Raw genomic sequence first — 115343 nt, 5'->3', positions numbered from 1 at the left:
CTTTTCTGTCGTGCTTCATGGGGAATTGATTATCATCACCTCCTTAGAGAGAAACTCTCCCTTTTAGATGCATATATTAAATCGAAGGTTCCAGAGGCTAGAACGAGCTCGATGGTCGATACTGGCGAACTTTCTGATCGAGCTGTAGCTGAAAGAGCCGGCATTGGTTTTAGCGGTAAAAACACAATGACCATAACAGAAGAATTTGGTTCATGGGTTTATCTTGGTGAAATGATTACCGATCTAAATTTGGAACCTGATGAGCCTGTTGAAGAAGGGTGTGGTGACTGTAATATTTGTGTAGACGCATGTCCGACTGGTGCCTTAATTGAAGGGGGGCAGCTAAACGCGAATAAATGCATCGCTTTTCTTACGCAAACAAAAGGTTTTTTACCTGATGAATACCGTACTAAATTAGGAAACCGATTATATGGGTGCGACACCTGCCAGCTCGTTTGCCCCAAAAACAAAGGAAAAGATTTTCATCATCATCCTGAACTCGAACCAGATCCAGAGATGGTAAAACCAAAGCTCATACCACTTCTAACAATGTCCAATCGTGAATTTAAGACTCAGTTTGGTCAAGCGGCTGGTTCGTGGAGAGGAAAGAAGCCTATTCAACGAAATGCTATTCTTGCTCTTGCTCATTATAAAGATGAAACAGCTATTGATACACTGGTCGAAGTGATGAAAAAAGATCCTCGTCCGGTGATCCGCGGCACTTCGGCCTGGGCGCTTGGGAAAATAGGTGGCGAGAAGGCCTTTAATGCCCTTACAAAGGAGCAATTGAGAGAAAATGACAAGGATGTGGCAGATGAGATCGCTAAAGGCTTGTCAATGCTTAAAAATAAGACTTAATGCTGATGGTCAAACGATTAGATGCGTTGTAAGATAGTGAAAAATGTATAATAAAGAAGGGATAGAATGGAGAAACAAGTGATTCATTATGGGGAGTTTCTATCGCCTATAGGTGCAATAACATTGTTTGCTAGTCCTAATGGAGTTAGTAGGCTCGATTTTGGTTGCGCTGAAGATGTACTGCCTATTGCTGAAACATGGTATAAAAAACATCATGTCAAAGCGGACCTTGTTTTCAATTCTGATATAATCGAACCCATCGTCATGCAATTGGAAGAATACTTCAGTGGAAAAAGAAGGTTCTTTGATCTAAAGCTTGATAAGGTAGGAACGATTTTTCAACAGAAAGTATGGAACAACCTTTCGGAAATTCCATATGGTGAAACCCGGTCTTATCGAGATGTAGCTGTTGGTATTTCGGCACCAAAGGCTGTTAGAGCCATAGGTTCAGCTAACAACCGAAACCCAATTCCAATCATTGTACCGTGTCACAGAGTTATAGGAAGTAATGGTGCTTTAGTTGGCTATGGTGGCGGCGTAGATAAAAAAGAATATTTATTATCACTTGAACAGCAGCATTCTATGCATGCCGTTCTACCGTAACGATATATAGTGCCAGTTCGCTATCTTGATAGCGAACTGGCTTTTTTGTTTTTTTGTCTTAGGCATAAAGTTATAAAAAGAGCTTCGTTTCTTGTAAAATAGCAAATGCATTTTAAAAAAGAGATACTAAAATATCTAGGGCGAAGAATGAGAGCAACTTGATACAGCTTTTAGTTTTAAGCCCTCATATGAGGAGTGAACATTATGAACAGCTTTTTATCCAAAAGTCTGATCTACGTAGCGGGATTATTTACACTAGCCTTTGGGGTTGTCTTATTAATTAATGCCGATGTTGGAATTGCCCCATGGGATGCTCTCTACGTTGCGCTTTCTGACCAACTAGGGTTTACCGTGGGAACATGGGTGTTTATTGTTGGTGGTATTTTAATTTTTATCAATAGTCTTATTATGATGAGGAAACCAAACTTAGCTGGTTTTATTCCAATTATTCTTCTAGGATTGTTTGTTGACCTCTTGAATTTACAAATTCTCACTTTCATTGATGTAGATGGAATCGTTACCAGGTGGACCTTATTTCTTGTTGGATTAGTTATCATGGGTCTTGGAATTGCAGTGTACTTATTTGCATCTCTTGCATCTATTCCAAACGATGAACTCATGCTTGCCTTAACAGAAAGAACGGGATGGAGTATTGGTATTACTAAGACATTAACAGAAGCTCTTGCGTTTGTTCTGGCATTCTTGTTAGGCGGGCCGATTGGTGCCGGTACCTTTGTAGAAGTGCTTCTGCTTGGTATTCTTGTTGGTTGGTTTGATAAATTACTCAAGAAAATAACACACCCTTCAGCAGAGCCAGCTGTAAACCATTCCTGATTCCAAGTCATGTGTTTGATTTCCCTGTCATAAAGTGCGATGAGGGGGGACGCATATGGTGTGGGGAGACCAGTTGAAATCTTTCTGGAAAGAACAAGCAACTTGCTTACTAAATGGAACGGATCATTCAAGAATAGGAACTAGGCCTTCAGAGGAAGAAGAAGCAGTCAACCGTTATCGTATACAGAGCCAAAATAGGGGAGCTTCTGTTATTCGTATAAAAAATAAAGGGATCCTCCTGGGAAAAAAAACAGTCTCGACGAGCCAACTTTATGAATATCTTCTTCATCAGCAGTTTCTTATTAAACAGGGAGAAAAACTATATCAGGAAGAACGACTTGAAAAGAGATTGGCAAAAATGGTGGAGGGTGAACTTATTCTTGATCGATCAGCTGAGATAGAGGGAGGAACACTTCAAGTAGCAGAAGGTAAAGGCAGCGGTGATGCTCGTCTAAAAGGCTCCTATTATGATCGGTTATCAGCTCTGAAATATGCTGAGAGATGGTGGGATGATGCGAATCCTTCTTATCAGTCGTTTGATGTAGATTGTACAAATTATATTTCTCAGTGTCTTCATGCAGGGAAAGCCCCTATGCGTGGTTACCCAGATCGCACTAAGGGATGGTGGATGAAAGGAAATAACTGGAGCTATTCATGGACTGTAGCTCATGCGCTTAGGTGGCATTTAAGTAGCTCGAAGAATGGTCTTCGAGCTCGTGAAGTAGCGAATCCGGATGATCTCATTCCTGGAGATATTATTTGTTATGACTTTGATGGAGATGGCCACTGGCAACATACTACTTTTGTCGTAGATAATGATGAGAAGGGATATCCTCTTGTCAATGCTCATACAACAAATAGCAGGATGCGCTATTGGGCCTATGAAGATTCTACGGCATGGACGCCTGAAATCAAGTATAAGTTTTTTCATATTGAGGATTAGAGAATGCCATCTCCTAATCTAAAACATGCTATAATAGTATTGTTTTGAAGTGGAGGTGAATGAATATGTCTTTAAATATTGTACTGTTTCAGCCTGAAATACCAGCGAACACAGGGAATATAGCTAGAACATGTGCAGCAACAAATACAAGTCTACATCTAATTCGCCCACTAGGGTTTTCGACAGACGATAAAATGTTGAAACGTGCGGGCTTGGATTACTGGCAATATGCTGATGTACATTATTATGATTCTCTAGAGGAGTTCTTTGAAAAGAACCAAGGTGGAGAATATTATTATATTACGAAATACGGTACGAATACACATACTGACTTTGATTACTCAGATGTGAATGAGAATACGTATTTTGTTTTTGGAAGAGAAACGAATGGTTTACCAGACGAGTTGATTGAAAATAACAAAGAGCGTTGTCTTCGTCTACCGATGACAGATCATGTTCGTGCTCTTAACCTTTCAAATACTGCTGCTATTATGGTATATGAAGCACTAAGACAGCAAAGTTATCCAGGAATGAAATAAAAAAGAACGACTTTCAGCAAAGAGCTGAAAGTCGTTCTTTTTTTGATAGAAGTTTAAGCGTATTTCAACGTTCAAAAACTTTGTTTTTGAACGCTCGTCTTCGCTTTTCATGTCCAGCTGCGACTCGCAGAAACTGCGATATTTCACTCTTTCACCAGAACACAAAAGGCGTGTTCTAGTTCAAGAGTTCCAATATATCCGTTTCTAAACGCTCGTCTTCGCTTTTCATGTCTAGCTGCAGTGGGCAGACACTCGGTCACTTCACCTTTTCAACTGAACACAAAAAACGTGTTCAAATGAAAAGGCTCCAGTGCCTGCCGTGTCTAACCGCCCACTTTCGCTTTTCATGTTACCTACTACCTTTTTTGGTTTTGCTTGGTCGGTCGTTGTAGCCAGCTGTAAAGATGGCTGCTAGGAAAGCTAGGATTACTACTAAAATACCCAGGAAACTCATGGTCTCATCCTCCTCAGGTAAAATTGTGTCCAAATCTAACTCTCATTATAAACCATGTGCGGGAAGGTGTGAATATTTTGAGGGGAATTCTTGCAGTGAGGAGTTGTTTGAATTGGAAAAAAACGTCGTTATTCGATAGGATAGAGAGAGAAACCTAAAGGAGGATTTATTTTATGTATGTTGTGATGAATGAATTGAAGGTCCCTGATGAAGCAAAAGACATGATGAAGCAACGTTTTGGGAAAAGTGCTGATAGTATGAAGAATGTTGATGGTTGCTTGGAGTTTCTATTTCTTGAACAGTCGGCTGAAAACGGAAAGCTTATTGTATTTACGAAATGGGAAAGTGAAGAGGCTTATCAGAATTGGGTGCACTCCGATTCATTTAAGAACGCTCATAAAGAAAAGCGCGAATCGAAAGAAAAATCTCCAGCAACAGGAAATGAACTAAGCGAATTTACAGTAGTTTATCATACGTAAAGATGAGAGCCGGGCAACCGGTTCTTTTATTTTGGACTTTTTTCATAACTGAGCAGAAACCCTATAAAGGCTCGATTGAATCATTGGAAAGAAAGCCGAATGTTATTGGACATCCCCGCATAACATGTATTAAATCCGATGAACCAAACTTGGAGGGGGCTCTTAATGGATATCTTACGTAAAATCCAGCAGCATCGAGAAGAAGAGAGGCGGCTGAAGTGGGAAGGAACCTTCAGCGAGTATTTAGACATTATCCGGGAACGACCTGAAGTAGCGCAGTCAGCTCATTCACGTGTTTATAATATGATAAGAGATGCAGGGATTGATGAGGTTGATGGGAAAAGAAGTTATTCTTTCTTCTCTGAAGAGCTTTATGGACTTGAGGAAGCAATCGAACGTCTGGTAGAAGAATACTTTCACCCTGCTGCCAAAAGGTTAGATGTCAGAAAACGTATTCTCTTATTGATGGGACCAGTAAGTGGTGGTAAATCAACTCTTGTTACGGTGCTGAAAAGAGGACTGGAGAAATATTCTCATGAAGATTCTGGGGCTGTTTATGCGATTAAAGGCTGTCCTATGCACGAGGATCCACTGCACCTTATACCACATCATTTGAGAGATGAATTCCACGATGAATACGGGATCCGAATTGAAGGAAGTCTTTCCCCACTAAACGTAATGCGCCTTGAGCAAGAGTATGGTGGTCGTATTGAAGATGTGATGGTAGAGCGCATATTCTTTAACGAGGATAAGAGGACAGGTATTGGTACATTTAGTCCTTCAGATCCTAAGTCTCAAGATATTGCAGACTTAACCGGAAGTATTGATTTCTCAACGATAGCGGAATTTGGATCAGAGTCTGATCCTAGAGCTTATCGATTCGACGGAGAATTAAATAAAGCCAATCGTGGAATGATGGAATTCCAGGAGATGCTGAAATGTGATGAGAAGTTTTTGTGGCACTTGCTTTCACTGACTCAAGAAGGAAACTTTAAAGCTGGGCGTTTTGCGCTAATTTCTGCTGATGAACTTGTTGTAGCGCATACGAACGAAGCAGAGTATCGCTCTTTTATATCAAATAAAAAGAATGAGGCGTTACACTCTCGTATTATCGTTATGCCGGTTCCATATAACTTAAAGGTGAGTCAGGAAGAGCGTATTTATGAGAAGATGATTCGTGAAAGTGATGTAGCTGATGTGCACATCGCCCCACATGCTCTTAGAGTAGCTGCTATTTTCTCTATCTTGACGAGGTTAAAAGATACGAATCGTCAGGGAGTGGACCTTGTTAAGAAAATGCGACTCTACGATGGAGAAATTGTAGAAGGCTTTAATCAGGTAGATGTGGATGAACTTCATAAAGAGCATTCGGATGAGGGAATGAGCGGGATTGATCCGCGTTATGTTATTAACCGAATTTCCTCTACGATTATAAGAAAAGAAGTACCGTCAATTAATGCCCTGGATGTTCTTCGTTCATTGAAAGATGGACTTGATCAACATGCTTCTATCTCAAAAGAAGATAAAGAGCGGTATATGAATTTCATCTCCATTGCGCGCAAAGAGTATGATGAAATTGCAAAGAAAGAAGTACAAAAAGCATTTGTTTACTCTTATGAAGAGAGTGCAAAGACACTAATGGATAATTATCTTGATAATGTTGAAGCGTATTGTAATAAAAATAAGCTCCGCGACCCTCTTACTGGAGAGGAAATGAGTCCGGATGATAAGCTTATGCGTTCAATTGAAGAACAGATTGGCATTTCAGAAAATGCGAAGAAAGCATTTAGAGAAGAAATTCTTATTCGTATCTCTGCTTATGCTAGAAAGGGTAAGAAGTTCGATTATAATTCCCATGAACGTTTAAGAGAAGCGATTCAGAAAAAATTGTTTGCTGATTTAAAAGATGTAGTCAAAATAACGACATCTTCTAAAACACCAAATGAAAATCAACTCAAGAAAATCAATGAGGTTATCGCACGTCTCATCGATGAACATGGATATAATTCAATTTCAGCCAATGAACTTCTACGTTATGTAGGTAGTCTCCTAAATCGATAATTAGAAGAAGCATGCCTCTTTAGGTATGCTTCTTTTTATGCTGCTATAAGGAGCGCTGTTTATGAAATGGGTGAATATACTTAAAATAAGAAATTTTCTTCGTTCATGGAATAGAAAGCCACTATAACGATGGAAGTGAATGGTGAGAATATGCAATGTAATCGCTGTCATATACGTGTGCGCTTGTGCCAGCTTATTATGAGTGATAGATTAGACGTAAAGACGTATTGAAAAGAGGTTTGAGATGAAGAAGGAACGCAATCCGCTTTGGGAGTGGATCAAGGCTTTTTCAATAGCTGTAGTCCTGGCGATTGTTATTCGTGAATTTCTCATAACGAACTATGTCGTTCATGGTGAATCAATGATGCCAACGATCCAAGATGGGAATCGTTTAATTATTAATAAAATTGGTTATGAAGTCTCAGAGCCTGATCGATTTGATCTTGTAGTATTTCATGCGAATGAAGAAGAAGACTATATTAAGAGAGTCATTGGACTTCCAGGAGATACAATCGAATATAAAAATGATGTTTTATATGTGAATGGTGAGAAAATAAAAGAACCTTATCTTGAGCGTTATAAGAAAGATATTTTTAACGGGAACCTCACTGAGAATTTCCATCTTGAAGATAAAACTGGAAAATCAGAGGTGCCCGAGGGATATTTATTTCTCATGGGGGATAACCGAAGACATAGCTATGATAGCAGGCATATTGGTTTCGTACCAATGAATCAAGTAGTAGGGGAAGTAAATCTACGCTACTGGCCACTTGAGAAAATTGATTTCACATTCCAAAAATAAACTAAATATGGTTATTAAGGAAGAGAATCGGGGTACTATTACTATTGAGGTGATTCAAAATGGCGGATCATAAAGAAAAACCTGAGAACAGTTCAATGGCGATGAATGAAAAAGAGATGGCCCAACTCGGTAAAGAGATGGAAGAGCTAGACACAAATGATGAGATTAAGAAAAAGGGTAAACGTCCAGATCCGATTCAACACAAAAAAGAAAACGAAACAGAGTAACTCCCAATAAGGGAGTTTTTTTTTGAATATAGACTGATAAGGATAAAACATAAGTATAAACGGATGAAAGTAGTCCAATTCGAGTAGTTGAAGCAATAAAAGCTGTATTTGTCAGAATTAATTGTCAATTATCGCTTGTATTTGCATAGGATAAAGTATACTATTCAACGCAGCCGAAGGATGTCCACATTAGGGTTAAGTTTCTGAACTAACATCATGAGCGATCATCGATCATTGAATAAATTTTCGATAGAAATTTAATTTTTTTAGGAGGGAAATAAGGCATGAAAGACAAGGACTCCAACAATTTCGTCGTCTCTCAGGAGAATTGGTCCCTCCACCGAAAAGGCTATCAGGATCAACAACGCCATGCCGAAAAAGTTCAAGATGCTATCCAAAACAATCTCCCGGATCTCATCAGTGAAGAGAACATTATTTTATCTAACGGTCGAGATGTCATTAAAATACCAATACGTTCACTTGATGAGTATAAAATTCGTTATAACTATGATAAGTCTAAGCATGTTGGGCAAGGTGAAGGCGATAGCCAGGTGGGAGACGTTGTGGCAAGAGATGGTTCTGGGGAAAAACAGCCTGGGGCCGGTAAAGGTGAAGGGGCTGGAGATCAGCCAGGAGAAGATTATTATGAAGCAGAAGTTTCGCTGGTAGAACTGCAGGATATTTTATTTAAAGAACTGGAACTGCCGAATTTACGTGAAAAAGAAACAGCCGACGTAGTGAAAAAGAAAGTAGAATTTAATGATATTCGAAAAACTGGACTTATGGGTAATATTGATAAGAAAAGAACAATTCTATCAGCGTATAAGAGAAATGCGATTAGTGGAACACCATCAATTGCACCGATTTATCAAGATGATCTACGCTTCAAAACATGGAATGAAGAAATTAAGCGCGAATCTAAAGCTGTCGTTTTAGCCATGATGGATACAAGTGGTTCGATGGGAAAATGGGAGAAATATATGGCAAGAAGCTTTTTCTTCTGGATGTCACGTTTCTTACGATCGAAATATGAAACAGTGGAGATTGAGTTTATTGCTCATCATACAGAAGCAAAAGTCGTCACTGAAGACGATTTTTTTTCAAAAGGAGAAAGCGGCGGAACAATTTGCTCATCAGCTTATCGCAAAGCGCTTGAACTCATTGATGAGAAGTATTCTCCAGCACGTTACAACATTTACCCATTCCATTTCTCAGATGGCGATAACTTGACGTCAGACAATACAAGATGTGTGAAACTGGTTAATCAAATTATGAAGGTCTCGAACATGTTTGGGTATGGAGAGGTTAATGCTTATAATCGCCACTCCACCCTGATGAGTGCCTACAAAAATATACATGATCCTAAATTTAGGCATTATATTCTTAAAGAAAAGAAAGACGTCTATCACGCAATGAAAAGCTTCTTCCGAAAAGAAGAAATTCATTCATAAGCTTCCCGAAAAGGGGAGCTTTTTTCTTTTAGTTTGGCTATGCGATTGAATGGTGCTATTTTCACTCAGATGATCCACAAATTGTGAAGTCAAAATAAGTTAACATTGCTTTTAGATCAGAGAGGAAGGTACATACTAATAACAAGTAAAGCGTTGGAGGAATCATTATGAAATTCATTAGGTTTCTTTTTATATCCCTTCTTATCTTATTATTGATGCCTTATGATGTGACAGCTCAATCAAATGTGGTTGAAGTTCATTTTATTGATGTGGGACAGGCTGATAGCATTTTGATCACGTATGGAGAAAAAGCTGTGCTAGTAGACGCAGGAGATAATGGTGATGGAGAAACGGTTTCAAATTATATAAACAAGCTAGGCATTAGCCAATTAGATTATATTGTGGCGACGCATCCCCATCATGACCATATTGGTGGGATGGATGATGTGATAGAAAATTTCGATGTGAAAACTGTGATGATGCCCGATGTTTCTTATCCAACAGTGCACTATAAGTCGCTCTTAAAAGTATTGAAGAAAAAAGACATCACCTTAGAAAAGGCACGAAAAGGTATGAAAATAAAATTAGGACATCAGGTCAATATACAGGTCATTTCACCTTCCAAAGAAGCGGAGTACGAGGATTTTAATGATTATAGTGCCGTATTACGGCTGAGTCATAAAGAGAATAGCTTCCTGTTGATGGGGGACGCTGGGGTAGAAGTAGAGAAGCAAATGCTAGAAAAACTTAAAAGGAAACAGATTAAATCTGATGTTCTAAAAATGGGGCACCATGGTGCGAGTTCGGCTACATCAGAGACATTTCTTAAAGCCGTAACCCCAGAGACTGCTGTTATTTCTGTAGGTAAAAATAATCGTTATGATTTTCCAGATAAAAATGTGATTCAGAGATTAAATGAACATCATATTTCTGTTCTAAGGACAGATGAAATAGGAACGATTATTGCTACAAGTGATGGTGAGAACATTGTATTTCATACTGATAACAACCTGATATCACATAAAAAGGATAAATAATAACCGGTGAAGGAGCTTACACTACATGTTGAAAGGCACCGCCTTTCTTGTCTGAACGATCATACACCTTGGGAGGAATGCTTGTGCATAACAATCTGCAAAACCTCATGTCTAAGAACATCATATCCGTTACACCAGAGCAATCGATCCAGGAAGCAGCAGCCCTAATGAATCAGTATAATATTGGTTCATTACCTGTCATGAAAAATGGTCAGCTTTGCGGAATGGTTACAGATCGTGATATTACGACTCGTGCCACTGCAACTGGTGGAAATGCGGATTGTCAGGTGAGCCAATGTATGTCTAACAACATTGTCTCAGCTACATCTAACATGAGTGCAGAAGAAGCAGCGGCATTAATGGCTCAGAATCAGATACGACGATTGCCTATTGTTGAAAACAATCAGGTAATAGGAATGGTTTCGCTTGGAGATTTTGCGACGAAAACACCTGACCATCAAGAGGCCGCCACCGCACTATCGAGCATTTCTCAGAATGGAATAACACGAGCGTAAAGACAAAGGGGCTGACAAATGTCAGTCTCTTCTATTTCGTTCATCCTATGATAAAATCAGGATAGAATCACGTGGAAATAGGGTACATAGTAATATAGATGGAATGTGGAGGGGAAACATATGTCAGAATTAGATGTATCGAAATTCGAAAAAAAGATTGAGATTAGGCAAATTCATCACGAAGATATAGATGAAATCCTTTCATTACAGAAAAAATGTTTTCCTGGAATGGATCCCTGGAAAAGAGAGCATCTTGAGAGTCACCTGGAAATTTTCCCAGAAGGGCAATTTTGTGTAGAACTCGAAGGAGAAATCATAGGCTCCTGTTCAAGTTTGATGGTGAACTTTGATGAATATGATGATCAGCATACGTGGGATGACATAACGGATGAAGGATATATTACAAATCATAACCCTGATGGCTATAATCTTTACGGTATTGAAGTGATGGTTCATCCTGAATATAGAAGGATGAAAATCGGTAAGCGTCTTTATGAGGCACGAAAAGATCTTGCGCGAGAATTAAACGTGAAGAGTATTATCATCGGAGGGCGAATTCCGAATTACCATAAGCACGCGAATGAAATGAAAGCATCAGAATACGTAGAAGAAGTGAAATTCCAAAACATATATGATCCTGTTTTAACGTTCCAGCTCATGAATGGATTTAATGTTATGAGAATAAATCCGAACTATTTACCAGATGATAAAGCTTCAAAGCAATTTGCTACTTTAATGGAGTGGAATAACGTTGAATATAAAGCCGTTACAAGAAGGCACTTTAGATCGTCATTCCCCGTTCGAATTTGTGCGATACAATATGCGATGAAGAAAATATCTTCCTTTGAAGAATTTGCAAACCAAGTAGAATATTATGTTGATGTGGCAGCAGATTTTGGTTCTGATTTTGCTGTGTTTCCTGAGATCTTTACGACACAACTAATGTCGTTCATGGATGAAAAAATACCAAGCAAAGCTGTTCGTCGTTTAACAGAATATACAGAGCCGTATATCGAGCTTTTTACAGAATTAGCTGTAAAGTATAACGTTAATATTATTGGTGGTTCTCATTTCGTTTTAGAGGATGAAAAGATCTATAATATTGCTTATTTGTTTAGAAGAGACGGAACGATTGAAAAGCAATATAAAATTCATGTTACCCCAAATGAACGTCGTTGGTGGGGAATTCATGGTTCAGATGGCATTGAAGTTTTTGATACAGATTGTGGTAAAATTGCGATCCAAATCTGTTATGATATCGAATTCCCTGAGCTTGGAAGAATTGCGACGGATAAGGGCGCTAACATTCTATTTACACCTTTCTGCACCGATGATCGTCAAGGGTATTTACGCGTCCGTTATTGTGCGCAGGCTAGAGCGGTTGAGAACCAAATCTATACAGTCATTGCCGGTACGATTGGTAACTTATCTCAAGTAGAGAATATGGACGTTCAGTATGCACAATCAGGGATTTTTACCCCTTCAGATTTTGCTTTTTCAAGAGATGGAATTGCTGGTGAATGTCACCCGAATATTGAAACTGTCGTGGTAGGCGATGTAGATCTTGAAATTCTTAGAAGACAACGTCAATCAGGTACGGTTCGCCAGTTGCGAGATCGCCGAAAAGATTTATATGAGATACATTACAAAAAGTAAGCCGCTTTGCGGCTTGCTTTTTTTGTCGAATTTAAGCGAATGGTGTTTTTTTCCTATATAGCATTGGCGTACGATAAAATTCATATTATGATAATTAGAGAAAAGGAGAAAATCTAGCCAAAATGCAGGATTTTAACAGGTTTTCTAGAATTGATAAAAATTAAAGAAGATTTACATAATAGGAGGCAATAATGGACTGGAAAAATGAATATCAAAGATGGGTATCAGCAACTTCCCTTGATGATGAATTGAAAAAGGATCTTGAAGCATTAAAAGGACAAGACCAATCACTTGAAGATGCATTTTATAAAAATCTTGAATTTGGCACGGGTGGCATGAGGGGGGAAATTGGCCCAGGTACGAATCGAATGAATTTATATACGATTCGAAAAGCCTCTGAAGGTCTTGCGCAATACATAGATGCACATGGTGAAGCTTACAAGAAAAGAGGAGTAGCAATTGCTTACGATTCGCGTCACAAGTCTCCTGAGTTCGCTATGGAAGCTGCGAAGACACTTTCGAGGCATGGCATTCAAACGTATGTTTTCGAAGAACTCCGCCCCACTCCAGAGCTCTCGTTCGCGGTTCGAACTTTAAATGCTTGCGCTGGAATCGTTATCACAGCGAGTCATAACCCACCAGAGTATAACGGTTATAAAGTTTATGGAGAAGATGGAGGTCAGTTACCCCCTAAAGCTGCTGCAGAAGTGATTTCATATGTAGACGGTGTTGAGAATGAGTTAGAAGTGAAGGTTACGTCCGAACAAGAACTGAAAGAAAAAGGACTTATTCAAATGGTTGGCGCAGAAATTGATCGCCAATATGTAGAACAATTAAAAACGCTTCGCGTAAATCAAGAATTACTTTCTAAAATGGGCGAGCAATTAAAAATCGTCTTCACGCCTTTGCACGGAACAGCGAATATTCCTGTGAGGGAAGGTTTGAAAGCTTATGGATTTACGAATGTAACTGTTGTAAAAGAACAGGAGTTACCAGATCCTAATTTCTCTACAGTGTCTTCTCCAAACCCGGAAGAACATGCTGCGTTTGAATTAGCTATTCAATATGGGGAGCAGGAGGATGCTGATATTCTGTTGGCTACAGATCCAGATGCAGACCGTGTTGGTGTAGCTGTGAAAAACAAAGAGGGTAAGTATGTGGTCCTGACTGGAAATCAAACAGGTGCACTATTGTTGAACTACATCATTACTCAGAAAAAAGAAAATGGAGAGCTGCCGGAAAATGGCGCAGTTCTTAAAACAATTGTTACTTCTGAAATTGGTCGTAAGATTGCGGAGGATAACGGTCTTACTTCATATGATACGCTTACAGGATTTAAATTTATTGGAGAAAAGATTAAAGAATTCGAAACAACTGGGGAGCATACTTTCCTATTTGGCTATGAAGAAAGCTATGGCTATCTTGTTGGTGACTTTGTTCGAGACAAAGATGCTGTTCAAGCATGCCTCGTAGCAGCTGAAGTTGCTGCTTTCTACAAGTCTAAAGGAATGACGCTTTATGAAGGGTTGCTCGAAGTATTTGAACAGTATGGATTTTATCAGGAAGGTCTTGAATCGTTAACACTGAAAGGAAAAGAAGGGGCAGAGAAGATCGTTTCTTTACTTGCGAAATTCCGTGAAGAGCCGCCTACTGAAGCAGCTGGATTACGAGTACAAAGTGTAGAGGATTATGAGACAAGCAAAAGAACGTTTTTAGGTAGTGGTGAAAGTGAGCAAATTGAATTGCCTACTTCAAATGTATTGAAATATATTTTAGAAGATGGATCATGGTTCTGCCTTCGTCCTTCAGGAACTGAGCCGAAAGTGAAATTTTATTTTGGCGTAAATAGCGATAATCTTGAAAACAGTCAAAGTAAATTGGCTGAACTTAGATCCTCCGTTATGGGTAAGGTTCAAGAACGTTTGGGATAATATAATAATGAAAAAGAAAACCAGGACAAATCTCTCGTCCTGGTTTTCTTGATGAGTTTCCTCTAAAAGCACAACATGTGTCTTATGTAAAACTTAGACACGAAAAAAAATCGGCTAGTTTCGCCGATTTTTCTACTATTGGTGAAGTTGTTGTTTATTCAATTGATGTTCGTATTCAGCTTTGTTCATACGAATGAGATGAAATACTTTGTCTTTCGTTTCGCTATCTAGTTTCTCGAGAATTTTACCTGCTTTATACTCGTTTGAGGTAACAATCTTTCGGTAAATTTTAGATAACCGTTTATCATCTTCGGATAAATCCAAAAGGCACTGCCTCCTTATAATGAACTAAACCTTTTTCCTATCCTTAAATTACGATTTATTTTACAATATATGAAGAGAAGTAGCAAGAAATTAATTTATTTTTGACAGAATATTCTTATTCATAGAAACATAAATGATCACGAAAGGGAGTTATATCATGGAATATACAAATGAAATGAAAAACCGTTTAAAAAGAGTTGAAGGTCAAATTCGTGGCGTTCTTCGTATGCTTGAAGAAGAGAAAGATTGCAAAGATGTAATTACTCAGCTATCTGCTAGCAGAACGGCGATTGACCGTACGATAGGTTTAATAGTTGGTTCTAATCTAGAGGAGTGTATTCGTGAACAGCTTGATAAAGGCGAGTCTACAGAAGATGTTGTAAAGGAAGCTGTTCAACTTCTCGTTAAGAGCCGTTAAGGATTATTAGGATATTCAATAAAATATCTTGATAATCCTAGTACCTTTTTACAATGGATACACGACTCAATAAATCATACCCCTCCTTGGTTTTCAAAAGTAAGATGGGAAATGTTCTGTGACAATAGCTGTCTTAAGTATTGGGTATAGTCCCACCTAAAATCGGTATGATAGTGAATAATGGATAAACTCTGCTATTTACAACATTTGTGCTTACGAAGCTGTGTTAATTGGGCATTTAGTCAATGTTCTTTGGTAAAAGGAGGAGCTAATGAGAAATTTGATAATCGGGATCGTCGTCCTTAGTGGTTTTTTAGCTTTTGGTTTGCAAGTTTTTACGGATAATAAGAATGTTAACGTTATAAATCAAGCAGAACCAGCAAAGCAAGTGTCAGGAGCTGTTGAAGTAGGATTGCAAAAAGGAGATAAGGCACCTGATTTTACATTATATTCTCTAGAAGGGAAAGAAGTGAGCCTCTCTGATTACAAAGGGAAGGTAACTTTTATTAATTTCTGGACGACCTGGTGCCCCCCTTGTAAAGAAGAAATGCCGGATATGCAGGAATTTTATGAAGAAAAGGCAGAAGAATACGATGCAGAAATTCTTTCTATAAATATAACGACCAATGAATCTTCTTCTCAAGTTGTGGAGAATTTTGTGAAAGAATATGCTCTTACCTTTCCAGTATTGTTGGATGAAAATGGTGAGCAAACAAATACTTTCGCTACTATAACAATTCCAACGACGTATTTAGTTGACAAAAATGGTATAATAATGAAGAGGATAATAGGTCCAATGAGTAAAGAACAAATGGTTGAGTTGGCATCTTCAGTGGAATAAAAGATGTTTTATTAGGAAAGGTATGAGCTACCGTTCGCTCGATCGTTCTTTAAAAAAAACGATGTATTAAAATAGCGAAGGATAAACAGTTGACGCATAAGGGGGGAGTGAACTGTGACTAATTTAGGATTTGGTGTCATGTTGTTTTTGATGTTGGGATTTGTCCAGTATAGCTGGATTTATGAGCCGGTGAATGGGGTTGGGATTGAATTTAAATCAAAATGGTCCTACATTTCGATGTCGGTTTTTCTTGGTTTACTTGTGGGTTATCTCATTACGACGGGGATCTATCAAATTTATTAGAGTAATACGAATGCCATAAATTATTTTCGCATCTCTTTCCCATGCTTCATTTGTAGTTTTACAACTCTTATTGACGAGACGGGAAATAGGGCTTATGATTTAAGTATACTAAAACTAGCCTCAGGCAGGTTAGACGGCGATTTTTCTGAAAGAAGAACCTTTCATTTTCATCGCCCTTTGTCGATTGTTCGACAGGGGGCGATTTTTTTATTGTCTTATTTTTACACCATTCATTGAATTCCTTTAAAAAAGGTAAGCATGAGATAAATGATGGGAGGATCATCGAATGTGGAAATATGTATTCCTCGTTTTATTTGCAGGATGTAGTTTAGGTTCATTGTCTACAATTACGAAAATAGGGATTTCTAAAGGCTTCTCAGTAGGAGAATTATTAGCTGGACAATTCTTTATTGGATGGCTCGTTCTAATAGTTCTCGTTGTTCTTTCTAAGAAAAAACTAAAATTACAGGGTTTAAAATTTATTCTAATCGGTGGAGTGGCCATCGGTTGTGTTTCTATTTTTTATACGCTTGCTGTATCCAAACTGCCAGCTTCAATTGCGGTGCTTCTTCTCTTTCAATTCACTTGGATCGGCCTCCTACTTGATTCTCTCAGTCAAAAAAGATGGCCAGAACCTAAATCGTTAGTATCAGTTATTATTCTCCTCATAGGGACATTTCTAGCGAGTGGAGTCTTAGGAGCTAAGGAATTCACTTATGATCCGATCGGTATTTTACTGGGTCTTCTTGCAGCAATTTGTTTTGCCATCTATATTTTTATTATGAGTAAAACGTCAGCAGAAGTTCCTGCTGTTCAAAAAAGCTTTTATATGGTTACAATAGCTGGTATTCTCGTCTTAACTGTGTTCTCTCCCGAGTCACTTTACCAAGGGAACCTATCAGGTGAATGGTGGATGTTTGGTTTGTTTTTAGCGCTTCTCGGAAATATATTTCCGGTATTATTTATGGCCATTGGTGTACCTAAAGTAGGTTCAAGTGTTGGAACAATTTTAAGTTCCTCAGAGCTTCCAGCGGCAGTGCTTTTATCGTCGGTTTTTCTTCACGAAGCGGTTCATCTTGTTCAATGGGGAGGCGTTTTGTTGATTTTGATTGGCATTGTCATCTCCCAGTGGAATGTAAGCTATGATCAACAGTCAGAAAAAAAAGCGGCATAATTCTCTGTAACTGACAAATACAAGTTCTAGAAAACGAAGGTATATCCTTATAACCTATTTTTGTAAAGGGGAAGTTGCGTAATGGAATTGTTACGTATTCAAGACACATGGATTGAACTTGGTATTGCATTCGGTATTTTCCTTCTTTTTTTAGTAATGAGGAAAATTTTCGCGAAATATATATTTAATGTTTTTCTTAAATTAAGTAGAAAGTCTTCTACAGAATTTTTCACACATCTCTTCCTTGCTTTTGAGAGGCCGTTACGAATGTTATTCGTAATAATTGGTTTGTATATTTCTGTACGTTACGTGTCATTCCTAGATCATCATAATGAATTTTATAAAGAGATTATGAGATCGTCGTTAATTTTTCTTACTGCATGGGGATTGTATAACCTTTCCTCATCGTCATCACTGTTTTTCCAAACAGTGAACAGCAAATATAATCTAAAAATTGATCAGCTTCTTATTCCGTTTTTATCAAAAACACTTCGTCTATTAATTGTTGCTATGACGTTTAGTGTTATCGCAGGTGAATTCGGTTATGACGTTAACGGCTTCATTACTGGGCTTGGACTTGGAGGTTTAGCTTTTGCTCTTGCTGCAAAAGAGACGATTGAAAACTTCTTCGGTGGAATAGTGATCATTACTGAGAAGCCATTTTCGATCGGTGAATGGATTAAAACACCGAGTGTAGAAGGCGTGGTTGAGGATATTACGTTTAGAAGTACTAAAATTCGTACGTTTGCCCAGGCGCTTGTGACAGTTCCGAATGCGCGATTAGCGAATGAAAATATTACGAACTGGTCCAAAATGGGTAAGCGGCAAATTACCTTTCATTTAGGAGTAACGTATAATACGCCATCAGAAAGGCTTGAAACGTGTATTAATCGAATCGAGAAAATGCTACGCGATCATGAAGAAATTCATCCTGAAACTATATTTGTGTCATTTGATGAGTTTAATCATAGTAGCCTTGATGTTTTTCTTTATTTCTTTACCAACACAACCACGTGGGGGGACTTTTTGAATGTAAAACAAGATGTGAATTTCAAAATTATGAAAATAATGGAAGAAGAACATGTTGCTTTTGCATTTCCTACACAAACTCTCCATGTGGAAACGACTTCATCACATGAAGAAGAGAAAATGTATAACTAAGAGAAAAGGCAGGTCCTCCATGGAGAGACCTGCCTTTTCTTATGCGCTTTTTGTAAGGGCTTTTTGCTCTTTTGTAGAAGGTTTTCTTTTGCTCCAAATGGTAGCTAGAATCGGACCAGAGATGTTATGCCATACACTAAAAATAGCGCTTGGTACTGCGGCGATGGGATTAAAATGCGCAGCAGCAAGTGCTGCGCCAAGACCAGAATTTTGCATCCCGACTTCAATCGAGATCGCGCGTTGATCGGGTTCAGGGAGTTGAAGTAATTTGGCAAGAAAGTAGCCAACGACAAGGCCGAGTATATTATGGAGTATAACAATTGAGAAAATAATGAGTCCCGTTTCTGCAATCCGGTCTTTGCTTGCACCCACAACTGCTGCAACAATAGCGACGATGGAGATAACTGAAACAAGCGGAAGGACTTTAACACTCTCAGCAACTTTTTCTTTAAAAATCAGTTTTACACCAAAGCCAAGTGTAATGGGAATAACGACCATTTGAAAGATGGAAAGGAATAGATCACCTGCAGATACAGGTAACCATTGACTCGCAAATAAGAGAACGAGTGCAGGTGTTATTAAAGGAGCTAGTAGCGTAGAAACGGCTGTAATCGCTACTGATAAAGCTGTGTTTCCCCTCGATAGGTAAGTGATGACGTTTGAAGCGGTACCCCCAGGACAACATCCAACTAGAATCACACCGACAGCAATTTCAGCTGGTAATTGAAAAATAACGGCAAGACCGTAAGCGAGGAAAGGCATAACAATAAATTGTGCAGCTACTCCGATGGCAACGCTTTTTGGTTGTTTCACTACTTCCTTGAAATCCTTTGCAGATAAGGTCATGCCCATGCCAAACATAATGACTCCGAGTAAGATCGTTATGTATGATGTAATCCACGTAAATCCATTAGGGAATATAAACCCGAGCACTGCAAAAAGAATGACCCAAATCGCAAAGGTATTCCCCGCAAAATGACTTGCCTTCTCAAGAGCTCTCATTTCATCACATCCTTAGAAAATTTAATCTTGATTATACGCTTATTCATGCAATTTTCAATACAATCTGAAAATTTATTAAGCATTTTTGGATAACGATTTTTTTACGTTACTCATGAACCTACTTGTCCGGTCATACATATTAGTAAGCAATTCATTTAGGAGGGAATGACATGTCTACAGAGAAAGAAATCTTTTACGCTATAGAAGAGATTACAGAAATAGCAAAAGGGTTTGGACTCGATTATTACCCTATGCGTTATGAGATATGTCCAGCAGACATTATTTACACGTTTGGAGCATATGGAATGCCAACTCGCTTCTCACACTGGAGTTTTGGTAAGCAATTTCATAAGATGAAGCTACAATATGACCTGGGGCTAAGTAAAATCTATGAGCTTGTTATTAATTCTGACCCATGTTATGCCTTTCTGTTAGATACGAATAGTTTAATTCAAAATAAACTCATTATTGCTCATGTACTTGCTCACTGTGACTTCTTCAAGAATAATATTCGTTTTTCAAATACGCGAAGAGATATGGTTGAGAGTATGACAGCAACCGCTGAACGGATCGCTTATTATGAGCATCACTATGGTAAGGCTGAAGTGGAGAGCTTTCTTGACGCTGTTCTCTCCATACAAGAACATATTGATCCTTCTATAATGAGACCAAGATTGACGTATAATCTTCAAGATGAAACGCCGATTCCAGTGAAGCCTGATTCTCGATATAATGATTTGTGGTCAATCGATAAGGATGAGTTAGCGGACGAGCCAGCTCCGACTAAAAAGAAAAAGTTTCCACCGCAACCTGAAAAAGATCTTCTTCTCTTCATTCAGGAATATAGCGCGGAGCTTGAGGACTGGCAGCGAGATATTATGACGATGATGAGAGAGGAAATGCTATATTTCTGGCCACAGCTTGAAACAAAGATCATGAATGAAGGATGGGCAAGTTATTGGCATCAGCGGATTCTTCGTGAAATGGATTTAACGACGGATGAAGCGATTGAATTCGCTTCACTCAATGCAAATGTTGTGCAACCTTCACGAACACGTATTAATCCTTATTACCTCGGTCTTAAAATCTTTGAGCATATTGAGGAAGTGTATGATCATCCTACAGAGGAAATGAAGCGGCGCGGGTTCGAAGTGGGTAAAGGAAGAGAGAAGATGTTTGAAGTTCGTGAAGTGGAAGCTGATATTTCATTTATCAGGAATTACCTTACAAAGGACCTTGTATATAAAGAAGATTTGTATTTGTTCCAAAAGAAAGGACGCGATTACAAAATAGTTGATAAAGAATGGGAGCATATTCGTGATCAGCTAGTGACGATGAGGGTAAATGGTGGCTTTCCATATTTAACTGTAAGCGATGGGAATTACATGAAAGCTGGAGAAATGTACCTTCATCATTCTTTTGAAGAAACAGAGCTTGATCTTCAATATTTAGAGCGTGTTCTACCGTATGTACATCAATTATGGGGGCGCCCGGTTCATATGGAAACGCGAGTGGAGGATAAGGAAGTTCTCTTTTCATATGATGGGAAGAAGTTGCATCGTAGGTACTTGTAGCAAATGGATTTCCTGAGTGACTTAAGCGATCATTTCTGGCTGTATCTACTCTCCATAACGCTAGCCGGTGCTTTAGGAGGGATTGGTAATATCCTGATCTCAGGTGAATTTCAACGGTTTCGAAAAGTAGTCAATCAACAAAATAATGCAGTCTATTATAATATTGGATCAATAAAAGAGCCACTAGTTGGTGGAATTGGTGGGATATTAACGACGTTATTATTTATTGAAACAGCTTCAGGTCAATACTTACTCTATTTAGCGCTACTTACAGGGTTCGGGAGCAGCGCTTTTCTAAAGCGTTATATCGAGCAAAAAACAGATCAAATTGTTGAACAAAATAACAACCGGCTTCAGAGTGAAAACATTCAAACGTATCACTACGAAAGCGAATCAAATGGCTCAGTTGTTAAAGGAATTATGAGTCCATCGCCAGTTTATTTAACTCAATCAGAGATAGAACGGCTTACAATCCTTCAAGCCAAGGTGGGAGAAGCAATAGGTCCAAAAGAAGCGAAGGTATATCAATGTGAAATTAATTCGCTTCTTAGCCTGGGAAAACAACGCTCATTTTAACCGATGCAACTATTGTGAAGATATGAGATCTATCGTATTATATATGTGATAATGCACATATAAAGGGGATCTCAAATGAAGAAGTTCATGAAACGACTGTTAGTTATCGTTCCACTGATATTACTAGTTCTTGCGATCGTCTTCTTCTTCTGGGCAAGAGCGTCTTATGAACCAACACAGGAAGCTTTAGAGTACATGGAAGAGTCAAATGAAAGTGAATTAACATTTGGATTACAACATGCTGACAAGGGGATTATTTTTTATCAAGGTGGCAAGGTAGAGGAAGAGGCATATGCTTTTTTAGCTCACCAGCTTGCTGAGGAAGGTTATTTTGTAGTGATCCCTCGTCTGACGTTAAACCTGGCCATTTTAGATGGCGATAAAGCATCTGAAATGATAAGTAAATATGACGATGTAGGGGAATGGTACATTGGTGGTCATTCTCTCGGAGGCGCTGTGGCATCATCATTTGCTATCGAACATCCTGATGAAATCCAAGGGTTGTTTTTCCTCGCAGCTTATCCGATTGAAGATATGTCTGAACTGTCTGTACCGACGCTTACGATCTATGGTGAAGATGATGGAGTTGCAGTCCTATCTGATCAAAAAGAAAAAGAAGAGTTGCTCTCTTCTTTAGCAGAGATACACATTATTGAAGGGGGCAACCATGCCAACTACGGCATGTATGGTGAACAAAAAGGTGATAACCCAGGTTCCCTCACTTCTGATCAACAAATCAACGAGGCTGTTCAAACAATTACAAGGTGGATAGAAGAATAAACCAAAATAAAGAGCTGTCTATGATGGCTCTTTATTTTGATTTGATTTCTTTTGTTACAGTTTACTTTAGTCAAGCGTGCCAAATATTTAGGGATTCTTTTTAAAGAAGCGGGAATAAGGAATAATACGTAAGAAGATTCTCAATAATGGATGATATAGGAAAGAGATTGACAGAGAGCGTATATGGGTTAAGATAGGGAATGTGATGAACCAACCCTCAGAGGGTATGGAAGAATGTATTACGTGAAAAGGCTGTGGATGCTTTGTTAAGATCTCGTTTTCGACGGATACGGTTAACTTCTGTTCAGTTAATCGTTTTGTTTTATTTAATAGCGGTAACGGTTTCTACCTTTCTAATTGGTTTACCGATTGCCCATCAACCTGGCGTGCAGCTATCCTTTATTGATGCCCTATTCACAGCCGTGAGTGCGGTAAGCGTGACAGGTCTTTCTGTTGTGTCGATTTCGGATACTTTTAGCGTACCTGGAATCTTTATTCTTGCTGCTGTCCTTCAAATTGGCGGAATTGGTATTATGACGCTGGGTACGTTTGTCTGGCTTGTGATGGGAAAGAAGATCGGATTGAAAGAAAGACAGCTGATAATGACTGATCAAAACCAATCCACATTGTCTGGTTTAGTACAATTGATGAAGCAAATTCTTGGATTAATTTTCATAATTGAATTAGTTGGCGCCCTTGTCCTTGGCACTTATTATCTTCGCTTCTTTGAGACATGGCAGGAAGCTTACCTTCAGGGGTTTTTTGCTGCAGTGAGTGCAACGACAAACGGCGGTTTTGATATTACGGGAAGTTCTCTTCAGCCATTTGCACATGACTATTTCGTTCAATTTATTCATATATTATTAATTATCACAGGAGCTATTGGTTTCCCTGTGCTAATTGAAGTTAAAAACTTTTTATTTGCTAGACAAAATAGCCATCGATATAAATTTTCTTTATTTACTAAATTAACAACAATGACGTTCTTTGTACTTGTAGTTTCAGGAGCGATCCTTATTTGGGCATTTGAAGCGAATTCATTCTTTGCCGGTAAGAATTGGCATGAATCGTTCTTCTATGCCATGTTCCAATCTGTGACAACGCGTAGTGGTGGCCTATCTACAATGGATGTGAATCAATTTCAAGAGCCAACACAGCTGTTGATGTCGGCCTTAATGTTTATTGGTGCTTCTCCAAGTAGCGTAGGTGGCGGTGTGCGTACAACTACATTTGCGATTGTGCTACTAGCTATTTTCTTCTTTGCAAAGGGTGGTACGTCAATTAAAGTGTTTGGACGGGAATTGCATCATGAGGATATTCATAAAGCCTTTGTTGTGTTTACCGTGGCCATTATCGTATGGAGCTGTGGAATTATTATGCTTTCCTTCTCAGAACCATATCCAATCGTGGCTATTATTTTTGAAGTGTCGTCAGCTTTTGGTACCACTGGTTTATCGATGGGCGTGACGCCAGGTTTAAGTACTTTTGGCAAAATTGTTATCATGTGTTTGATGTTCATTGGTAGAATTGGAATTCTTTCGTTCCTCTTCCTTATTCGAGGAACAGTTCTTCGGGAAAGATACCATTATCCAACTGAACGAGTGATTATAGGTTAATTATAAAAAAGCAAGGGGATATGATCCTCTTGCTTTTTTTGTGTTTAATTCTTTAAGTACTAATATTTTTGTTTCTAAACGCTCGTCTCCGCTTTTCGTGTCTAGCTGCAGCGGCCAGGGTCTCGATCGCTTCACCTCCCAACTCGAACACAAAAAACGTGTTCAATTTGGGAGGTTCCAGCGCTTGTCGACCCTAAACGGCCACTTTCGCTTTTCGTGTCTAGCTGCGACTCGCAGAAACTGCGATATTTCACTCTTTCACCAGAACACAAAAGGCGTGTTCTAGTTCAAGAGCTCCAATATCTCCGTTTCTAAACGCTCGTCTCCGCTTTTCATGTCTAGCTGCGCGGGCCAAATCCTCTGGCTGTTTCGCCCACTCGAATGAGACAAAAAGCGTCTCAATCTCATGGGCTCCAACATCCTGCGGATTTAAGCAGGCCCGCTCCGCTTTTCGTGTCTAGCTGCGACTCGCAGAAACTGCGATATTTCACTCTTTCACCAGAACACAAAAGGCGTGTTCTAGTTCAAGAGCTCCAATATCTCCGTTTCTAAACGCTCGTCTCCGCTTTTCATGGTCATATTTACCAAAAAAAATTGGTATATAAATATCGGGATTTCACAAACTAGTTGTACAAAGGAGGTGATTGACATGGCTCAACAACAAAACAGACAAGGAAGCTCTAACAACCTTGTAGTACCTGGTGTAGCTCAAGCTATCGACCAGATGAAGTATGAAATCGCTACCGAATTCGGAGTGCAACTTGGTCCAGATTCAACTTCTCGCGCTAACGGATCTGTTGGTGGAGAAATTACAAAGCGTTTGGTTCAAATGGCTGAACAACAGCTTGGCGGTTACCAAAAATAATTTTATACCATGGCTGTAAGGGGTGGACTTGTCCATCCCTTCTTACGTGATTCGATACATAGAAGGAGAGGGTAGCATGTCTTTTGAATGTCCACTCTGTAACAGCTTTGCTGCTATACAGCTTGTTTGTCAGGTATGTGAAGATAAACTAACAGATAAGGGAAGAGAAGCAGAGTATTATGATGAGTACAGTGCCTATGAATCGATTGAGTCGACTAAGAAAATGGATGGATTCACAAGTAAAGCACATGAATGTCCTCATCTTCTATCATGTCCAACTTGTGGTTGGAATGATGTTTACTTAATTGAAGAATGGATTACATAGCAAAGAGCTGCCGTGTCTGGCAGCTCTTTGTCTCTGTTTAAGAAGAAGGGATATATAGTTTTTTCTCAAGAATGCTTTGAATGACATTGAGAATCGTTGTAAAGAACCAGTAGATGAAGGCGGCTGTTAATAAGATTGGTAAGACTTTAAAGTTTGATGCGGCAATTTGATCTGCGTTATAGGTTAATTCTGAAATCGTAAGTACTGAAGCAAGAGAAGAGGCTTTAACGATATCAATTAAAGAATTCCACACTGGTGGAATGGCTCTTCTCCATGCTTGAGGTAGGATAACCTCTTTGTAAATTAACGATTTTTTCATACCGAGTGACATTGCGGCTTCCCATTGTCCCTTTGATAGGGAGAGGATAGCTGCGCGAAATGACTCTGAAATATAAGCACCAAAATGTAAAATAAGTCCAGTGTAGGCGGCCTGCCAGGCTGTTAATTGAATATCCACTGAAACAAGACCATAATACAAAATAAATAATTGAATAAGAAGAGGTGTGCCTCTAAAGAACGAGACGTACAATTTCGCTATTCCAGATGCGATGTTGCTTTTTGAAAGACGTAACAAAGCGATGAATAAACCAACTAATAGCGCACCAAATATTGAAAAGAAACTAAGTAGAAGTGTATTCTTCGCCCCTTCCAGAAGAAAGGGCAAAGAATTTATTAACACATCAGTTGTCTCACTCACTTACATTCTCTCCATCAAAATATTCTTTAGAGATGTCAGCAAGCGTTCCATCTTTTTTCATTTCTTTTAGTGCACCGTTGATCTTTTCAATGAGCTCTTCGTTTCCTTTTGGTAGGGCAAAGGCCATTTCTGTTTTGTTGAATGTTTCTCCAACGCCTTTTACTTTATAATCCTGTTCAGGAAGTTCCGTTAAAATGAAGAGACGATCATTCATCGCTGCTTCAATGTTACGTTCGTTACTAAGATCTGTTAACACCTGGTTAGCACCTTTATAGATTTTCGTTTCAGCACCAGCTTCTTCAGCAGCCTGGGCATAGTTACTTCCCTGGGTAGTTCCTACGGTTTTTCCTTCAAGATCTTCTATACCTTTAATTTCATCGTTATTCTCGTGAACGATCACTTGTCCGCCTGAATAAGTGTACGGTTCTGTAAAATCAAATTGCTCTTTACGATCATCTGTGATCGTTACTTGATTGGCGACCATATCGATGCGTTCTGTTTCAAGTGAAGAAAGAAGGCCTTTCCATTCAATCGCTTTAAATTCGGCTTTCATTCCGATACGATCGGCAACTTCACGTGCAACCTCGACATCGTAACCTGTAATTTCGTTATTATCATCTCGATAGCTGAATGGTGGATAAGTTGCTTCTGTTCCAATTAATAGGGTTTCTTGCTCTCCTGAACTACCCTCTTCGTTATTTTCAGTATTTTCATTGCTACCGCAGGCAGCAAGTACAGTAAGTGTTAATGCAAGCACCAACCCTAGCATCCATTTTTTATTCAAAATAACGTCCTCCTTTTAATTCCTACAAAATTGATGTGAATTATAAATTTATTGTAGTTAGCATTTGACACAAAGTCAATCAAGAAACATTATTGACGTTAATTTACCGCTTCATGCAAGAAGATAAATAAAAAAAGCTTCCCCGGTTTTAAGAGGAAGCTTTTTCTATCATTTTATTAACGAATGCGAAGTTCTGATTCAGTGTCAAAGAAATGGCATTTGTTCATATCAAAAGCAAGGCTGATGTTTTGACCATTTTGAATATCCGTACGAGAGTCAACACGAGCTACAAAATCTTGATCAGCTACTTTTGAATAAAGGTACGTTTCAGCACCCATCAATTCGGCTACATCAATGACAGCACTTACTTTAGTATCTTGTGAAGACTCGATGAAGACAGGCTCATCATGGATATCTTCAGGACGAATACCAAGCATAACATCTTTGTTTAAATATCCTTGTTCACGAAGGGTTTTCATTTTTCCTTCAGGAACTTTCACTTTAATATCACCTAGCTTGAAATAGCCATCTTCTAATGTACCGGTGAAGAAGTTCATTGCAGGAGATCCAATAAAGCCACCAACGAAGACGTTGTCAGGTGCATCGTATACTTCTTTTGGTGAGCCTACTTGCTGGATAAGGCCATCTTTCATAATAACGATACGTGTTGCCATCGTCATCGCTTCAGTTTGATCGTGAGTAACATAGATAGTTGTTGTTTGTAGACGCTGGTGAAGCTTAGAAATTTCAGCACGCATTTGAACACGTAGTTTTGCATCCAGGTTTGAAAGAGGCTCATCCATCAAGAACACTTGTGGATCACGAACAATCGCTCGTCCTAATGCTACACGCTGACGTTGACCACCTGAGAGTGCTTTGGGTTTACGATCTAATAGGCTTTCAAGGCCAAGAATACGAGCAGCGTCCGTTACGCGGCGCTCAATTTCTTTTTTGTCGAACTTACGTAGTTTCAATCCAAATGCCATGTTATCGTACACGTTCATGTGAGGATACAGGGCATAGTTTTGGAATACCATTGCGATATCACGATCTTTTGGTGCAACGTCGTTGACGCGACGATCACCAATAACGAGGTCACCATCTGAGATATCTTCAAGGCCGGCAATCATACGAAGCGTCGTTGATTTACCGCAACCAGATGGACCTACAAACACAATAAATTCCTTATCTTTAATATCCAGGTTAAAGTCTTTTACTGCCTCGAACTTGTTATCATATCTTTTGTAAATGTGATTGAGAGCGATCTCTGCCATGTTAAAGCCTCCTATGAAATGAACTCTTTTGCTAGTTCTAAGTCTACTCTATGAAAACGCTATCGTAAATTGGAAGCGTGCACAAAAATACCACTAGGATTTGTGCATTCTGAACGAATTGGCATTATTTATAGGGAACATTGTTGTAAAAAATAAAAAACTGCGTTCATTAACGCAGTTCCATCGCAAGAAGAGACAGGTAAACCATTACAGCTCCTTGAAAGCTTTTGACATCAATTCCTGTTTTCTCTATAAATTTATCCACACGATATTGAAGACTATTTCGATGTACATAAAGTTGTTTAGCTGCAAGAGTAATATTTAAGTTAGATTCTAAGTAGATTCGAATACTCTTCAAAAGCTCTGTGTCATGTTGTACGGGTTGGATAGCTTTAATTAAGTAATCAATCGATTCGTCACTTGCCTCGTGGAAGAGGACGGATGGGACTATATCCTGGTGCGTAAATACCATTTGTGATGGCATAAGATTTCGTCCCGTTGAGAACCATTTTTTTTCGGCTTTATAAATCCGTTTTAAATGGCTGTTATCATAATGTTGAATCGTTTGTCCGACAAAAAGAGACATGCCTGTGAAAAAGTCGGCAGTAAGTGCAGCAGCTGTTTGTTTAAGTTCATCTACCATCTGTTCGTCAAATTCATTTGTTTGAACGAGCAGACCTTCTTTGTCATTTTCAAATAGGAGTACAGTTTCTTCTGAGAATAAGCCGGTCATGGCTTCTGTGAAATCGGATAGATCTGATGGAGCATTTTTGAGGTTGAAATGTATGTATCGAATTGGGAGATCTATTGTAAGGTCAACGCTGAGATCGTCCTCCAAAAGAAGAGATGTCCATTTTTTCTGAGTAAGGGTCATGGACTCATTTTCCAGTCGGACAGTAGGGAAGAAGGCATTTAATAACTCATTTTCCTCGTTTGTTAGTCGCGTTTTACGTATGCCAAATCGTTCACCATCGGTTGTTCTATACCAGTGGAAAAGATCAGGTTGATCGGAGGTAACGACGAAATCATTTCCATATAGTTCAGCTAGTTTTGCATTCATAAGTGCCCCTCCTAAGTACCAGTTAACATATAGTATAACGTAATGATGAACACAAATTAATAATGAATCAAAGAAAAGAACCTCATATGTATAAGAGGTTCTTTTCTAAATTAGCAGTGGTTGTCTTCGTTCAGTTTAAGTGAACGAATGAAAAGCATTTACTTTTATGTGATTATGAATAGTTTTGTTGATCATCATTTCTTCTTTGTTTACCTGAACGATGTGGAGGCTCTTGTTCCATGAGTGGAATAGCTTCCTCGATTTGAGCCTGCTTGTAACTTTGATGAACGGCACCGCCGGCCATTCCTTCATTAACCATACGGTCAATGTCCATATCGTATTTATCGCGACCTTCGTACTGAGAGTCTTCAGTTCTTTTGTTCGGCATCCTTTTTCATCTCCCTAATTCTTTGAATAGGGTTATTATGTGAAGAAATCAGGAGAATTATGAGTCCTGCTGTTCATAGACGTGAAAAAGCATGAGCTCATGAATTTGAGATTGCAGTTTGTTTTGCTCCGATTCAGGTGGAGCAGGTTGATACCATTCGAATTGGCCAGTATGGAGATAAAGAGTACGATAATATGTTCCCTGATAGAAAAAAGATACTTCCCATTTAGGTTTTCTTATTTTTGATCCAACTGATTTATATTGAAAGTGCGAAATCATGGTATTCCCCCAAATCACCTTTTTTATCATCATAACATAGGAAGCTAATACGCAGAATACGTTCGAAAAGAAGTGAGGAGAGAACGTATAAATGCTTGATGAATAAGTGGTTCATCAAAACGCATTGGTTTCGAATTCGCTTCAAAAATCCAGAAATGTCCTTCGCTGTCTTTTCCAATGTCCAAAGAGCATTCAAGCATCTTTTCTTTTTCTTCAAGTGATTCTGCAGTGCGAATAGCGAGCTCTCTTACCCGAATTTCATCGTCATTGGTGGCCACCTTATGAAAAGGGAGGATTTTTCCTCCTCTTGGAAGATGAGTCGTCAGGCTGTTATTCTGTGCAGCTCTTATGCCGATACCTGTGACCTGCCAACTTTTTAATGGTTTTTGCAAAAGAATTCTAAAATCATAAGGATATTCATTATGAGTTGCGAGATCAATTTCACGTTGGATCAAATATTGCTCATGAATTAAGGGAGTGACGTGTTCTTTAACTAAGCCGAGATTTGGAAAGAAACGAGTGTTTTCATGATCGGTGAATAGAAAACCGGACTTAACAGTTTTAACTTTAAATATTCCTCTACCTTTGCTTCCAGATGCAGGTTTGCAGAAAATAGATGAATATGTTTTTAGAAATGTATTAAGATTCGCATCTGTAAAGCAAGCTGTTGCTGGAATGTGATGCATTAAAGCTTCATTCTCAGCTAAGTGATTGAGTATTTCATTTTTGAGGAAAAAAGATCTGTTAAAAAAAGGAATGGATTTTAACTTTAACAAGTTGAAAAAAGATCTCACTTTTGGAGTGCGTTCTTCTGCCCTGTCAGGAATTCGATTGTATACAATATTAGGATATGGGAAGCGAAAACCTGTCCATTTATGAGATGTAGCATCATAGAGATAACCATTGATATATGACGGATATATGTCATCAGGTGTAAAAACAAACGAAAGCCCTCCGGTATCAGTCAATTCATTTTGAATTGATTTGAAGATCGCGGCATTACCACTGAAATGGTGGTGTAAGTTAGACCCTGCCAGAATGCCAACAAGAGGTCGAATGGCATCATGAGAAGTTTGAAGCTTTATGATAGAAGAAGCGAAAGCAGGAGAGGGAGAGAGCCTGGATGGCTCTTTCCCCCAATATACATATTGATAGCTACTTTTTTGATGCCACCGATTATTTTCTCTACTGTAAAATAATTCGATCATACTGGTATAACCAGCTGTTTTTCAATAGCGGATCTTGCCAAAAATATCGCGTATTCCATTGGTAATGTTCTCGTTTTGGCTTCTTCCGCTTTCAATCTCGGATGAGCAAAAATGCCTCTTCCAGGTTTCGAATTTGCTTCAAACAAATAAATGTCCCCTTCTTTCGTAATCCCGAGGTCAAAACCAATTTCGCCAATAAAGCCTGAAACTCTTTTATCTATGGCACGACTTAGTTGAAGGGAAGCTTCCATTAAATCTGTTTCTACTTGTTTTTTAATACCAAATTCAGAAGTGAGTTCTCCAATTGTCTTAACTGTTCCGTTAGAAGCCATGTGAGTGGTTAAACTTCCAGCTCCTGCAATCTTTGCAGCGATTGCACTAACTTCCCATTTCCCCTCTTTGTTTTTGTTTGTATGAACACGATAATCCATGGAACGCTGATTAATCCGATGTAAGTCAATTCCTTGTTGAGCAATTAAACCGTTCATGCCGTTTGGATATTGGGTTGTAAGAAGGCGTGCAAGGGATGTATATCTTCTTAGACGATTTTCTTTGTCCGTTCTGAACCTGCAATAATAATACTTCTCATCGGCTGGTTTTAAAATTTGTTGAATCCCAAGCCCAAGACTACCGTTGGCAGGCTTAATAAAGATCTGTTCGTAATCTTTTAACATACGTGAGATTATGGCGCTCTTAGGACTTAACACAGTTTCAGGTAAATACGGCTTAACGATTGAGTCTTCACGTAGCTTTTCGAACATCGTCCATTTATCGAAAAATCCTGGGTTAAACCAGGGGGTGAAATATTGGGATTGAAGTTTTTCCATTGTAGTGCTTACTTGTTCGATGCTTGCTGAGCTTCGATTCGGTAGGCGATCGTATACAACATCAGGAATAGGAACAGTTACTCTGTACCATCCTCGCTTGTTATACATCAATCCTTTAATGCTTCCCGTTTTCCAATCAATATGATGAGCACCAAATGCAAACCCAAAAGCACCGCACTTAGAGGTAGCGGATAGTAACTTGGCAAAATACATACTGCGCTCTCCGATAGGTCTCATACTATCCTTAGTAAATCCAGCAGTGAAAATACCTACCAAAGGTCCAATATGAAGAGAATTTCCTTTTTCAAAAAGGTGAACAGACATCTCTTCAGGAACACCTAGTATTTTCCATAAATCTTCTGAAATAAGGTATTCTTCTTTGTTACTAGGGTGAGGAGAAACCGTGCAGAATGAGCGTCTTGACCCAAAACAAAGTTGATTTGGAAAAGAAACTTGGTCAACCCATTCCTTAAACTTTGTTGGAGGAACATAGAAATTCCCTTGAGAATTAATGTCCTTTTTTAATGGAAGAATCGTATTCATGATTCGATAACCCCTTTCTTCTCATTCATGAGAGACAGGCAATATTGAAACGGTATAAAATGTAAAGAATCATATGATTGAATGGCTTTGTGACCAGGTTTAGAGTTGGCTTCAAGTAACCAGACCTTACCACTACGGTCAATTCCGAAATCAAGACCAAGTTCAAACAACGGAGGAAACGTTCTCTCGAGGTTAGTAGCAATACAACGGGAGAGGAGATTAATCTTTTGATCTGCGGCTCGGAGAAAAGTTTCGGGAATAGAGAGCTTGTGATCACTTTGAATAGTGCCACCACTATGCAAATTAGATACAAAAGAGTCAGAACTCCCTACGCGCGTAGCACGGCCAATCTCCTTCCAATTTTTAATCGACGTTTTCTTCATGACCACTCTTCGATCAAAAGGTCGGTTGTTTTGGTCAAGTAAAGAAAGCCATTCTTGGGCTATATAGTCACGCTGGTTTTGAATTCTCCTCATCATTTTAAGGAAAGAACTGGTTGTATCATAAGTATGATGAAGGACGTTCCCATTATGATTGATTTGAACATCAACTTGATTTTGATTTCTTGTAAGGAGCATTAACCCATTTCCTTGAGAACCTACCACTGGTTTTAGAACGACCTTCTCGTGCTTCGTTAATAAATCGGATATAACGCTAGCACTAGTAGCAGGCTGAAGCTTAATTGTTTGTGGAAGGTGCCGATTTATAAATGGCTTTTGCTTTAGTTGTTTGTATATCGCCCATTTTCCTGGTAACCCGTGTCCTAGAAATGTAGCGTTCGAATCGTTTTTTAACCACTTAATAAAGGAAGCTTCCATTTCTGTTATGAAACCATTATGGAAGCAGCGATCATAAATAAAATCAGGAATCGGAAAATTTGTTTCCAGCCATTTTTTCGTCTTTGGATCGTATTTCATTCCAAGAAGACTATTTCGAAATTGCTGGTCTGGAGAAAAACGATAGACGTTAAATCCAGAAGTGGATCCTGCTTCACCTAATTTAGAAAGGTAATCTCCTTCATGTTGGAGCGAACGTTGTAAAATACCAAGTGATGTCATACCTTGCTCCTTTTAAGATGACGTGTACCAGTTAATTAAGCGGATAAGTGCTTTAACCGATGGGCGATAGGTACTTGGTGTGATTCCTTCAGAAGTCTTGGAAGGTTTTGTGTTCACTTCAATGATCCAGGGGTGGCCATCTTTATCAGAAGACATGTCGATTCCAAGCTCCGCAAACACTCCTTCACTTTCACGATCAATGATCTGTGAAATCTCACAAGCCAATTCGGGAAGGATTCGTTTCATTTGTCTTTTCATTGAATCCTCTAAGGGCGTGAGTCCCTCATCAAACTTTTTTAATAACGCGCCGCGTGCAATATTGGATACGAACTGGTCATTTGTTCTAGAAACGCGCGAAACGGCGGAGACAACTGACCACTTGTCTCCAATCCCTTTCAAGCATAAAATGCGGAAATCAACGGGGCATCCATTGACCTCAATTAGGGGAATGCCTTGTTGAATAAGATAAGGAATCGTTTTAGATCGTGAGCGAATGGTCGTATAAATGTTTTGAAGCGAATGTGACGTGAGCGTTTGATTGCCATTAAAGCTTGAATAATCAAGGTAATAGAGATCATCTTTTTGAGTGATTCGAAAAATATGTTTTCCCTGACTTCCATTTAAAGGTTTCAAATAAAGGATAGGGTATTTATCGATCATGAAATGAATATCGTCGATTGTCTCTAACAAAACCGTTTCAGGAAGATAGGGAGCGACTTCATCGTAAGAAAGTAATTTCTGATGAACATCCCATTTATCAAGAAAGGATTCATTAAAATAGGGGATCTGTTGATCACGCCAATAGGTTTTTAATTGTTGAATGTAAACGGACTTCTCAAGCTTTCTCGAATGAATTCGATTATAGATGACAGAAGGGATGGGTAGCGTGGTTTCTACCCAGTCTCGTTGGTTCCAAATCATACCCGAGACTTTAGTATCACTCCACGGTTTTAGTGTGTAAACATAGAACAGAATATGATGCTCTTCGCAGTATTCTGCCACTTCCTTACAGAATTCTGTATAGGATCCAAATGGTGTTTCTTTTAGTCCGGTGATGTTAATCGCAAGACAGAAAATAGGACCGATTGAGAGCATTTGTTGCTGATGATTATAGATAAGTGTAATCGGAAGAGATTGATTTGGAAGAGACAAAGTAGCTAGTAGTTCGGGTGAACAATATACGGTATGACTTGACGAAGTGCGATAGACCTTGACTGTTACAAATTCTTCAAGCACGCCACATCGAAGTCTAAGTGATGTATCTGAAAGCTTCCATTTTGAGGCGATGTTTTCTGGAATGGAAAGGGTATGATTAGATTGAGCTAAGGTTGAATTCTCTGGTTGTAATATAATCTTTTCAGTATGTTTCATTCAAGACCCTCGTTCAACGTTTTTTCTTTTTTTACCTTCCTTTAACTGGATAGGCAATAGCGGATATCGTATACTATGAAGATGGAGTTTACTATGTGAACGTGAGAAATAGAAAGGTTGAGGTACGATGTCGTCCATTATCATAACGATCCTATTTATGATTGCCATTGGCGCTGTTATAGGTGGGTTTACAAATTCGTTAGCTATTAAAATGCTATTTAGGCCATATGAAGCTCGTTATATAGGAAAGTGGAAAGTTCCATTTACCCCAGGATTAATTCCAAAACGTAGAGATGAGCTGGCAGTCCAGCTAGGGAAAATGGTCGTTGAACATCTTCTAACGGCTGAAGGAATACAGCAAAAAATGAACGATCCAGTATTCAAGCGTACGATGATTGAATACGCGCAAAAAGAAGTTCTTAAACTTTTAGAGTCAGATGAGAAAATTGAAACACTTTTAAAGAAAGGTCTTCATCTAGAGGATCCAGCCAAAGAAGTTAGAGCAAATGCAAGGTCCTACATCAATGGGAAAATTGAAAAGAAACTATTTGATTTGAAGAATAAAGAACTAGCTGAGATTCTTCCGGAAAAACTGCAAACGAGAATTGATGGCTCAATCGAACCAATTGCTGATCTCGTTTTAACAAAAATTAGTGATTACATTGCTTCTGCTGAGGGCAAACATAAGCTTTCTGTTATGATCGACCGTTATCTTGCAGATCGAGGAACGCTTGGAAGCATGATTAACATGTTTTTTACAAACACAAGACTAGTAGATAAAGTACAGCCTGAGTTACTTCGTCTTCTTAAGCAAGACGATATTCAAAATGTCATCATGACGATGCTTGAAAAAGAGTGGGATTCGCTTAAAGAAACGAAAGTTACAGCGTTTGAAGATAAATTTAATTCAGAAGAACTTGTCAAAGAGGTAACAGATCTCATTGTGAGTGAACTCCCAATTGATCACGTTCTGAATCTTAGTCTATCGGAAGCAGTTGATCCATATAAAGGTCGCATTGTTGAAGACATAGTTCCACGACTAGTAGATGCTGCTGGCCAGTACCTCAGTCAGAATCTCCAGCCACTCATGGAACAATTACACCTGGCAGACGTAGTGAAAAGTCAGGTGGAGACGTTTTCTGTTGGACGTCTTGAAGAGATGGTTCTTTCGATTTCACGCCGTGAATTTAAGATGATCACGTACCTTGGAGCTGTGCTTGGAGGAATGATTGGTTTAATTCAAGGAGTAATCATTACCCTTATTGGATGAATTTCGTGTCAGTCTTTGTTATAGTGGGGAAGTACAGGGTTATGAGAGCGAAATAATCCTCATTTACTAAGGAGGTATATACAATGGCAGAGAAAAATCTTTACGACGTAGCACACGAATTAGAAAACGCAATGCGCGAGCACGAGGACTACACAAAGCTTAAAGAATTATATGATCAGGTAAATCAAGATGAAGTAGCAAAGAAACTTTTTGATAACTTCCGTAACATGCAAATGGAGCTTCAACAAAAGCAAATGAGTGGTCAACAGATCACAGAGGAAGAAGCTCAAACGGCTCAACAACAAGTTGAACTTGTTCAGCAGCATGAAGTGATTTCTCAGTTGATGCAACAAGAGCAGCGCATGAGCCAGGTTATTCAGGACATCAACAAAATCGTAACGAAGCCTCTAGAGGACCTTTACGGTAGCCCTGAAGAAGACGTTCAGCAATAATACAAAAAACGGTTCACCCAATAGGGTGAACCGTTTTTTGTATTCATAGTACCGATTAATTGTTCATAAGAAATAAGCGTATAACCTTAGTTGCTGTGTGATTTTGGGTTTATTCGAGTGAAACAAATGCTTCAATCGAATAAGCACAAAATGAGAGAGGTGGTATTAAAATATAAAAAAATAAGGACTATGAAGCGTTCTCTATCACGCCAACAACTTCAAATTGAGTTGGTTGCGAAATGATCGTTTCTTCAATGGCGCACTCAGGACAATTTAATTGAAGTTCTCTTTTCTCATTTCCTCCGATAGTACCTCGAAATTCATGATCACATTCAGAGCATTTGTAAATGTGTGGTTCATTGAATTCTCCTGTGCAGTCAAACCTGATTCTCTCTTTTCCTTTGGTCATAAGTAAAAACCCCTTTCGTTATTTGTAATCTATTTGTAATAAACTAGTTTCATATTAAAACTTCCCACGGTGTCCGTATTCTAAACGCCAAATTCATCCAAACATGTCATTATCATAAATTTAAGTGATAAGACAAGAATTACGAGTCATAGAGATAAGTGTTATAAGGACTACTTTTTACACAGGAGGGATCCGAATGGTCTATCAACTTCTTGGCTTAGATATTGATGGGACTTTGCTTAGATCCAATCATAAAATTGATAAGGAAACAAAGGACGCTATTAGCTATGTGAGAGAAAAGGGAGTATACGTTACGCTAACGACTAGTCGTAACTTTGCATCTGCTAAGAAAATTGCAAAGGCGGTGAAGTTAGATGATGTAATGCTTGTTACTCATAGTGGCGCGTTTATTGCTGAAGAGGTTGAAGAACCGGTTTATGAAGAGAGAATACCGAATCAGGATGTTCGTGAGATTGTTAAGATCCTAGAAGGATTTGACTGCCATATTCGCATTATTCATGAACGATTAGCCGTTGGTAATCGCGTAAAGCATAATCATTACTTGTCTGCTAAAATGACGCTCGGTATAGGAGATCCATTATTCTACCCCGTGAACTTTGTTGAAACCTTAAGTGAGTATCTCGAAAAGAAAGATCTATCCCCTCCGAAAATTGACGCTCATTTCTTTAATGAAGAAGAAAGAGAGGAAGCCCGTCTTCTGTTAGAAGAGCGGATTCCTTCTATATCGGTTGTTCGATCGACAAAATGTAATTTTGGCATCATTCCAAAAGGCGTCTCAAAAGCAAAAGGATTGCGCATTTTAGGAGAGAAATTAGGAGTATCTGTCGATCAAATGGTGGTAATTGGCGATGCGGATTGTGATGCTGAAATGATTCGTCAAGCGGGCCTTGGTGTCGCGATGGGAAATGCTTCTCATGAGCTAAAGCGACTTGCAGATTGGGTAACCCGCTCAAATGATCAACAGGGCGTATCCTACATGGTTAAAGAAGTTTTTAGAAGACAAATGCGAGTTCAATTAAAAAGGTAACGGTTAAAGAGAATAAAGACGCCTTCATCGAATCCTGACGATTTATGGGGAATGAAGGCGTTTTTTATGTTACTTTTGAATCATTTTAACGAAATGAAAAGGCTTTCACGAAAAAACCGCTAATATGTATAATGTTTGATAATTTTGAATTCTGGAGGGATAGTATGCAAAAATTACTCGACTTGAATCCAAAGGTGACTGAATTTCTGAAAGGAACGAAAAAACTTTATATTAATGGTCAATGGAAGGATTCGTTATCAGGAAGAACATTTGATACCCTAAACCCCTCAACTGGTGAAGTGCTTGCAACAGTTAGTGAAGCCGTGAAAGAAGATATTGATGAAGCCGTTATGGCAGCTCGTAAAGCTTTCGACAGTGGTCCGTGGTCACGCATGTCTGCGTCAGCTAGAAGTCGATTAATTTATAAGCTTGCAGATTTAATGGAAGAAAATAAAGAAGAACTCGCCATGCTTGATACGCTTGATAATGGTAAGCCGATTCGTGAAACGCAGAATGCCGATGTACCACTAGCGATTGAGCACTTTAGATACTACGCTGGCTGGTCAACAAAAATTATGGGACAGACCATTCCCGTTAATGGACCATATTTTAATTACACACGTCATGAGGCCTTAGGGGTTGTTGGACAAATCATTCCATGGAATTTCCCTCTACTTATGGCGGCATGGAAGCTTGGAGCAGCTTTAGCGACGGGGTGTACCGTTGTTCTTAAACCTGCTGAGCAAACACCACTTTCAGCTCTATATCTAGCGCAGCTGATGGAGGAAGCTGGATTCCCTGAAGGCGTTGTGAACGTTGTACCAGGTTACGGTGAAACAGCGGGTGATGCACTCGTTAAACATCCAAACGTAGATAAAATTGCATTCACCGGATCAACTGATGTAGGTAAGTATATTATGAACCAGGCTTCGAATGATTTGAAGCGTGTTACGCTTGAGCTGGGAGGTAAATCACCAAATATTATTTTACCCGATGCCGATATGACAAAAGCGATACCAGGCGCGTTAAGCGGTATTATGTTTAATCAAGGACAGGTTTGCTGTGCTGGATCAAGACTATTCGTACAAAAGAAAGCCTATGATAATGTGATGGCTGATTTAGTGAGTCATAGTCAAAAGATTAAGCAGGGAGCAGGGCTGGATCCTGAAACGCAAATGGGGCCACTCGTATCCGCTGAGCAGCATGAACGCGTAATGAGCTATATTTCAAAAGGGCAGGATGAAGGTGCTGAGTTACTTACTGGAGGACAGGTTCCTTATGATAAGGGATATTATGTCCAACCTACGATTTTCTCTGATGTAGATGATAAGATGACCATTGCAAAAGAGGAAATCTTTGGACCAGTAGTAGCAGCAATGCCGTTTGAAGACCTTGATGAAGTAATCGAGCGAGCGAATGCTTCGAATTATGGACTAGCTGCTGGACTATGGACAGAGAACCTCAAGTCCGCACACTATGTTGCAAACAAAATTAAGGCTGGTACTGTATGGGTGAATTGCTATAATGCATTTGATGCGGCTTCTCCATTCGGTGGCTATAAGCAATCGGGTATGGGAAGAGAAATGGGCTCCTACGCATTGAATAATTACACAGAAGTGAAGAGTGTTTGGATTAACTTAAAATAACAGAAGAAAAACCGCTCGTCCTTTACGGACGGGCGGTTCTTTATAATGTTCTATTCTTAGGTGAAGTACTTCCAAAGTTTCATTTCGATCAGCTAATCATCAGAAATTCAACATATGATAGCGCTATCTTTTTAATACGATTAATTTACCAGCAGAGGATACAACTCGTGCCGTATGGTTTTCAAAACCTTTTTGCTTTAAGAGTTCTTCGCCAACTTTTTTTGCTTCTTTGTCATCCTGTGCATCAAAGCTTTCATCTAGAACAGTCTCTCCGCTTTTTTCGAATGCCGTGATAATGTACTTTTCCATATTATCGCCTCCTCCTTTTAGTTTACCGATGTAATAATTTCTTGTCACTTATTTTTGGAAAAACGAATCTTTTGAGAAAACCAAACGTTATACTAGTTGGGAAGCTATTTTTCATATAATGAATGTCAATATAAAGGGGGAAGCTATGCTCGAATTTCAGAATGTATCAAAAAGATTCGGACCATTTATCGCAGTAGAAGGACTTAATTTATCAATTCCTGAGAATGAGATTTTTGGGTTACTTGGAGGTAACGGAGCAGGTAAGACAACAACATTTCGAATGTTATTACGCCTCATTGATCAAACAAGTGGAACGATTAGCTGGAAGAAAGAAGAAATTTCTTATGATTCAAGCCATTTAATTGGCTATTTACCTGAAGAACGCGGTCTTTATCCAAAGATGAAAGTGAAAGATCAATTAATTTATCTTGGTAAGTTACGTGGGATGAAGAAAACTGATATTGAGAAAGAAATTGTCATATGGCTTGATCGTTTCAATGTGCCAGAATATCTTGATAAAAAGGTAGAAGAATTATCAAAAGGAAATCAGCAAAAAATTCAATTTATCGCAGCAGTTATTCATAAGCCAGAGCTTCTCATTCTTGATGAGCCATTTAGCGGTCTGGATCCTGTCAATGTGGAAGTGTTGAAAGAAGCTGTTCTTGATTTAAAGAATGCAGGAACAACGATCTTGTTTTCTAGTCACCGAATGGAGCATGTGGAAGAACTTTGTGAGCATCTTTGTATACTACATAAAGGAAAAGCGGTTGTTTCTGGGAACTTAAAAGAAATCAAGCGTTCTTATGGTAAGAAAAACATTATCATTGACGTTGATTTTGATCTATCATTTCTAGAAAATATTGAAGGGGTTCATCACATAAAGCAAGGAATGAATCATAGCACTGTTCAAATAGCAAATGAGCAAGTTTCTCAGAAGGTTTTACATGAGTTGATGAACAGAGGGTTTGTTAGAAAGTTTGAACTAGAAGAGCCGTCATTAAACGATATCTTTATTGAGAAAGTGGGTGCGGCATATGAATAAATTTCTTATTGTTCTCTCCCAAACATATTTAAATCGACTGAAGTCCAAGGCATTTATTATTACAACGGTTATTACGCTACTTATGATCTTTCTCATTACAAATCTTTCGACCATTATAGATAATTTCGATTCGAGTGAAGCAGATCGAGTGGGAGTCATCGATACAGGTTCGTATTATACACAACTTGAAAACCAAATGAAGATTATGGACTCTGACATTGTATTAGAAAAATTCGATGGTTCTGAAGAAAAAGCCGAACAGGCTATTGAAGAGGGTGATCTCGATAGCTATTTGATTCTTAAAGAGAACGAAAATTCCGAACCGACGGGTCTTTATAAAGCGGAGACAGTAGCAGAACAAGTCACTCCACAAGTTCTTGAATCAGCACTTCAGCAATTGAAGAGTACAATTGCTGCTGAGAAAGCAGGGGTTACTCAGGAACAACTTAGTGAAATCGACCAACCTGTCCAGTTTCAAAAAGTTGCGCTAGAAAAAGGAGCAAAGACCGAAGATGAATTAAATCAAGCAAGAGTGTTCGTTTATGTACTCCTATTCGTCATCTATTTTTCAGTAATTTTCTATGGAAATATGGTTGCTGTGGAAGTGGCGACAGAGAAATCATCGAGAGTAATGGAAATCTTAATTTCAAGTGTTTCGCCAGTAAAGCAAATGTTTGGGAAAATACTTGGAATTGCCTTACTCGGTTTAACACAATATGCGGTCATTATTGCGAGTGGGTACCTCTTTATGCAAATGCAGGAAGATGATCTCGCAGAATCTGGTTTCCTATCCTTCCTTAATTTTAGTAACCTTTCAGCTTCACTCATCATTTATGCGATCGTATTCTTTATTCTTGGATATTTACTTTATGCGACCATTCTTGCAATGGTAGGGTCACTCGTTAGTAGAGCAGAAGAAGTTCAGCAAATGATTATGCCAGTCCAGTTTCTCATTATCATCGCTTTCTTTATTGCGATGTTTGGACTAAGTACGCCGTCTTCTACATTTGTCACCATCTCGTCCTTCATCCCTTTCTTTACACCAGTAGTGATGTTCCTACGGGTAGGTATGCTTTCAATTCCATTCTGGGAAGTAGCCGTTAGTCTTGCACTCCTAATAGGATCGATTGTGTTTTTTGCAATCATCGGGGCGAAAGTTTACAGAGGTGGTGTTCTCATGTATGGGAAATCATCTTCTTTAAAGGATATAGGCAAAGCGTTAAAGCTATCACGACGTGAGTAATAGCTTTCAACTAACAATCTTGAAAGTTCCGGAACTTGAGTTTCCGGGACTTTTCTTTTTGTTCTTGTCGCATGATGAGTATAAAAGGATTGAATGAGAAAAAGCGGAATCGTGCGAACGTGCGCTCGTTTGATTATGGTAAAATAAGAGATAGAGAGCATTAGAAAGGGAGATGAGTGATGAAAGAAGTGACCTTTCTGCACTGCGCGGATCTTCATTTAGACAGGCCATTTTCCGGTACAAATCAGTTACCTAAATCCATCCATAAGTTTGTTCGAGAAAGTGCTTATCGTTCATTACGAGCCATCGTTGATATTGCTATCAATCAACGGGTAGATTTTGTGCTGTTTGCAGGAGATTTATTTGATAGTAGCTATCGTAGCTTGAAAGCACAGATGATTTTATTACAACAATTGAATAGATTGGACGAGGCAGGCATTTATAGCTATCTTTCTCATGGAAATCACGATGCGCTAGATGGAGAATGGGTTGATTTAACGTGGCCAGATACGAGTTATTTTTTTGGTGCGGAAGTCGAATCTATTTCGTATAACAGAGATCAGACGCCAATCGCTTATATTCATGGCTTTAGCTATCCGACGCGTCATGTGAATGAGAAGATGGTTAATGCATACGAAAGGGTAGATGAAGAGAGTTTCCAGATCGGAATGCTTCATGGGAATTTAGAAGGACAAACAGAACATTCTTCCTATGCTCCATTCACAATAACTGAACTAATGAATAGGAAATTTGATTACTGGGCTCTTGGGCATATTCATCAGAGAGCAATACTATCAGAAGAGCCCCTTATTGTTTATCCCGGTAATATACAAGGAGCACATTCGAAAGAACGTGGTGAAAAAGGGTGTTATGTTGTAAAGTTAAGCGATTCTGAGTCATCGCTTGTTTTTCATCAAACCGCTGATGTAACCTGGCACAAGTCTATTATTGATCTTGGACAGTGTGATACGATCCAAGATCTTTTAAATAACTGTGAAAAAATTTTGAACCAGGAAGCTTTCTCTACAGGAGGCCATTTCATTAATTTTGAATTAGTTGGCAATAGTCCGATACATTCAGAGTTAATACATGGGGATCATTTAGAAGATATATTGCAGACGCTACAACTTAATAGAGAAATGGAAGACGAAGGATTTGTTTGGCCATATAAATTCACTCTAAAATCAATGCCGCTCTGGGATCGCGAGAATTTAAAACAGCAGAATGGATTCATACAGGATATTTTATTTACCTCTGATCAGTACGAGCATTCCCAAATGAAAGAAGCGTTAGCTCCGCTATTTGAACATAGACGAGCTAGAAAAGCTCTCCACCCCATTGAAGAGGAGCAACAATTAATAAAAGAAGCTGAAGAGCTATTACTTACATATCTCATTGAGTCAAAAGGTGGTGAGAGTTAATGAGGTTACTCGGTCTAACAATTTACGGATTTGGTAAATTTGAGAATTACGAAATCGAAGACGTTTCAACTGAACTTCAGCTTATCTTTGGAGAGAATGAGGCAGGGAAATCTACACTTATCTCTTTTATTGAATATGTTTTATTCGGTTTTCCTAGCAGGCAGGAGAACTATTATGAAATGAATCATCTCTCGCGTTTTGGAGGTAGTCTCTTTGTAGAAGAAAGTGGTAAAGCATTTAGCATTGAACGGACGAGAGATAGGAATGCTGAAACCCTTTATATCTATTTTCGAGACGGTACTTTAGGAAATAGTGATGATTTAAAAAAGCTCTTAAAAGGAATGAATCGAGCTAGTTTTAGACAAATTTTCTTTTGTAATCTTACTACTTTAAATAATGATCATCATTATGATGAAGAAGCGTGGAATCAGGTTTTATATGAAGCAGGAATGAGCGGTGGAGCTTCACTCCTTGAAATTGAAAAGAACTTTGACAAGCGGCAGGGCGAAATTTTTAAGCCTGGAGGAAGAAAACCTCAACTTAATCAAGATGTGGAATCCTACGAGTCTTTAAAGAGGAAAACAAACGAATGGGAAAAGAAAAATGAGAACTACAATGAACTGATCAAAAAAACAAAGGAATTAGAAATAAAAGTTCAAGAAAATGCTGAGCGGTTGCAATTCATCCAAAATGAGCAGCGAAAACTTGATCGTGAGAAGCATATTATTCCTTTATTGAATGAGAAAAAAAGACTTGAAGAAGAGATCGAGAATCTTCCTGACTTTCATCCCTTTCCTGAAGAAGGACTTATAAGAATGGATAAGTGGAAAGAACAAGCTGTTCTTCTTTCGGGGGAATTAGAAGGGTTAAAGAAACGAAAAGAACGACTAGAAGATGAAATTAATCACGCTCAGTTGCTTCCTGATTCGAATGCGTTCCTACAAGAGGTATCTTATTGGAATGAAGAAATGATTCTTTATCGTGGGAGAGCAGAAGAAAGAAGGAGACTACAGACTGAGATAAGCTCACTTAATACAACTTTAGAATCAGAGCTAATGGAATTTGGTCAGACTGAAGAAATTCTTAAGTCTATTCGTCCGACTTTTACTGGACGGGAGAGTCTAAAACAGTTGGTGGCATCCTATCAGCTTTCTGATCAGAAATACCAGTATATTCAAGAAGCTTTTCTTTCTGCAAGAGATGAACTGGAGAAAGAGGAGAATGAGTATGATCGTCTGAAAACACGCCTTCTTTCACCAAAAGATCGGGAAGTATTAGAAAAAGATCAATCGTCTTCTACTAATCAGAAGTGGTCGTTTGGGATGATAGCTGTCGCGTTACTAGTTTTTATTATGCTTGGCATTTATGAAAGTTGGCTGCTTGGTTTTGTAGGCGCGGCTATAGTGGTAGGCGGTGCCATTTTAATGAGATTGACCTCTAAAAGTACTGAGATGAAGAGTGAAGATGAGTTGCTTATTCGCGATAGAGAGTTGAGCAGACAAGCTGAGTCAGTAAAAGACCAGGTCGATCGCCTTAATCGAACCTATTTAAAAGCAGCTGAAAAAGTGGACTTGTGGGAAGCAGAAAGGTATCAACTTGATGATAAGTTAAAAGAGTGGAAAACGGTCCATGCTTTTCCTGAATACATTCCTACAGATTCGTTGCTTGATGCTTTTGATAGGATTGGGTCAATTAAGAAGGTTCAGAAGGAACGAAATCAAAAGCAGCAGCAATTAGAAGATCTTGACTACAGTTTAACGGTAGTTGAAGATAGAATAAAGAAACTATGCGAGCGTGTAAATGTTTCCTACCAGGAGCCTGATACAGCGATACAGCTATTGTTGCAGAAGGCAGAGGAACAAAGAGAATTAATGAGAGACATAGACCTCGCAAAAAACAAGCTTCAAGAACTTGAAGAAAAGTTTGGTGGAGAAACCGAAAAGTGGCAAAGCTGTAAGGATGAAATGAACGAGCTGATGCGCTTAGCCGGTGAAGATAATGAGGAAGCGTTTCGTGTGAAGGGAAAGGCTCATAAAGAAGCCCAAGAGCTTAAACGCCAGCTTGCAACGATTACTTCCCAATTAAGTGATGAATCGTTCGTGGAGCATACTACGGTGGAAGAAATCGATTATCATCGTGAACAGCTGGAACACAACGAAACTTCTATTATGAAAAAGCAGCAAGGACTTTATCAACAGATAGCAAATGAAAACGAACAAATTCGTCTCTTAACAGAAGATGGAACTTACGAAGAACTTCTCTTACAGCGCCAGCAGAAGGAAGATGAGATTAATTCTCTTGCGTGGAAATGGTCTGTACTGAAGGTAGCATCTGATTTTCTAACGAGGGCGAAGGCAAGGTATCAGGAAGAACGTCTACCCGAGGTCATAAAGAAAGCAGAGAGCTATTTCAACTTAATCACAGAAGGGCGGTATACAGCCATTTATCCTCCTGTAGAAGGTAATAAATTCCGAGTGCTGAACGTGGACGGCAGAGCATACAAGCCGTCTGAGTTAAGTAGAGGCACCGCAGAGCAGTTATACCTTTGCATAAGACTATCACTTGCGTCTATTTCGACAGTTCAGATGCCTATTTTTCTCGACGACATTTTTGTGAACTTTGATGAAAAAAGAACAGATGTTGCGAAATCATTTATTAAAAGATTTTCAAAAGACCATCAGGTTGTTTTATTAACGTGTCATACAGCTACAACAGCTGGGCTTGATGACAGGATTCACATACTTGATCAGTCGCCAGCTTCCACAAAAAAAGGGACAATTTAATGAGGTGATCTTATGGAAGAAGTATATAAAATACATTTAGTTGAAGATGAAGAAAATCTTGTGCAAATTTTAAAAACGTATATGGAAAAAGAAGGGTTTCAAGTTAAAACGTTTATGAGTGGCGAGGAAGCACTCGAGAGTATTCACGAATCCTGTCACCTGTGGATTCTAGATATCATGCTACCTGGGATAGATGGGTATGAGTTATTAAAGAAAATAAAAGCTGAAGACGACGTACCGGTTATTTTCATTTCTGCGAGAGATGAGGATCTAGATCGTATTGTAGGACTGGAATTAGGAAGCGATGACTACATTGCTAAACCATTTATGCCGAGAGAACTTATTATTCGCGCCAAAAAATTATTAAAGAGAGTGTACCAACAATCTTCCCAGAAAAAGTTTGAGATTGTGGAGTATGAAATAGATCCGGTATCGAGAAAAGTACTTGATCGAGGAGAACCAGTTGAATTAACGACGAAGGAAATGGATTTAATTCTTTTCCTAGTCGAGCATGTGAATCAAACCTTATCCCGTGAACAAATTCTTGTTCAGGTATGGGGGGATGATTATGTGGGATCAGATCGTGCTGTTGACGATGTGATCAGACGAGTAAGAAAGAAAATGCCACGCATGAACCTTGAAACGTCATACGGCCTTGGTTACCGGTTGATTACATGATTCGCTTAAATTTAACGAAAAGAATCTGGCTCTCCTTTATGATTCTTGTTCTGCTTGTTGGGGTAGTGATTGCGGTGATTTACCCTCTCTCCATTAAAGGCACGCTAACTGAAGAGACGTATCAGATTATTGAAAGTGAGCAACAGCGATATACGTTTCCGGATCAAGACGGGCCACTTCCTCCTCAAACGGATCAAGATTTTATTGAACGAAGAGACGCGGAACGTTCGGTTGGTCATACGTTGATTACAAGACTTTATAGTGGACCATTGCAGGGAGACCCCATACCTGATGAAGTAATTATCGAAATGCGTAAAAACGCACTTGATCAGAAAGGAGAGAAGGGGCGCTATGAGTTAACGTATAATAATCAGGCATCCTTGTTTTATGTGATATCTAAAGTAGATGTTAATGGACAAGAAGCGTACTTTATCTCTTATATGTGGGACACGTATCGTAATCAAATGATTGATCGCCTCTGGTTTAGACTTATCATTATTTTGCTTTTTGCATTATTGCTTAGTCTTTTGCCTGCAGCGTGGATTGCAAGGTATTTACGGAGACCACTAACCGTTCTCGGAGAACGCTTCGACCAAATTGCTAACCGCAATTGGAAGGAACCTTTCAAGTGGGAAGGTGATGAAGAGTTCCAGAAGCTTTCCAATCAATTTGAATCAATGAGACAGAACTTAATGAGGTATGATAAGGCTCAGAAGACGTTTATACAGCATGCCTCCCATGAATTGAAGACACCAATTATGATCATTAAAAGTTATGCCCAATCCATTAAAGATGGCGTGATGCCAGATTCTCTTGATAATACAATGACAATTATCCTAAATGAGTCCGATCGGATGGATCAAAGGGTAAAAGGAATGCTTACTTATATTAAACTAGATTCCATTGATGAACCTGAGGGAAACTGGGAACCATTTCGATTTGGGGTTCTTGCTGAAGAGATTCGTGAACGATTCATGTTCCAGCGTGAAGATGTGACCTTTACAATATCCGGTGAAAATGTTGAATTGATGGCTGTTCATGAACAGATGTTAACCGCTATGGACAATCTTGTTCAAAATGCATTGCGGTATGCGAAAAGCGACATTCACTTAAATGCAATCCAGAGGGATGAAACCATCATACTAGAAGTGTTTAATGATGGAGAGAAAATTTCGTTTCAAAAGGTAGAAAAAGAGCAGTTGTTTGAACCTTTCCAAAAAGGGGATAAAGGTCAATTTGGGATTGGTCTAGCTATTGTAAAGAAAATTGCTGAGCGTCATTCAGGTAAAGCAGAAGTGGCGAACTTGGACCATGGTGTGGTGTTCTCAATTATATTGCCAAAAAAAAGAAGCGAAAGGTCCTAATGATGTATTAGGGCTATGCTATACTAGGTAAATACATTTTGCCCCGGAGGTGGAAAGATGAAGGAATTCAAAGGAATCGGACATTATCGCGTAGGAGATCAAGTTGATCACTACTTATTAATTAAATCATCAGTAAAAGGTGTAGCAAGTAACGGAAAACCTTTCCTTACTTTAATTCTTCAAGATAAATCTGGAGATATTGAAGCAAAGCTCTGGGATGCTTCTCCAGACGATGAAGAAAGCTTTGATGCTCAGCAGATCATCAAGGTAAAAGGAGACGTGACAAGCTACCGTGGACGCAATCAGCTTAGAATTAAAGCGATACGTCTTGCAACAGACATGGATCAAGTCAAGGTGGGTGATTTCGTTGAAACGGCACCTCTTGAGGTGAACGAAATCATGGAGAAAGTGACGCAGTATGTATTTGAAATGCGTAACCCAAACATCCAACGGATTACACGTCACCTTGTGAAAAAACACCAAAATGACTTTCTGACTTTTCCTGCAGCAACGAAAAATCACCATGAATTTGTGTCAGGCTTGTCCTATCATGTTGTTTCGATGCTTGATATTGCCAAGTCGTTAGCGACTCTTTATCCTTCTCTAGATACGGATCTGCTATATGGTGGGATAATCCTCCACGATCTTGGAAAAGTAGTCGAACTATCCGGATCCATCGCAGCAAGCTATACGAACGAAGGGAAATTACTTGGCCATATTTCCATCATGGTTAATGAAATCGGGCAGGCTGCAAAGGAATTAGAAATTGACGGTGAAGAAGTGATGCTTCTTCAACATCTTATCTTAAGTCATCATGGAAAAGCGGATTGGGGGAGCCCTAAACCTCCAATGATTCGTGAAGCAGAAATGCTGCATATGATTGATAATATTGATGCAAAAATGAATATGCTCGATAGAGCTCTTGATAAGGTAGAACCTGGCGAATTTACTGATCGAGTGTTTGCACTAGATAATCGTTCATTCTACAAGCCTAATATGAGTACTATTGATAGCTCGAAAAAATAAAACAGGCAAACCCAAGAGAAATGTGCTCTATGAGCCGTTTCTCTTTTTTTTGGTCCTGTTAAGTTAATTGTAAGCGTATAAACAAGCCAAGTATCCATTAAGTTTACTAAATTAGCCTTAGGATACATACATAGTGGAGGAAGTACATGAGAATAAAAGATTGGGATCGGAATTTAAAGATACGGCTTTTGGGTGAAGGGATGATGAACATTCTTTTTTGGATGTTCTTTCCGTTTATGGCTATTTACTTTTCGGAGTCCTTTGGCAAAGGAATGGCCGGACTCTTACTTGTTTTATCACAGGTTGTTGCTGTTGTAGCTAACTTAGTAGGAGGATATTGTGCAGATCAGTATGGACGAAAGAAAATGATGTTTATCTCTGCAGTGGGTCAAGGACTCACCTTTGTTGTATTTGCTTTTGCAAACTCCCCATGGCTTGTTTCACCAATGCTAACGTTCATTAGCTTCTCCATTCTTGGGGTGTTTGGGTCATTGTATTGGCCGGCTAGTCACGCAATGGTGGCAGATGTTGTGGCGGAAAAAGATCGTAATACGGTATTTGCCGTTTTCTATACAGCTTTAAATATTTCTGTTGTTGTAGGGCCAATATTAGGCGGTCTTTTTTTCTTTCAACATCGATTTCCTTTACTTCTTATCGCTTCTATTGTCAGTTTCGCCGTCGCGGCATTGATTGCAATCTACGTCCGTGAAACAGCACCAGAGAAAAGAGAAAACAGTCTCGTTTCAGATTCATCTGTAAAATGGACAAGGTTTATATGGAATCAGCTTCATGATTATAGAATCATTGTTAAAGATAAGGTCTTTCTTTTATTTATACTTGCTGGAATATTAGTAGCACAAACGTTTATGCAGATGGACTTATTAATTGCCGTTTATTTGAGTGAAAAAGTACCTGACCAACCAGTGTTAACCATCTTTAATACAGTAATTACGGCCGACGGAAATCGCATTTTTAGTTGGCTTATTTCAGAAAATGGGTTATTAGTTGCTCTATTAACAGTATTTATGACGACTAAAATGAGTAAATTCAAAGAACGTAACGTTTTTATTTTTTCCTGCATGATTTATGCTGTCAGCATGATTTTATTTGGTCATGTAACATCTGTTTGGCTACTTGCCATTGCGATGCTTGTATTTACGATGGGGGAACTGATGGTTGTTGGTATTCAAGAGGGTTTTGTATCACGTCTGGCACCGGAAAATATGCGCGGGCAGTATTTTGCGGCTGCAAGTCTTCGCTTTACAATTGGAAGAACTCTTGCACCAGCTGCCATCCCACTCACAGCTCTTCTAGGATTTCAATGGACTTTCTACCTCATTAGTTTCCTTGCGATCATTGCAGGAGTTATCTATTATGTAATGTTTGATATGCGAAGTAAACAGAGAGTGTTCGGGCAATCATAATTTTTCTAGGAGGAATAAATCACGTTCTTTGCTCATAAATTGTAATAATTAATGGAGCTTGTACGAAAGAAGGAAAGGAAGTGCTTTAGGTGAGAAAGAGTGTTCTTATACTTCTTGGATTTCTATTGATTCTTAGTCTATTCCAGCTTACAGAAGTGTCTTCAACGTTATCGGGAGTATTCTCTTCATTTCCCTGGTGGCTCTATTTTGTACTAGCAGGGATTGTTTACAGCGGATATAAAACGATGCAATTAACGGCTGAAGAGAAAAAAATCGATCAGATCCATATTGAAGAAGAAGGACGAGTATATGTGGAAAGAATGGAAGAAGAGCGGGAGCGGAGGAAACAGCGTATAACAGAACACTAAATAAAAAAACGAAAGAGCTAATTTAGCTCTTTCGTTTTTTTATTTATTCATTTGATTCTGTGGACTCTTCTTCAGTGTTAGCACTATCATCTGCTGGTTCGTCAGCAGCTTCTTCGACTTTAAAGAGATCTTCAAACTGATCGTCTTTTACTTTAATATCAGATTCTTTAATAAGCTCATCGATCACAGTTGGAACATCTTTTGCGTTTTGGAGCATATATTGTTCTTCAACTTGTTCTTTAGCATCTTCAAACGGCATTACCGTTTTCTTCTTTAGCTTAATAATATGATATCCAAATTGTGATTGAACGATATCACTTACTTCGTCTTCTTTCAATGCAAAGGCTGCTTCTTCAAACTCAGCAACCATGTCGCCTTTTTTGAAGACGCCAAGATCGCCACCGTTTTCAGCAGATCCATCTTTAGAATACTCTTTAGCAAGCTCAGCGAAATCGCCGCCATCTTCCAATTTCTTTTGAACTTCTTTAGCGGTGTCTTCATCGTCAACTAGAATATGGCTCGCTTCTAGTTCAGTGAAAAGGTTTTTGTTTTCATCGTAGAATTCTTTTAGCTTCTCATCTGAAACTTCTACTCCCTCAGTTGCAGCTTTTTGAGCTAATAGCTGCTTACGTACATCAACTTTGAATTGTTCAAGGTCTTTGTAACCATTTGACTGAAGGGCTTGTTCAAGTTGTTCATCAGTTTCAAAGTTTTCTTTGATTTTATCAAGTTCTGCATCGACTTCTTTATCAGATACATCATATTTATCTTCAAGAATTTTAGTTTGGACAAGGTCACTTAATACTGCTTCACCAGATTGATCTTTTAACGCTTGATAGAACTCTTCCTTTGTAACATCTCCAGCACTTGTTTCGACTACGGCTTCTGAATTATCCGCAGAATCATTGCTACAAGCAGATATCGCGAGTAGGGCGATCAATGCAGAAAGCATTATGAACATTTTTTTCATCAAACATACACTCCTAAAGGGTTAGTTAAATTTAACAAAATTGTGATACAGTTAATACTATAGCATAGAAAGATAAGTGAAGTTAAATTCAATTGGAAATATGAGAAAAATTACACAAAACAGGCGAATTTTATGGGGAATTGATATAATAAAAGCGAGAAAACAGTGTGATTCCCTAAACGGGTTAAAACCACAAAAAAAGATGAGGCATTTGGCCTCATCTTTTTCAATCGTTCGTTAGGTAATAGGCTACTTAAGATTCTAAGTGAATAAAACTTCTACATATGAAGAAATCAGCAAAATGGTAATAAGAACGTTAATGGTTCTAAATACATTAGGCTGTTTTTCTTCAGGAATGTTTTTCTTCAAGCATAGTGCATTTGTCATTGAATTAAATGTGACTAGAATGAAAGTCGCAAATAGGATGAAGAATATTCCAATCATGGTCATTTCAGTACCTCCCAGAGTCCAATTCGATAATTCGAAGAAATATATAACGGTTTACTTTAACTTATCTTTCAATCCGTAGTATCATGGAAAATATTCGTCCCATAAGGAGCTGTTCAAATGTTTAAAAACCGATGGAAGGCGGCCTTTATCATTCTCTTTGCTGCTGTCATTCTCATCTTCGCAGGAATAGTAGGATTCTATCAATACTATTTTCCTGAAAGTGAAATTGCCAAACTCTCAAATGAGAAAAATACAGAAGAACCTTTTGAAACAACTTTTTCCATCCAGATGAAAAAAGATGAATTGAACGAGATCATCAATCGAGAACTTGAAAAGTATAGCGAGAAACAGAAGAACATCGGTTATAATGTAAACCTTGATGAACTTGCAACTTTTCAGGGATATGTGACGATTTTTGATCGTAAAGTTGATTTTTTTCTTAAGTTTGAGCCACAGGTACAGCCAAATGGTGACCTTTTATTAAAAGAAAAATCTTTTCAAATTGGTTTGCTTGAACTCCCAAGTGATAAAGTTCTTTCTTTTATAAAAAAGCAGGCATCATTGCCGCCTGAAATAACAATTGATTCTGATGAAGGGACAATCTACATGGCTGTAAGCGAATTAGAATTGAAGAATGATATGAAACTAAGGGCTAAATCATTCGATCTTCCTAATGATGAAATTGTTTTCGATGCTTACTATCCTATTAATTAGTTCCTTGTCCTAATATTATTATGAAGGAAGTCTCATAAGAATTCAATACTGCTGACCTAGTGGCCAATCCAAAAGAACAGAGCGCTGAATTTCAGCGCTCTGTTTTTATTCTATTAGCCATGTTAATGAGCTCAAAATCGAGTAATCACTATTGTATAGCTAATCTATTAGGGGCATCATATTTTATTCTTTCTCTCTGAAGTCTATTGTTTAATAGAGTGTCAGATTAGTTATTAAGAAGCCCGTTTAATAAGAATATGGAAACCTTCACTTCGATCCTCCACATAAGCATTCTTCGGTGCACGGAGCACCTGAGAAGCGTAAAGGAAGTCACTAAAGCTAAACCCAAGATTTATAGCTGCTAGGATCGAGAAAAATGATACATATGCTGGCATATAAACTGATGCAATTATAGCTGCGGTCGTAATCAAAACCGCAGGTGCAAGTGCCGCAATTAAAAAGAGGTTACGTGAAATTGGGCTGCACGTTTCACAGCGCATCATCGGTACGATTACAAATCCTTTTTCTAATTTCATTGTTGCTTTTAATCCGGCTATTGTTAAAGGAAGCCAGTGTATTAGCTTATGAATAGGGAAAAGGACAGCTAAGGAACCGAGAAACGGTAAAATTGGTACGATCGCATGTTTTGTTGTCGGGTATAACATACTGAACACAAGATAAAACGCAATAAAGTATAATAAGGTTAACAGCATCGAGAAAATCGTTAATCGATGTGTACCGAATTCGCGATGTAGATAAATCGATTTCCAACAATTCATAAGAATCACCTGCTTCCGTAGCTTTCAATTTAGTTGATGTTTATTGAATACTCGTATACTGTACAGCGATTCTCGGAAGAAATCAACACGTTTTTTTAGAAAGAAATTAGTCAAAATTATTTTGACAAAATCAGCGCTTTTTCGCGCTGGATTAGTCTGGAAAATACATTTCAATTTAAAACCCGTTCCGTTAAACTATAAGTACTATTGATTGCACAGTAAGGAGTTAAGTCCGATGGAAGCTATCCACAAAAGATTAGATAAAATTGAATTTCATATGCGCCTACTTGCAAAGATGGAAGAGGAAGGAGACTACCCCTTTTACCGCCTTGTGATTGACAGAGGGCTGACAGAGTCAGAAGTGTCAGAAGTATATCAACTATGCGTAGAGGTGAATCAAAAAATGCATGAGCAGATCGAGGAGGGTCTCTTGAACCGTTCCACGTTGCTCACGCATTTCGTAGGAATGTTAAATATTAAATTGGAGCCTCTCGCAACCATTAAAGCACTGCAATCTCAAGAAGAGGCTTATAGAGAACTTATGGAGACGCTATTAAAAGTGTCGCCTTATCGTTAGAAAAGTTTGGAACGCTCTTCATCATCTTGTTCAGTGAGTTCTCTAGAGAATTCACTTTCAAGCTTGGTGAAAGATTTTTGGAAGATTTCCATGAAGTCCTCACCATATAGTCCTTTAATGACACACATCATCTCAGTAAATTCAGGGAATTTACCGTATAGTTCTCTAATCGGCATCGAAGCTTTCAAAACACTATCTCGACTTGGTGAATAATGTTTCCATGTTTCCTGAAGCAGCTTCTCTCCTTTTTCGGTAAGCTGTACATATGTATTTCGCTTATCATTCTCTTTTTTTGAGAATGTGAGGAGAGACCTAGATTCAAGTTTTTTTGAAAAGTTAAACGCTGTTGAGACGTGCATAACGCCAAACTTCGCAATATCTGATATTGAAGAGCCGTCAAGATGATAAGCAATTGAAAGAATATGGTGCTCATTAATATTGAGATCGAATGGCTTGAGCCAATCTTGCCAATCTCGCTCAACAGATTTCCAAAGTGCTTTGCTTAATTGGCCAATTCGATGGCTAAAAATCATTGCTTCTTGAATAGAAATTTCCTGTTCTTCTTTCATAAATGCCCTCCTTTACAACTAGATGATTCAAGCTATATTAGAATATTGTTGATCTTCGGTAAAAAAACCGGCTATTTTGAAGCCGGACTGTTTACTTCTTCTTTGACTGTTTCAATCGTCTTCTGCATATCCTCGACATCTGCCTTTAACCTAGTTAAATTTGGTTCAATATCCTGTTGAAATGAAGAGATGGATCGTTTAAGGTCAGCGGCTACTTCCTGAATAATTTCTTTGCCTTCTGAAGAAAGCTGTTTTACTTGAGCGGTCAGTTCGTTAAGATCACTTTTAAGCTTAGTCAATCCTTCCTTTATATCATCACTCTTCTCTTTAGCGTCAGTCATTAATTCTTTTCCGGATTTCGGAGTGGTTAAAAGTACAGAAGCAGCGGAAACTACCCCGCCTACTAAAAATCCTGTTAATAATGTTTTTGCTTTTCCCATGATGTTCATCCTTTCCTATCCAAATCCTTATACTTCTACTTAAAGACATTAGTTCGCCATCCCAGTCAAGAATCCTGCTTTCTCCTTTCATTAATTCGTTGTGGTTATGAAAGCAGTGGGCATCACATATACCTTTTAGTATACGCTAAGGTAAATGGAGGGGACGGGTATGGCTGGATTTATCTTTTTCCTTATTGCAGCTGGCAGTCTACTATTAACCGCAACAGTAAGCAGGCTGTTATTAATTAGAAAATATTCATTTCACAATGAACGAATGATCCGAAAGCAAAAAAGCGCCTACTTATTTGGTACGTTTGCGATTGTTTTTCTTGTGCTTGGGGTATCGATGGCAATGCTTATTTTCTAATGATGTCCTTTATTTTCCCCACGGCTTTCAACTTGCAAACATAAAAACGATATAAAAGGTTAGAATCACGCTCATTTGAGGTATCTTATAGAGAGAAGGGTATTTAAGGAGCGTGAAATAATGAATCGCATGATTAAAAGTGTTTTTAAGAGAATGACAAAGAAGGCAGTAACGGTTATGAAGGATAAAGACAAAATGAAGGATGTTTCAATCGAATCCTTGAAAAAGGGAGCCTTATACAATGGTCGTAAGGGTATGGATGAGATGTGGGTAGACGTGAAGACGTTCTCGAGACTTGTCCAGGAATTTCGTAAAGGAAGTTATCGCGATATTTCAAAAAAATCAGTCGTTATGATTGTAGGAGCATTACTTTATTTTGTTAGTCCTATTGATGCGGTTCCTGATTTATTAGCGGGAATTGGGCTTCTTGATGATGTAGCAGTAATAGGATTTGTTGCAAGTCAATTAAAGCAGGAGTTAGAAAAGTTCCGAGAGTGGGAAACAGGAGTGAAAATATAAAAAAACGGCCAAATTGGCCGTTTTTTTGTGTTTATTTAGAAAGCGAAGCTAGTACGTTTAAGGATTGATTGTACAACTGGAAAGATTAGTACCATTGCAATGGTATTTACTACGGCAGTTGGAAGAACAACGGTAACAAACAGTCCAGTGAATGCGGCGCCACCAGGAAGTCCTGCAAAGATAAGAGCAGCTCCAAGGAATATAGCTCCACTGATCATCGTGCCGATTGCAGTTAAAATTCCAACTGTTACTAATGATTGGCCAAACCGCTGAACGAGTAAATAAAGACCAAAGAAAGCAAAAGCAGTCACAGGTTTATCAATCATGTTAGCAAGTTGTCCACCAGGAAATGTTGTCGTTGCAGCAGAGATAACTCCTGTCGCAAGTCCGAGTACGAGAACGCTTTTGCGCTCAGGAAATAGCAATATTCCTAGAAACATCATCGTAAGAAGCATATCGTTCTTCATTCCTGAAATTAAGCCAGGTATAATTGCGTGTAGAATTGTTCCAATACCGAGTAGTAAAGCCATGAGTACTAAATTTTTTGTTTTCATAAAGAAATCTCTCCTCTTCTCATCTCATTCTCCGTCAAAAGACGGTGTTCTCTCCATCAGTGCGCTATGTGCCTGCTGCGAAAGAACTAATTTTTTATATCATAACAAACGAATGTCCTATTGAAAAGTGTTAAATATTGTGTTTGTGATGGAATGTCTGCATAAAGTCACTTAATGCACGAACAGATTCAAGGGGAACAGCGTTATAGATGGAAGCACGACATCCTCCAACAGAGCGATGGCCCTTTAACCCAACAAACCCTTCTTCTGCCGCCTCATGTAGGAACAGTTCTTCAAGCTCTTTTCCTGGTAAATTGAAAGTTACATTCATTGATGAGCGACTTGCTGTTTCAGCTGTTCCGCTATAAAAACCTTTACTACTATCAATCGTGTCATAGAGTAGCTTTGTTTTCTCAGCATTCATCTTTTCGATTTCCTTAATACCACCCTTAGTCTTTGTCCATTCAAGAACAAGGGATAGCATATAGATCGCAAAGGAAGGAGGGGTATTATAGAGCGACTTCTTATCAACGTGAGTACGATAGTCTAACATTGTTGGAAGTTGATCTGGGATGTTTTGGAGCATATCTTTCTTTAAGATGACTACAGTTACTCCTGCTGGTCCAAGATTTTTCTGAGCACCTGCATAAATAAGACCAAATTGGTCAATTGGAAGGGAGCGACTTAATATATCGCTCGACATATCTGCAACGATAGGAGAATTCGTTTGCTTGGGGAATTCCTTCCACTGGGTGCCGTGTATTGTGTTGTTTGAAGTCAAGTGAACGTATGCATCTTTGTTACTGTATTGTAACGTGTCGAGCTCTGGTATACGTTTGAAATCATCTTGTTCACTACTTCCACCAACATACGTGTCTCCTAATTTCTGAGCTTCCTTTAATGCTTTTTGGGACCAGCTTCCTGTAAGAAGATAATTACCTTGCTGACCAGTTTGAAGAAAATTCATTGGAATCATTGAGAATTGTAAACTTGCTCCGCCCTGAAGAAAGAGAACTTCATAGTCATCAGGGATGTGAAGGAGTTCTCTTAAAAGCTCATTGGCTCCATCATGGATTTTCTGATATTCTTTGCTACGATGACTAAATTCCATAATGGACATACCTTGCTGTTGATAATTGAGAAGTTCTGCTTGAGCATGATTAAGTACATCTTGAGGTAAGGCGGACGGGCCAGCATTAAAATTATAACGACGTTCCACTAATAGACACTCCTTTAGTAATGTAATGCGATGCCTCGATTTAACTTGTACTCATCCTATCATTAAAGGATTCGGCGGTGCTATATTTTTTTCTAATCTTTTCGAATATTTCGTTCTATTGAAGCGGAAGCATTTGTTCTGCTTCATCATTTTGCTATTCTATATAGAAGTGAATGATAAGAAAGTGGTGTGAACTAATGTATCGAGAAAACAAACCAATTCATATCGGACCATACGATCATCCAGATATTTATCCTGGTCCACGACCAGCTTCATCTTTCCTATACCATAACGGGAAAGCACATCGAATTGATGAAGTTCAAAATACTCCAGTAGAGAAGCAAATTGTTCATTATGCAAGAGGGGAAGACGTGTCGGGTTCTCTTGCATTTGCAACGACAGAACAGTTTACAGTGGAAGAATTGCTGTTATCAGAAGGTTTATCTCCTATTGAAGACCGAATCCCGCTTCTCGCATATGGATCGAATGTCTGTCTAGCACAGCTCAAATATAAGTTTAGTCTCAATCCTGATGTTAGTGATTTCATTCTCTATTATCGTGCAGAAATAAAGGATACAGACGTCATAGCAGGTTCCTTTCTAGCACCATATGGAGCACTTCCTGCTGTCATTGCTCCCGTTCAGGGAGCGAAGACAGAAGTGTGGGTTACATTTGTTGATCGTGAACAGCTAGAACTGTTAAATCGTACGGAAGGCGGTTATGTACTAAGAGAGCACCTTCATGGCAAGCTTACCCTTAAAACAGGGGAGAATTTCGAACGAGTTTACGCATACTATTACCCACACGGTTACATAAGAGAAGGTTCTTATGTACGATTTAAAGATATACCGGGGGAATCAAATCTCCAATCTATGTGGCAAGCAGATTTATTAAATGAGCTGAAGGCTATGGTAGGGTATGGAGGTCATAGAGAAGAGTTTATTCATGAATTAAGGTGGAATCCAGACTTACGAACAAAGATGTCAACGATGTTAAATGGATTAGATCAAACGTTTGATCATCCAGATTGGGTTGTTCCGAATGGCTTTTATACATTAAAAGAAATGAAACGAACCCAAATGAAAAGGAGACCGTAAACGGTCTCCTTTTATGTATCAAGACAATTTCATTCAGAATTAATGTGCGAACGAATCCCTTCAGCAAGGCGCTGTAACTTCTCCGCATCATAGTCATTTTCGTGTGTTTTCCATACCGCTCCGAATCCGTCCCCTTTACCGTAGCGTGGAATAAGGTGTAGATGATAATGAAAAACAGATTGTCCGGCAATCGCTTCATTATTGTTAAGAAGATTCATGCCTTCAGGAGTAAAGTTCGCTTTTAAAGCATTTGCTATTTCAGGAACTGCAGCAAAGAGCTTTGAGGCTGTCTCGGGATCAAGCTCGTAGATGTTTTGCTGATGTTTTTTTGGAATGACGAGGGTATGTCCTTCTGTTACTTGTGTAAGGTCTAGAAAGGCTAGAACGTCTTCATTTTCGTAAACTTTCGCAGATGGAATATCTCCATTAATAATTTTACAGAATATGCAATCGGGGGAATGGCTCATGTTCATCATCCTTTCAATCTTTTCATATATCGTACCATAATTTTCATTTTCGTTAAGACCGCTTCTTCCTAATGTACATCCATATCTTGCAAACATAATCCAATGATCAAACGAAACTTCTATATGATCTAAGAAATATTTATTTCTAGGCACAATTGGATCGGAATAAGAAAAGGCTCTGCCGGGGGTGCAGAGCCTTGAGTGCAACTTATTTTAAGGGAAGACGCCACACTCTCTATAAGGATGTTCTTAATATCATCGATCTATTCATGTATTGTGAGTTTTCTTATCTCGATGATCGGCTACTTCGTCTGGAAACTAAACCTCCACTTAACTGAGTCAATAACAAAAGTTAACAATATGGACGAGTATTTATAATGAAAAATGTCCTTTATGGAAAGTCTTCTGTGAAAAAGGTAAGATGTGGATAGGGGTAAGTGAGCAGGGTGCTGTACGAATCATTCCACTCATTGTTTCACGCTCCAATTGAAAGTTTGTTAAAATGTAAACAAATGACGCGAAATGAGAGGAACCCTATGACGAATTCAATTCTGGAAGTTAGCAATCTTACTGGTGGATACCAGGCGAATAAGCCTGTACTCCATGATCTTTCTCTTAATGTAAATTCAAATGAAATTGTTGGTCTCATTGGCCTTAATGGGGCTGGGAAAAGTACAACAATCAAACATATTCTTGGCTTACTTGACCCAATGAATGGTCGTATCCGCGTGGGTGGTACGAGCTTCTCTGAAAATAAAGATGGTTACCGTAAACAGTTTTCATATATACCAGAAACACCGTTGTTGTATGATGAATTAACGCTTTGGGAGCATTTACAGCTGACAGCTCTAGCTTATGAATTAAGTGAAGAATGGAAAGAAAGAGCTGAAGCACTTCTTAAAGAGTTTCGGATGACTAATATGAAGAAGTGGTTTCCGGGTCATTTTTCTAAAGGGATGAGACAGAAGGTTATGATCATGTGTGCCTTTCTCGTAAAACCATCTCTTTATATCGTAGATGAGCCCTTTGTTGGTTTAGATCCTATTGGGATTCAGTCCTTTCTTGATATGATGCTTGAGATGAAAGAGGAAGGGGCAGGGGTATTAATGTCGACACATATCCTTTCAACAGCTGAAAGGTATTGCGATCGATTTATTATTCTGCACGATGGCCGAATAGTGATGTCAGGTACTATGACAGAATTACGGCATCAAATCGGCAACAAAGCTGCTACGCTCGATGATATCTATATTGAAGCGACCAGGAGTGGCAAATGATGCAGCTTGAGACGCTATGGAAAGAAAGGGCAGGGGCCTTTTGGAAAATTGCCCTGCGTTACTTCAGACTAATTGGTAATAGCAGCTTTTTATTCACGCTTGTTCTTACCCTCATATTCGGGGCGTATTATTACAGTGAATTATTGAAAGTACTTCCTGAATCATTTCCTGGATTAGCGGTCATCACAGTCATTGCTGCAGTGACTGTGGTTCGAACGCCATTAAGGTTCTTTTTGTCAGAAGCCGATCTCGTATTTATGCTACCAGCGGAAAACCGTTTACACGGCTACTTTCGCAAATCTCTCTTGTATAGTTTCGGACTTCAAGTATTTATAACCGTTGTCGTTATGACGATTCTTGCACCTCTCTATCAGCACGAGATGTCTGCTGGAACGCCTTATTACGTGTTTGTAATTATTGTCCTGATTGCATTAAAGGGAGTTAACGTCATCATGAAGTGGATGGAACTCCACTTACCAGCTCACCAAACTTCCTGGCTTTATACGATGGTGCGTCTTTTTACTACAATGCTATTAACATATTTATTACTGGCGCAGGCATCATGGATTTTCGTAACGCTCTCATGTCTCATACTTGTAGCGATTCTTTTTCTATTCTTTCTTCCGTTACAACGTAAATATGCAATCAAATGGGAGAAGCTACTTGTTCTAGATGAACAACAAAGTATGAAGTTCTATCGAACAGCTAATTTATTTACGGATGTCCCTAAATTAAAACAGTCTGTTAAACAAAGGCGTACACTAAGCTCAATTGCGGAGAAACTTCTCCCAACAAATAATGTTTATGAGACGCTCTATCAAAAAGCATTTATTAGAAGTAATGAATATTTAGGTATCTATTTTAGGCTATGGCTTTTAGGACTCGTAGTGATCGCTTTTGTTCCTGGAGTTACAGGTAAAGTGGTTGGGACTGCGCTCATTATTTATTTAACAGCTGTTCAACTTCGAACATTGTTCCCTCACTACCAGGCACATGTGATGGTAAAACTTTATCCACTGTCAGATAAAGAACAAGTAATAGCGTTTCGCGCCCTGCTAATTCGTTTACTAGGTGCACAAGCAGTTACTTTTGCTGTTCTTTCTTTTGTTCTTTCTTTTGACATTGGGTCGGCTGGATTGATCCTTATTGTAGGGGCAGCCGCAGTTGCTGTAGCCACATCTCGAAACAGTACCGGAAAACAGAAGATTTAGTTGACCGGTTTGGTGTTAAAAGTCAGAGCCAAAGGATGTTTTGCAGTATGAGTTATTTAAGTGAGGTAGAAGAAGAGCTTGAATCCTGGGAACGAAAAATAAAGAAAAAATCTTCTATGGTTTCCCGTTCAGCAAAAAAAATACAAAATCGGATTAACGATAAAATACCTGAACGTATCCATTCGATCGTTACAAATGGTATTAAAACAATGGTCCAAGGTGTTCTGGCTGGAAATACGTATACTGTTAAAGAACCAGATAACAATCAACCTCTTCAAGTGAGAGATGAAAAAGCAAGACGATTAATACTTAAGTATAAACGTATTGCTGCTACAGAAGGAGCAGGTACAGGCGCAGGTGGGATCCTTCTTGGTTTAGCTGATTTTCCTTTGCTTTTATCCATTAAGATGAAGTTCCTTTTTGATCTTGCCAGTGTTTATGGATATGATGCTAAGAAATTTGAAGAAAGAGTGTTTATTCTTACAATTTTTCAACTTGCTTTTTCAGCAGATGAGGCGAGAAGGAGCAGTTATGAGCGCATCGCTAACTGGGATGATACGCTTAACCAGTTAGAAATAAGAAATAAATTCAATGATGAACATGATTGGAAGTCATTTCAACTCGAGTATAGAGATTATATCGACCTTCCTAAATTACTTCAGATGATTCCTGGTTTTGGAGCAATAGTCGGGGCGTATGTGAATTATCACTTTCTTGACTGGCTAGGGGAAAATGCCATGAATGCCTATAGGAAACGTATCATTGAGGCAAAGGAACAAGAAGAGTAGAACAAAAAAAGGCCAGCCGGATTTCCGGCTGGCCTTTTTAAAATTATTTATCTTATTCGAATCGAGCATCGCTAAGAATGCGGTCCATTTCTTCCATATGGTGTGTTTCATCGGCGATCATATCATCAAGCTTCACAACTAGTTCAGTAAATCCTAGTTCCTCTGCTTGCTTTTTACGTTTCTCGTAACGATCAATGGTATCTTTTTCAGCCGTTCTAGCTTCAATAAGCATTTCTTTTACATCAGTAAGTTGTTTTACTTCAGCAGGAGCAGTAGTTGGTGTACCACCAAGTACTTTAATTTTTTCTGCAAGGTAAAGGGCATGGCCCTGTTCGTCTGCAATTTCACTTTCAAAGAATGGTTTTAGTGTTTGACGATATAAACCAGAGACTACAGCTGCATTGTATGTGTACATAATACTAGCTGCGTATTCATTTGCAAGGTCAACATTAAGTCCATCGATAAGTTCTTGTTTTTTGTCAGCCATTCTAAACATCCTTTCTAATTCTGTACTGTTTTGGTTCCATATTAATTTTACCCTTCCTCCTTGCTAATAAAACATAAACATTGAAAAAGATAGGAAGAATAGAATGGATGTTTGACTGATGATGGGAGGGGTAATATTCAACTATGTAAATCATAACTAGTTAATCTATAGGAGGGCCTAAATTGAGTAAAATTGCAGTACTTATGACAAGCATGTTTGAGGATGTGGAATATACAAAACCTGCTGAGCAGTTTAAGAATGCAAACCATTCCCTGACAGTAATTAGTACAGAAGCTGGCCAAGAATTAACAGGAAAACAAGGTGAGGCTAAAGTAACGTCTGATAAAGGAATCGATGAGGTAAAAGCGGAAGATTTTGACGTTCTTTTTATTCCAGGTGGCGTTTCACCTGATGAACTGCGTGCAGATGATCGATTTGTTGCATTTACGAAAAAAATGATGTTTCTAAATAAGAAAACTCTCGTGATCTGTCATGGTCCACAGCTGCTCATTTCTGCTGAAGTATTAAATGGAAGAAACATCACAGGATTTAAATCCATTCAAACAGATCTAAAATATGCGGGGGCCAATGTGTTTGATGAAGAAGTGGTTGTTTGTGGTGGAAATCTAGTTAGTAGTAGAAATCCAGACGATATTCCTGCATTCATTGAAAAATCTCTGTCTGTTATGGACAACTAATAAAAAGGAGTGGAAGTAATGAGTGAAAAAAATCATTTAGTTGATAAAGATAGTCAGCTTGATGTAAATAAAGTTGATGATACCCTAGATCGCATGAGCGATGACAAAATGGATGATATTCTCTCCAATTTTGAGGACTTTAAGAAATATCTTGCCACTAGAGTCGAAATCGGAGAAAAATTAGGACTTAGTGAAGAAGCGCTAGCTCAAGCTGCAGAGAAAGTAGCGGGTTATCTCGCGAAGAAGGAGGAGCCTAAGAATAGAGAAGAAAAGCTATTACAAGAGTTATGGCTCGTGGGAAGTAAAGAGCAACGTCATGAATTGGCCCATCTTCTTGTACGAATGGTTCTAACTAAAGATAAGTAAAGGCAAAGCCGCTGCTGACACAGCGGCTTTTTTAAAAAGAATTTTATGAGGTGAAGAACTTCACAGAGTTTGGAGAATTGAAAACGGTGAAAGGTGCGATATTATGAATAAAAATAATTTTTTTAGCTCCTTGCCAGGAGCGTTAAAGCAAAAAAAAGTGTGGTTTCCACTTGTGCTAAATGCATTTGGACTATTCATTGCTGTTTTGGCAATCATGTTGTTTTCAGAGTTAGCAGAAGAAATATTAGAAAAAGAAACGCTACAATTTGATCAAGCGATTATTTCTGGCGTAGACGGCATTCGTTCCGATGGATTATTAAGTGTGATGGAATTTGTAACAGAACTTGGCTCTGTTTGGTGGATTTCAGTGGTTTCTGTTGCGACTGTAGCTTTTCTATGGTTTAAACTACGTGATGGTTGGAGCATTCTCTTTTTTGTCATAGCTCAGGCGGCAGGCGGACTTTTAACGACAGAACTAAAACATTTTTTTGCTAGGTCAAGACCTTCTATCGATGCTGCTTATGATGCAGTGGGATATAGTTTCCCTAGTGGACATGCGATGGGATCTTTTCTACTATATGGATTTATTGGTTACCTTATTGTAAGAAGCCAGAGGAGTAGAACGACAAAGTGGTTAAGTGGAACACTTGTATTCTTCTTCATCGCACTGATCGGATTTAGTCGAATCTATTTAGGTGTTCATTATCCAAGTGACGTTCTAGCAGGTTATGCAGCTGGTACACTCTGGCTATTTGTTTGTATTTTCTCTCTTGAATGGGTTCTTTGGATTAAGAGATCCTCGTTAACATTGGGTTCATTCAGAAAAATTTTCTCCAGTAAGAACAGTTAAGTATGCAGGCAGTACTTCGAGCGTTGACGGAGTCGTATGATGACGTTCTCCGTCACAGTCGATATTTTGCTCTGGATCTGCTTCTATTTTTAAATTTTTTGTTTGGAAATGAATGATATCTTCGTTAAATCGCGACTGCTTGAAAACCTTCGATTGAAAAATGGACCAAAAAGTTGGGAGAGACGTTTCTTTAATGATTAAGACATCAAATTCACCATCTTGCAGATTATTGTCAGGGAAGAAAGCTTGGATCCCGCCAGTAAATGGACCGTTCCCTACGATCATCATGACAGCTTCCCCTTCAAAATTCTGCCCGTCGGCATCTACTTTAAGATGAAAAGGCTGTGGATTGTTGATCGTTTGTGCAGTACTAATGTAGTAAGAAAGCCTTCCGAAAACTTCTTTTGTATCAGGATTAATGTTCTCAGAAGCCTGAGTGATTAAGCCGATTCCCCAGAAATTCAAGAAATACTCATCATTTGATCGACCTACATCAATAAGGGAACGGTTGTCTTCTAAAAGCTGTTCAACTGCTAGAAGTGGATTTTGGTTAATCCCGATTGCTCTAGAGAAGTCATTGCAAGTTCCTCCAGGAATAATACCGAAAACAGGACGCTTCTCTCTTTGGCAAATCGCATTTGCTAATTCATTTATGGTCCCATCCCCACCAGCCCCAATGAGAATGTCTACTTCGTCGCCTAGTTCTGCGACTAATTCAGCACCATGTCCTTTGTATTCTGTTTTATAAAGGGAAACCTCATCATAGTTTTCTCGTAATCTTTCTTGGATCGTATCAATTTGGTTGACCATTTTAACATTTCCAGCTTTGGGATTTAAGATAATGGCTACACGTGTCACGATAATGACTCCTTTCGTATAATCTTCTTTTCTTATTCCCTTATATTCAGTGAAGTACACACAGATAGTAGAATTCCAAAAAAGTTGATTTCGAATTCAATTGGCTGAATACCTCCACATAGTAGCTATTGCAATTGGTTGAGAGACTGGACTGATTAACATTGGACTCATTTCTCATGACAATTCACTTATTAGGGAATTATACTAGTTGGAGGATACATATTTTGATGAGTAGGGGCTTGCAAATGAAGAATATCTTAAGAATTTTCAAGAAAGATTGGAAGGGAATTGGATCGAATTGGGTAGCTGCGATTCTATTAGGTGGTCTTATTATTCTACCTTCTCTTTATGCTTGGTTTAATATTGGAGCATCATGGGACCCTTATAGTCAAACGGATCAGCTTCCGGTTGGCATTGTCAATGAAGACAAGGGGGCAACGATTCGGGATAAAGAAATTGATGCAGGTGAAGAGCTAACGAAGGAATTGAAAGATAATGACAGTCTTGAGTGGCATTTCTCAAATCGAGAAGCTGCGATGGATAAGCTTGAGTATGGGGACTATTTTGCAGTAATCGTCATTCCAGGAGATTTTTCAGAGAAGCTCGGGACAGTTATTAATGATGAACCTGAGAAAGCGGAAGTAGAGTACTATGTAAACGAAAAAGTAAATGCGATCGCACCAAAGATCACTGAAAAAGGTGCGAGTGTCATTGTTGATCAAATTACAAGTAACTTTGTATCGGTTGTGAATGGGACAATCTTTGAAGTATTTAATGATTTAGGAGTAGAATTTGAAAAGGACTTATCAGACATAAAACAATTCGAGGAATATGTATTCAAACTAGAAGAGAACCTGCCAGAGATCAATCGTTTGATTTCCGATGCTCTATCTGACTCGAGAGATGCTGAAAATGTGATAAATAAAGTTCAAGGACTTCTTCCGGAAGCTCAGCAAATTACGAGTGAAGGCATTAGCACGATTGATGGAACCACACAATTTTTAAACGAGTCAGAAGATCGATTGAATAAGCTTGCACCGCAAGTAGAGGAAGATTTAACTAAAGCTCAACAAACAGCTGAGGATGTAAATAAGTTCTTATCGGATTTAAAATCGCCAGATATTGATTTATCCTCAGTAGAAGAAATAAGAAATCAGATAAATCAACAAGTAGATGATTCTGTTCAGCGTATTGATGATGTTCAGGTCGTATTGAAGCAAGTACAGGAAGCTAGCGATAATAACGAGAATGTGGAGTCGCAGGAAGAAGGAGAAGAATCTCCTCAAGAGAGAGCGCAGGAGCCTTCCGCTAACTCGCAGCAGCAAGAGGTTATCGATGAGGCAATCGCTGATCTTGATCAAGTTAAAGAACAGTTACAGACGATTAAAGCAGATAGTGGTGAAATTGGATCTACTTTGGCTGATAAGCAAGAAGAAATAGATGATATTTTAACAACTCTTCAGGAAAAATCCGGAGAAACAGCTGATCGAATCGATTCATTCTTAAAAGAGTACAAGGAAGACATTGAGCCTCGTGTTCTTGCTGAAGTGGCAAGTGCGAAAAAGACGTTATCGAATGCTCGATCGACGTTAAAAGAAGCGCAAACCACCATCCCTGAAGTGGAACGAATTCTTTCAAGTACTGAAGAGAATATAGGCGAAGGTCAAGATATTTTAGCATACATGTTGAATGAATATCCTTACGTAAATGATAAAGTGAACCAGCTTGCGGATCGAATCAGAGAGATTCAAGGAGAAACAGATATTAACGAGATCATTGATTTACTGAAGAATGATCCAATGGCAGAGCAAAGCTTTTTCGCAGAACCTATTGTGTTAAGTAAAAACTCACTCTTTCCGATTCAAAATTACGGTACAGGTATGACACCGTTCTATACTGTTCTATCGTTATGGGTAGGGGCACTTCTTCTTGTTTCATTACTTACCACTGAAGCCACAGGTTTTGAAGAAGCGTCTAACCGCCAGGTGTATTTCGGGAAATTATTGACGTTTATTAGCATTGGTATCCTTCAAACACTTGTTGTAACGTCAGGAGATCTCTTTATTCTAAATGTAGATATCGTAAATCCTGTTCTTTTTGTACTATTTGGACTCTTGATTAGCTTTGTGTTCATGTTAATGGTTTATACTTTAGTTGCTGTATTTGGGGATGTAGGTAAAGCGATGGCTATTGTCTTTCTTGTTCTTCAAATTGCTGGGTCAGGTGGAACGTATCCAGTTGCTTTGCTACCAGAGTTCTTTCAAGCAATCCATCCTTATTTACCATTTTCGTACGCAGTAGATTTAATGAGAGAAGCAGTAGGAGGAATTGTATGGGCACGAGCAAAAGAAGATTTATTCTTTTTGGGGATTTTTTCTGTTGTGTTCCTTCTCATAGGAGCGGTACTTAAGGAAGTTATCATTAAAAAGACAAAGTATTTAATGAAAAAGTCCAGAGAATCAGGGTTATTTCATTAATATCCTCTTTGAATAAAAAGCAGCCTGTCAACTGACAGGCTGCTTTTTCTCACTCTGCTTCTTCTTTTGGAAGGCGTTCTTCATTAATTTCTTCTTTAAACGCATACGTAAATGTTAGAGCAACGAGTACCCCACCGCCAATCAGGTTACCGATACTTGCTGGAACAAGATTAAAGAACAGGAATTCCATCCAAGAGTATTCAGAGCCATGAATAAAGGATGTGCTGAAATACCCCATGTTGGCTACACTATGCTGGAAATTTCCTGCCACAAATATAATAACAGGAAGTGTAGTTGCAAGAACTTTACCTGTTAAATCACGAGCTGCGGTAGCAAGAAACGCAGCCATTCCAATAAGCCAGTTCGCAATAATACCTGAGAGAAGAATTTGAAACCATCCTACCGTTCCGTGAGATAGGAATTTCATTTTGTGTTCTGTATACGTAGCTAATTCGCTATAGAATTCAGGGGTTAATGATCCTGATGCAACGACAAGAGTACCTACCAGCAGGGCACCTAGTAAGTTACCAAAATAACAAACTATCCAAAACTTCATTATATTCTTAGGAACCCAAAATCTTCTTTGAAGGATGTACGTAGGAAGGAGCACGTTAACTTCAGTAAAGAGAATGGCTCCCGAAATAAAAACAATCGCGTATCCTGTTACAAATCCTATTCCTGAAAGGAGATTACTAACACCTTCCGTTTCAACTCCCATCGCAATTAGAACAGAGAAAATAGCTCCGAATGTAACAAATGCACCAGCTAGAATTGATAAAATGAACTGGCGATTCAATGGTCTGTCACTATGAGCTTCTCCTTTTGCGATAAATGTTTCAACAATTTGCGCTGGAAAATAAAATTGTCTTTCAGGATATTTTACTTGTTTGTCTTTTTTGTTAGAATTCGCCACAATAAATCTCCTATCTATTTCTTGTCCTATTATTTTCGCTCTTGTTTTTTGGACTAAACTGACGAATGTGCTTTTACTTTGCCATTAATATAAAAAAATCCAGATTTGCTGTCAACAAGTTAGATTTCCTGGGAAATCAACTCAAAGTTTGTCTGAAATAAGCGAGGTGAATGGCCACCTCGCTTTCATTAAAATTTCCAGTATCCCGTTTTCCCATAGTGCGTATGAAGGTCTTCTTCGAAACGGCGAGTAATGGGTTCGTTTAGACGAAATTCTGGTGATTGACGAACTTCTTCTTTTTTTATATTTACAACTACCGATCGATCTTGCCAGTGAATGTCATGAATCCATTTTGTAGAGAGCAGTACTTCTTTTCCGGAAAACCAGTTTTTAGTATCGACAATGATATATCGAAGCTGCCATGATTCTTCATCAAAAATGAAATCTTTAACATGACCAATTTCACCGTCAGTCGCCTGAATGTGGTATCCAGCTACTTCATTACTACTTCGCAAGTGATTTTCTTCGTCTTGTTTAGAATGATGCAAGGTTGAATCAGCATCAGGTAAATCATCAGCCATAAACGGTCTTGGATACATCCCGTTACCCCAGGCGTTAGTTCCTACCCAATAATAAGGCCAGCCAAAATGGCGGTTCAGTTCCATTTCGTGTTTTCTAGAAATAGGTTGATCGGTATCAATATCAGGGCTTTCACTTACTTCTTCAGATGTAAGCGAAACTGAAATAGCTTCATTCTCATGATTCAATTGCTCGATTGAAATCGGAGAAATCAATACCTTTCGACCAGGTAACCATTTGTGTGTATCGACAACAAGATACCTTATAGTCCAATGTTCATCATCGAAATAGAGCTCTTTTAAGACGCCTTTGTTGCCATCTTTTGTATCGATCGTGTATTTATTCACTTCACTCTCGCTTACTAACATGAGGCTCACTCCTATATGAATAATTCACTTAAGCTAAAAACTACCCGACCACGTTAAGAATTAAACCGAATCTGTTTTTTCGACTTGATAAGTTTTAAGATATGGCTTTCCTGAAAAGATCGTTTTTGGAAGTCCTTTACTTGTGTTACGATTTTTGTGCGCTGTTTGATAAGCTTCAGAAGTTTGCCAATTCTTGAAGTCCTTCTCAGTATTCCAGAATGTGGCGACGATATATGGATCGTTATGAACTGGACGTAAAATTCGAATTCCTTGACACCCGGGTTCATTTTCCACTTTCCCAGCGCGGTTTTTAAACCTATCTTCAAATATCGCTCGTTCACTTTCCTCAACAGGAATATGGTTTAAAACAACAAAACCAGGATCAGTTACCTCGCCCTTTTCGTCCATTAATTCATATTTCTTAGCGTTTTTGAAAAAAGTTTCGGAAGACGTTTCGTGATAAAGTGCAGCACCATCAGAATTAGAAAAAAGCTTTACATTTTCTCCGTCATGATCTTCTTTTACCTTTGATAAATAGTCGTATGTTCCATATGTAACGTAAACGTTCATCTTATTCATCCTTTCAATGAAGTGATCAGGGAGAATTGCCTGATACTTTACCCTTATTTGGCAAAAACTAAACAGAATCGTCATTGTATATAGTACAAATATAACATTATTTCATGTAAGCTTAGCTGTAATTAAGTTAATAAGGGAGTGCCTCATAGAATGAAAAAACTCGGCATCGGCTTAATCGCAACATTAGCTGTATTCCTCATTGGATTATTAGGGTATTTGGGGATATTACTTGCTGGAAACTATGTCATCGACGAAAAAAAGCTTGTGATGAATTCAGCTACCCAACTTGTCGATAAAGATGGGGAAATTATTACTAAACTTTATTTTGAAAACCGTGAGCCGGTCTCAATAGATGATATTCCAGACCATGTTCAGGAAGCTTTCGTTGCAACTGAAGATAGCCGATTCTACGATCATCATGGTCTTGATGTAAAAGCAATTGGCCGAGCGCTTTATCGTGATATTCTTGCTGGAAAAAAAGTAGAAGGCGGAAGTACGATTACACAGCAATTAGCGAAGAATGTTTTTCTAACTAATGACAAATCTTGGTTAAGAAAAACGAAAGAAGCTGTTATCGCAATTAATTTAGAACGTAACTATAGTAAAAAGAAGATATTAGAAATGTATTTAAACCAAATTTATTTTGGACATGGGGCTTATGGTATACAGTCAGCTTCAATGTTGTTTTTTAATAAACCAGTCTCAGAGTTAAGTGTTGAAGAAGGAGCCATGTTAGCTGGACTTCCGAAAGCACCTTCAAATTATTCACCAATTAATCATCCTGAAGAGAGTAAAGAGCGTAGAGATTTAGTGTTATCTTTAATGGAAAAGCAGGATTATATAACACCCAAAGAAGCGGTTCGACTTCAAGGAAAGACGCTATCTCTTGATGTGGCAGAAGTAACAAAGGAAGCAGCTTTCCTTACGTACATTGATATGACGCTTCAAGAAGCGAAGACTCGATTTAATCTTTCGAATGAAGAAGTATTACGTGGTGGTTATAAGATCGTAGTGCCAATGGATAAAGATTTGCAGAAAGCAGCTTATGAACAATTTCAAAACGGAAAGCTTTTCCCAGGAAGTGATCCTAACAATCCGCCTCAAGGGGCTCTGACGATGATGGATGCAAAGAGTGGTGGAGTAGTAGCGGTTCAGGGAGGTCGTGATTATGTTCAGAAGGGTCTTAACCACGTGACCTCAAAGAGACAGCCTGGATCTGCATTCAAGCCTATAGCCGTATATGGGCCAGCAATTGAGAAAAAGGAATACAGTCCTTATACATTATTAAAGGACGAAAAGACTGACTACGATGGGTACTCTCCATCTAACTATAATAACCAATACGCTGGTCAACTCTCTCTTTATGATGCTGTCAGAGTATCTGCTAACGCACCTGCAGTTTGGTTATTAAATGAGATTGGAATTTCATATTCAAAATCTTTTCTTGAAAAAAGTGGCCTTTCAATTGAAGATAATGATTTAAAAATCGCTCTTGGAGGGATTGATAAGGGCGTTTCTCCCTTTGAAATGATGGAAGCCTATCGTCCTTTTGCTCAAGAAGGAAAGCATGTCGATCCATATTTTATTAGTAAGTTATACAATAATGACGGCAAGGTAGTAGGTGAAGCAAAACAAGAGGAAGAGAAAGTATACTCCAAACAAACGGCATGGTATATGACAAGAATACTCGAAGGTGTCGTTAAGAATGGTACCGCCATAAGTGGAGAAGCAGATGTGGCTATCGCTGGTAAGACTGGAACAACTTCGTATGAGGGAGTATCGGGTGGTTCGCGTGATGCCTGGTTTGTCGGTTTTACACCAGATTTGGTGGGTGCAGTATGGATGGGGTATGACCGGACAACGGAATCACAGTATCTGACGGGTGGAAGTGAATATCCGGTTCAACTTTTTAAAAAGGTGGTAAATACTTCAATCGATGAGAATAGTACTAAGGAATTTAGTAAGCCTTCAGGATTGAAAGATATGGAAAAACCTATTACCCTGCCAAAAGTGAATGATTTGAAGGCAGATTTTGATTTCCTTTATGGTCTTCCCGCTGTCAAATTGAATTGGACAGCATCCTCTGATGATCGTATTGTTTATCACATCTATGAAATAAAAGATGGGGAGAGAAAAAAGATAGCTGAAGTTGAAGGAAAAGGGAAATATACAAGAAACTCGATCTCATTCTTTGGATCTGTATCTTATCAAGTAGTTCCTTATAATCCGTTAACAGAGCAAGAAGGAGAGGCATCTAATGAAGCTTCCGTCAGTTTGTTTGATCGGTTTAAAGGTAATGAAGAAGAGAAAGAAGATAAAAAGATAGAGGAAAAACAAGTAAATGAGTGAGGATTTTCACTTAAACGATCGGTTACTTATGGTAAAGTAGACGATGTAAACGGCTTCAAAGTTGGACGATTTTATGACTTTTTTCTTCAATATCTGTACACTGAAGCTTACGATCGCTATAGTATGTAAGGATGTAAAAAAGTACGTTTTGCAATTAGAAAGGTGGACAAGCATGAATAAAGCATCATTTAATGATCAATTTCTTCGGGCATGCCGAGGAGAAGCGACAGATCATACACCTGTCTGGTATATGAGACAAGCAGGTCGATACCAGGCTGAATATAGAAAAATTAGAGAAAAATATTCATTTCATGAAATGAATCTAAACCCAGAAGTAGCGGCTGAAGTGACGCGATTTGCCGTTGAACAGCTTGGTGTTGATTCAGCTATACTATTTGCAGATATTATGACGCCACTTCCATCTATCGGTGTGGATGTAGAAATTAAATCAGGTGTAGGCCCTGTTATCGATAATCCCATTAAGAGTAGATCTGATATTGATCGACTAGGTGAACTTGATCCACTGAAAGATATTCCTTATGTAATGGAAACTATTAAGATGCTACGGGAGCAATTGTCTGTTCCTTTAATTGGATTTAGCGGAGCGCCGTTTACTGTTGCAAGCTATATGATTGAAGGTGGACCCTCTAAGAATTATCATAAAACGAAAGCATTCATGTATTCTGATCCAGAAGGATGGTTTCAGCTAATGAATAAGCTTGGGGATATGACAATTGCTTATCTTACAGCTCAAGTAAAAGCGGGTGCTCAAGCTATCCAGTTATTTGATTCATGGGTTGGTGCGTTAAATGATATGGATTATCGGACGTATATTGCTCCTGTTATGAATCGCATATTCTCTGCTTTAAAAGAACTGAATGTCCCACTCTTAATGTTTGGCGTTGGAGCGAGTCATCTTATTCAGGAATGGAACAAGCTCCCTGTTGATGTAATTGGAATAGACTGGAGAATTTCAATTAAGAAGGTGAGAGAAGTTGAGGGGATTAATAAGCCGCTCATGGGGAATCTCGAGCCTGCACTTCTACTTGCACCGTGGGAAGTCATTGAACAAAGAACAAAAGAAATTCTTGATCAGGGAATGGAGACGCCAGGATTTATCTTTAATCTAGGTCATGGGGTGTTCCCACAAGTTCAAGTTGAGACATTGCAGCGTTTAACGAATTTTGTACACGAATATACGCGTAAGAACAGTTAATGGAAATGGGGGAGGTATGGCATGAAGCGAACCATTGGCCTTTTAGTTATGGCTTACGGTACACCGCGAAGTGAAGCAGAAATTGAACCATACTACACACATATACGTCGGGGGAAGCGACCTACAGAAGAAATGTTGGAGGATTTGATTGAACGGTATGAAGCGATTGGTGGTATATCTCCCTTATCGGATATAACAACAAAACAGGCTCAGAAGCTAGAGGATCGTATGAATGAAGAATTTGGCGAAGAGGTAGAGTTTAAGAGCTACCTTGGCTTAAAGCATATTGAACCTTTTGTAGAAGATGCCGTTCGGAATATGCAGAAAGATGGGATTGAGGAAGCCGTTAGTCTTGTTCTTGCTCCGCATTACTCTACATTAAGTGTAAAGACCTATAATGAACGAGCGAGAGCTGAAGCAGATAAACGGGGCTTCCCCAGTATCTATTCGATCGACCAGTGGTACAACGAGCCTAAGTTCATCCAATATTGGGTGAATCAATTACAATCGTGTTTAAGCCAGATTGATGCTAAGGAAAAAAAGAAAACCATTGTTATATTCTCTGCTCACAGTTTGCCTGAGAGAATCTTGCAGAACGGGGATCCTTATCCAGGACAGCTAGAAGAAACAGCAAAGCATATTGCTGAACGAGCTGGGATAGAACATTATGCCATTGGATGGCAGAGCGAGGGCAATACGCCCGATCCGTGGATTGGGCCAGATATTCAAGATTTAACTCGAGACTTATTTGAGCAAGAAGGTTACACAGGATTTATTTACTGTCCGGTAGGATTTGTCGCTGATCATCTCGAGGTGCTATATGACAATGATTACGAATGTCAACAAATGACCAATGAACTTGGTGCAGCCTATCATCGTCCGGAAATGCCCAATGCAACGGATGAATTTATAGAGATATTAGCAACAGTTGTGAAGCATGAACTAATAAAAAAGAAGATGATACAGTATGAGTAAACAAACAAAAAAAATCGTGATTATCGGAGGCGGGATTACTGGATTAACCGCCGCCTATTACCTTCAAAAAGAGATGAGGAACGAAAATCGATCCTATGAAATCACGTTACTTGAAGGCAAAGATCGTTTAGGTGGAAAGATTCAAACGGATACGACAAATGGTTTTGTGATTGAACGTGGTCCTGATTCCTTTCTTGCTAGAAAGGAAAGCGCAGCACGTCTTGTGAATGAAGTGGGAATGGGAGATCAACTTGTTCCGAATTCCACTGGACAGGCCTTCGTATTAAATAATGACCAGCTCTATCCGATTCCAGGTGGAGCAGTAATGGGAATCCCAACGGAGCTTTCTCCATTTATCTCGACAAAGCTATTTAGCTTAAAAGGGAAAGCTAGAGCAGCAGGAGATTTAGTTCTTCCGAGGAGAGAACAGGGAGAGGGAGATCAGTCACTTGGACTATTCTTTCGAAGACGACTTGGGAATGAGGTTGTTGAGAATTTAATCGAACCTTTACTGTCAGGCATTTATGCAGGAGATATCGATAAACTCAGCCTTATGTCAACCTTCCCTCAGTTCTCAGAAGTGGAAAGAAAGTACCGTAGTTTAATTCTAGGGATGAAGAAGACGACACCACCTTCTCGCCGAAGCACTGGTAAGAAAAAGCCGGCTTTCCTTACGGTCAAATCAGGTTTACAGTCATTTGTGATGGGAATTGAAAGATGCTTAACAGACGTTAACATTAGAAAAAATGTTAACGTAGATCAATTAAAGCAAAATGAGGCCGATGGATCTTACACGCTTAAGACAACAAACGGCGAGGAGTTATCAGCTGATTCTGTTATCATCACGACCCCGCATCAGCAGGTATATCATATGTTACGAGACCATCAGGAAGTAGCTCCACTAAAGGACATGCCTTCCACAACGGTTGCAACAGTTGCAATGGCTTTCCCTGAAGAAGCCATAAAAAAGGCAATGGACGGAACAGGATTTGTTGTATCTAGAAACGCTGATTATACGATTACCGCCTGTACCTGGACACATCGTAAGTGGCAACATTCTGCACCAAAAGGAAAAGTACTTCTTCGTTGTTATGTAGGTCGAGCAGGTAATGATGGAATTGTTGAGAAAAGTGATGAAGAAATCGTTCAGACAGTATTAAACGATCTGAATCAAATTATGGAAATTGAAGGCCACCCTGAGTTTTACCGAATTACGAGATGGAGACAATCTATGCCGCAATATGAGGTTGGCCACCGTAATAGAATTGAAACCGTTATTTCAGGAATTGAAAAGAAAATGCCGGGCGTTTTTCTAGCTGGAGCTTCATACAATGGAGTAGGTCTCCCTGACTGTATCGATCAGGGGGAGGCAGCTGTAGCCTCAGTTCAAAATTTCTTCAAATAATAAGGAAGGTTCACCGAATGCGGTGAACCTTTTTTATATTTCTATTCGCTATCATTCACTTAAAGGAGTGGATTTTGTAGAGATTAACAAATGTTATACTGGAACTATTATCTATTTTTGTTAGTGTAGATGAAACTCTAATGGTAGAATATAAATGGCAACAATTAGTAATAAAGGAGTACGAATCATGTCGGAAATGGCAAGGCCCTTACTTATTAATATTTCAATGCTCTTTTCAGTCTTATTTCTCTGGAATATGGTCATGCCATTTACAAGAGCAAGCTCGATTAACCTGAAAGAGAAGATGATTTATGGAGTGATCAGTTCCTTGATGGCTCTGCTTTGTATGCTCTTTCCGTTAGAAAAATTCGGAGATACAGTATTTGATTTAAGAGTTGTTCCTCTTATTCTTGTAACATTATACGGTGGCAAACTGCCTGGCCTCATTTGCATGATCACGATTTCTGTAACACGAACTTGGATGGGTGGAGAAAATGCTTGGGTTGGAGTTCTTATTGCGATTGTTGGGTTTCTCATTGCAATTGGATTTATGAACTACTTTCAAAGATCAATCCGAAAGTGGAAAGGGATTATTTTCACAGGAATTCTATTTATCATTTCGTATATTGCCATCATTCTTATTTTCTTAGAACCGTTAAAAACCTATTTTTATCCGATCTATTTCACGTCATTTGCAATCGCCTATTTCATTATTTTCTATTTAACTGAACGACTTGTATTAATAAATATTCAACTTCAAGAAACGGTTTATCTTGAGAAACTATCAGTTGCGGGAAAAATGGCTGCTGCTATCGCTCATGAAATACGGAATCCGCTTACGACTGTCAAAGGTCTTCTGCAGTTTATTTCGGCTGACACAGTAGACACCAAAGTTCAAAATTATGCCCCATTGATGCTTGAAGAAATCGAGCGGACGAATAAAATCATTACAGATTATTTGATGCTTATCAAACCTTCCAAAAGTGACTGTGAACAAGTAGATTTGAATAAAATTGTCAGAGATACAGTTGCATTAACGGAAGTATTAGCCTCGTACTACGCGGTTAAAATTCAATATGATGAAAAGGGCGCATTTCATATATGGGGTAATCCCCAAGAATTAAAACAATGTTTAATAAACGTTATAAAAAATGCAATTGAATCAATTGAAGGAGAAGGATTGATTCATGTTGCTTTGCAATACGGAACAAAAAGAGGTACGGTAGATATCGTTATTCGTGATAATGGAGCCGGGATGAGCAAGGAAGAGCTTGAAAAGATCGGACTTCCATTTTATACAACAAAATCGAAAGGAACCGGCTTAGGTACAATGATCACGAACCGGCTAATTCGAAATATTGGTGGAAGAGTGAATTACACAAGTTTACTAGGCGAAGGAACGACGGTTACAATAACACTACCAATCACCAAGCAATAGGGGGATAATGATGACGTTCGATCGAAGAAAAAGCATTTTAGAAGCAGCAGAAAAATCTTTTTCCATGTTTGGTTATAAAGCAACGACAATGGATCAAGTCGCTAAAATTGCGAATGTAGGAAAAGGAACCATATATACCTTTTTTAAAAATAAAGAAGAGCTATTCAATGAAATTGTAAGAGGTATGGTATTGGAGTTGAAGGGGCTTGCTCAAGATTCAATTCGTAGAGAGGAGTCCTTTTTTGTCAATCTTCATCGGGCTCTTTATAGTGTGCTGGAACATCGGAAGGAGCACAAATTAGCTATAAAGCTATCTCAAGAAGTGCGTGAGATTGGAACGCCTGCAGCAATGGACGCCCTTGATCTTGTTGAGAAGGCCATTCTTTCTTTTCTAGAACAAGAAATCGAGAGAGGTATTTCTGATGGTGAAGTAAAGAAGTGTGATCCTTCTCTTACAGCATTTCTTATGTTTAAAATGTATATTGCACTCATTTTTGACTGGGAAAAAACTCATTCTTCATTTACGAAAGAAGAGATCGCAAATCACCTGGAATTTTATATGATGAGCGGGATTAAATTGAAGTAGCAGTATCCAAAGAAAGTGGAATACTGCTATTGCTATTCTAACGAAACGGTGATATATTACTTTTTGTAGCAAAAAATGACCATAATTAAAAAATGGTCAATCGAGGCGTTTTTATAAAAAGAACATTGCTTTTTTTTGGCTTAAAATGACTAATTGAGAAATTTGGTCAAATAGACAGGAGGACAAAAATGAAAAAATCATCTCGGCTATTTCGGTCAGAATGGTCGTCATTGTTAAAAAATAAAAAAATCTTAATTCCCGTTATTGCGGTGTTATTTATTCCAGTAATGTATAGTGGAATGTTTTTGTGGGCATTCTGGGATCCTTATGAAAATTTAGATCAAATTCCCGTCGCTGTTGTTAATAGTGACAGTGGGGCAGATTTCGAAGGGGAACATCTTGAAATCGGTAATGAATTAGTAGATAAACTGAAAGATGAACCGGAATTCAAGTGGGATTTTGTAGATGAAGAAGAAGCGAACAAAGGGCTTGAAGATCAAACTTATTATATGAAAATTCAAATTCCCGAGAACTTCTCTCAGAAATCGACAACTGTTCTTGATGAACACCCGGATAAACTAAACCTTGAATATGTTCCCAATGAAAGCTTTAACTTTCTAGCTGGACAGATCGGTGGAACGGCTGTTAGTGAAATTAAATCTCAAATTGCTGAGAACATCACTGAAAACTACAGTGAGCTTGTCTTTGATAAGTTCAGTGAAATAGCTGATGGTTTATCGGAAGCAACAGATGGTGCAGGTGAGCTTGCTGATGGCTCTTCCGAATTGAAAGACGGTACACAGCAGTTGAAAGACAACTTAGCCTCTCTCAATGAAGGGTCAATTGAGTTAACCAACGGCATTAGTAGTGCAGAAAACGGGTCCGTTGATCTTGCAAATGGCATTAGTAAGGTAAATAAAGGTACCACCGATTTATTAAACGGTTTAAAAGAAAAACAACCAGAAGTTAGTGAGCTAGCTGATGGAGCTTCAAGAGTAAGTAATGGGCTTGGAGAACTTGGTACTAAAATGAGTGAATTTAAAGTTGGCCAAGAAGAACTTCTATCTGGTATAAAAGAAAGCCGTGCTGGAACGAAGCAGTTAATGGCTGGATTAGATCAATCTGTTGCAGAATTAGAAAATAGTTCATTACCAGAAGTTGATACAGAAGGATTAAAACGGTCACTAACGAGTGGAGTTACGAATGCAACAGCGGTACCTAAAGAACTGCAAGGCGTAATTGAATCGATTCAAGCAAGTGATCAATATACGGATGAGCAGAAGCAGGCGCTAATTAGCCAGCTTCAACCGATTGCTGATAAATCTGGTTCAGCGGCGAAGTCAGTTGGAGAAGTAGCAGCGACATTTGCTAACGCTTCAGATAAACTTTCAGGCGTCTCTTCTAAGATGAATGCTCTATTAGAAGGACAAAGGAAACTTGCTCAAGGTGCTAGTGGTCTTTATGAAGGACAAGGAAAACTAGAAGATGGACTTAGTGATCTGGGTGATGGCATTAATCAAGCAGAGTCTGGAATTGCTCAGCTTCAAGATGGAGCTATGCGGGTTGCAGATGGTAACGATACTGTAGCGACTGGTTGGAACAGCATGATTGATAATGTTGGCACAATCAACTCAGGAATGAATGGACTATCTAGTGGTTCACAAGAGCTTGTGAGTGGGCTAACAGAATTAGAAGGTGGTTCGTCTGATTTATCATCCGGTGCAGGTCAATTAGCGGATGGATCTAAAGATCTTGACAGTGGGGCTCAGAAACTCACAGATGGTACAACAGAGCTTCGTGATAAACTTGGCGAAGCGGCTGAGGAAACTTCTAATACAAATGCTGATGAGGAAACGTACAATATGTTTGCGGATCCAGTAAATGTAGATACAGAAGCCGTTTCATCTGTACCAAACTATGGAACAGGTTTTGCACCATACTTCCTTTCACTTGGTCTATTTGTAGGAGCGCTACTTATGTCCATTGTGTTCCCACTTCGTGATCCGGCTGGAAGCCCACGTACAGCAATTGGATGGTTTATGAGCAAATATGGCATTCTACTATCTGTGGGAGTAATTCAGGCGCTTGTGTCGGATGCGCTTCTATTATACGGATTGCAAATCGAAGTACAAAGTATTCCCTTATTTCTACTCTTCTCCATTGTATCAAGTCTCGCTTATATGGCGTTGATTCAGTTCTTTGTTACAACGTTAGGAGATCCAGGACGATTTGTAGCGATCATTGTTTTGATCTTACAATTAACAACAAGTGCAGGTACCTTCCCGCTTGAGTTAATTCCAGAAGGACTACAAATCTTTAACACATGGTTGCCAATGACGTATACAGTTTCTGGTTTGAAAGCCGTCATTTCAAGTGGTGATTTTGACTTCATGTGGCAAAATGTATATGTTCTGTTAGGGTTTATTGCGATCTTTGCTATTGGAACCATTACCTTCTTCCTTGTAGAATTGAAAAAGCGTAAAAAGCATGGCTTGGAACCAGCTATGAATGAATAATGAAACAAGGAGGCTGTCTCTATCAATTGATAGAGACGGCCTCTTTTCTTTTGATAAATGGATGGAAAAACGATACAGTAATAGTAAGAAAGTTGTGATGAAGCGCCATTGAGGGTTTCATATTAGGTTATGAAAGGGTAAGTATTATGAAGTTATGGATTTTTCGGGAGGCAGGAGAGGCGATAGAATGATTACTTTCGAGCATATTAATAAGAAATTTGCTGATGGTACTGAAGCACTAAAGGATATTAATTTACATATTGAAAAGGGCGAATTATTAACGCTCATTGGGCCAAGCGGCTGTGGAAAAACGACTACAATGAAGATGATTAATCGATTAATTGAGCCAAGTGGTGGACAAATTTATATTGATGGAAAACCAATATCAGATCAGGACCCGGTTGAACTAAGGAGAAGCATTGGATATGTCATTCAACAAATCGGACTTTTGCCACATATGACAATCGCTGAAAATATTGCCTTAATTCCCAAACTGAAAAAATGGGACAAAGATAAAATAGATAAGCGCGTCGATGAAATGCTTAATCTTGTAGGGTTAGAACCTTCTATTTTTCGGTCTCGCTATCCACTAGAATTGAGTGGCGGTCAACAGCAAAGAGTGGGTGTCATTCGTGCACTTGCAGCAGAACCACCAATTATTTTGATGGACGAGCCATTTAGCGCATTAGACCCTATTAGTCGAGAACAGCTTCAGGACGAGCTTGTAAAGCTTCAGAAAGAAATTCAGAAAACAATTGTTTTTGTTACGCACGACATGGATGAAGCTATGAAAATCGCCGATCGTATTGCCATTATGAAAGATGGCGAAATTCTTCAGCTAGATACGCCGGATCGCTTGTTACGCCACCCTAAGAATGAATTTGTCCGCAATTTCATAGGTGATGAACGAATGGCTAAAGGGCAAGCTCCAACAGCTGTCGATTTAATGATTAGAAAAGTAGCAACTGTGAAAGAAAGTAGAGGTCTTGCAGAAGCGTTCCGTCTAATGAAATCAGAGCGAGTCGATAGCCTGGTTGTAACAGGGCCAGAGCAGGAATATATCGGTGTCGTTACGCTAGAACAGGTTCAAAACCATTATGGTGATGATGGGAAACGAATTGTGGATGTGATTGAAGTGATCGAGTCCATTAATGAGAGCACGCTCTACCCTGAAATAGCGAAACGATTTGCTGAAAATCAACCGATCAATATCCCTGTGGTTGAAGATAATAAGCTCACAGGATTAGTTACAAGAAGTAGTATGATGCGAGGGTTAGCAGGACTTGAACAATATGATCAAAGAGAGGGGGGGAGCCTGAATGAATGACGAGAATTTTTTCATTCTATTTATTGAGACGATGCAGAATCGGTGGGATGATATACTAGTAGCACTTCAGGAGCACCTATTCCTTTCGTTCATCTCTATTGTGATTGCCATATTAATATCTGTTCCACTTGGTATTTTTATTTCACGGAGAAAGAAGCTAGCGGAGCCATTCATTGCGGTGGCAGCTATCTTTCAAACAGTACCAAGTTTAGCCCTGTTCGGATTTCTCATTCCCTTTCTAGGAATTGGAAACATAACAGCTATTATTGCTTTAACGGTTTACGCGCTTCTTCCAATCCTCAGAAATACGTACACTGGCATCACTTCCGTAGATCAATCTTCTATTGAAGCTGGAAGAGGGATGGGGATGACGAATATGCAAATTTTGATGAAGATCGAAGTTCCTCTTTCTCTACCGGTTATAATGGCTGGTGTCAGAACAGCTACTGTCCTAACAATCGGAGTAGCAACTCTCGCTACTTTTGTAGGTGCAGGAGGACTTGGCGATATTATATATCGTGGTCTTACCTCGAATAAAGATGAGCTCGTATTAGCTGGTGCACTTCCTGCAACTATTCTGGCTCTTGGATTTGATTTAATTCTAAAATTATTAGAAAATGCGGCAACTCCTAAAGGAGTTAAAGCAAAAAAATAAAGGGAGAGATTCGTTTGAAGAGAATTACCTTACTTTTACTAGGAGTTGTAATGGTTCTTGCTGCATGTGGAGGAGATAGCGGAAGTGAAGAAAGTGATCCGATCGTTATTTCTGGTAAGCCCTGGACTGAGCAATATATCTTACCACACCTTCTTGCAGAGTACATAAAGGCTAACAGTGATTATGAAGTAGAGGTTGATGCCGGTGTTGGTGAAGTGAATATTCTACAACAGGCGCTTATCGATGGTGATATTGATATGTACGTGGAATATACAGGTACAGGTCTTGAAGCGGTACTTAAGGAAAGTGCTGAATCCGATGAGTCAGCTGATGAGATTTTTAAACGGGTGAAAAAAGGATACAAAGATGAATATAATCTTGTTTGGCTTGAACCACTTGGATTTGAGAATGGCTACACGCTTGCTATGACTCAAGACACAAATAAAGAGGTAAATGCAAAAACGTTCTCGGATATTATCCCAGCTTCAGATGATTTGGTATTTGGTGGACCACACACGTTCTACGAAAGAGAAGATGGTTACGATGCCCTAGTAGAAGCTTATGGTTTTAATTTCAAAGACGAAGTGAGTCTTGATCCGAATATCATGTACGATGCTTTAAATGAAGGTGAAGTCGATGTGATTCCTGCCTTTACCACTGATGGAAGAATTGCTCGTTTCGATCTTGCGACAACTGAAGACGATAAGCAATTCTTCCCACCATATTATGCTGCGCCAATTGTTCGACAGGAAGTTCTTGATTCACATCCTGATCTTGAGAAGGTTGTGAACGAATTTGCTGGAAGTATTTCAGAAGAAGAAATGTCTGAAATGAATGCAAAAGTGGATATGGATGGAGAAGAGCCTGAGGATGTTGCAATGGAATTCTTGAAAGAAAAAGGATTGATTGATTAATAAAAAAAGCGAGATGAGGAATTCCTCATCTCGCTTTTTCATTTATGTTATTCAGCTGGTTTTAAATCTTCAATAGAATCAGCTTCAACGTATGATGGAACAACAAGTCCTGTTTTCGCACCTTCAAGGTTTACTCCAAGACGGTCCATGTTGTCACCATATTCATCTAGAAGGTCAGCGTGTGTAATTGGAAGCCATCCAGCTACCATTGCGTCAGCATCACCTTCAGAAACAGCGATGAACATAGAAGCTGCATCAAGTTGAGTTAATTTAACCTCATAGCCTACGCTCTCAAGAACTTTAGCTACTACGTTCGTACTTGCGATTTCAGAATCCCATGCTACATATGCAAGTGAGATTTCTTCACCGTCTACTTCCTCAGCACCTTTAGTCCATTCTTCTACCATGTCGGAATGTTCGTCTACCCAGTTTTGTGCTGCTTCTTCAGGCTTTGCACCTTCCTGTACTTCGACCATAACATTGCCCATGTCTTCTGGAGTCCAGTTGAACTGATCAAGAATTGTATGAGCAGAAGGCTGATCTTCTTTTAACCCCATACGTGCAAAAGTTTCGATGTTTTCTTCTTCACCATAAAGGCCTTGTGGATCTTCAAGATATTTAAGGTCGTATTTCGCGAACATCCAATGTGGTGTCCAACCAGTAACGATAATCGGTTCTTCATCATCAATTGCTTTACCAAGTTCTGCCGCCATAGCAGCTGAAGAGGATTCGATTAATTCCCAACCTTTAAGGCTATCGTACTCTTCAAGTGCAGATGTCGTAGCTTTCATAATACCAGCGCCTGGCTCAATTCCTACAATTTCGTAATCTACTGCTTCTCCAACGTTAGTACCGCCTTCGCTGGAACCTTCACTACTATCTCCGCCATTGTTACCGCCACAAGCAGCAAGAATCAATGTGAGTGACAAAAATAGTGCAAGTCCTGTTAACCCTTTTTTAAAGTTAAACATGTAATTCCCCCTTAATTTTTTGTTTTACCTATATTTTGAGAAATCCGGTCAAGCATAATTGCTAGAATAACAATGGCAAGACCAGCTTCAAAACCAATACCAACTTTGATCTGCGTTACAGCACGATATACGTCTGCTCCGAGACCAGGTGCACCTACTAGAGATGCAATAACGACCATTGAAAGTGAAAGCATGATACTTTGGTTAATTCCTGCCATGATCGTGGGAGTAGCTAGTGGGAGTTGTATTTTAAACAACTTTTGTTTTGTTGTAGATCCAAATGCATTAGATGCTTCGATTAAATCTTCCGGCACCTGACGAATGCCAAGATTCGTAAGACGAATCGTAGGAGGCATTGCAAAGATGACAGAAGCTATGATTCCGGGTACCATACCAATCCCAAAGAATAGAATAGCTGGGATGAGATATACGAATGCAGGCATTGTCTGCATGAAATCCAATATCGGTGTGATAATTCCTCTTACACGGTCACTTTGTGATGCCCAAATCCCAAGTGGTACACCGAGAATAATCGATATAATGACCGAAGTTAATACGAGTGCTAACGTTTGAATAGTTGGATCCCAATAACCGAGATTATCGATTAAGAGAAGTCCGAGTAACGTGAATACAGCTATTGGCCAGCGACTTGACCACCATGCAAGGATCGTAAAGATTGCAATGAGAACAAGAGCTGGCGGGAAACCTAGTATGGAAACGATCCCTTCTACGAACCAATCAATCCCAGATGTAATACTATCGAAAACTGGTTCAAGGTTATCGGTTAACGTATCAACAATACTATCAACCCAGTCAGCTAGTGGTATTTTAGGAAAAAGTTGCATTTATTTCACCTCGCCTTTCGCGGATTCAGTTTCGTGGCCTGCGAGTGCCCCGATAACTGCACCTCTTACAATGATGCCTTGAAATTTATCGGCTTCATCGACAACGGGGAGAGGAAGGGATGAGTCTGCCATTTTTACAAACATGTCCGTGAGTAAAGTCTCTGGTGATACAGTAGGAAGGTCTGTGATTAAAATGTCATTGATATCTTTCTTTTCCTCAATAGCTTTTGCCGTGGCATCTGCTGTAATAGCGCCTAACAGCTTTTTCTTTTTATCAACAATATAAAGACTAGATAATTTTTGTTCTCTCATAAGCTCCAGCGCAACACGTGGCCCACGATCAGCTCGTAGCGTTTCAGCACGTTTCATTACGTGTGAAGCTGTTAACACTTTTGAAAGATCCACATCTTCAACGAAGCGTTCAACATAGTCATTTGCAGGATTTGTCATGATTTCTTCTGGAGAACCAATTTGAACGATAGAACCATCTTTCATTAATGCAATGCGATCTCCAATGCGAAGTGCTTCATCGAGGTCATGGGTGATAAAGACGATCGTTTTTTCCATTGATTCTTGAAGTTCAAGGAGCTCATCTTGCATGTCTTTACGAATAAGGGGATCTAGTGCACTAAATGCCTCATCCATTAATAGTACATCTGGATCGTTCGCAAGAGCACGAGCAAGACCAACACGCTGCTGCATACCACCACTTAATTCAGAAGGAAAGCTATTTTCATATCCTTTCAAACCAACAAGTTCAAGTGATTCTTGCGCTTTTTTTGCTCGGTTTTCTTTGCCAATACTTTGTACCTCTAGTCCATATTCCGTGTTTTCAAGAACAGTTCGATGTGGGAAAAGAGCAAAGCGTTGGAATACCATACTAAGCTTCTTTCTTCTTACTTCACGAAGCTGTTCAGGTTTCATCCTGACGATATCTTCATCATCAATGAGAACCTGACCTGAAGTTGGTTCAATTAATCGATTGAGTAGACGAACAAGCGTAGATTTACCACTACCTGATAGTCCCATGATGACAAAGATTTCACCGGGATATACATCGAAGCTTGCTCGATTTACACCCACAGTATTTCCAGTTTCTTTAAGTATTTCATTTTTTGATTTGCCCTGATCTAATAGCTTTATAGCTTGTTTGGGCGATTTGCCAAATACTTTTGTTACATCTTTTACAGTAATTTTGGCTTTTTCCATAGTTTCACCTCTACCTTTATTAATAAATTTCAACGGTTAAAGTTACAAAAATCACTGAAATATGTCGAAATTTACGATAATCAGTCATTTACTAGTCTTTTTTTACCGACCTATTAAGTATAGAGTGTAGGTACTTAATACTACAAACGGCGTGAGAGCTCAAAATCAGTTAATTCAGTACATACAGAAAAAACTGTACAAACTAAACGGGTAAATGCTTAAGTATCGTCAAAGATGCTAGTATATGCTACAAGGTTCACATGTAAACTTTACAATCAACGAGGTTAACACTAAACTATGAAATGACAAACGATTGGAAAAGTAGGTGCATAGTTTGCAAGACAATAGAGTTGAGAATGCGAGAGAACGTGTTATTGAATCCATCTCTAAAAATATGGATATATATAGCGTCACACCTTCTGTGGGGCGACTATACGGTGCAATGTTCTTTGAAAAAGAGCCAATGACTCTTGATGAAATGAAAGATAAACTTCAAATGAGTAAGACAAGTATGTCTACCGGAGTAAGAACGTTAATCGACTTAAATATGGTTGATAAGGTATGGAGAAAGGGCGAGCGTAAAGATCTTTACGAGGTGAAGTCAGATTGGTATCAAACCTTTACAGATTTCTTTTGTATTCACTGGCGTAAAGGGATTGAAATGAATAGAGATGCTTGTAGAGAATCCATTTCTGAACTTATGGACGTACTGGAGAATGATATTTCTAACGAAGAAAGAATGACGGCAGAAGCTGATTTAGATAAAATGTCTTATGCGTTGGGATACTATGAGTGGTTGAATAAGGTAGTGGACTTATTTGAATCTAGAAAGATATTCGATGTTATTGATAATGAAGAAAAGTAGTGGATATTAGCAAGATATTGCTTCATAAAAATTTTGAATGCGCTCTACATAATAACAAAACGTGCAGGGAAACCCTGCACGTTTTGTTATAGGATTTTACTTAAAAAAGCTTTCGTCCGCTCGTTTTGAGGATTTGAGAATAGTTCATTAGGAACGTTTTCTTCAACGATATATCCACCATCCATGAAAATCACACGATCGCCTACTTCGCGAGCAAACCCCATTTCATGTGTGACAACAACCATCGTCATACCTTCTTTGGCAAGGTCTTTCATGACTTCTAGAACTTCACCAATCATTTCAGGGTCAAGTGCAGAGGTTGGTTCATCGAAAAGCATAACTTTTGGCTCCATAGCAAGAGCCCTTGCTATAGCGACACGCTGCTTTTGACCCCCAGATAATTCCCCGGGATAATTATTGGCTTTATCTTCAAGGCCAACTTTTGCGAGAAGCTCCTTCGCCTTTTTGGCTGAGTTTTGTTTATTATCCCCTTTGACTTTGATTGGGGCTAAAGTCACGTTTTCAAGCACGGTCTTGTGAGGGAAAAGGTTAAAATGTTGAAAAACCATTCCAACGTCCTGTCGAACTTTGTTGATATTCGTCTTAGGATCAGCTATGTTGTGGCCATTTACGATCACACTACCACCAGTTATTTCTTCTAATTTATTTAAACACCGAAGAAAGGTACTTTTACCTGAGCCAGAAGGACCAACGACGCATACAACCTCTTTTTCTTTTACGTCTGTATTAATATTCTTAAGTACTTCTAAATCTCCGAACGATTTCTTTAGATCTTTTACTTGGATGATGCTCATTGTTGCTCCTATCTCCTCTCGTTCTACATTCTTCCTTCGTTTGGAAGGGTTTGCCGATAAATTCTATTATACCAATCCTTGATTCAATTATAAAAGAAGTTGTTCTTATTGATAGAAAACCAGGGATTGTTAGCTGTTGTACTATAACCAGCATTCTTTTATAATAGTTAGTGAAAACGTTTGCGCAAATTGAGGAATTATCTTTTTCTAGGAGGATGCAGCATGGCACAGCAGTGGTGGAAGGAAAGCGTTGTTTATCAAATATATCCTCGAAGTTTTAACGATAGTAACGGTGATGGCATCGGCGATATTAAGGGAATTACGGAAAAGCTCGATTATTTAAAGGATTTAGGAATAGATGTCGTTTGGCTCTCACCAGTGTATCAGTCACCGAATGATGATAATGGATATGATATAAGTGATTATCGAAACATTATGGATGAGTTCGGTACGATGGAAGATTGGAATGAGATGTTAGAAGAGATGCACAATAGAGGGATTCGTCTAGTTATGGATCTCGTTGTTAATCATTCTTCTGATGAGCACAAATGGTTTTCTGAAGCGAGGAAATCGAAGGATAATCCATATCGTGATTACTATATATGGCGAGAAGGAAAAGGGGATCAGCCGCCTAACAATTGGGGCTCCTTTTTCGGTGGGTCTGCATGGCAGTACGATGAGGAGAGTCAGGAATATTTTCTTCATCTTTTTTCAAGGAAGCAGCCTGATTTAAACTGGGAAAATGAAAAATTGAGAGAAGAAGTCTATGATCTGATGAAATTCTGGCTAGATAAAGGGGTGGATGGATTCAGAATGGACGTCATTAATTTGATTTCCAAAACCCCTGGTTTACCGGATGCCGAAGTAACCGCAGATTCTCCTTATCAATGGGGAGGAGAGCATTTTGTAAATGGACCTAAATTTATTGATTATATGAATGAAATGAATGAAAAGGTTCTGAAGAAATTCGATGCTATGACTGTTGGTGAAATGCCAATGGCGACACCTGAGGATGGAAAAAGGTACACAAATGAAGACACCGGTATTGTAAACATGCTCTTTCAATTCGAACATATGGATGTGACGAGTGGACCTGGTGGGAAGTGGGATCAGCAGCCGTGGAAACTCACTGATTTAAAGCGAATTATTTCTAAATGGCAAACTGAGCTACACGGAAATGGGTGGAACAGTCTTTACATGGAGAATCACGATCAACCTCGCTCAGTTTCCGTATTCGGTGATGACCAGGAATATCGAGTAACATCAGCAAAAATGCTTGCAGCCTGGCTTCATTTTCTTCAAGGTACGCCTTATATTTATCAGGGGCAGGAGCTTGGTATGACGAATGTCTACTTCGATTCAATTGAAGAATATGAAGATATTGAAACGCTCAATATGTATAAAGAAGAAGTTATTGATAAGGGAGAAACACCAGAGAAAGTTTTAGAAGCAATCCATAAAAAAGGTCGTGATAATGCGCGAACTCCTATGCAGTGGACTGAAGAGGAGAACGCTGGATTTACAACGGGTAATCCGTGGCTAAAAGTAAACGACAATTATCATGAGATTAATGCGAGAAAGGCTTTAAGTAATGAAGATTCTACTTTTTACTTTTATAAGAATTTGATTCGACTTCGAAAAGAACTTCCAGTGATGATCCATGGTGATTATCAGCTACATTTAGAAGAAGATGAGAATTTGTACGTGTATACAAGAAGCTATAATGGTAGAAGCCTACTTCTTGCAGCAAACTTCTCAAAAGAAACATGTGAGATGAAGCTACCTCACACACTAAGTGGTGGAGAGTTACTGGTTCATAATTACCAGGAAGTAAGTCATCACTTGCAGAATGAATCGATTATGAGACCGTATGAAGTGAAAGCATATTTACTATAGGAAGAAACGTGGGCATTCGCTCACGTATTCTTTTGTACAAGCTATCATAGGCTTATTTAGTTATCACTTTATTGGTCTTAAAAGGATTGAATTCTCTGTTTCGAGGGAAGCTATTTTTGGGAAAAAGAATTTACATGAAAAGTGATCGGTTTCCTTTTTCTTTTTGATTAAGTCATGTATAATAACAAATGTACATTTGTTCATGAGTGTGTTTACTAAATTTCAATATAAAAAAAGGAGTGTATACATATGACAACGACTCAAATGGATTCACTTGCTGTTAACACGATTCGTACGCTTGCAATCGATGCGGTTGAGAAAGCGAATTCGGGACACCCTGGGATGCCGATGGGTGCTGCACCAATGGCTTATACGCTATGGAGCCAATTTTTAAATCACAACCCTTCTAATCCAGAATGGTTTAACCGTGATCGCTTTGTTTTATCTGCAGGACATGGTTCTGCTCTTCTATACAGCATGCTACATTTATTTGGTTATGATGTTTCAATGGAAGACTTAAAATCATTCCGTCAATGGGGAAGCAATACACCAGGACACCCGGAATTTGGTGAGACACCTGGAGTTGACGCAACGACTGGTCCACTTGGACAGGGGCTTGCTATGGCAACTGGTATGGCGATGGCTGAGCGTCATTTAGCAGCAACATATAACCGTGACGACTTCAATGTTGTGGATCATTACACATATAGCATCTGTGGTGATGGTGACTTAATGGAAGGTGTATCTTCAGAATCAGCTTCTCTAGCTGCTCACTTGAAATTAGGTCGTCTTATTGTGATGTATGATTCTAATGATATTTCTCTTGATGGTGATCTTGATCAGTCCTTCTCAGAGAACGTACAACAGCGTTATGAAGCATATGGCTGGCAAGTTATCCGTGTTGAAGATGGTAATGACATGGATACAATTGCTGACGCTCTTAAACAAGCGAAAAACAATACTGAGCAACCAACACTAATTGAAGTGAAAACTACAATTGGTTATGGTTCACCAAACAAAGGCGGCAAAAATACTTCTCACGGTGCTCCTCTTGGTAAAGATGAAATTGCACTTGTAAAAGAGAACTATAAGTGGACGTTTGACGAAGACTTCTATATTCCTGAAGAAGTGAAAGGTCAGTTTGCTGAATTTAAAGAAGCTGGCAGTAAGAAAGAACAGGAATGGAATGAATTGTTTGCACGCTATGAAGAACAATATCCTGAGCTTGCTAAGCAATTAACTGCTGCTCTAAATAATGAACTTCCTGAAGGATGGGATAGTGAAGTTCCTACTTATGAAAGAGGAACAAGCACAGCATCTCGTGCGGCATCTGGTGAAGTTCTAAACGCACTTGCTAAAAACAATGCGCGAATCTTCGGTGGATCAGCTGACCTTGCATCTTCTAACAAAACAATGTTAAAAGATGAGCAGGACTTTTCACCAGCGGATTATAGTGGACGTAACATCTGGTTCGGAGTACGTGAATTCGGCATGGCTGCGGCGATGAACGGAATCGCGCTTCATAAAGGTCTTCGCATCTTTGGAGCAACGTTCTTTGTATTCTCTGACTATCTTCGCCCTGCACTTCGTCTATCTGCATTGATGGGAGTACCGGTAACATACGTATTCACTCATGATAGCGTAGCGGTAGGAGAAGATGGTCCAACTCACGAACCTGTTGAGCAACTAGCTTCACTTCGAGCAATGCCAGGTCTTTCAGTTATTCGTCCTGCTGACGGTAACGAAACGGCTGCTGCTTGGAAGCTATCCGTTGAAGAAACGAATCACCCAACTGCTCTAGTGCTTTCTCGTCAGAATCTTCCAGTTGTGACAGATTCACATGATCAAGCATACGAAGGTGTTAAGCGCGGAGCTTACGTTGTAGCTGGTGGAGAAGATGCTGAAGCGATTCTTCTTGCATCTGGTTCTGAAGTAGGTCTAGCTGTTGAAGCTCAAGAACTATTAGCAAAAGAAGGTATTTCTGCATCAGTTGTCAGCATGCCAAGCTGGGATCGCTTTGATAAGCAGTCTGCTGATTATAAGCAAAGTGTACTACCTGACAATGTAACAGCACGTCTTGGTATCGAGATGGGCGTATCATTTGGCTGGGATAAGTATGTTGGCCAAAAAGGTGATATCCTTGCAATTGATCGCTTTGGAGCTTCTGCACCTGGCGATACGGTAATCAAAGAGTTTGGGTTCACGCCTGAAAATGTTGTAACTAAAGTTAAGACAATGCTCTCTAAATAATACAATAGGTTTTAGTTGAGAGTGAGAGGCTTTCAGAAGGCGAAAATGGTCTTTCTGAAAGCCTTTTTCTTACCAAAAGATAACCAATTTTGAATATACAGGTGTTGCTATGGAAAAGGATAAACTTACAAAGGTAGTAGAGGCCGCACGCTTATACTACCAATTAGACTATAGTCAACAGGAAATCGCTAAGAGACTTGAGGTTTCAAGGCCAACTGTTTCCCGTTTATTAAAGCAAGCGAAAAGAGAAGGAATTGTTGAAATTAAGATTCATGATCCTTCACAGGATGTGCATTTGCTTGCTACCGATCTTGCAGAAGCTTATGGACTTATAGATGCCAGAGTCGCAATTGTTCCAGAATTTGAAGATCAAATTGTAAAAAAACATATCGGTAAAATTGCAGCTGATTATTTAAATGCCACCATTCAAGATAATGATTTAATAGGAGTTTCCTGGGGAACAACTCTGAATGAAATCGGTAAGAATCTTCGTCATCAATTACTTAAAAACGTTTCAGTTGTACAATTAAACGGAGGAATTAGTTATTCCGAAACTAACACATACGCCTACGAAGTCATTCAAATGATTGGTCGTGCCTTTCATGCTACAAGTCACTTCTTGCCTGTTCCGGCTATTGTAGATCACCTTCTTGTAAAGCAAACAATGGAAGAGGATAGGCACATTCGGCGTGTGCTTGATATGGGCCGAAATGCGAATATCGCTCTTTATAGTGTTGGAATTCCAACAAATGACTCTGTTATTGTTCAAGCAGATTATGTGTCAGAACAAGAGCTTGAAGTGATTCATTCAAAATCTGTAGGAGAAATTTGTTCACGCTTCTTTGATGAAAAGGGAATGCTTATTCATGAGGAGTTAAATGAACGAACAATCGGAATTGATCTTGAAGATCTTTCAAGGAAAGAGAAATCAATATTAGCTGCAGGCGGTCCGAAGAAAGTTGAAGCGATTTACGGGGCGTTGCAAGGTGGCTACGCAAATGTTTTGGTAACGGATCATTATACGGCTCGTGCCTTATTAGAGAAAAAACAGGGGGGGTAAAAAGCATGAAAATCACTGTTTTAGGTCCATGGGGGGGATACCCTAAGGCTGGAGAAGCGAGTGCAGGATATCTCATTCAGAGTGAGGGGTACAACCTCTTAATCGACTGTGGAAGTGGAGTTCTATCTCAACTCCAACATCATCTATCTGTAGAAGAACTTGATAGTGTAATCATTAGTCATTACCATCCTGACCACATTGCAGATACAGGGGTTCTTTACCACGGTCGCTTAATTCAATCAAAAATTAAATCTGAGCTTCCAGTGTTACCAATCTATGGTCATTCATATGATGAAGTTGGATTTAATAACTTGGATCATAAGCCTTATACAGAAGCAAGGGAATATAGAGAAGAAGATACTTTGGAACTTGGTCCTTTCTCTATTACTTTTCAAAAAACAAAGCACCCGGTTATTTGTTACGCAATAAGGATAACAGATGGAGAGCATAGCATGGTGTTTACTGCCGACTCTAGCTATATGAAAGAATTTGAAACGTTTTCTGCTGGAGCTGACTTACTCATTTCAGAATGTAATCTATACAGTGATATGGATGGCTCTCAGATGGGGCACATGAATAGTACGGATGCTGCTAAAATTGCAAAAGAAGCGGATGTATCTACACTGATGCTGACACACCTTCCGCACTTTGGTGATTTATCAGAACTTGAGAAGGATGCTAAACAACATTTTGATGGTGAAGTGATGCTTGCATCTACGGGGCTCGTGTGGAATTCCGAAAAATAGTTATAAAGAAGACCAGAACGATGTTACCGTTCTGGCTTTTTTATGTTATGCAGCGCCCAGCCTCTCGATCGCTTCACCCTCTAAAATGAACACAAAGACCGTGTTCAAATGAAAAGGCTCCAGCGCTTGTCGAGGCTAAACGGGCGCTTTCGCTTTTCTTTATTCTCCTAATGTTGAGTCTAGTTTTCCGTTCATGTCCATTAGGAAGCCGATTTCTCGGCCGAGTAGTCTGGCTAGTTCTTTGGATTTTTTTTCGCCTTCGGATTTGATTTGTTCAATGGTTAGGCTTGAGTTTAAGTTTGATGCTCCTACGACGACAGGGATTTCACCTTTTTCGTAATAAACGATTTTCATATTGCTCCTCCTCAAAGTACGTTTGTTTACAATATTCGTAGAGCGAAAGCGGGGAAAGGGTAGTGTAGGCGGGGTTTTTCGTTCTTTAGTCAGGGTGTCATAAGTATCAGGTTTTGATTCCTTACTGATATTTCATTAGAATAGAAGAAGAATATACAGGAGGTAAGGCTATGCTTTATATAGATAATGAAAATATCATGGATGCGGGGCTTAATCTGGCAATTGAGGAATACATTTTGAAGGAGCTTGATCCTGAGGAAACCTACTTGTTGTTTTACTCGATGAATCCGACAGTGATTGTAGGAAAAAACCAGAACACTATTGAGCAGATTGATACGAGTTATATACGCGAAAATAACGTGGATGTGATCCGTCGTCTTTCTGGTGGTGGGGCCGTCTATAATGATCAGGGTAATTTAAGTTTTAGTATTATTACAAAGGATGATGGAAACAGCTTTCATAACTATAAGAAATTTACGGATCCGGTTGTGAAGGCTCTTGGTAAGCTTGGTGTCGACGCAGAGCTAAGTGGACGAAATGATTTGCTCGTGAATGGCAAGAAAATTTCAGGTAATGCGCAGTTTTCGACAAAAGGTAGAATGTATAGTCATGGTACGCTCATGTTTAATGTCAACTTAGAGAATGTCGTAAAAGCACTTAAAGTTAACAAAGAAAAAATCGAGTCGAAAGGGATTAAATCGATTCGAAGTCGTGTTACGAATATTAGCGAGCATATGGATCGGGAGATGACGCGAGAAGAGTTTAAACAAACGCTCCTTCAGTATATTTTCGAAGAGAAAGAGGAGATCCCATCTTATAATCTGAAGGAAAAGGATTGGGAGGCGATTCACAAAATTGCTGAAGAGCGCTATAAAAACTGGAACTGGAATTATGGTCGATCGCCGAAGTTTAATGTTCAGCACTCCAAACGCTTTCCAATTGGTTCGATTGATGTTCGACTTGAAGTTAAAAAAGGATACATCGAACAGGCTACCATTTTTGGAGATTTCTTTGGTGTTGGTGATGTAAAAGAACTTGAAAACAAATTAGTTGGTGTTCGCTATGAACCTGGTTCATTGGAAGAAGCACTTCAACATTTAGATGTTTCTCATTATTTTGGGAAAATAACAAAAGAAGAGTTTATCGATCTTCTTTATTAGATGAAAGAAGCTGGGAGACCAGCTTCTTAATTTTTTTATTTCCTGTGAGATTGGCTATCTAACTAGCTTAATAAAATAAGGGAGTATTAGTTTTTATCACGATCTTTCCAAAAAAAATACTTTTGCTGTTGTGATTAAAATTATGAACTTTACTCTGTTCCCCTTGCTACTGAAATTTTCTTCCAATATAATATATTTAGAAAATTAAAAATGAATGATTACTCATTCACATAGGAGGAGAGCGAATGAATTTATCTCAGCAATTAACAGAGACAGCTGCCACTTATCCTGAGAAACAAGCATACATTTATCAAGATAATGCTGTATCTTACAAAGAGTTTGAGCATAAGGTTTCTATGTTTGCTGCGAATTTATCGGCAGAAGGAGTAAAGAAAGACGATCATGTTGCCCTTATTTTAGGAAACTCGCCGGAATTTCTAATTAGTTATTACGGTGCATTAAGAGCGGGTGCAGTCATCATTCCAATCAATCCTATCTATACCCCTGATGAAATCGGCTATCTCCTTCATAATGGAGATGTGAAAGCAATCGTGACGTTAGAGCAGGCACTACCTCTCGTTGAAAAAATGGCCGATCAACTTTCTGGTGTAGGTCTTGTTGTTTATATTGGAGAGGGAACAGAAAGTAGAATGATTTCAAACACCAAATTGAAAACGTTTACAAACATGCTTGAAGATCAAGGTAAGTTATTACCGGAAATAACCATTAATGAAGATGATCTTGCTGTTATCCTTTATACATCCGGTACTACCGGAAAACCAAAAGGTGCAATGCTTACCCATAGGAATATATTTAGCAATGCATCAGATACAGGATCATATCTCCAAATCTCCTCACAGGATGTGGTGATTACAGCCCTTCCGATGTTTCATGTATTCTGCATGACTGTTTCAATGAATGCACCGCTTATATCAGGCGGAACCATTGTCATCCTTCCTAAGTTCAGTCCTCAAGAAGTTTTTCGTGTTGCTGAGAAATACAAAGCAACAATTTTTGCTGGTGTACCAACAATGTATAATTTCCTCTATCAATATCCTGAAGGCCGTGCTGACTACTTTCAACATATGCGTATTTGTATTTCTGGAGGGTCATCCTTGCCTGTCGCCCTTCTTCACCGTTTTGAAGAAAAGTTTAATGTCCGCATTTCTGAGGGATATGGGTTATCAGAAGCGGCTCCCGTAACGTGCTTCAATCCATTAGACCGACCTAGGAAAGCTGGTTCAATCGGTCGGAACATCACTAATGTCGAAAACAAAGTAGTTGATGAACTTGGACAAGAACTTTCGGTAGGGAGGGTTGGTGAACTGGCAGTTAAGGGACCTAACGTGATGAAGGGGTACTATAAAATGCCGGAGGATACAGCCGTTACCCTTAAAGAAGGGTGGCTATTTACAGGCGATTTAGCAAGAATGGATGAAGAAGGGTACTTCTATATAGTGGATCGCAAAAAAGATATGGTAATCGTCGGAGGTTACAACGTTTATCCAAGAGAAGTAGAGGAGGTTCTTTACAAGCACCCAGAAATTGTAGAGGCTGCAGTTGTCGGGATACCTGATCCGAATTTTGGGGAAGCTGTGCAGGCTTTTGTTGTAACGAAGCAAAAGATTTCAGAAGAAGAAGTTATGAGCTTTTGCAAAGAACATTTAGCGAAATATAAGTGTCCCACGACAATCGAATTCATTGAAGAACTTCCGAAAAATACGACTGGGAAAATTCTGAGAAAAGCCCTTAGAAAACAAATAAACGTCTAAACAAAAAAGCTGATCCTATTGGGATCAGCTTTTTGTTATGAATAATCAGAAAACAATTGATATTTATATGACAATAAAATATAATGACGTTAAATAAACGTTATATAGGTGGTGTGTGGAATAGTGAGAACTTCGGAAGCTCAAATGGCTAAGTTTATGGATCGCATTGATAAGGGAGAAAAGATTGAAGCGGATGATTGGATGCCAGATGATTATCGAGAAGCCTTGATTAGGTTAATTTCAATGCATGGAATTAGTGAAATCATGGGGGCGTTGCCAGAGAAAGAATGGGTTCCTAAAGCCCCTACCCTTTATAGGAAACTTGCGATTATGGCGAAAGTACAGGACGAAATGGGGCATGGACAGCTACTGCTTCGTGTAGCTGAGGATTTAATGGAACCACTAGGAAAAGATCGAGATGACATTATGCAGGACCTTTTTTCTGGAAGGTTGAAATTCCATAATGTTTTTCATATGGAGGCACCGACTTGGGGAGATGCCGGAGTGATTGCTTGGTTAGTAGATGGTGCGGCAATTATTTCGCAAACGATGATGTTAGGAACTTCTTATGGACCGTATGGCCGTGCTTTGAAACGCATCTGTGCGGAAGAGGTGTTTCATGCTCAGCATGGGGAAAGCATTATTATGGCTCTAGCGGAAGGAACTAAAGAACAGCGTGCCTTGTTACAAAATTCTATTAATAATTGGTGGCCATCTCTTCTTATGTTTTTTGGACCGAAATCAAAAGCGGATACTGGTCATACGAATCAGGATAAGAATATGCGCTATAAGCTTCGAACGAAAACAAATGAACAGCTGAGACAGGAGTTTCTTACGAAGTATGTTCCAAGAGTTTGGGCGTTGGGATTAACCATCCCAGATGAGACGTTAACGTTTGATGAAGCAACTGCTCAATGGACGTATCAGCAGCCGGATTGGCAAGAATTCAAGCAAATTGTTACTGGAAATGGACCTAAATCGAAAGAGCGATTAGCACTTCGCGTTCGTTCATATGAGATGAATAGCTGGGTAAGAGATGCACTCGGTTCAAGCGTAAAAACGAATTTAGTGAGGTGATAGGGTGTGAGTGAAGAAAATAATCAGTTTTATGAAGTTTATGAGGTTTTTAGTAAGAAGACGGATACCGCATCACTACAGCATCAGTTTAGTCTTCTTGCACCTAATCGTGAGCTCGCCTTTATTATGGCGAAAGAAAATTTTTTTAGGAGAGAGCAGGCAGCTGATATTTGGGTAGTGAAACGTGATCATATTAAACGGATGAGTCAAGAGGAACGAGAGGCAATGAAGCATCTGGAGAAGAATTATCGTGAGACTAAGGGATACGGCTATTTAAGGAAAAAGTGGCGTCAGTATGAGCAAGAACAGCTTACTGAAAAAGACATTATGGGAGGAGGCGAGGGGTAATGAAATCTGAGGAATATCAACGATGTATGATTGAACTTATCTATCAATTAGCAGATGATGACTTTATTCTAGCTTATAGGGGATCAGAATGGCTCGGCCTCGCTCCTCATATCGAAGAAGATGTGGCGTTTGCATCGATTAGCCAGGATTTAATGGGGCATGCAGCGCTTTATTATTCATTGTTAGAAGAACTTGGTGAAGGCGAGGCTGATGTTTTAACACATCAACGACCAAGTGAGCATTTTCGTAATTCAGTGCTTGTGGAGTTACCGAATGGAACGGGGACTTATTTAGATAATCCATCGTATGATTGGGCTTTTACTGTTGTCCGAAATTACTTTTATACACTCGCAAAAAAAATCCGGCTTGATTCTATAAAACAAGAATCTTATGAGCCTCTTCAACACATTGTTCAAAAAATCTCTATTGAAATGAGCTACCATATGATGCACTGGGAAGTGTGGTATGGACAGCTAATGAATAGTACTTCTGAAGCGAGGATCAGAATGGAGAAGGCGATCAGCACCGTGCTTGAAGATCTAGGTGGTGTTTTTTCATACGGTCGTTTAGGAGATCAAATGGTGCGCCTCTCGCTTATTGAAGGCGAGGAAATTCTTAAGCAACGTTTTATTGAATACTTAAATAAAAAAGAGTCTACTTTTACAATGGGCATGAAGCAAGGAGATGGACGAAACGGGATTCATACAACGCATTTAATGACAGCATTGGTTACTCTTTCAGAAGTCTATCAATCTGTGCCTGCAGCTGAGTGGTAAGGAGGGGGACAACATAGAATGTTTCTTAAAGAAAGAGTCATGGAGGTTCTTGAAACTGTAAAGGATCCTGAAATTCCAGTTGTAAGCGTTGTCGATCTTGGGATAATACACGAAGTTCACATCTCCAATCACCGAGTGACAATTGAAGCTATGCCGACATTCTCTGGCTGCCCCGCCCTAGATATGATCAAAAGGAATATTGAGTTGGCTGTAGAAAGTATTCCTGAAGTGGATTTTGTAACTGTCACTTTCATTCGGTATCCGATCTGGACAACGGACCTTGTTTCTACAAAAGGAAGGGAAGCCTTGAAAAAGTTTGGCATTGCTCCCCCAGAAGTACACGATGGGAAGGAATGGAGAGTACCCTGTCCTTATTGTGAATCAGTGTATACAACGATGGACAATATTTTTGGGCCAGCTGCTTGTCGAAGTATATTGTATTGCAGGTCGTGTAAGAATCCATTTGAAGCGATGAAGCCTGTGTCGATTTAATTAAAATAAGAGAGGTTGATGAAGAATGGTCAAATTAATCGCATTGTACAAACAACCGGAAAATGCTCAAAAGTTCGATGAACATTACTTTAATACACATGCTCCGATTACATCAAAAATTCCCGGTCTTAAAAAAATGGAAGTAACTAAAATAGTTGGTTCACCAATGGGGAAAAGTGACTACTATCTTATGTGTGAAATGTATTATGAAGATCACGAAGCGATGAAAGCTGGTATGAAGTCGCAAGAAGGAAAAGCCTCAGGGAAAGATTTGATGGGGTTTGCGGGAGATCTTGTTACACTAATGGTTGGCGAAGAAGTTGGAGAGACAGCAGATACAAAGTAGAAGAGGCGGTGTTAGTAAGATGTTCGAAACGATTGAGTATGAAGTGAAGGATCGTGTAAGTTGGGTTCGTCTAAATCGACCGAATAAATTGAATGCGTTTACATCCTTGATGAACAAAGAAATAGCTACAGCGGTCAATCAAGCAACAAACGATCAAGAGGTTCGCTGCATTGTTATTACAGGTAATGGAAGAGCTTTCTGTTCTGGTCAAGATTTAGGTAGCGTTGAAGAAGGTGTGGATCACGCGGAAATGCTCAGGTCTACTTATAACCCAATGGTGAAAGAAATAACGTCATCAAGTAAGCCGGTGATCGCTGCTGTGAATGGAGTAGCGGCGGGAGCTGGAATGAGTCTTGCTCTAGCGTGTGATTTTCGGTTAGCTCATGAGCGTGCAAGCTTTATTGAGGCTTTTGTTCATGTTGGGCTTGTTCCTGATTCTGGGAGCACTTACTTTCTACCGCGCTTACTTGGTCATGCGAAAGCACTGGAGCTTGCTATGCTTGGAGAGAAAGTAAGTGCTGCAGATGCCAAAGAGCTTGGTCTTGTGACAGACATGTTCTCAAATGAGTATTGGGAGCAAGGAATTAACCAGTTTGCTAATCGCTTAGCGAGTCTTCCTCCTAAAGCGGTGGAGCACATTAAGCAAAACTTTCAAAGAAGTTGGGAAAGTAATCTTGATGAAGTACTTGAGATGGAAGCTGTGACTCAAGGAGAAGCTGGAAAAACGAATGATCATCTTGAAGGCATTCAAGCATTTACCGAGAAACGCAAACCAATTTTTCACGGCAGTTAAGTTATGAGAGAAAAAAAGCAGGAAAATGGGGGCAAATCAAGAATAGATGCTATAGAGTGAAAGTAGCCGTGGTGGTTGATTGCGTAATCAGCTCCCCCGGCTCTTTCCTATGCTTACAAACATAGAGGAGGTTTTTTTTAATGGCTGTCGTTACATATGAAATGAAAAACCATGTGGCATACGTAATGTTAAATCGTCCAGATGTATTAAACTGCTTTAATTATGAAACACTCTCAGTTCTTCAAGGCATTGTTGATGATATTTACTCAAATCGAGAGGTACGTGCCGTTATTTTTATGGGAGCCGGTGAAAGGGCTTTCAGTGCAGGGGCGGACTTAAAAGAAAGGCGAACGCTTTCTGAAAGTGAGGTACGGCGAAATGTAAAGAAGATTCGTGAGGTTTTTTCCTCTGTTGAATCGCTTCCCCAGCCAACGATCGCTGCGCTGAATGGTTTTGCTTTTGGGGGAGGGTTTGAGCTCGCTCTTGCATGTGATTTTCGATTTGCCGTCGAAGGAACAAAAATGGGCTTAACTGAAACGAGCCTTGGCATCATACCTGGTGCGGGAGGAACGCAACGATTACCTCGTTTGATTGGAACAGCGAAAGCGATGGAATTAGTTTTAACTGCTCGCAAACTATCATCTGTAGAAGCATACGACTACGGAATTTTAAACGGTGTTACGACTCGTGAGAATTTACTAGGTACGTGTGAAGAGCTAGCGAGAGAGATCTGTCAAAATGCTCCTGTTGCGGTACAGCAGGCGAAATTTGCCGTTCGTGAAGGTATGAATGTGGACTGTCATACTGGTATGGCTATTGAATCTAAAGCATATGAAGTAACAATTCCAACAGAGGATCGTCTCGAAGCGTTAGATGCTTTTGCAGAGAAAAGAAAACCAGTGTTTAAGGGAAAGTAAAAGTTGCTTTGGACCAATGGCTCTGGTAGTATAACATCATATTTAAGCGACGTATTCATAACGGAATGAAGTTGTGATGAGCGGGGGTATGATGATGAGTGAAGGGTTAAATACAAGATCAATGATTTTTACACTGTATGGAGAATATATCAGACATTATGGAAATGAAATTTGGATCGGAAGTCTGATTCGTCTTTTGAAAGAGTTTGGTCATAACGATCAATCTGTTCGAGCGGCCATTTCAAGAATGAGTAAACAAGGTTGGGTGGAATCCAGGAAAGAAGGTAACAAAAGTTTTTATTACTTAACAGATCGCGGTGTTAAAAGGATGGATGAGGCTGCGCGAAGAATATTTAAACTTCAACCTTCAGAGTGGGACGGAAGATGGCGAATGTTGCTTTATAACATTCCTGAAGAGAAACGTCATATTCGCGATGAGCTGCGTAAAGAGCTAGTGTGGAGCGGCTTTGGAAGTTCTTCTGCTAGTTTATGGCTATCTCCCAACCATCTTGAAGAACAGGTGAATTTGCTAATTGAGAAATATGATATTCGCGATTATATCCATTTCTTTATAGCCGATTACAAAGGACCGCACGAGAGCATGGCTCTTGTAGAGGAATGCTGGGATTTGAATGAAATTAGTAAGAAATATCGTGAATTCATCCAAATGTATAGTGAGCGCTATGTGATTGATCGAAGTAAAATTGAAAAAGGTAAGATGAGTGATGGGGAGTGCTTTGTTGAACGGGCAAAGCTGGTTCATGAATATAGAAAATTTCTCTTCGTTGACCCAGGACTCCCCTCAGAACTATTACCTGAAGAGTGGCCGGGCGAGCATGCGGCTACGTTATTTAGTGATTATTACAGAACACTTGCACAGCCGGCTTCTCGCTTCTTTGAAGAAATTTTTAAAGAAGGAAATGAGTTAACAAACAAAGATAATGGTTATGATGCCTTACAGCATCCTCTCTTAACGGATCGCCTATAAAAAGAAGGAACGGAGGATTAACCTCCAGTTCCTTCTTTTTTTCTATTCTTTAATTTCGAACGAGCTTTCTTTAAATTCTTTCCCTTTTGTTTTATAAGTTTCAATGGTTAGCTTGATCAGCTCTCTATCTTTATCTGTCAGTTCACGAATTACTTTACCTGGTGAGCCAAGCACCATGCTGTTTGGCGGGATTTTTTTACCTGATGGAATGAGTGTATGTGCCCCAATTAAAGAACCTTCTCCTATATCAGCTCCATCAAGAATGATTGCGCCCATTCCGATTAAAGCACCTTTTCGAATGGTGCAACCATGAAGAATGGCGTTATGACCAACTGATACCTCATCCTCAAGAACGAGAGGATACCCTTCAAATAGATGACAGGTGCAGTTGTCCTGAATGTTGCATCCTTTCCCGATACTAATCGGTGCTTCATCACCTCTTAACACAGCGTTAAACCAAACTGTAGAGTCCTCTCCGATTGAGACATCTCCGATGATTTTTGCTCCGGGTGCGACAAAAACATTTGGAGCGAGAGTAGGTGCTATACGATTATATGAAAATAACATAGTTGCTCTCCCTTCTTTTTTAGCTTACAAACTATTTTTTCAGTGTTTCAAAATAGAAGTTTCATATTAAGCAGGAATTATGTTGATCTTCTTTGAATGTTACTAATAAGTATAACACGAATGTTTAGTTTCGTATCATTATCGTTATATGAATGAAAGGAGGGATATAAATGAAAAGAGTCTGTCAGCTATTTTCCATTCGTTATCCAATTATACAGGGGGGGATGGGGAATATTTCGAGTCCGATTCTTGCATCGGCGGTATCTGAAGCAGGAGGACTAGGAACGATTGGAACTGGAACGCTTAGTCTTGAAGAAGTGGAGAGCCTCCTTCTTGATATGAAACAGCGTACAGCTAAACCATTTGCTCTCAACATACCAATTACTGTTACAACAGATTTAAAGGGGATGTGTGAACTTGCAGTAAAACATGCAGTTCCTATTGTTTCTCTTTCCGCAGGAAATCCTGCACCTTATGTTCCTTTTCTTAAAGAGTGCGGTATAAAAGTTATTTGTGTAACGGCTAGTGTCAAACAAGCGAAAAAAGCAGAAGAATCCGGTGCAGATTTAATCGTAGGAGAAGGGTATGAAGCAGCTGGAATTAATTCTCCACTTGAGATTACTACGATGACCCTGATTCCTCAGCTCGTAGCAAGTGTGCAAATACCAGTTATTGCAGCAGGTGGGATTGGAGATGCTAGAGGGTTTGCTGCAGCCTTAGCTCTTGGGGCAGAAGGAGTACAGATGGGTACACGATTAATTGCGACAGAAGAATCGCCATATCATGAGCGATATCTAACAAAGCTTCTAGAAGCTAACGATACTGAAACAGTTATCGTTGGGAGATCTGTTGGAAAAGTGAGAAGGGTTTTGAGAACTGAATACGCAGATCAGTTATTAAAAGCTGAATTAAGTGGAGTAAAGCCTGAAGACTTTGCGGCGATGACTGATGAAGAGAAACATCGGATAGGAGCAGTAGAAGGACGACTTGGAGATGGATTTATTAATGGAGGACAAATAAGTGGGATAGTCAATTCTATTCCTTCTGTCCAGAAACTATTTGAAGACATGGTTGAAGGGGCATTACTAATTTATAAAAGCAAATTGGAAGAGTTTGAGAAAATATCTATGAAGAAGTAGTCATATATCAAGTGTTATTTTTAAAATATATTAAATAATTCCAATTGTTTGAATATTCGTTGACAAGCTAGAATAGCAAGTGTACCATAACGATACGATATCCCGGTTTAGTCAAGGCTTTTCAGTGGATAAAGAATATAACAACAATAAGTTTAGAAAACTTATTTGGGGGAGGACAGGCGTTTGAGATCCTGGAAAAAATGGTTAGGTATTTCTCTAGTTAGTGTGATGGCTCTTGCGGGTTGCGGAACGAACAATTCCTCATCAAACACGGATTCTAGTAGTGGCGAAGCAGAGGATAAGGAGTCTTATACAATTGGCGTGACTCAAATTGTTGAACATCCTTCTCTAGATGCTGCTTATGAAGGATTTAAAATGGCGCTTGAAGAGAATGGATTTAAAGAAGGCGAGAACATTTCCTACGATGTTCAAAATGCGCAGAACGATATGAACAATAGCAATACGATTGCACAAAATCTAGTTGGAGATGAAGTCGACCTAATCTTTGCTAATTCAACACCAAGTGCACAATCTGCATTAAATGCGACCTCAGATATTCCAATTCTTTTCACATCCGTGACTGATCCAGTCGGTGCAAAGCTTGTTGAAGATTTTGATAAGCCGGGAGAGAACATTACGGGAACGACTGATACACATCCAGAAGCCATTCCGAAAACAATTGAATTTATAGCAAGTGAATTTGACGCAAAAAATGTAGGACTCATCTACAATGCTGGTGAACAAAATTCTGTTGCGCAAGTGGACATTGTAAAAGAAGCGATGGAAGGTACAGACCTGAAGGCTGTTGAGAAAAGTGTCTCTACTTCAGCTGAAGTTAAACAGGCTGCAGAAGCACTTGTTGGTAAGGTGGACGTGATTTACATTGTAACTGACAATACTGTCGTATCAGCACTTGAATCGGTTATCAGCGTAGCGAATGATAAAGATATTCCGATGTTCGCAGGAGAATTCGATTCTGTTAGCCGAGGAGCATTTGCAGCATATGGCTTTGACTATAAAGATATTGGATATGAAGCTGGCCTGATGGCTGCGAAAATTTTGAGGGGGGAAGAGACGACGACAGATATCCCCGTTCAATACCCTCAGAATTTAAAACTTAAAATGAATCAAACAGCGGCAGAAGAAATGGGCATCGAAGTGAAGACAGAATGGGAAGAGATGGGGGAATATATCGAGTAGATCAATAGGTTCGAAAAAGAGAGAGTTTTCTTTTTCGAACCTATTTTTATCAGATGGACTATGAACGTGTTTTCAAATGAAATGGAAGAGGAGGGCGCTTAAAATGGGCTCAGCAATGTTTGGGGCAGTAGAATCTGGCATTATATATGCCATTATGGCACTCGGAGTGTATTTATCATTTCGAATTCTTGATTTTCCAGACTTAACTGTTGACGGAAGTTTCGTAACAGGGGCAGCCATTGCTGCTATTCTGATTGTAAACGGAACAAATCCCTTTTTTGCTACGCTTGTAGCCATTGGAGCTGGTTTCTTAGCGGGTTGTGTGACGGGTCTTCTACATACTAAAGGGAAGATTAATCCTCTTCTTGCGGGAATCTTAATGATGATTGCTCTTTACTCAATCAATTTGAGAATAATGGGGAGATCGAATGTTCCACTCTTAAATGAACAATCCATTTTCACAAAGATAGAAGGCTTTTTTGAGACATCGGGACTTGATTCGGTTTTAAATAATATGACATCAGGTATTGGCTTAGGAAATCTCACTTCAACATGGGCTATATTAATAAGCATGCTGGTTGTTACGACAGTGATTAAAATTATGACTGATCTTTTCTTACGTACTCAAATTGGTCTTGCCCTTAGAGCGACAGGTGACAATAAACGAATGATTCGGAGTTTCTCAGCAAATACGGATGGGCTAACGATTATTGGACTTGGACTCTCAAATGCACTTGTTGCGTTAGCAGGAGCGTTAATTGCTCAGTATAGTTCATTTGCAGATGTGGGTATGGGAATCGGAATGATCATTATTGGTCTTGCGTCGGTTATTATTGGGGAGGCTATCTTTGGAACAAGGACGATAGCTGTGACCACATTCGCGGTTATAGGTGGGGCGATTGTCTATCGTATTGTTGTGAGTCTTGCTCTCCGAGTAGATTTTCTCGAAACAGGTGACATGAAATTAATTACTGCAGTTATCGTTATTGCTGCACTTGTTCTTCCGCAATTAATTGATGGTCAGAAAGAGCGAAATCGTAAAAAACGAAAACGCCTCCGGCAAGAAGTGAAATTGAAAGAAATGAAGGAGGGGGACGAAGGATATGCTTCAACTAAATCAAATTCACAAAGTATTTAACGAAGGGACTCTTGATGAAAAAGTAGCGTTAGAAGACATTAACCTAACCCTTAAAACCGGCGATTTTGTAACCGTCATTGGAAGTAACGGGGCTGGTAAATCGACTTTAATGAATATGGTATCTGGCGTCTTAACACCTGACGTTGGGGACATATTCATTGATAAAAAAAAGATTACAAGTTTACCAGAATATAAGCGGTCAAAATTGATCGGGCGTGTTTTTCAGGATCCTATGGCTGGAACAGCGCCGTCGATGACGATACAAGAAAATTTAGCATTAGCTTATAATCGAAATCGGAGACGAACGTTAATGAAGGGCGTGACGAAGAAACTGAAAACAACTTTTCAGGAAGCGCTCGAAACACTTCACCTCGGCCTTGAAGATCGCTTATCCGCAAAAGTTGGTTTGCTTTCAGGAGGAGAGAGACAAGCGCTCTCCTTATTAATGGCGACCTTTACAGAACCAAAAATGCTTTTATTAGATGAACATACTGCAGCACTTGATCCAGCAAGAGCAGCTCTAATCACAAAACTAACCGGAGAAATTGTGGAGCGAACGAACTTAACGACACTCATGGTTACTCATAATATGCAACAGGCCTTAGATTTAGGGAACCGTTTAATTATGATGGATAGCGGTAAAATTATCTTAGAAGTAGAAGGAGAGGATAAACAGAACTTAACGATTGAAGCGTTACTTCATGAATTCCAGCGAATAAAAGGAGCCAAACTGACAAATGATCGCGCCCTGTTAGGATAGTGAAGTTAGATAATAAGAGTAAGAGCCCCCACTTAGCGAAATATGAAGTGGGGGATTTGTTCCTATAATAGCTCGTCAATTGACTCATAATCTTGAAGTTCACTATATTGTTTTGATTTTTTTGACAATTCATTGACGGTTAATATACGCAATGTTATTATATCGTTAAATAAACGTCATATATTATATCGTGATGTTGAAGGGGTGAAGCAGGTGAAGAGTGGTATTACGATCGGCCAAAGTGCTGTTATTCAAATAGAGATAACCCCTGACATGTATGCAAAATTTGAAGGGAAAGTAGTCCACAAGGCATATTCAACTGTTTCGATGGTTTACCATATGGAATGGGCAGCAAGACAGCTAATTCTTCCTTTTCTTGAAAAAGAAGAGGAAGGTATTGGTGGGGGTGTTGAAGTAAAACATCTAGGGCCAGCTTGCGAAGGACAAATGGTCGAGATCTTTGCCGTTATCATTTCGCTAACACACAAATCTGTCATTAGTCGAGTAGACGTGAAAAGAGGATCAGAACTTATCGGGACAGGGAAAGTGATTCAGTTCATTCTTCCTAAGAACGTTATCGATGAAAAATTAGCAAGCACTAAAATGTAAGCGATTTCATAAAGGGGTGATAATCGTGTTTGATCGAATCATAGAGCATGAACAGTTACTTTTTTGTAATGATGTCGATACGGGTCTTAAAGCCATCATTGCCATACATAACACAACGCTTGGTCCGGCGCTTGGAGGCTGTAGAATGAGACCTTATGAAACGGTCGATGATGCGATAGAAGATGTGTTAAGGCTGTCAAAAGGGATGACATATAAATGCGCTGCAGCAGACGTTGACTTTGGTGGTGGAAAAGCAGTCATCATCGGGGATCCGTTAAGAGATCGAACTCCAGAGCTTTTTCGCGCATTTGGCCAGTTTGTCGAATCGTTGAACGGGCGGTTTTACACTGGTACAGATATGGGAACAACACCTGATAATTTCGTTCATTCATTAAGAGAAAGCAGCTGCATTGTCGGCGTTCCGGAAGAGTATGGCGGAAGTGGAGATTCGTCCGTTCCAACCGCTAACGGTGTGGTCTATGGAATACAGGCTACAAACAAAACTGTGTTTGGTTCAGAAGAGCTAGGAGGGCGCACTTACGCTATTCAAGGGCTTGGGAAAGTTGGATATAAAGTAGCAGAACTGCTTCTAGAGCAAGGTGCAGATTTAATTGTTTCAGATATTAATCAGCATGCGATCGACCGTTTGATTCAAAGGGCTATTGAACTAAACCGTGGGGTGAAGGTTGTTTCTGGAGACGAAATCTATGAAGCGAATGCAGATGTATTTGTCCCTTGCGCCCTTGGAGGAATTATTAATGACCAAACGATTCATAAGCTTAAAGTACGGGCAGTTGTTGGATCGGCTAACAATCAGCTTTTAACAAATGAGCATGGTGATTTGTTAAATGAACGCGGCATTCTTTATGCTCCTGATTATATTGTAAATAGCGGCGGTTTGATTCAAGTATCTGACGAGCTTTATACGCCAAATCCAAAACGAGTATTGCAAAAAACGAAAGCCATTTATGACACCTTGCTATCTATTTTTGAGCAAGCAGAGACGCATTCTTTTTCTACGATAAAAGCAGCGAATCTTTTTTGCGAAAAGCGTTTGGAAAGTAGAAAACGAAGAAATAGTTTTTTTGCACATAAGAAACCTGGAAAATGGACAGTTCGCTCTTAAAATAGAATGAAAGGTGGATGTCAATGGATCTAGCTGAGCAGTTTCCGTTGAGACAACTCGTTAATGGGGAAGGTAGGCAATTGGAAGAAAATGAATATGTCACAGTAGAGAACGCCAGGCGCTTTTATGAGCAAATGACGTTCTCACGCATGTTTGACCGAAAAGCAGTCAATCTTCAGCGTCAGGGACGAATTGGTACGTATGCTCCATTCGAGGGTCAGGAAGCTTCTCAAATCGGAAGTGCGCTTGCTTTAGAAGATGGAGACTGGATGTTCCCAACGTATCGCGATCATGCTGCAACAGCTGCTTTCGGACATTCCCTCGTTAATATTTTTCTATATTGGAAAGGTTGTATTGAGGGGTGTGTCCCACCAGAGGGTAAACATATTTTCCCGCCATCTGTTCCAATCGCATCGCAAATTCTTCATGCTACAGGTACAGCGTGGGCGGAGATGAAAAAAGGAAGCGATCGAGTTTCTATAGTGTATTTCGGTGACGGGGCAACATCTGAAGGGGATTTTCATGAAGGGCTAAACTTTGCTAGTGTGTTTCAAATCCCAGTTGTATTCTTTAACCAAAACAACGGGTATGCGATCAGCGTTCCTCTTGAAAGACAAATGAACTCTAAGACGATAGCTCAGAAATCACTTGGTTATGATATGCCAGGCGTACGAGTGGACGGCAATGATGTCTTTGCTGTTTATAGTGAAACATTGAAAGCCGTAGAGCGAGCGAGGAAGGGCGAAGGGCCAACGTTAATTGAGGCCGTTACGTGGCGCTATGGGGCACACACGACGACAGATGAGCCTTCGAAATATCGCGATCAGGGGGAAAGTGAACGGAGAAGACAGATGGAAGATCCCATTAAGAGAGTGGAGGAATATCTTAAAGCTCGCAATGCTTGGGAATCTGAGTGGGTGGAACAGCTCAAGAACGAAGCAGAAGATCGATTAAATACTGCTGTCTCGGAAATGGAAAAGACAAAGAAATCAGATGAAGCTCTTATGTTTGATCATGTGTTCGGCACTAGCGTTTGGCCAGTACAGGAACAAAAAGAGCGCTTTTTTCACAAGGAGAGTGAAAAATGAGTATAGCAGTGAATATGAAAAAGCTAACGATGGTGCAGGCCATTACGGAAGCTTTAAAGGTGATGCTTGAAGAAGATGAGTCCGTTCTTGTACTTGGGGAAGATGTTGGGAGAAATGGCGGTGTTTTCAGAGCCACAGATGGGCTTTATGAACTTTTTGGTGATGACAGAATCATAGATACGCCGCTTGCGGAGTCAGGCTTAATAGGAACTTCGATAGGACTTGCGATGAATGGCTTTATACCAGTAGTGGAGATACAGTTTCTAGGGTTTATCTATCCAGGTTTTAATCAAATCATGACACATGCGACGAGAATTCGAACGAGAACGCAAAGTCGTTATACAGTACCTTTGACGATTCGAGTGCCTTACGGGGCCGGTGTAAGAGCACCAGAAATTCATAGCGATAGTACAGAAGCACTATTTGCTCACATACCAGGGTTGAAGGTTGTCGTGCCATCAACGCCACATGACGCAAAAGGGCTCCTTATTAGCAGTATAAAAGATCCTGATCCAGTCTTGTTTCTAGAGCCTATGAGGATGTATCGCACAGGCAAAGGTGATGTACCAACGGGAAGTTATACGATACCACTAGGCAAAGGGTACAGACGGCGTAATGGTAGTGATGTTTCTCTTTTTGCTTGGGGAGCTATGATGAAAGTGGCGGAGCAAGCTGCTGAAAAAGCAGCTTCCAATGGAATTGAATGTGATGTAATTGACCTCAGGTGTCTCTATCCACTTGATAAAGAATTGATCTCTGAATCAGTCCAAAAGACTGGGAGAGCGGTTATCATTCATGAAGCTGCCTCGTCTGGAGGAGTAGGAAGTGAAGTTATCTCAATCATTAACGATACTTCGTTTCTCTATATGAAGTCACCGATAAAAAAAGTAACGGGCTACGATGCGCCAGTGCCGTTATTTACGCTCGAAGATGATTATCTACCTGATGCTAGTAAAGTTCTGCAGGCGATTGAAGAAACAGTTCGTTTCTAAAGGAGGGATCGTATATGGACGTGAAATTGCATGACATTGGAGAAGGGATGTCAGAAGGTGAAATTGTACAGCTGCTTGTTAAACCAGGTGATCAAGTCATAATTGATCAGCCGTTGGTCGAAGTGCAGACTGATAAAGTAACCGCTGAGCTTCCATCTCCGCTGGCGGGGAAAGTAGAAAGAATTCATGTAGCGGCAGGTGAAGTAGTTGAAGTGGGCGGTACGTTATTAACCATCTCTCCAATCTCTCAACACGTGGAGCAAACACTTATTCCAAACCGAACGAAACGAATTTTAGCTGCCCCATTCACGAGGAAAATAGCGCGAGAAAATGACGTTGATATCGAGAGGGTAACAGGTACCGGGCCAGGGGGACGCATTACAGACGAAGATGTTTTAAGACATATTGCCACGTTACAAAGTCCTCGAGAGCCTCAAGAGCAAGAAAAAGCAAACGAAACGAATCTATTACAAACTGATACCATTCCATTTTCAGCGAGACGGAAACAAATCTCAGAAAAAATGAAAAAATCTACTCTCACAATACCTCATGTTACACATTTTGATGAAGTAGATGTGACGAATGTATTAGAGATGAAAAAGACACTTCAAGAAAAAAGTGGGGTATCTATTTCTGTTGCTGCCTTTTATATTAAAGCAGTATGCCTTGCACTTAAGGAATTTCCCATTTTCAATTCGGAATTAAAAGAAGAGGAAGGTCTCATTTATTTAAACCCTAATATCCATATTGGTTTAGCAACTGATACGGAGGAAGGGCTCATTGTGCCTGTTATTCACGACTGTGACAAACTTTCAATTAAAGGCATTCACACTAAGATGAAAAACCTTCATCAATCCGCTATGAGTAATCAGCTCAAAAGCAAAGACCTTTCATCTGGTACATTTACGATTAGTAACGCAGGACCGCTTGGTAGCACTGGGGCTACGCCGATTATTAATTATCCAGAAGCGGCTTTACTTGCTTTCCATAAAACAAAAAAAATGCCAGTTGTTACGGAAAAAGATGAAATCATTATTCGCTCAATAATGTCGATATCAATGACGTTTGATCATCGTATCGCAGATGGAGGGACATCTATGCGCTTTACGAATCGCTTTATTGAATTGATTGAACAACCTTCTCTATTTATAACGGAGCTTGTCTAATGGTTGTAGGTGAAATCATTCATGAAAAAGATGTTGTCGTGATTGGCGCAGGGCCAGCTGGTTATGAAGCCGCTCTTCGACTTACGAAGCATGGAAGAGACGTTACTATGGTAGATCGATCTCGATCAGGTGGGGAATGTCTTCATAGAGGATGTATACCATCAAAACTACTGGCATCTTCAGCGAGAAAAATGAAGGAAACGGCTCCAGGGGTAACGATAGCGTCATCGTTTTCTATGGAAAAATGGCATAGCGAGAAAAATCGCATGATCGATTCCATGGAAAAAGGTCTTGAGATGCGTTTTAAGTCAAATAACATCGACCGTGTAAAGGGAAATGCAGCGTTTTTATCTTCTGAGCGAATTGGTGTAGAACAAGGGGAGAAATTTGAAGTTTGGTCATTTAACGATGCGATTATTGCAACGGGGAGTCGACCAAAAACTCCATCCTTCATTTCAAGCGGAAAAGAAAACATTTTCCCTGTAGAACAGCTCTATGCATTATCCTCCCTGCCTAATCGACTTGTAATTTTTGGAGCAGATTATCTTACGGTAGAGGCGGCGAGTACGTTTCGCTCGCTGGGTGTAGAAGTAACGATTGTGACAGACCAAGAAGCGATTCTTTCTGAATGGGATGAAAGCATTCAACGTGAATGCAAAAGGCAATTTAAAAAGCAAAAGGTTCAGGTGTTCAGAGGAGTATCTGATTGCAGTGTAAAGGACGATGGTCTTGGATTGATATTCCGTAACCAAAACGGAGAAAACGTTGAATTAGAAACAGAAATAATTGCCTATTCGATTGGAAGGATTCATAATAGCGATTCGCTTGGATTGGATCAAGCGGGATTTGACTTACAAGATGATGGATATATTCACATTTCTGAGGGATGTGAAACGTCAATACCAACGATCTATGCCTGTGGTGATGTAACTGTGGGACCCTCGCTTGCTGCGAAGGGAATTAAGCAGGCCAAGACGGCGGCCGATCGTTGCTGCGGTATAAA

118 protein-coding genes (2 of these 118 only partly in view) are annotated in these 115343 nt (G+C 39.3%); 85 read left to right on the top strand and 33 right to left on the bottom strand.

All coding sequences use genetic code 11. The features are described 5' to 3' along the window. The 14 genes from queG to Q4550_RS12780 form a co-directional block, all read left to right on the top strand. Positions 1-858 carry the 3' portion of a tRNA epoxyqueuosine(34) reductase QueG gene (gene queG / locus Q4550_RS12845; RefSeq protein ID WP_283153064.1) on the top strand. Its footprint begins 282 nt before the window's first position, so the window shows 858 of its 1140 coding nt (coding positions 283-1140); the start codon falls outside the window, past its left edge; its stop codon occupies positions 856-858. 66 nt (positions 859-924) lie between these two features. Beyond that, on the top strand, positions 925-1461 hold the full coding sequence (locus tag Q4550_RS12840) for a methylated-DNA--[protein]-cysteine S-methyltransferase (RefSeq protein ID WP_194220055.1): 537 nt from the start codon (positions 925-927) through the stop codon (positions 1459-1461). A gap of 204 nt (positions 1462-1665) precedes the next feature. Further along, the gene (locus tag Q4550_RS12835; protein WP_242057318.1) at positions 1666-2295 is read left to right on the top strand and encodes a YczE/YyaS/YitT family protein; all 630 of its coding nucleotides are present in this window, start codon (positions 1666-1668) and stop codon (positions 2293-2295) included. 55 nt (positions 2296-2350) lie between these two features. Continuing rightward, entirely contained in the window at positions 2351-3238 is an 888-nt protein-coding gene (locus tag Q4550_RS12830; protein WP_194220054.1) for an amidase domain-containing protein, read from the top strand. 65 nt (positions 3239-3303) lie between these two features. Further along, a complete protein-coding gene (gene trmL / locus Q4550_RS12825) occupies positions 3304-3777 on the top strand; it encodes a tRNA (uridine(34)/cytosine(34)/5-carboxymethylaminomethyluridine(34)-2'-O)-methyltransferase TrmL (protein ID WP_194220053.1) in 474 nt (157 codons plus the stop codon). A gap of 627 nt (positions 3778-4404) precedes the next feature. After that, positions 4405-4710 carry an antibiotic biosynthesis monooxygenase family protein gene (locus tag Q4550_RS12820; protein WP_194220052.1) on the top strand — a complete coding sequence of 102 codons (306 nt, stop codon included), beginning with the start codon at positions 4405-4407 and terminating at the stop codon, positions 4708-4710. A 165-nt stretch (positions 4711-4875) separates the two neighbouring features. Continuing rightward, positions 4876-6771: a PrkA family serine protein kinase gene (locus Q4550_RS12815; RefSeq protein ID WP_226616162.1), complete on the top strand. Its 1896-nt coding sequence runs from the start codon at positions 4876-4878 to the stop codon at positions 6769-6771. 244 nt (positions 6772-7015) lie between these two features. Then, positions 7016-7573 carry a signal peptidase I gene (gene lepB / locus Q4550_RS12810; RefSeq protein WP_194220050.1) on the top strand — a complete coding sequence of 186 codons (558 nt, stop codon included), beginning with the start codon at positions 7016-7018 and terminating at the stop codon, positions 7571-7573. A 59-nt stretch (positions 7574-7632) separates the two neighbouring features. Beyond that, positions 7633-7800, top strand: coding sequence for a hypothetical protein (locus Q4550_RS12805; RefSeq protein WP_283153062.1), 168 nt, complete (start codon positions 7633-7635; stop codon positions 7798-7800). A 284-nt stretch (positions 7801-8084) separates the two neighbouring features. Continuing rightward, the gene (gene yhbH, locus Q4550_RS12800; protein ID WP_194220048.1) at positions 8085-9251 is read left to right on the top strand and encodes a sporulation protein YhbH; all 1167 of its coding nucleotides are present in this window, start codon (positions 8085-8087) and stop codon (positions 9249-9251) included. Between the two features lie 167 nt (positions 9252-9418). Then, positions 9419-10288, top strand: coding sequence for a ComEC/Rec2 family competence protein (locus Q4550_RS12795; RefSeq protein WP_283153061.1), 870 nt, complete (start codon positions 9419-9421; stop codon positions 10286-10288). Between the two features lie 77 nt (positions 10289-10365). After that, complete coding sequence (locus Q4550_RS12790) at positions 10366-10803, top strand: CBS domain-containing protein (protein ID WP_303533220.1); 438 nt, start codon at positions 10366-10368, stop codon at positions 10801-10803. Between the two features lie 120 nt (positions 10804-10923). Next, complete coding sequence (locus Q4550_RS12785) at positions 10924-12459, top strand: bifunctional GNAT family N-acetyltransferase/carbon-nitrogen hydrolase family protein (protein ID WP_194220046.1); 1536 nt, start codon at positions 10924-10926, stop codon at positions 12457-12459. A gap of 191 nt (positions 12460-12650) precedes the next feature. Next, positions 12651-14390: a phospho-sugar mutase gene (locus Q4550_RS12780; protein ID WP_303533217.1), complete on the top strand. Its 1740-nt coding sequence runs from the start codon at positions 12651-12653 to the stop codon at positions 14388-14390. 135 nt (positions 14391-14525) lie between these two features. Here Q4550_RS12780 and Q4550_RS12775 read toward each other — a convergent pair whose 3' ends face one another. Continuing rightward, positions 14526-14714, bottom strand: coding sequence for a hypothetical protein (locus tag Q4550_RS12775; RefSeq protein ID WP_194220044.1), 189 nt, complete (start codon positions 14712-14714; stop codon positions 14526-14528). 157 nt (positions 14715-14871) lie between these two features. On the opposite strand from Q4550_RS12775, the gene Q4550_RS12770 reads away from it, so the two are divergent. The 5 genes from Q4550_RS12770 to Q4550_RS12750 all read left to right on the top strand — a co-directional run bounded on the left by Q4550_RS12770 (position 14872) and on the right by Q4550_RS12750 (position 18611). Further along, positions 14872-15132, top strand: coding sequence for a metal-sensitive transcriptional regulator (locus tag Q4550_RS12770; RefSeq protein ID WP_194220043.1), 261 nt, complete (start codon positions 14872-14874; stop codon positions 15130-15132). A gap of 271 nt (positions 15133-15403) precedes the next feature. Beyond that, the gene (locus Q4550_RS12765) at positions 15404-15973 is read left to right on the top strand and encodes a TlpA family protein disulfide reductase (protein WP_283153057.1); all 570 of its coding nucleotides are present in this window, start codon (positions 15404-15406) and stop codon (positions 15971-15973) included. A gap of 114 nt (positions 15974-16087) precedes the next feature. Continuing rightward, positions 16088-16276, top strand: a complete 189-nt coding sequence (locus Q4550_RS12760; protein WP_194220041.1) for a hypothetical protein — start codon at positions 16088-16090, stop codon at positions 16274-16276. Between the two features lie 286 nt (positions 16277-16562). Continuing rightward, the gene (locus Q4550_RS12755; protein WP_303533211.1) at positions 16563-17450 is read left to right on the top strand and encodes an EamA family transporter; all 888 of its coding nucleotides are present in this window, start codon (positions 16563-16565) and stop codon (positions 17448-17450) included. An 81-nt stretch (positions 17451-17531) separates the two neighbouring features. After that, positions 17532-18611, top strand: coding sequence for a mechanosensitive ion channel family protein (locus Q4550_RS12750; RefSeq protein WP_303533209.1), 1080 nt, complete (start codon positions 17532-17534; stop codon positions 18609-18611). A 39-nt stretch (positions 18612-18650) separates the two neighbouring features. On the opposite strand, the gene Q4550_RS12745 is transcribed toward Q4550_RS12750, so the two are convergent. Beyond that, positions 18651-19613 carry a bile acid:sodium symporter family protein gene (locus Q4550_RS12745; protein WP_283153054.1) on the bottom strand — a complete coding sequence of 321 codons (963 nt, stop codon included), beginning with the start codon at positions 19611-19613 and terminating at the stop codon, positions 18651-18653. A 170-nt stretch (positions 19614-19783) separates the two neighbouring features. Here Q4550_RS12745 and Q4550_RS12740 point away from each other — a divergent pair, with 170 nt between their 5' ends. The 6 genes from Q4550_RS12740 (at position 19784) to Q4550_RS12715 (ending at position 25349) form a co-directional block, all read left to right on the top strand. Then, entirely contained in the window at positions 19784-21187 is a 1404-nt protein-coding gene (locus tag Q4550_RS12740) for a SpoVR family protein (protein ID WP_283153053.1), read from the top strand. Between the two features lie 3 nt (positions 21188-21190). Next, positions 21191-21763 carry a hypothetical protein gene (locus tag Q4550_RS12735; protein ID WP_303533206.1) on the top strand — a complete coding sequence of 191 codons (573 nt, stop codon included), beginning with the start codon at positions 21191-21193 and terminating at the stop codon, positions 21761-21763. A 75-nt stretch (positions 21764-21838) separates the two neighbouring features. Beyond that, the gene (locus Q4550_RS12730) at positions 21839-22543 is read left to right on the top strand and encodes an alpha/beta family hydrolase (RefSeq protein ID WP_303533203.1); all 705 of its coding nucleotides are present in this window, start codon (positions 21839-21841) and stop codon (positions 22541-22543) included. Positions 22544-22806: 263 nt separating this feature from the next. Then, on the top strand, positions 22807-24159 hold the full coding sequence (locus Q4550_RS12725; RefSeq protein ID WP_306558451.1) for a TrkH family potassium uptake protein: 1353 nt from the start codon (positions 22807-22809) through the stop codon (positions 24157-24159). A 649-nt stretch (positions 24160-24808) separates the two neighbouring features. Next, on the top strand, positions 24809-25024 hold the full coding sequence (locus Q4550_RS12720) for an alpha/beta-type small acid-soluble spore protein (protein ID WP_194220033.1): 216 nt from the start codon (positions 24809-24811) through the stop codon (positions 25022-25024). A gap of 76 nt (positions 25025-25100) precedes the next feature. After that, entirely contained in the window at positions 25101-25349 is a 249-nt protein-coding gene (locus Q4550_RS12715) for a hypothetical protein (RefSeq protein ID WP_283153050.1), read from the top strand. Positions 25350-25386: 37 nt separating this feature from the next. Here Q4550_RS12715 and Q4550_RS12710 read toward each other — a convergent pair whose 3' ends face one another. From Q4550_RS12710 to Q4550_RS12665, 10 genes are all read right to left on the bottom strand, one after another. Continuing rightward, positions 25387-26046, bottom strand: a complete 660-nt coding sequence (locus Q4550_RS12710; RefSeq protein ID WP_283153049.1) for an amino acid ABC transporter permease — start codon at positions 26044-26046, stop codon at positions 25387-25389. Continuing rightward, positions 26039-26830 (bottom strand): transporter substrate-binding domain-containing protein, encoded by a 792-nt coding sequence (locus tag Q4550_RS12705; protein ID WP_303533199.1) that lies wholly within the window; start codon positions 26828-26830, stop codon positions 26039-26041. Before Q4550_RS12705 ends, Q4550_RS12710 begins: the two co-directional genes overlap by 8 nt. Positions 26831-27006: 176 nt before the next feature. Beyond that, positions 27007-28104, bottom strand: a complete 1098-nt coding sequence (locus tag Q4550_RS12700) for an ABC transporter ATP-binding protein (protein ID WP_194220030.1) — start codon at positions 28102-28104, stop codon at positions 27007-27009. 169 nt (positions 28105-28273) lie between these two features. Continuing rightward, the gene (locus tag Q4550_RS12695; RefSeq protein WP_283153047.1) at positions 28274-29164 is read right to left on the bottom strand and encodes a PucR family transcriptional regulator; all 891 of its coding nucleotides are present in this window, start codon (positions 29162-29164) and stop codon (positions 28274-28276) included. 172 nt (positions 29165-29336) lie between these two features. Next, positions 29337-29552, bottom strand: a complete 216-nt coding sequence (locus tag Q4550_RS12690) for a hypothetical protein (protein ID WP_283153046.1) — start codon at positions 29550-29552, stop codon at positions 29337-29339. A 57-nt stretch (positions 29553-29609) separates the two neighbouring features. Further along, positions 29610-29831, bottom strand: coding sequence for a DUF5342 family protein (locus tag Q4550_RS12685; protein ID WP_194220027.1), 222 nt, complete (start codon positions 29829-29831; stop codon positions 29610-29612). A 44-nt stretch (positions 29832-29875) separates the two neighbouring features. Beyond that, positions 29876-31039 carry a YheC/YheD family endospore coat-associated protein gene (locus Q4550_RS12680; RefSeq protein WP_303533194.1) on the bottom strand — a complete coding sequence of 388 codons (1164 nt, stop codon included), beginning with the start codon at positions 31037-31039 and terminating at the stop codon, positions 29876-29878. Further along, positions 31036-32409, bottom strand: a complete 1374-nt coding sequence (locus Q4550_RS12675) for a YheC/YheD family endospore coat-associated protein (RefSeq protein WP_303533191.1) — start codon at positions 32407-32409, stop codon at positions 31036-31038. Before Q4550_RS12675 ends, Q4550_RS12680 begins: the two co-directional genes overlap by 4 nt. Then, positions 32406-33467 carry a YheC/YheD family endospore coat-associated protein gene (locus Q4550_RS12670; RefSeq protein ID WP_303533190.1) on the bottom strand — a complete coding sequence of 354 codons (1062 nt, stop codon included), beginning with the start codon at positions 33465-33467 and terminating at the stop codon, positions 32406-32408. Before Q4550_RS12670 ends, Q4550_RS12675 begins: the two co-directional genes overlap by 4 nt. 12 nt (positions 33468-33479) lie before the next feature. Further along, positions 33480-34838 carry a YheC/YheD family endospore coat-associated protein gene (locus tag Q4550_RS12665; RefSeq protein WP_283153042.1) on the bottom strand — a complete coding sequence of 453 codons (1359 nt, stop codon included), beginning with the start codon at positions 34836-34838 and terminating at the stop codon, positions 33480-33482. A 127-nt stretch (positions 34839-34965) separates the two neighbouring features. Between Q4550_RS12665 and Q4550_RS12660 the strand changes: the two genes are divergently transcribed. Then, complete coding sequence (locus Q4550_RS12660; RefSeq protein WP_303533187.1) at positions 34966-36108, top strand: DUF445 domain-containing protein; 1143 nt, start codon at positions 34966-34968, stop codon at positions 36106-36108. A gap of 83 nt (positions 36109-36191) precedes the next feature. Beyond that, positions 36192-36560, top strand: coding sequence for a YlbF/YmcA family competence regulator (locus Q4550_RS12655; protein WP_283153040.1), 369 nt, complete (start codon positions 36192-36194; stop codon positions 36558-36560). A 187-nt stretch (positions 36561-36747) separates the two neighbouring features. Here Q4550_RS12655 and Q4550_RS12650 read toward each other — a convergent pair whose 3' ends face one another. Then, the gene (locus Q4550_RS12650; protein ID WP_194220020.1) at positions 36748-36969 is read right to left on the bottom strand and encodes a hypothetical protein; all 222 of its coding nucleotides are present in this window, start codon (positions 36967-36969) and stop codon (positions 36748-36750) included. A 196-nt stretch (positions 36970-37165) separates the two neighbouring features. Here Q4550_RS12650 and Q4550_RS12645 point away from each other — a divergent pair, with 196 nt between their 5' ends. Both Q4550_RS12645 and Q4550_RS12640 read left to right on the top strand, forming a co-directional pair. After that, positions 37166-38017 carry a Cof-type HAD-IIB family hydrolase gene (locus tag Q4550_RS12645; RefSeq protein WP_283153039.1) on the top strand — a complete coding sequence of 284 codons (852 nt, stop codon included), beginning with the start codon at positions 37166-37168 and terminating at the stop codon, positions 38015-38017. A 164-nt stretch (positions 38018-38181) separates the two neighbouring features. Then, complete coding sequence (locus Q4550_RS12640; protein ID WP_194220018.1) at positions 38182-39663, top strand: aldehyde dehydrogenase family protein; 1482 nt, start codon at positions 38182-38184, stop codon at positions 39661-39663. Between the two features lie 123 nt (positions 39664-39786). Here the strand turns inward: Q4550_RS12640 and Q4550_RS12635 are convergent, their stop codons facing one another. Then, complete coding sequence (locus tag Q4550_RS12635) at positions 39787-39972, bottom strand: YhzD family protein (RefSeq protein ID WP_194220017.1); 186 nt, start codon at positions 39970-39972, stop codon at positions 39787-39789. 145 nt (positions 39973-40117) lie between these two features. Here Q4550_RS12635 and Q4550_RS12630 point away from each other — a divergent pair, with 145 nt between their 5' ends. The 9 genes from Q4550_RS12630 to Q4550_RS12590 all read left to right on the top strand — a co-directional run bounded on the left by Q4550_RS12630 (position 40118) and on the right by Q4550_RS12590 (position 51321). Then, positions 40118-41014, top strand: coding sequence for an ABC transporter ATP-binding protein (locus Q4550_RS12630; protein WP_283153038.1), 897 nt, complete (start codon positions 40118-40120; stop codon positions 41012-41014). Beyond that, positions 41007-42257, top strand: a complete 1251-nt coding sequence (locus tag Q4550_RS12625; RefSeq protein ID WP_283153037.1) for an ABC transporter permease — start codon at positions 41007-41009, stop codon at positions 42255-42257. Before Q4550_RS12630 ends, Q4550_RS12625 begins: the two co-directional genes overlap by 8 nt. Positions 42258-42436: 179 nt before the next feature. Further along, the gene (locus tag Q4550_RS12620) at positions 42437-43678 is read left to right on the top strand and encodes a metallophosphoesterase family protein (protein WP_283153036.1); all 1242 of its coding nucleotides are present in this window, start codon (positions 42437-42439) and stop codon (positions 43676-43678) included. Further along, a complete protein-coding gene (locus Q4550_RS12615; protein ID WP_303533184.1) occupies positions 43678-46461 on the top strand; it encodes an ATP-binding protein in 2784 nt (927 codons plus the stop codon). Before Q4550_RS12620 ends, Q4550_RS12615 begins: the two co-directional genes overlap by 1 nt. Before the next feature lie 12 nt (positions 46462-46473). Further along, positions 46474-47139, top strand: a complete 666-nt coding sequence (locus Q4550_RS12610; protein WP_283153034.1) for a response regulator transcription factor — start codon at positions 46474-46476, stop codon at positions 47137-47139. Beyond that, positions 47136-48503 carry a sensor histidine kinase gene (locus Q4550_RS12605; RefSeq protein ID WP_303533183.1) on the top strand — a complete coding sequence of 456 codons (1368 nt, stop codon included), beginning with the start codon at positions 47136-47138 and terminating at the stop codon, positions 48501-48503. The genes Q4550_RS12610 and Q4550_RS12605 overlap by 4 nt, the downstream gene beginning before the upstream one ends. A gap of 57 nt (positions 48504-48560) precedes the next feature. Next, the gene (gene yhaM / locus Q4550_RS12600) at positions 48561-49529 is read left to right on the top strand and encodes a 3'-5' exoribonuclease YhaM (RefSeq protein ID WP_283153032.1); all 969 of its coding nucleotides are present in this window, start codon (positions 48561-48563) and stop codon (positions 49527-49529) included. Between the two features lie 146 nt (positions 49530-49675). Further along, the gene (locus tag Q4550_RS12595) at positions 49676-50953 is read left to right on the top strand and encodes an MDR family MFS transporter (protein WP_303533180.1); all 1278 of its coding nucleotides are present in this window, start codon (positions 49676-49678) and stop codon (positions 50951-50953) included. An 89-nt stretch (positions 50954-51042) separates the two neighbouring features. Continuing rightward, positions 51043-51321 (top strand): sporulation YhaL family protein, encoded by a 279-nt coding sequence (locus Q4550_RS12590; protein ID WP_283153030.1) that lies wholly within the window; start codon positions 51043-51045, stop codon positions 51319-51321. Positions 51322-51364: 43 nt separating this feature from the next. On the opposite strand, the gene Q4550_RS12585 is transcribed toward Q4550_RS12590, so the two are convergent. Next, entirely contained in the window at positions 51365-52291 is a 927-nt protein-coding gene (locus tag Q4550_RS12585) for a peptidylprolyl isomerase (RefSeq protein ID WP_283153029.1), read from the bottom strand. 261 nt (positions 52292-52552) lie between these two features. Next, the gene (locus Q4550_RS12580) at positions 52553-52735 is read right to left on the bottom strand and encodes a hypothetical protein (RefSeq protein WP_194220063.1); all 183 of its coding nucleotides are present in this window, start codon (positions 52733-52735) and stop codon (positions 52553-52555) included. 123 nt (positions 52736-52858) lie between these two features. On the opposite strand from Q4550_RS12580, the gene Q4550_RS12575 reads away from it, so the two are divergent. Next, on the top strand, positions 52859-53455 hold the full coding sequence (locus Q4550_RS12575; RefSeq protein WP_194220006.1) for a YpmS family protein: 597 nt from the start codon (positions 52859-52861) through the stop codon (positions 53453-53455). Positions 53456-53688: 233 nt separating this feature from the next. On the opposite strand, the gene Q4550_RS12570 is transcribed toward Q4550_RS12575, so the two are convergent. After that, entirely contained in the window at positions 53689-54234 is a 546-nt protein-coding gene (locus tag Q4550_RS12570) for a DUF3267 domain-containing protein (RefSeq protein WP_194220005.1), read from the bottom strand. Between the two features lie 235 nt (positions 54235-54469). On the opposite strand from Q4550_RS12570, the gene Q4550_RS12565 reads away from it, so the two are divergent. Continuing rightward, the gene (locus Q4550_RS12565; protein WP_194220004.1) at positions 54470-54811 is read left to right on the top strand and encodes a DUF1878 family protein; all 342 of its coding nucleotides are present in this window, start codon (positions 54470-54472) and stop codon (positions 54809-54811) included. Here Q4550_RS12565 and Q4550_RS12560 read toward each other — a convergent pair. Then, positions 54808-55380 carry an HTH-type transcriptional regulator Hpr gene (locus tag Q4550_RS12560; RefSeq protein WP_194220003.1) on the bottom strand — a complete coding sequence of 191 codons (573 nt, stop codon included), beginning with the start codon at positions 55378-55380 and terminating at the stop codon, positions 54808-54810. The two genes, Q4550_RS12565 and Q4550_RS12560, sit on opposite strands and share 4 nt — an antisense overlap. A 71-nt stretch (positions 55381-55451) precedes the next feature. Then, entirely contained in the window at positions 55452-55820 is a 369-nt protein-coding gene (locus Q4550_RS12555) for a YtxH domain-containing protein (RefSeq protein ID WP_303533172.1), read from the bottom strand. A gap of 169 nt (positions 55821-55989) precedes the next feature. Between Q4550_RS12555 and Q4550_RS12550 the strand changes: the two genes are divergently transcribed. Together Q4550_RS12550 and Q4550_RS12545 are read left to right on the top strand one after the other, a co-directional pair. Continuing rightward, positions 55990-56187 carry a hypothetical protein gene (locus tag Q4550_RS12550; RefSeq protein WP_194220001.1) on the top strand — a complete coding sequence of 66 codons (198 nt, stop codon included), beginning with the start codon at positions 55990-55992 and terminating at the stop codon, positions 56185-56187. Positions 56188-56307: 120 nt separating this feature from the next. Further along, the gene (locus Q4550_RS12545) at positions 56308-56706 is read left to right on the top strand and encodes a YkvA family protein (RefSeq protein WP_283153027.1); all 399 of its coding nucleotides are present in this window, start codon (positions 56308-56310) and stop codon (positions 56704-56706) included. 35 nt (positions 56707-56741) lie between these two features. Here Q4550_RS12545 and Q4550_RS12540 read toward each other — a convergent pair whose 3' ends face one another. Both Q4550_RS12540 and serC read right to left on the bottom strand, forming a co-directional pair. Further along, positions 56742-57260: a tryptophan transporter gene (locus Q4550_RS12540; protein ID WP_194219999.1), complete on the bottom strand. Its 519-nt coding sequence runs from the start codon at positions 57258-57260 to the stop codon at positions 56742-56744. A gap of 130 nt (positions 57261-57390) precedes the next feature. After that, positions 57391-58479 carry a 3-phosphoserine/phosphohydroxythreonine transaminase gene (serC, locus tag Q4550_RS12535; protein ID WP_303533166.1) on the bottom strand — a complete coding sequence of 363 codons (1089 nt, stop codon included), beginning with the start codon at positions 58477-58479 and terminating at the stop codon, positions 57391-57393. A gap of 197 nt (positions 58480-58676) precedes the next feature. Between serC and Q4550_RS12530 the strand changes: the two genes are divergently transcribed. Then, positions 58677-59576, top strand: coding sequence for a hypothetical protein (locus Q4550_RS12530; protein ID WP_303533164.1), 900 nt, complete (start codon positions 58677-58679; stop codon positions 59574-59576). 29 nt (positions 59577-59605) lie between these two features. On the opposite strand, the gene Q4550_RS12525 is transcribed toward Q4550_RS12530, so the two are convergent. Beyond that, positions 59606-60043: an HIT family protein gene (locus tag Q4550_RS12525; RefSeq protein WP_303533162.1), complete on the bottom strand. Its 438-nt coding sequence runs from the start codon at positions 60041-60043 to the stop codon at positions 59606-59608. A 536-nt stretch (positions 60044-60579) separates the two neighbouring features. On the opposite strand from Q4550_RS12525, the gene Q4550_RS12520 reads away from it, so the two are divergent. From Q4550_RS12520 to Q4550_RS12510, 3 genes are read left to right on the top strand one after another with little or no spacing between them, the layout of a single operon-like run. After that, positions 60580-61320 (top strand): ABC transporter ATP-binding protein, encoded by a 741-nt coding sequence (locus tag Q4550_RS12520; RefSeq protein ID WP_194219995.1) that lies wholly within the window; start codon positions 60580-60582, stop codon positions 61318-61320. Beyond that, positions 61317-62531 carry an ABC transporter permease gene (locus Q4550_RS12515; protein ID WP_303533158.1) on the top strand — a complete coding sequence of 405 codons (1215 nt, stop codon included), beginning with the start codon at positions 61317-61319 and terminating at the stop codon, positions 62529-62531. The genes Q4550_RS12520 and Q4550_RS12515 overlap by 4 nt, the downstream gene beginning before the upstream one ends. 47 nt (positions 62532-62578) lie before the next feature. Next, on the top strand, positions 62579-63319 hold the full coding sequence (locus tag Q4550_RS12510; RefSeq protein ID WP_303533156.1) for an EcsC family protein: 741 nt from the start codon (positions 62579-62581) through the stop codon (positions 63317-63319). A gap of 52 nt (positions 63320-63371) precedes the next feature. On the opposite strand, the gene Q4550_RS12505 is transcribed toward Q4550_RS12510, so the two are convergent. Then, complete coding sequence (locus Q4550_RS12505; protein WP_098446445.1) at positions 63372-63806, bottom strand: ferritin-like domain-containing protein; 435 nt, start codon at positions 63804-63806, stop codon at positions 63372-63374. A 182-nt stretch (positions 63807-63988) separates the two neighbouring features. Here Q4550_RS12505 and Q4550_RS12500 point away from each other — a divergent pair, with 182 nt between their 5' ends. The 3 genes from Q4550_RS12500 to Q4550_RS12490 all read left to right on the top strand — a co-directional run bounded on the left by Q4550_RS12500 (position 63989) and on the right by Q4550_RS12490 (position 65720). Continuing rightward, complete coding sequence (locus Q4550_RS12500; RefSeq protein WP_303533146.1) at positions 63989-64504, top strand: type 1 glutamine amidotransferase domain-containing protein; 516 nt, start codon at positions 63989-63991, stop codon at positions 64502-64504. 18 nt (positions 64505-64522) lie between these two features. Then, positions 64523-64870, top strand: a complete 348-nt coding sequence (locus Q4550_RS12495) for a DUF3243 domain-containing protein (RefSeq protein WP_194219992.1) — start codon at positions 64523-64525, stop codon at positions 64868-64870. A 103-nt stretch (positions 64871-64973) separates the two neighbouring features. After that, entirely contained in the window at positions 64974-65720 is a 747-nt protein-coding gene (locus tag Q4550_RS12490) for a phosphatase PAP2 family protein (protein WP_303533140.1), read from the top strand. On the opposite strand, the gene Q4550_RS12485 is transcribed toward Q4550_RS12490, so the two are convergent. Then, complete coding sequence (locus tag Q4550_RS12485; RefSeq protein WP_303533138.1) at positions 65685-66578, bottom strand: diacylglycerol/lipid kinase family protein; 894 nt, start codon at positions 66576-66578, stop codon at positions 65685-65687. The genes Q4550_RS12490 and Q4550_RS12485 overlap by 36 nt on opposite strands. Positions 66579-66823: 245 nt before the next feature. Between Q4550_RS12485 and Q4550_RS12480 the strand changes: the two genes are divergently transcribed. Continuing rightward, on the top strand, positions 66824-69055 hold the full coding sequence (locus Q4550_RS12480) for a YhgE/Pip domain-containing protein (RefSeq protein WP_303533136.1): 2232 nt from the start codon (positions 66824-66826) through the stop codon (positions 69053-69055). 49 nt (positions 69056-69104) lie between these two features. Here Q4550_RS12480 and Q4550_RS12475 read toward each other — a convergent pair whose 3' ends face one another. From Q4550_RS12475 to Q4550_RS12465, 3 genes are all read right to left on the bottom strand, one after another. Next, entirely contained in the window at positions 69105-69968 is an 864-nt protein-coding gene (locus Q4550_RS12475) for a formate/nitrite transporter family protein (RefSeq protein WP_308809529.1), read from the bottom strand. A 188-nt stretch (positions 69969-70156) separates the two neighbouring features. Beyond that, positions 70157-70915 carry a PRC-barrel domain-containing protein gene (locus tag Q4550_RS12470; RefSeq protein ID WP_303533133.1) on the bottom strand — a complete coding sequence of 253 codons (759 nt, stop codon included), beginning with the start codon at positions 70913-70915 and terminating at the stop codon, positions 70157-70159. Positions 70916-70975: 60 nt separating this feature from the next. Next, positions 70976-71485, bottom strand: coding sequence for an antibiotic biosynthesis monooxygenase family protein (locus Q4550_RS12465; RefSeq protein ID WP_194219987.1), 510 nt, complete (start codon positions 71483-71485; stop codon positions 70976-70978). Positions 71486-71644: 159 nt separating this feature from the next. Between Q4550_RS12465 and Q4550_RS12460 the strand changes: the two genes are divergently transcribed. From Q4550_RS12460 to Q4550_RS12415, 10 genes are all read left to right on the top strand, one after another. Further along, entirely contained in the window at positions 71645-73843 is a 2199-nt protein-coding gene (locus Q4550_RS12460) for a transglycosylase domain-containing protein (protein ID WP_303533129.1), read from the top strand. Between the two features lie 172 nt (positions 73844-74015). After that, positions 74016-75059 (top strand): uroporphyrinogen decarboxylase, encoded by a 1044-nt coding sequence (gene hemE / locus Q4550_RS12455; protein ID WP_303533126.1) that lies wholly within the window; start codon positions 74016-74018, stop codon positions 75057-75059. A gap of 21 nt (positions 75060-75080) precedes the next feature. Further along, the gene (hemH, locus tag Q4550_RS12450; RefSeq protein ID WP_303533123.1) at positions 75081-76034 is read left to right on the top strand and encodes a ferrochelatase; all 954 of its coding nucleotides are present in this window, start codon (positions 75081-75083) and stop codon (positions 76032-76034) included. Next, positions 76027-77439, top strand: coding sequence for a protoporphyrinogen oxidase (gene hemY, locus Q4550_RS12445; protein WP_303533121.1), 1413 nt, complete (start codon positions 76027-76029; stop codon positions 77437-77439). The genes hemH and hemY overlap by 8 nt, the downstream gene beginning before the upstream one ends. Positions 77440-77626: 187 nt before the next feature. Continuing rightward, on the top strand, positions 77627-78877 hold the full coding sequence (locus Q4550_RS12440) for an ATP-binding protein (RefSeq protein WP_303533118.1): 1251 nt from the start codon (positions 77627-77629) through the stop codon (positions 78875-78877). Between the two features lie 10 nt (positions 78878-78887). After that, positions 78888-79463: a TetR/AcrR family transcriptional regulator gene (locus Q4550_RS12435; RefSeq protein WP_303533116.1), complete on the top strand. Its 576-nt coding sequence runs from the start codon at positions 78888-78890 to the stop codon at positions 79461-79463. Between the two features lie 188 nt (positions 79464-79651). Next, positions 79652-81979, top strand: coding sequence for a YhgE/Pip domain-containing protein (locus Q4550_RS12430; RefSeq protein ID WP_303533114.1), 2328 nt, complete (start codon positions 79652-79654; stop codon positions 81977-81979). A gap of 187 nt (positions 81980-82166) precedes the next feature. Then, positions 82167-83306, top strand: coding sequence for an ABC transporter ATP-binding protein (locus Q4550_RS12425; RefSeq protein WP_303533110.1), 1140 nt, complete (start codon positions 82167-82169; stop codon positions 83304-83306). Further along, positions 83299-83961, top strand: a complete 663-nt coding sequence (locus Q4550_RS12420) for an ABC transporter permease (RefSeq protein ID WP_194219978.1) — start codon at positions 83299-83301, stop codon at positions 83959-83961. The genes Q4550_RS12425 and Q4550_RS12420 overlap by 8 nt, the downstream gene beginning before the upstream one ends. 14 nt (positions 83962-83975) lie before the next feature. Continuing rightward, positions 83976-84875, top strand: a complete 900-nt coding sequence (locus tag Q4550_RS12415) for a glycine betaine ABC transporter substrate-binding protein (RefSeq protein WP_226616095.1) — start codon at positions 83976-83978, stop codon at positions 84873-84875. Between the two features lie 47 nt (positions 84876-84922). Here Q4550_RS12415 and Q4550_RS12410 read toward each other — a convergent pair whose 3' ends face one another. Genes Q4550_RS12410 through Q4550_RS12400 form a run of 3 tightly spaced genes read right to left on the bottom strand, consistent with a single transcriptional unit; the run spans position 84923 to position 87900 of the window. After that, positions 84923-85846, bottom strand: coding sequence for a glycine betaine ABC transporter substrate-binding protein (locus Q4550_RS12410; protein WP_303533105.1), 924 nt, complete (start codon positions 85844-85846; stop codon positions 84923-84925). Between the two features lie 11 nt (positions 85847-85857). Then, positions 85858-86691 (bottom strand): choline ABC transporter permease subunit, encoded by an 834-nt coding sequence (choW, locus tag Q4550_RS12405; RefSeq protein ID WP_194220255.1) that lies wholly within the window; start codon positions 86689-86691, stop codon positions 85858-85860. Beyond that, positions 86692-87900, bottom strand: coding sequence for a quaternary amine ABC transporter ATP-binding protein (locus Q4550_RS12400; protein WP_303533102.1), 1209 nt, complete (start codon positions 87898-87900; stop codon positions 86692-86694). Positions 87901-88225: 325 nt separating this feature from the next. Here Q4550_RS12400 and Q4550_RS12395 point away from each other — a divergent pair, with 325 nt between their 5' ends. Then, a complete protein-coding gene (locus tag Q4550_RS12395) occupies positions 88226-88765 on the top strand; it encodes a GbsR/MarR family transcriptional regulator (protein WP_308809528.1) in 540 nt (179 codons plus the stop codon). 86 nt (positions 88766-88851) lie between these two features. Here the strand turns inward: Q4550_RS12395 and Q4550_RS12390 are convergent, their stop codons facing one another. After that, a complete protein-coding gene (locus Q4550_RS12390; protein ID WP_303533099.1) occupies positions 88852-89580 on the bottom strand; it encodes an amino acid ABC transporter ATP-binding protein in 729 nt (242 codons plus the stop codon). 222 nt (positions 89581-89802) lie between these two features. Between Q4550_RS12390 and Q4550_RS12385 the strand changes: the two genes are divergently transcribed. The 4 genes from Q4550_RS12385 (at position 89803) to Q4550_RS12370 (ending at position 95532) form a co-directional block, all read left to right on the top strand. Then, positions 89803-91476 (top strand): alpha-glucosidase, encoded by a 1674-nt coding sequence (locus Q4550_RS12385; RefSeq protein ID WP_303533098.1) that lies wholly within the window; start codon positions 89803-89805, stop codon positions 91474-91476. A gap of 249 nt (positions 91477-91725) precedes the next feature. Continuing rightward, positions 91726-93726 carry a transketolase gene (tkt, locus tag Q4550_RS12380; RefSeq protein ID WP_303533096.1) on the top strand — a complete coding sequence of 667 codons (2001 nt, stop codon included), beginning with the start codon at positions 91726-91728 and terminating at the stop codon, positions 93724-93726. Between the two features lie 109 nt (positions 93727-93835). Further along, positions 93836-94786 carry a DNA-binding transcriptional repressor DeoR gene (locus Q4550_RS12375; RefSeq protein ID WP_303533094.1) on the top strand — a complete coding sequence of 317 codons (951 nt, stop codon included), beginning with the start codon at positions 93836-93838 and terminating at the stop codon, positions 94784-94786. A gap of 5 nt (positions 94787-94791) precedes the next feature. Then, a complete protein-coding gene (locus tag Q4550_RS12370; RefSeq protein WP_303533093.1) occupies positions 94792-95532 on the top strand; it encodes an MBL fold metallo-hydrolase in 741 nt (246 codons plus the stop codon). A gap of 159 nt (positions 95533-95691) precedes the next feature. Here Q4550_RS12370 and Q4550_RS12365 read toward each other — a convergent pair whose 3' ends face one another. Continuing rightward, positions 95692-95886, bottom strand: a complete 195-nt coding sequence (locus tag Q4550_RS12365) for a hypothetical protein (RefSeq protein WP_303533091.1) — start codon at positions 95884-95886, stop codon at positions 95692-95694. A gap of 170 nt (positions 95887-96056) precedes the next feature. On the opposite strand from Q4550_RS12365, the gene lplA reads away from it, so the two are divergent. The 10 genes from lplA to paaX all read left to right on the top strand — a co-directional run bounded on the left by lplA (position 96057) and on the right by paaX (position 104555). After that, positions 96057-97046 carry a lipoate--protein ligase gene (gene lplA, locus Q4550_RS12360; RefSeq protein WP_303533089.1) on the top strand — a complete coding sequence of 330 codons (990 nt, stop codon included), beginning with the start codon at positions 96057-96059 and terminating at the stop codon, positions 97044-97046. Positions 97047-97291: 245 nt separating this feature from the next. Further along, positions 97292-98818, top strand: coding sequence for a fatty acid--CoA ligase family protein (locus tag Q4550_RS12355; protein ID WP_303533087.1), 1527 nt, complete (start codon positions 97292-97294; stop codon positions 98816-98818). 144 nt (positions 98819-98962) lie between these two features. Further along, positions 98963-99895: a 1,2-phenylacetyl-CoA epoxidase subunit PaaA gene (gene paaA / locus Q4550_RS12350; protein WP_303533243.1), complete on the top strand. Its 933-nt coding sequence runs from the start codon at positions 98963-98965 to the stop codon at positions 99893-99895. Positions 99896-99901: 6 nt separating this feature from the next. Next, positions 99902-100243 carry a 1,2-phenylacetyl-CoA epoxidase subunit PaaB gene (gene paaB, locus Q4550_RS12345; protein ID WP_303533085.1) on the top strand — a complete coding sequence of 114 codons (342 nt, stop codon included), beginning with the start codon at positions 99902-99904 and terminating at the stop codon, positions 100241-100243. After that, positions 100243-101019, top strand: a complete 777-nt coding sequence (gene paaC / locus Q4550_RS12340; RefSeq protein WP_303533083.1) for a 1,2-phenylacetyl-CoA epoxidase subunit PaaC — start codon at positions 100243-100245, stop codon at positions 101017-101019. The genes paaB and paaC overlap by 1 nt, the downstream gene beginning before the upstream one ends. A gap of 18 nt (positions 101020-101037) precedes the next feature. After that, on the top strand, positions 101038-101511 hold the full coding sequence (paaD, locus tag Q4550_RS12335; protein ID WP_303533081.1) for a 1,2-phenylacetyl-CoA epoxidase subunit PaaD: 474 nt from the start codon (positions 101038-101040) through the stop codon (positions 101509-101511). Between the two features lie 25 nt (positions 101512-101536). After that, complete coding sequence (locus Q4550_RS12330; RefSeq protein ID WP_194220243.1) at positions 101537-101857, top strand: EthD family reductase; 321 nt, start codon at positions 101537-101539, stop codon at positions 101855-101857. A 19-nt stretch (positions 101858-101876) separates the two neighbouring features. Further along, on the top strand, positions 101877-102650 hold the full coding sequence (locus Q4550_RS12325) for an enoyl-CoA hydratase/isomerase family protein (RefSeq protein WP_303533242.1): 774 nt from the start codon (positions 101877-101879) through the stop codon (positions 102648-102650). Positions 102651-102790: 140 nt separating this feature from the next. Next, on the top strand, positions 102791-103567 hold the full coding sequence (locus tag Q4550_RS12320) for an enoyl-CoA hydratase-related protein (RefSeq protein WP_303533078.1): 777 nt from the start codon (positions 102791-102793) through the stop codon (positions 103565-103567). Positions 103568-103661: 94 nt separating this feature from the next. Continuing rightward, positions 103662-104555, top strand: coding sequence for a phenylacetic acid degradation operon negative regulatory protein PaaX (paaX, locus tag Q4550_RS12315; RefSeq protein ID WP_303533077.1), 894 nt, complete (start codon positions 103662-103664; stop codon positions 104553-104555). Between the two features lie 42 nt (positions 104556-104597). Here the strand turns inward: paaX and Q4550_RS12310 are convergent, their stop codons facing one another. After that, positions 104598-105122 carry a gamma carbonic anhydrase family protein gene (locus Q4550_RS12310; RefSeq protein ID WP_194220240.1) on the bottom strand — a complete coding sequence of 175 codons (525 nt, stop codon included), beginning with the start codon at positions 105120-105122 and terminating at the stop codon, positions 104598-104600. A gap of 170 nt (positions 105123-105292) precedes the next feature. Between Q4550_RS12310 and Q4550_RS12305 the strand changes: the two genes are divergently transcribed. The 10 genes from Q4550_RS12305 to Q4550_RS12260 all read left to right on the top strand — a co-directional run. Next, entirely contained in the window at positions 105293-106261 is a 969-nt protein-coding gene (locus tag Q4550_RS12305; RefSeq protein ID WP_303533076.1) for an NAD(P)H-dependent flavin oxidoreductase, read from the top strand. Positions 106262-106489: 228 nt separating this feature from the next. Beyond that, positions 106490-107461, top strand: coding sequence for an ABC transporter substrate-binding protein (locus Q4550_RS12300; RefSeq protein WP_303533241.1), 972 nt, complete (start codon positions 106490-106492; stop codon positions 107459-107461). Positions 107462-107564: 103 nt separating this feature from the next. Beyond that, the gene (locus Q4550_RS12295; RefSeq protein WP_303533075.1) at positions 107565-108599 is read left to right on the top strand and encodes an ABC transporter permease; all 1035 of its coding nucleotides are present in this window, start codon (positions 107565-107567) and stop codon (positions 108597-108599) included. Next, positions 108565-109359, top strand: coding sequence for an ABC transporter ATP-binding protein (locus tag Q4550_RS12290; RefSeq protein WP_303533074.1), 795 nt, complete (start codon positions 108565-108567; stop codon positions 109357-109359). The genes Q4550_RS12295 and Q4550_RS12290 overlap by 35 nt, the downstream gene beginning before the upstream one ends. Before the next feature lie 213 nt (positions 109360-109572). Further along, the gene (locus Q4550_RS12285) at positions 109573-109968 is read left to right on the top strand and encodes a thioesterase family protein (RefSeq protein WP_303533073.1); all 396 of its coding nucleotides are present in this window, start codon (positions 109573-109575) and stop codon (positions 109966-109968) included. Positions 109969-109987: 19 nt separating this feature from the next. Beyond that, positions 109988-111094 (top strand): Glu/Leu/Phe/Val dehydrogenase dimerization domain-containing protein, encoded by a 1107-nt coding sequence (locus Q4550_RS12280; RefSeq protein WP_303533239.1) that lies wholly within the window; start codon positions 109988-109990, stop codon positions 111092-111094. A gap of 23 nt (positions 111095-111117) precedes the next feature. Continuing rightward, a complete protein-coding gene (gene pdhA / locus Q4550_RS12275; RefSeq protein WP_303533072.1) occupies positions 111118-112182 on the top strand; it encodes a pyruvate dehydrogenase (acetyl-transferring) E1 component subunit alpha in 1065 nt (354 codons plus the stop codon). Further along, positions 112179-113174 carry an alpha-ketoacid dehydrogenase subunit beta gene (locus Q4550_RS12270; protein ID WP_303533071.1) on the top strand — a complete coding sequence of 332 codons (996 nt, stop codon included), beginning with the start codon at positions 112179-112181 and terminating at the stop codon, positions 113172-113174. The genes pdhA and Q4550_RS12270 overlap by 4 nt, the downstream gene beginning before the upstream one ends. A gap of 14 nt (positions 113175-113188) precedes the next feature. Beyond that, entirely contained in the window at positions 113189-114340 is a 1152-nt protein-coding gene (locus Q4550_RS12265) for a dihydrolipoamide acetyltransferase family protein (protein WP_303533070.1), read from the top strand. Next, positions 114340-115343, top strand: the 5' portion of a protein-coding gene (locus Q4550_RS12260; protein WP_303533069.1) for a dihydrolipoyl dehydrogenase family protein. 394 nt of this gene lie beyond the right edge of the window; only the first 1004 of its 1398 coding nucleotides appear in the window; its start codon is at positions 114340-114342; its stop codon lies beyond the right edge, outside the window. Before Q4550_RS12265 ends, Q4550_RS12260 begins: the two co-directional genes overlap by 1 nt.

The sequence above is a fragment of the Anaerobacillus sp. 1_MG-2023 genome (assembly GCF_030547345.1).
In the GTDB taxonomy this organism is placed as follows: domain Bacteria; phylum Bacillota; class Bacilli; order Bacillales; family Guptibacillaceae; genus Guptibacillus; species Guptibacillus hwajinpoensis_B.
This window is presented reverse-complemented; position numbering and strand designations above follow the sequence as displayed.

Bases quoted from the DNA above. Each gene is read 5' to 3' on its own strand.
- Q4550_RS12840 (WP_194220055.1), top strand. From the start codon at position 925: ATGGAGAAACAAGTGATTCATTATGGGGAGTTTCTATCGCCTATAGGT.
- Q4550_RS12835 (WP_242057318.1), top strand. From the start codon at position 1,666: ATGAACAGCTTTTTATCCAAAAGTCTGATCTACGTAGCGGGATTATTT.
- Q4550_RS12830 (WP_194220054.1), top strand. From the start codon at position 2,351: ATGGTGTGGGGAGACCAGTTGAAATCTTTCTGGAAAGAACAAGCAACT.
- trmL (WP_194220053.1), top strand. From the start codon at position 3,304: ATGTCTTTAAATATTGTACTGTTTCAGCCTGAAATACCAGCGAACACA.
- Q4550_RS12820 (WP_194220052.1), top strand. From the start codon at position 4,405: ATGTATGTTGTGATGAATGAATTGAAGGTCCCTGATGAAGCAAAAGAC.
- Q4550_RS12815 (WP_226616162.1), top strand. From the start codon at position 4,876: ATGGATATCTTACGTAAAATCCAGCAGCATCGAGAAGAAGAGAGGCGG.
- lepB (WP_194220050.1), top strand. From the start codon at position 7,016: ATGAAGAAGGAACGCAATCCGCTTTGGGAGTGGATCAAGGCTTTTTCA.
- Q4550_RS12805 (WP_283153062.1), top strand. From the start codon at position 7,633: ATGGCGGATCATAAAGAAAAACCTGAGAACAGTTCAATGGCGATGAAT.
- yhbH (WP_194220048.1), top strand. From the start codon at position 8,085: ATGAAAGACAAGGACTCCAACAATTTCGTCGTCTCTCAGGAGAATTGG.
- Q4550_RS12795 (WP_283153061.1), top strand. From the start codon at position 9,419: ATGAAATTCATTAGGTTTCTTTTTATATCCCTTCTTATCTTATTATTG.
- Q4550_RS12790 (WP_303533220.1), top strand. From the start codon at position 10,366: ATGCTTGTGCATAACAATCTGCAAAACCTCATGTCTAAGAACATCATA.
- Q4550_RS12785 (WP_194220046.1), top strand. From the start codon at position 10,924: ATGTCAGAATTAGATGTATCGAAATTCGAAAAAAAGATTGAGATTAGG.
- Q4550_RS12780 (WP_303533217.1), top strand. From the start codon at position 12,651: ATGGACTGGAAAAATGAATATCAAAGATGGGTATCAGCAACTTCCCTT.
- Q4550_RS12770 (WP_194220043.1), top strand. From the start codon at position 14,872: ATGGAATATACAAATGAAATGAAAAACCGTTTAAAAAGAGTTGAAGGT.
- Q4550_RS12765 (WP_283153057.1), top strand. From the start codon at position 15,404: ATGAGAAATTTGATAATCGGGATCGTCGTCCTTAGTGGTTTTTTAGCT.
- Q4550_RS12755 (WP_303533211.1), top strand. From the start codon at position 16,563: ATGTGGAAATATGTATTCCTCGTTTTATTTGCAGGATGTAGTTTAGGT.
- Q4550_RS12750 (WP_303533209.1), top strand. From the start codon at position 17,532: ATGGAATTGTTACGTATTCAAGACACATGGATTGAACTTGGTATTGCA.
- Q4550_RS12745 (WP_283153054.1), bottom strand. From the start codon at position 19,613: ATGAGAGCTCTTGAGAAGGCAAGTCATTTTGCGGGGAATACCTTTGCG.
- Q4550_RS12740 (WP_283153053.1), top strand. From the start codon at position 19,784: ATGTCTACAGAGAAAGAAATCTTTTACGCTATAGAAGAGATTACAGAA.
- Q4550_RS12735 (WP_303533206.1), top strand. From the start codon at position 21,191: ATGGATTTCCTGAGTGACTTAAGCGATCATTTCTGGCTGTATCTACTC.
- Q4550_RS12730 (WP_303533203.1), top strand. From the start codon at position 21,839: ATGAAGAAGTTCATGAAACGACTGTTAGTTATCGTTCCACTGATATTA.
- Q4550_RS12720 (WP_194220033.1), top strand. From the start codon at position 24,809: ATGGCTCAACAACAAAACAGACAAGGAAGCTCTAACAACCTTGTAGTA.
- Q4550_RS12715 (WP_283153050.1), top strand. From the start codon at position 25,101: ATGTCTTTTGAATGTCCACTCTGTAACAGCTTTGCTGCTATACAGCTT.
- Q4550_RS12700 (WP_194220030.1), bottom strand. From the start codon at position 28,104: ATGGCAGAGATCGCTCTCAATCACATTTACAAAAGATATGATAACAAG.
- Q4550_RS12695 (WP_283153047.1), bottom strand. From the start codon at position 29,164: ATGAATGCAAAACTAGCTGAACTATATGGAAATGATTTCGTCGTTACC.
- Q4550_RS12690 (WP_283153046.1), bottom strand. From the start codon at position 29,552: ATGCCGAACAAAAGAACTGAAGACTCTCAGTACGAAGGTCGCGATAAA.
- Q4550_RS12685 (WP_194220027.1), bottom strand. From the start codon at position 29,831: ATGATTTCGCACTTTCAATATAAATCAGTTGGATCAAAAATAAGAAAA.
- Q4550_RS12680 (WP_303533194.1), bottom strand. From the start codon at position 31,039: ATGATCGAATTATTTTACAGTAGAGAAAATAATCGGTGGCATCAAAAA.
- Q4550_RS12675 (WP_303533191.1), bottom strand. From the start codon at position 32,409: ATGAATACGATTCTTCCATTAAAAAAGGACATTAATTCTCAAGGGAAT.
- Q4550_RS12670 (WP_303533190.1), bottom strand. From the start codon at position 33,467: ATGACATCACTTGGTATTTTACAACGTTCGCTCCAACATGAAGGAGAT.
- Q4550_RS12665 (WP_283153042.1), bottom strand. From the start codon at position 34,838: ATGAAACATACTGAAAAGATTATATTACAACCAGAGAATTCAACCTTA.
- Q4550_RS12660 (WP_303533187.1), top strand. From the start codon at position 34,966: ATGTCGTCCATTATCATAACGATCCTATTTATGATTGCCATTGGCGCT.
- Q4550_RS12655 (WP_283153040.1), top strand. From the start codon at position 36,192: ATGGCAGAGAAAAATCTTTACGACGTAGCACACGAATTAGAAAACGCA.
- Q4550_RS12650 (WP_194220020.1), bottom strand. From the start codon at position 36,969: ATGACCAAAGGAAAAGAGAGAATCAGGTTTGACTGCACAGGAGAATTC.
- Q4550_RS12645 (WP_283153039.1), top strand. From the start codon at position 37,166: ATGGTCTATCAACTTCTTGGCTTAGATATTGATGGGACTTTGCTTAGA.
- Q4550_RS12640 (WP_194220018.1), top strand. From the start codon at position 38,182: ATGCAAAAATTACTCGACTTGAATCCAAAGGTGACTGAATTTCTGAAA.
- Q4550_RS12635 (WP_194220017.1), bottom strand. From the start codon at position 39,972: ATGGAAAAGTACATTATCACGGCATTCGAAAAAAGCGGAGAGACTGTT.
- Q4550_RS12630 (WP_283153038.1), top strand. From the start codon at position 40,118: ATGCTCGAATTTCAGAATGTATCAAAAAGATTCGGACCATTTATCGCA.
- Q4550_RS12625 (WP_283153037.1), top strand. From the start codon at position 41,007: ATGAATAAATTTCTTATTGTTCTCTCCCAAACATATTTAAATCGACTG.
- Q4550_RS12620 (WP_283153036.1), top strand. From the start codon at position 42,437: ATGAAAGAAGTGACCTTTCTGCACTGCGCGGATCTTCATTTAGACAGG.
- Q4550_RS12615 (WP_303533184.1), top strand. From the start codon at position 43,678: ATGAGGTTACTCGGTCTAACAATTTACGGATTTGGTAAATTTGAGAAT.
- Q4550_RS12610 (WP_283153034.1), top strand. From the start codon at position 46,474: ATGGAAGAAGTATATAAAATACATTTAGTTGAAGATGAAGAAAATCTT.
- Q4550_RS12605 (WP_303533183.1), top strand. From the start codon at position 47,136: ATGATTCGCTTAAATTTAACGAAAAGAATCTGGCTCTCCTTTATGATT.
- yhaM (WP_283153032.1), top strand. From the start codon at position 48,561: ATGAAGGAATTCAAAGGAATCGGACATTATCGCGTAGGAGATCAAGTT.
- Q4550_RS12595 (WP_303533180.1), top strand. From the start codon at position 49,676: ATGAGAATAAAAGATTGGGATCGGAATTTAAAGATACGGCTTTTGGGT.
- Q4550_RS12585 (WP_283153029.1), bottom strand. From the start codon at position 52,291: ATGAAAAAAATGTTCATAATGCTTTCTGCATTGATCGCCCTACTCGCG.
- Q4550_RS12580 (WP_194220063.1), bottom strand. From the start codon at position 52,735: ATGATTGGAATATTCTTCATCCTATTTGCGACTTTCATTCTAGTCACA.
- Q4550_RS12575 (WP_194220006.1), top strand. From the start codon at position 52,859: ATGTTTAAAAACCGATGGAAGGCGGCCTTTATCATTCTCTTTGCTGCT.
- Q4550_RS12570 (WP_194220005.1), bottom strand. From the start codon at position 54,234: ATGAATTGTTGGAAATCGATTTATCTACATCGCGAATTCGGTACACAT.
- Q4550_RS12565 (WP_194220004.1), top strand. From the start codon at position 54,470: ATGGAAGCTATCCACAAAAGATTAGATAAAATTGAATTTCATATGCGC.
- Q4550_RS12560 (WP_194220003.1), bottom strand. From the start codon at position 55,380: ATGAAAGAAGAACAGGAAATTTCTATTCAAGAAGCAATGATTTTTAGC.
- Q4550_RS12555 (WP_303533172.1), bottom strand. From the start codon at position 55,820: ATGGGAAAAGCAAAAACATTATTAACAGGATTTTTAGTAGGCGGGGTA.
- Q4550_RS12550 (WP_194220001.1), top strand. From the start codon at position 55,990: ATGGCTGGATTTATCTTTTTCCTTATTGCAGCTGGCAGTCTACTATTA.
- Q4550_RS12545 (WP_283153027.1), top strand. From the start codon at position 56,308: ATGAATCGCATGATTAAAAGTGTTTTTAAGAGAATGACAAAGAAGGCA.
- Q4550_RS12540 (WP_194219999.1), bottom strand. From the start codon at position 57,260: ATGAAAACAAAAAATTTAGTACTCATGGCTTTACTACTCGGTATTGGA.
- Q4550_RS12530 (WP_303533164.1), top strand. From the start codon at position 58,677: ATGTATCGAGAAAACAAACCAATTCATATCGGACCATACGATCATCCA.
- Q4550_RS12525 (WP_303533162.1), bottom strand. From the start codon at position 60,043: ATGAGCCATTCCCCCGATTGCATATTCTGTAAAATTATTAATGGAGAT.
- Q4550_RS12520 (WP_194219995.1), top strand. From the start codon at position 60,580: ATGACGAATTCAATTCTGGAAGTTAGCAATCTTACTGGTGGATACCAG.
- Q4550_RS12515 (WP_303533158.1), top strand. From the start codon at position 61,317: ATGATGCAGCTTGAGACGCTATGGAAAGAAAGGGCAGGGGCCTTTTGG.
- Q4550_RS12510 (WP_303533156.1), top strand. From the start codon at position 62,579: ATGAGTTATTTAAGTGAGGTAGAAGAAGAGCTTGAATCCTGGGAACGA.
- Q4550_RS12505 (WP_098446445.1), bottom strand. From the start codon at position 63,806: ATGGCTGACAAAAAACAAGAACTTATCGATGGACTTAATGTTGACCTT.
- Q4550_RS12495 (WP_194219992.1), top strand. From the start codon at position 64,523: ATGAGTGAAAAAAATCATTTAGTTGATAAAGATAGTCAGCTTGATGTA.
- Q4550_RS12490 (WP_303533140.1), top strand. From the start codon at position 64,974: ATGAATAAAAATAATTTTTTTAGCTCCTTGCCAGGAGCGTTAAAGCAA.
- Q4550_RS12480 (WP_303533136.1), top strand. From the start codon at position 66,824: ATGAAGAATATCTTAAGAATTTTCAAGAAAGATTGGAAGGGAATTGGA.
- Q4550_RS12470 (WP_303533133.1), bottom strand. From the start codon at position 70,915: ATGTTAGTAAGCGAGAGTGAAGTGAATAAATACACGATCGATACAAAA.
- Q4550_RS12465 (WP_194219987.1), bottom strand. From the start codon at position 71,485: ATGAACGTTTACGTTACATATGGAACATACGACTATTTATCAAAGGTA.
- Q4550_RS12460 (WP_303533129.1), top strand. From the start codon at position 71,645: ATGAAAAAACTCGGCATCGGCTTAATCGCAACATTAGCTGTATTCCTC.
- hemE (WP_303533126.1), top strand. From the start codon at position 74,016: ATGAATAAAGCATCATTTAATGATCAATTTCTTCGGGCATGCCGAGGA.
- hemH (WP_303533123.1), top strand. From the start codon at position 75,081: ATGAAGCGAACCATTGGCCTTTTAGTTATGGCTTACGGTACACCGCGA.
- hemY (WP_303533121.1), top strand. From the start codon at position 76,027: ATGAGTAAACAAACAAAAAAAATCGTGATTATCGGAGGCGGGATTACT.
- Q4550_RS12440 (WP_303533118.1), top strand. From the start codon at position 77,627: ATGTCGGAAATGGCAAGGCCCTTACTTATTAATATTTCAATGCTCTTT.
- Q4550_RS12435 (WP_303533116.1), top strand. From the start codon at position 78,888: ATGACGTTCGATCGAAGAAAAAGCATTTTAGAAGCAGCAGAAAAATCT.
- Q4550_RS12430 (WP_303533114.1), top strand. From the start codon at position 79,652: ATGAAAAAATCATCTCGGCTATTTCGGTCAGAATGGTCGTCATTGTTA.
- Q4550_RS12425 (WP_303533110.1), top strand. From the start codon at position 82,167: ATGATTACTTTCGAGCATATTAATAAGAAATTTGCTGATGGTACTGAA.
- Q4550_RS12420 (WP_194219978.1), top strand. From the start codon at position 83,299: ATGAATGACGAGAATTTTTTCATTCTATTTATTGAGACGATGCAGAAT.
- Q4550_RS12410 (WP_303533105.1), bottom strand. From the start codon at position 85,846: ATGTTTAACTTTAAAAAAGGGTTAACAGGACTTGCACTATTTTTGTCA.
- choW (WP_194220255.1), bottom strand. From the start codon at position 86,691: ATGCAACTTTTTCCTAAAATACCACTAGCTGACTGGGTTGATAGTATT.
- Q4550_RS12400 (WP_303533102.1), bottom strand. From the start codon at position 87,900: ATGGAAAAAGCCAAAATTACTGTAAAAGATGTAACAAAAGTATTTGGC.
- Q4550_RS12390 (WP_303533099.1), bottom strand. From the start codon at position 89,580: ATGAGCATCATCCAAGTAAAAGATCTAAAGAAATCGTTCGGAGATTTA.
- Q4550_RS12385 (WP_303533098.1), top strand. From the start codon at position 89,803: ATGGCACAGCAGTGGTGGAAGGAAAGCGTTGTTTATCAAATATATCCT.
- tkt (WP_303533096.1), top strand. From the start codon at position 91,726: ATGACAACGACTCAAATGGATTCACTTGCTGTTAACACGATTCGTACG.
- Q4550_RS12375 (WP_303533094.1), top strand. From the start codon at position 93,836: ATGGAAAAGGATAAACTTACAAAGGTAGTAGAGGCCGCACGCTTATAC.
- Q4550_RS12370 (WP_303533093.1), top strand. From the start codon at position 94,792: ATGAAAATCACTGTTTTAGGTCCATGGGGGGGATACCCTAAGGCTGGA.
- Q4550_RS12365 (WP_303533091.1), bottom strand. From the start codon at position 95,886: ATGAAAATCGTTTATTACGAAAAAGGTGAAATCCCTGTCGTCGTAGGA.
- lplA (WP_303533089.1), top strand. From the start codon at position 96,057: ATGCTTTATATAGATAATGAAAATATCATGGATGCGGGGCTTAATCTG.
- Q4550_RS12355 (WP_303533087.1), top strand. From the start codon at position 97,292: ATGAATTTATCTCAGCAATTAACAGAGACAGCTGCCACTTATCCTGAG.
- paaA (WP_303533243.1), top strand. From the start codon at position 98,963: ATGGCTAAGTTTATGGATCGCATTGATAAGGGAGAAAAGATTGAAGCG.
- paaC (WP_303533083.1), top strand. From the start codon at position 100,243: ATGAAATCTGAGGAATATCAACGATGTATGATTGAACTTATCTATCAA.
- paaD (WP_303533081.1), top strand. From the start codon at position 101,038: ATGTTTCTTAAAGAAAGAGTCATGGAGGTTCTTGAAACTGTAAAGGAT.
- Q4550_RS12330 (WP_194220243.1), top strand. From the start codon at position 101,537: ATGGTCAAATTAATCGCATTGTACAAACAACCGGAAAATGCTCAAAAG.
- Q4550_RS12325 (WP_303533242.1), top strand. From the start codon at position 101,877: ATGTTCGAAACGATTGAGTATGAAGTGAAGGATCGTGTAAGTTGGGTT.
- Q4550_RS12320 (WP_303533078.1), top strand. From the start codon at position 102,791: ATGGCTGTCGTTACATATGAAATGAAAAACCATGTGGCATACGTAATG.
- paaX (WP_303533077.1), top strand. From the start codon at position 103,662: ATGAGTGAAGGGTTAAATACAAGATCAATGATTTTTACACTGTATGGA.
- Q4550_RS12310 (WP_194220240.1), bottom strand. From the start codon at position 105,122: ATGTTATTTTCATATAATCGTATAGCACCTACTCTCGCTCCAAATGTT.
- Q4550_RS12305 (WP_303533076.1), top strand. From the start codon at position 105,293: ATGAAAAGAGTCTGTCAGCTATTTTCCATTCGTTATCCAATTATACAG.
- Q4550_RS12300 (WP_303533241.1), top strand. From the start codon at position 106,490: ATGGCTCTTGCGGGTTGCGGAACGAACAATTCCTCATCAAACACGGAT.
- Q4550_RS12295 (WP_303533075.1), top strand. From the start codon at position 107,565: ATGGGCTCAGCAATGTTTGGGGCAGTAGAATCTGGCATTATATATGCC.
- Q4550_RS12290 (WP_303533074.1), top strand. From the start codon at position 108,565: ATGCTTCAACTAAATCAAATTCACAAAGTATTTAACGAAGGGACTCTT.
- pdhA (WP_303533072.1), top strand. From the start codon at position 111,118: ATGGATCTAGCTGAGCAGTTTCCGTTGAGACAACTCGTTAATGGGGAA.
- Q4550_RS12270 (WP_303533071.1), top strand. From the start codon at position 112,179: ATGAGTATAGCAGTGAATATGAAAAAGCTAACGATGGTGCAGGCCATT.
- Q4550_RS12265 (WP_303533070.1), top strand. From the start codon at position 113,189: ATGGACGTGAAATTGCATGACATTGGAGAAGGGATGTCAGAAGGTGAA.